105 protein-coding genes, 1 tRNA gene and 1 pseudogene (1 of these 107 running past the window's edge) are annotated in these 115,343 nt (G+C 71.0%); 36 read left to right on the top strand and 71 right to left on the bottom strand.

Annotated features, from left to right (window positions below; genetic code table 11):
• From MED15_RS10910 to MED15_RS10895, 4 genes are all read left to right on the top strand, one after another.
• Positions 1-400, top strand: the 3' portion of a protein-coding gene (locus MED15_RS10910; RefSeq protein WP_112585811.1) for an FKBP-type peptidyl-prolyl cis-trans isomerase. It extends 272 nt beyond the left edge of the window; 400 of the gene's 672 nt are visible here — the last part of the coding sequence; its start codon lies off the left edge, out of view; the stop codon is at positions 398-400.
• Positions 401-589: 189 nt separating this feature from the next.
• On the top strand, positions 590-1,417 hold the full coding sequence (locus MED15_RS10905; RefSeq protein WP_112735685.1) for an SCO6745 family protein: 828 nt from the start codon (positions 590-592) through the stop codon (positions 1,415-1,417).
• A gap of 32 nt (positions 1,418-1,449) precedes the next feature.
• Complete coding sequence (locus MED15_RS10900; protein ID WP_112585809.1) at positions 1,450-2,103, top strand: HAD family hydrolase; 654 nt, start codon at positions 1,450-1,452, stop codon at positions 2,101-2,103.
• 28 nt (positions 2,104-2,131) lie between these two features.
• Positions 2,132-3,142 carry an NADPH:quinone reductase gene (locus MED15_RS10895; RefSeq protein WP_112585807.1) on the top strand — a complete coding sequence of 337 codons (1,011 nt, stop codon included), beginning with the start codon at positions 2,132-2,134 and terminating at the stop codon, positions 3,140-3,142.
• A 183-nt stretch (positions 3,143-3,325) separates the two neighbouring features.
• Here MED15_RS10895 and MED15_RS10890 read toward each other — a convergent pair whose 3' ends face one another.
• A complete protein-coding gene (locus MED15_RS10890) occupies positions 3,326-4,960 on the bottom strand; it encodes a fatty acid--CoA ligase (RefSeq protein ID WP_208646629.1) in 1,635 nt (544 codons plus the stop codon).
• A gap of 71 nt (positions 4,961-5,031) precedes the next feature.
• Between MED15_RS10890 and MED15_RS10885 the strand changes: the two genes are divergently transcribed.
• Positions 5,032-5,523, top strand: a complete 492-nt coding sequence (locus tag MED15_RS10885) for an NUDIX domain-containing protein (protein ID WP_112735496.1) — start codon at positions 5,032-5,034, stop codon at positions 5,521-5,523.
• A 35-nt stretch (positions 5,524-5,558) separates the two neighbouring features.
• On the opposite strand, the gene MED15_RS10880 is transcribed toward MED15_RS10885, so the two are convergent.
• Positions 5,559-6,593 (bottom strand): aldo/keto reductase, encoded by a 1,035-nt coding sequence (locus tag MED15_RS10880; RefSeq protein ID WP_112699930.1) that lies wholly within the window; start codon positions 6,591-6,593, stop codon positions 5,559-5,561.
• 125 nt (positions 6,594-6,718) lie between these two features.
• Between MED15_RS10880 and MED15_RS10875 the strand changes: the two genes are divergently transcribed.
• On the top strand, positions 6,719-7,351 hold the full coding sequence (locus MED15_RS10875) for a TetR/AcrR family transcriptional regulator (protein ID WP_112585801.1): 633 nt from the start codon (positions 6,719-6,721) through the stop codon (positions 7,349-7,351).
• Positions 7,352-7,415: 64 nt separating this feature from the next.
• On the opposite strand, the gene MED15_RS10870 is transcribed toward MED15_RS10875, so the two are convergent.
• Together MED15_RS10870 and MED15_RS10865 are read right to left on the bottom strand one after the other, a co-directional pair.
• Positions 7,416-9,092: an MDR family MFS transporter gene (locus MED15_RS10870; protein WP_112585799.1), complete on the bottom strand. Its 1,677-nt coding sequence runs from the start codon at positions 9,090-9,092 to the stop codon at positions 7,416-7,418.
• A 171-nt stretch (positions 9,093-9,263) separates the two neighbouring features.
• Positions 9,264-9,806, bottom strand: a complete 543-nt coding sequence (locus MED15_RS10865) for a type 1 glutamine amidotransferase domain-containing protein (protein WP_112677663.1) — start codon at positions 9,804-9,806, stop codon at positions 9,264-9,266.
• Between the two features lie 181 nt (positions 9,807-9,987).
• On the opposite strand from MED15_RS10865, the gene rfaE2 reads away from it, so the two are divergent.
• Entirely contained in the window at positions 9,988-11,823 is a 1,836-nt protein-coding gene (gene rfaE2, locus MED15_RS10860; RefSeq protein WP_112735494.1) for a D-glycero-beta-D-manno-heptose 1-phosphate adenylyltransferase, read from the top strand.
• Complete coding sequence (locus MED15_RS10855; RefSeq protein WP_112602120.1) at positions 11,820-12,698, top strand: glycosyltransferase family 2 protein; 879 nt, start codon at positions 11,820-11,822, stop codon at positions 12,696-12,698. The genes rfaE2 and MED15_RS10855 overlap by 4 nt, the downstream gene beginning before the upstream one ends.
• A gap of 1 nt (position 12,699) precedes the next feature.
• Here MED15_RS10855 and MED15_RS10850 read toward each other — a convergent pair whose 3' ends face one another.
• From MED15_RS10850 to MED15_RS10840, 3 genes are read right to left on the bottom strand one after another with little or no spacing between them, the layout of a single operon-like run.
• A complete protein-coding gene (locus MED15_RS10850) occupies positions 12,700-13,806 on the bottom strand; it encodes a glycosyltransferase family 9 protein (RefSeq protein WP_112735492.1) in 1,107 nt (368 codons plus the stop codon).
• Between the two features lie 8 nt (positions 13,807-13,814).
• Entirely contained in the window at positions 13,815-14,366 is a 552-nt protein-coding gene (locus MED15_RS10845; RefSeq protein WP_112585789.1) for an Hsp20/alpha crystallin family protein, read from the bottom strand.
• Positions 14,366-14,869 carry a DUF2231 domain-containing protein gene (locus MED15_RS10840; protein ID WP_091395370.1) on the bottom strand — a complete coding sequence of 168 codons (504 nt, stop codon included), beginning with the start codon at positions 14,867-14,869 and terminating at the stop codon, positions 14,366-14,368. Before MED15_RS10840 ends, MED15_RS10845 begins: the two co-directional genes overlap by 1 nt.
• A 166-nt stretch (positions 14,870-15,035) precedes the next feature.
• Here MED15_RS10840 and MED15_RS10835 point away from each other — a divergent pair, with 166 nt between their 5' ends.
• The gene (locus MED15_RS10835) at positions 15,036-15,653 is read left to right on the top strand and encodes a pyridoxamine 5'-phosphate oxidase family protein (protein ID WP_112585787.1); all 618 of its coding nucleotides are present in this window, start codon (positions 15,036-15,038) and stop codon (positions 15,651-15,653) included.
• A 104-nt stretch (positions 15,654-15,757) separates the two neighbouring features.
• Complete coding sequence (locus tag MED15_RS10830) at positions 15,758-16,642, top strand: class I SAM-dependent methyltransferase (RefSeq protein ID WP_112735490.1); 885 nt, start codon at positions 15,758-15,760, stop codon at positions 16,640-16,642.
• 83 nt (positions 16,643-16,725) lie between these two features.
• Here MED15_RS10830 and MED15_RS10825 read toward each other — a convergent pair whose 3' ends face one another.
• Both MED15_RS10825 and MED15_RS10820 read right to left on the bottom strand, forming a co-directional pair.
• Positions 16,726-17,277 carry a DUF4240 domain-containing protein gene (locus tag MED15_RS10825; protein ID WP_244220431.1) on the bottom strand — a complete coding sequence of 184 codons (552 nt, stop codon included), beginning with the start codon at positions 17,275-17,277 and terminating at the stop codon, positions 16,726-16,728.
• 31 nt (positions 17,278-17,308) lie between these two features.
• Positions 17,309-17,716, bottom strand: coding sequence for a VOC family protein (locus MED15_RS10820; RefSeq protein WP_112735488.1), 408 nt, complete (start codon positions 17,714-17,716; stop codon positions 17,309-17,311).
• Between the two features lie 71 nt (positions 17,717-17,787).
• Here MED15_RS10820 and MED15_RS10815 point away from each other — a divergent pair, with 71 nt between their 5' ends.
• From MED15_RS10815 to MED15_RS10805, 3 genes are all read left to right on the top strand, one after another.
• The gene (locus MED15_RS10815; RefSeq protein WP_112699926.1) at positions 17,788-18,432 is read left to right on the top strand and encodes a class I SAM-dependent DNA methyltransferase; all 645 of its coding nucleotides are present in this window, start codon (positions 17,788-17,790) and stop codon (positions 18,430-18,432) included.
• An 84-nt stretch (positions 18,433-18,516) separates the two neighbouring features.
• On the top strand, positions 18,517-19,392 hold the full coding sequence (locus MED15_RS10810) for a patatin-like phospholipase family protein (protein WP_167457636.1): 876 nt from the start codon (positions 18,517-18,519) through the stop codon (positions 19,390-19,392).
• 241 nt (positions 19,393-19,633) lie between these two features.
• On the top strand, positions 19,634-20,224 hold the full coding sequence (locus tag MED15_RS10805; RefSeq protein WP_112735683.1) for an HAD family hydrolase: 591 nt from the start codon (positions 19,634-19,636) through the stop codon (positions 20,222-20,224).
• 261 nt (positions 20,225-20,485) lie between these two features.
• Here MED15_RS10805 and MED15_RS10800 read toward each other — a convergent pair.
• Positions 20,486-20,559, bottom strand: a tRNA-Thr gene (locus MED15_RS10800).
• 144 nt (positions 20,560-20,703) lie between these two features.
• On the opposite strand from MED15_RS10800, the gene MED15_RS10795 reads away from it, so the two are divergent.
• Positions 20,704-22,458, top strand: coding sequence for a metallophosphoesterase family protein (locus tag MED15_RS10795; RefSeq protein ID WP_309251482.1), 1,755 nt, complete (start codon positions 20,704-20,706; stop codon positions 22,456-22,458).
• Positions 22,459-22,604: 146 nt separating this feature from the next.
• Here MED15_RS10795 and MED15_RS10790 read toward each other — a convergent pair whose 3' ends face one another.
• From MED15_RS10790 to tmk, 6 genes are all read right to left on the bottom strand, one after another.
• On the bottom strand, positions 22,605-23,444 hold the full coding sequence (locus MED15_RS10790; RefSeq protein ID WP_112585777.1) for a PSP1 domain-containing protein: 840 nt from the start codon (positions 23,442-23,444) through the stop codon (positions 22,605-22,607).
• Positions 23,445-23,811: 367 nt separating this feature from the next.
• Entirely contained in the window at positions 23,812-24,492 is a 681-nt protein-coding gene (locus tag MED15_RS10785; protein WP_112602142.1) for a hypothetical protein, read from the bottom strand.
• Positions 24,492-24,797 (bottom strand): type VII secretion target, encoded by a 306-nt coding sequence (locus MED15_RS10780; protein ID WP_112725261.1) that lies wholly within the window; start codon positions 24,795-24,797, stop codon positions 24,492-24,494. The genes MED15_RS10785 and MED15_RS10780 overlap by 1 nt, the downstream gene beginning before the upstream one ends.
• A gap of 1 nt (position 24,798) precedes the next feature.
• On the bottom strand, positions 24,799-25,128 hold the full coding sequence (locus MED15_RS10775; RefSeq protein WP_007454690.1) for a YbaB/EbfC family nucleoid-associated protein: 330 nt from the start codon (positions 25,126-25,128) through the stop codon (positions 24,799-24,801).
• 121 nt (positions 25,129-25,249) lie between these two features.
• Positions 25,250-26,512: a DNA polymerase III subunit delta' gene (locus MED15_RS10770; RefSeq protein WP_112735484.1), complete on the bottom strand. Its 1,263-nt coding sequence runs from the start codon at positions 26,510-26,512 to the stop codon at positions 25,250-25,252.
• The gene (gene tmk / locus MED15_RS10765) at positions 26,512-28,611 is read right to left on the bottom strand and encodes a dTMP kinase (protein ID WP_091397387.1); all 2,100 of its coding nucleotides are present in this window, start codon (positions 28,609-28,611) and stop codon (positions 26,512-26,514) included. Before tmk ends, MED15_RS10770 begins: the two co-directional genes overlap by 1 nt.
• Positions 28,612-28,918: 307 nt before the next feature.
• Here tmk and MED15_RS10760 point away from each other — a divergent pair, with 307 nt between their 5' ends.
• The gene (locus MED15_RS10760; protein ID WP_112602112.1) at positions 28,919-30,127 is read left to right on the top strand and encodes an amino acid deaminase/aldolase; all 1,209 of its coding nucleotides are present in this window, start codon (positions 28,919-28,921) and stop codon (positions 30,125-30,127) included.
• A gap of 49 nt (positions 30,128-30,176) precedes the next feature.
• Here MED15_RS10760 and MED15_RS10755 read toward each other — a convergent pair whose 3' ends face one another.
• Positions 30,177-30,782 (bottom strand): TetR/AcrR family transcriptional regulator, encoded by a 606-nt coding sequence (locus MED15_RS10755; protein WP_112585769.1) that lies wholly within the window; start codon positions 30,780-30,782, stop codon positions 30,177-30,179.
• 226 nt (positions 30,783-31,008) lie between these two features.
• Between MED15_RS10755 and MED15_RS10750 the strand changes: the two genes are divergently transcribed.
• On the top strand, positions 31,009-32,325 hold the full coding sequence (locus MED15_RS10750; protein ID WP_112699980.1) for a D-arabinono-1,4-lactone oxidase: 1,317 nt from the start codon (positions 31,009-31,011) through the stop codon (positions 32,323-32,325).
• 37 nt (positions 32,326-32,362) lie between these two features.
• Here MED15_RS10750 and MED15_RS10745 read toward each other — a convergent pair whose 3' ends face one another.
• The 10 genes from MED15_RS10745 to MED15_RS10700 all read right to left on the bottom strand — a co-directional run bounded on the left by MED15_RS10745 (position 32,363) and on the right by MED15_RS10700 (position 43,568).
• On the bottom strand, positions 32,363-33,463 hold the full coding sequence (locus MED15_RS10745; protein ID WP_112725264.1) for a GDSL-type esterase/lipase family protein: 1,101 nt from the start codon (positions 33,461-33,463) through the stop codon (positions 32,363-32,365).
• A 16-nt stretch (positions 33,464-33,479) separates the two neighbouring features.
• Positions 33,480-34,460 (bottom strand): NADPH:quinone reductase, encoded by a 981-nt coding sequence (locus MED15_RS10740; protein ID WP_112735482.1) that lies wholly within the window; start codon positions 34,458-34,460, stop codon positions 33,480-33,482.
• Positions 34,460-34,759, bottom strand: a complete 300-nt coding sequence (locus tag MED15_RS10735) for an antibiotic biosynthesis monooxygenase (RefSeq protein WP_091395413.1) — start codon at positions 34,757-34,759, stop codon at positions 34,460-34,462. Before MED15_RS10735 ends, MED15_RS10740 begins: the two co-directional genes overlap by 1 nt.
• Complete coding sequence (locus MED15_RS10730; RefSeq protein WP_167362338.1) at positions 34,756-35,388, bottom strand: TetR/AcrR family transcriptional regulator; 633 nt, start codon at positions 35,386-35,388, stop codon at positions 34,756-34,758. The genes MED15_RS10735 and MED15_RS10730 overlap by 4 nt, the downstream gene beginning before the upstream one ends.
• Before the next feature lie 157 nt (positions 35,389-35,545).
• Entirely contained in the window at positions 35,546-38,377 is a 2,832-nt protein-coding gene (gene topA / locus MED15_RS10725) for a type I DNA topoisomerase (RefSeq protein ID WP_112735478.1), read from the bottom strand.
• 349 nt (positions 38,378-38,726) lie between these two features.
• Positions 38,727-39,467, bottom strand: coding sequence for a hypothetical protein (locus tag MED15_RS10720; RefSeq protein WP_112735476.1), 741 nt, complete (start codon positions 39,465-39,467; stop codon positions 38,727-38,729).
• The gene (locus MED15_RS10715; RefSeq protein ID WP_112585753.1) at positions 39,458-39,997 is read right to left on the bottom strand and encodes a hypothetical protein; all 540 of its coding nucleotides are present in this window, start codon (positions 39,995-39,997) and stop codon (positions 39,458-39,460) included. The genes MED15_RS10720 and MED15_RS10715 overlap by 10 nt, the downstream gene beginning before the upstream one ends.
• A 103-nt stretch (positions 39,998-40,100) precedes the next feature.
• Entirely contained in the window at positions 40,101-42,461 is a 2,361-nt protein-coding gene (locus tag MED15_RS10710; RefSeq protein WP_112602106.1) for a sodium-translocating pyrophosphatase, read from the bottom strand.
• Positions 42,462-42,777: 316 nt separating this feature from the next.
• Positions 42,778-43,215, bottom strand: a complete 438-nt coding sequence (locus MED15_RS10705; RefSeq protein ID WP_030334228.1) for an ATP-binding protein — start codon at positions 43,213-43,215, stop codon at positions 42,778-42,780.
• On the bottom strand, positions 43,212-43,568 hold the full coding sequence (locus tag MED15_RS10700; RefSeq protein ID WP_112585749.1) for an STAS domain-containing protein: 357 nt from the start codon (positions 43,566-43,568) through the stop codon (positions 43,212-43,214). The genes MED15_RS10705 and MED15_RS10700 overlap by 4 nt, the downstream gene beginning before the upstream one ends.
• A 188-nt stretch (positions 43,569-43,756) precedes the next feature.
• On the opposite strand from MED15_RS10700, the gene MED15_RS10695 reads away from it, so the two are divergent.
• The 3 genes from MED15_RS10695 to MED15_RS10685 all read left to right on the top strand — a co-directional run bounded on the left by MED15_RS10695 (position 43,757) and on the right by MED15_RS10685 (position 47,176).
• Positions 43,757-46,129: a DEAD/DEAH box helicase gene (locus tag MED15_RS10695; RefSeq protein WP_373861080.1), complete on the top strand. Its 2,373-nt coding sequence runs from the start codon at positions 43,757-43,759 to the stop codon at positions 46,127-46,129.
• 98 nt (positions 46,130-46,227) lie between these two features.
• A complete protein-coding gene (locus tag MED15_RS10690) occupies positions 46,228-46,437 on the top strand; it encodes a hypothetical protein (protein WP_030334221.1) in 210 nt (69 codons plus the stop codon).
• Positions 46,438-46,597: 160 nt separating this feature from the next.
• Positions 46,598-47,176, top strand: a complete 579-nt coding sequence (locus tag MED15_RS10685; protein ID WP_112699975.1) for an LURP-one-related family protein — start codon at positions 46,598-46,600, stop codon at positions 47,174-47,176.
• 556 nt (positions 47,177-47,732) lie between these two features.
• Here MED15_RS10685 and MED15_RS10680 read toward each other — a convergent pair.
• The 10 genes from MED15_RS10680 to MED15_RS10635 all read right to left on the bottom strand — a co-directional run bounded on the left by MED15_RS10680 (position 47,733) and on the right by MED15_RS10635 (position 56,113).
• Positions 47,733-48,158: an Rv3654c family TadE-like protein gene (locus MED15_RS10680; RefSeq protein WP_258401692.1), complete on the bottom strand. Its 426-nt coding sequence runs from the start codon at positions 48,156-48,158 to the stop codon at positions 47,733-47,735.
• Complete coding sequence (locus MED15_RS10675) at positions 48,152-48,547, bottom strand: TadE family type IV pilus minor pilin (protein WP_112699984.1); 396 nt, start codon at positions 48,545-48,547, stop codon at positions 48,152-48,154. Before MED15_RS10675 ends, MED15_RS10680 begins: the two co-directional genes overlap by 7 nt.
• 47 nt (positions 48,548-48,594) lie before the next feature.
• Positions 48,595-48,762, bottom strand: coding sequence for a DUF4244 domain-containing protein (locus MED15_RS10670; protein WP_081883916.1), 168 nt, complete (start codon positions 48,760-48,762; stop codon positions 48,595-48,597).
• Positions 48,763-48,785: 23 nt separating this feature from the next.
• Complete coding sequence (locus MED15_RS10665) at positions 48,786-49,427, bottom strand: type II secretion system F family protein (RefSeq protein ID WP_225855143.1); 642 nt, start codon at positions 49,425-49,427, stop codon at positions 48,786-48,788.
• A complete protein-coding gene (locus MED15_RS34685) occupies positions 49,424-50,719 on the bottom strand; it encodes a type II secretion system F family protein (protein ID WP_309251420.1) in 1,296 nt (431 codons plus the stop codon). The genes MED15_RS10665 and MED15_RS34685 overlap by 4 nt, the downstream gene beginning before the upstream one ends.
• Positions 50,716-51,927 carry a TadA family conjugal transfer-associated ATPase gene (locus MED15_RS10655; RefSeq protein ID WP_112735474.1) on the bottom strand — a complete coding sequence of 404 codons (1,212 nt, stop codon included), beginning with the start codon at positions 51,925-51,927 and terminating at the stop codon, positions 50,716-50,718. The genes MED15_RS34685 and MED15_RS10655 overlap by 4 nt, the downstream gene beginning before the upstream one ends.
• Positions 51,924-53,027, bottom strand: coding sequence for a septum site-determining protein Ssd (gene ssd / locus MED15_RS10650; protein ID WP_112602103.1), 1,104 nt, complete (start codon positions 53,025-53,027; stop codon positions 51,924-51,926). Before ssd ends, MED15_RS10655 begins: the two co-directional genes overlap by 4 nt.
• Positions 53,028-53,247: 220 nt before the next feature.
• Positions 53,248-54,258: a CU044_5270 family protein gene (locus MED15_RS10645; protein WP_112735473.1), complete on the bottom strand. Its 1,011-nt coding sequence runs from the start codon at positions 54,256-54,258 to the stop codon at positions 53,248-53,250.
• Positions 54,258-54,812, bottom strand: coding sequence for an RNA polymerase sigma factor (locus MED15_RS10640; RefSeq protein WP_145794991.1), 555 nt, complete (start codon positions 54,810-54,812; stop codon positions 54,258-54,260). Before MED15_RS10640 ends, MED15_RS10645 begins: the two co-directional genes overlap by 1 nt.
• A 110-nt stretch (positions 54,813-54,922) precedes the next feature.
• The gene (locus MED15_RS10635; RefSeq protein ID WP_112735472.1) at positions 54,923-56,113 is read right to left on the bottom strand and encodes a serine hydrolase domain-containing protein; all 1,191 of its coding nucleotides are present in this window, start codon (positions 56,111-56,113) and stop codon (positions 54,923-54,925) included.
• 397 nt (positions 56,114-56,510) lie between these two features.
• Between MED15_RS10635 and MED15_RS10630 the strand changes: the two genes are divergently transcribed.
• The 4 genes from MED15_RS10630 (at position 56,511) to MED15_RS10615 (ending at position 59,588) form a co-directional block, all read left to right on the top strand.
• Complete coding sequence (locus MED15_RS10630) at positions 56,511-57,068, top strand: AAA family ATPase (protein ID WP_112699971.1); 558 nt, start codon at positions 56,511-56,513, stop codon at positions 57,066-57,068.
• Between the two features lie 86 nt (positions 57,069-57,154).
• A complete protein-coding gene (locus tag MED15_RS33220) occupies positions 57,155-58,084 on the top strand; it encodes a tetratricopeptide repeat protein (RefSeq protein ID WP_112585726.1) in 930 nt (309 codons plus the stop codon).
• Positions 58,085-58,196: 112 nt separating this feature from the next.
• Complete coding sequence (locus MED15_RS34165) at positions 58,197-58,445, top strand: tyrosine-type recombinase/integrase (RefSeq protein ID WP_181541681.1); 249 nt, start codon at positions 58,197-58,199, stop codon at positions 58,443-58,445.
• 339 nt (positions 58,446-58,784) lie between these two features.
• The gene (locus tag MED15_RS10615) at positions 58,785-59,588 is read left to right on the top strand and encodes an HAD family hydrolase (protein ID WP_030486293.1); all 804 of its coding nucleotides are present in this window, start codon (positions 58,785-58,787) and stop codon (positions 59,586-59,588) included.
• Between the two features lie 18 nt (positions 59,589-59,606).
• On the opposite strand, the gene MED15_RS10610 is transcribed toward MED15_RS10615, so the two are convergent.
• A complete protein-coding gene (locus tag MED15_RS10610) occupies positions 59,607-60,353 on the bottom strand; it encodes a Fic family protein (protein ID WP_112585724.1) in 747 nt (248 codons plus the stop codon).
• Positions 60,354-60,674: 321 nt separating this feature from the next.
• On the opposite strand from MED15_RS10610, the gene acs reads away from it, so the two are divergent.
• The 4 genes from acs to MED15_RS10590 all read left to right on the top strand — a co-directional run bounded on the left by acs (position 60,675) and on the right by MED15_RS10590 (position 69,632).
• On the top strand, positions 60,675-62,639 hold the full coding sequence (acs, locus tag MED15_RS10605; protein ID WP_112680829.1) for an acetate--CoA ligase: 1,965 nt from the start codon (positions 60,675-60,677) through the stop codon (positions 62,637-62,639).
• A 267-nt stretch (positions 62,640-62,906) separates the two neighbouring features.
• Positions 62,907-65,702, top strand: a complete 2,796-nt coding sequence (locus tag MED15_RS10600) for an immune inhibitor A domain-containing protein (protein ID WP_112699983.1) — start codon at positions 62,907-62,909, stop codon at positions 65,700-65,702.
• A 332-nt stretch (positions 65,703-66,034) separates the two neighbouring features.
• Entirely contained in the window at positions 66,035-68,488 is a 2,454-nt protein-coding gene (locus tag MED15_RS10595) for an immune inhibitor A domain-containing protein (RefSeq protein ID WP_112585720.1), read from the top strand.
• A 211-nt stretch (positions 68,489-68,699) separates the two neighbouring features.
• Positions 68,700-69,632 carry an alpha/beta fold hydrolase gene (locus MED15_RS10590; protein WP_112585718.1) on the top strand — a complete coding sequence of 311 codons (933 nt, stop codon included), beginning with the start codon at positions 68,700-68,702 and terminating at the stop codon, positions 69,630-69,632.
• Positions 69,633-69,636: 4 nt separating this feature from the next.
• Here the strand turns inward: MED15_RS10590 and MED15_RS10585 are convergent, their stop codons facing one another.
• Positions 69,637-70,002 carry a hypothetical protein gene (locus MED15_RS10585; protein ID WP_112585716.1) on the bottom strand — a complete coding sequence of 122 codons (366 nt, stop codon included), beginning with the start codon at positions 70,000-70,002 and terminating at the stop codon, positions 69,637-69,639.
• The gene (locus MED15_RS10580) at positions 69,999-72,872 is read right to left on the bottom strand and encodes an SseB family protein (RefSeq protein ID WP_112735681.1); all 2,874 of its coding nucleotides are present in this window, start codon (positions 72,870-72,872) and stop codon (positions 69,999-70,001) included. The genes MED15_RS10585 and MED15_RS10580 overlap by 4 nt, the downstream gene beginning before the upstream one ends.
• A 152-nt stretch (positions 72,873-73,024) precedes the next feature.
• Between MED15_RS10580 and mycP the strand changes: the two genes are divergently transcribed.
• Positions 73,025-74,248, top strand: coding sequence for a type VII secretion-associated serine protease mycosin (mycP, locus tag MED15_RS10575; RefSeq protein ID WP_112735471.1), 1,224 nt, complete (start codon positions 73,025-73,027; stop codon positions 74,246-74,248).
• A gap of 127 nt (positions 74,249-74,375) precedes the next feature.
• Here mycP and MED15_RS10570 read toward each other — a convergent pair whose 3' ends face one another.
• Both MED15_RS10570 and MED15_RS10565 read right to left on the bottom strand, forming a co-directional pair.
• Positions 74,376-74,669, bottom strand: coding sequence for a WXG100 family type VII secretion target (locus MED15_RS10570; protein WP_112585712.1), 294 nt, complete (start codon positions 74,667-74,669; stop codon positions 74,376-74,378).
• Positions 74,670-74,690: 21 nt separating this feature from the next.
• A complete protein-coding gene (locus MED15_RS10565) occupies positions 74,691-75,011 on the bottom strand; it encodes a WXG100 family type VII secretion target (protein WP_091395516.1) in 321 nt (106 codons plus the stop codon).
• A 203-nt stretch (positions 75,012-75,214) separates the two neighbouring features.
• Between MED15_RS10565 and eccE the strand changes: the two genes are divergently transcribed.
• From eccE to rarD, 4 genes are all read left to right on the top strand, one after another.
• On the top strand, positions 75,215-77,263 hold the full coding sequence (gene eccE, locus MED15_RS10560) for a type VII secretion protein EccE (protein WP_112735469.1): 2,049 nt from the start codon (positions 75,215-75,217) through the stop codon (positions 77,261-77,263).
• 62 nt (positions 77,264-77,325) lie between these two features.
• Positions 77,326-77,712, top strand: a complete 387-nt coding sequence (locus tag MED15_RS10555; protein ID WP_091395522.1) for a phage holin family protein — start codon at positions 77,326-77,328, stop codon at positions 77,710-77,712.
• Between the two features lie 128 nt (positions 77,713-77,840).
• Positions 77,841-78,338 carry a GNAT family N-acetyltransferase gene (locus MED15_RS10550; RefSeq protein WP_112699995.1) on the top strand — a complete coding sequence of 166 codons (498 nt, stop codon included), beginning with the start codon at positions 77,841-77,843 and terminating at the stop codon, positions 78,336-78,338.
• The gene (gene rarD / locus MED15_RS10545) at positions 78,335-79,261 is read left to right on the top strand and encodes an EamA family transporter RarD (protein WP_112735466.1); all 927 of its coding nucleotides are present in this window, start codon (positions 78,335-78,337) and stop codon (positions 79,259-79,261) included. Before MED15_RS10550 ends, rarD begins: the two co-directional genes overlap by 4 nt.
• A gap of 100 nt (positions 79,262-79,361) precedes the next feature.
• Here the strand turns inward: rarD and MED15_RS10540 are convergent, their stop codons facing one another.
• Positions 79,362-80,078, bottom strand: a complete 717-nt coding sequence (locus MED15_RS10540) for an anti-sigma factor family protein (protein ID WP_091395531.1) — start codon at positions 80,076-80,078, stop codon at positions 79,362-79,364.
• A complete protein-coding gene (locus MED15_RS10535) occupies positions 80,075-80,590 on the bottom strand; it encodes a sigma-70 family RNA polymerase sigma factor (protein ID WP_091395533.1) in 516 nt (171 codons plus the stop codon). Before MED15_RS10535 ends, MED15_RS10540 begins: the two co-directional genes overlap by 4 nt.
• Positions 80,591-80,816: 226 nt before the next feature.
• On the opposite strand from MED15_RS10535, the gene MED15_RS10530 reads away from it, so the two are divergent.
• On the top strand, positions 80,817-82,943 hold the full coding sequence (locus tag MED15_RS10530; protein ID WP_112735464.1) for a PhoX family protein: 2,127 nt from the start codon (positions 80,817-80,819) through the stop codon (positions 82,941-82,943).
• A gap of 102 nt (positions 82,944-83,045) precedes the next feature.
• Here MED15_RS10530 and MED15_RS10525 read toward each other — a convergent pair whose 3' ends face one another.
• On the bottom strand, positions 83,046-83,828 hold the full coding sequence (locus MED15_RS10525; RefSeq protein ID WP_091395539.1) for an IclR family transcriptional regulator: 783 nt from the start codon (positions 83,826-83,828) through the stop codon (positions 83,046-83,048).
• A 154-nt stretch (positions 83,829-83,982) separates the two neighbouring features.
• Between MED15_RS10525 and MED15_RS10520 the strand changes: the two genes are divergently transcribed.
• Positions 83,983-85,212, top strand: a complete 1,230-nt coding sequence (locus tag MED15_RS10520; protein WP_112604009.1) for an MFS transporter — start codon at positions 83,983-83,985, stop codon at positions 85,210-85,212.
• Here MED15_RS10520 and MED15_RS10515 read toward each other — a convergent pair.
• The 26 genes and pseudogenes from MED15_RS10515 to paaA form a co-directional block, all read right to left on the bottom strand.
• The gene (locus MED15_RS10515) at positions 85,188-86,273 is read right to left on the bottom strand and encodes a polyprenyl synthetase family protein (RefSeq protein WP_091395545.1); all 1,086 of its coding nucleotides are present in this window, start codon (positions 86,271-86,273) and stop codon (positions 85,188-85,190) included. The two genes, MED15_RS10520 and MED15_RS10515, sit on opposite strands and share 25 nt — an antisense overlap.
• A 90-nt stretch (positions 86,274-86,363) precedes the next feature.
• Positions 86,364-87,917, bottom strand: coding sequence for an NADH-quinone oxidoreductase subunit NuoN (gene nuoN / locus MED15_RS10510; protein WP_112585698.1), 1,554 nt, complete (start codon positions 87,915-87,917; stop codon positions 86,364-86,366).
• Positions 87,914-89,449, bottom strand: a complete 1,536-nt coding sequence (locus MED15_RS10505; RefSeq protein WP_112585696.1) for an NADH-quinone oxidoreductase subunit M — start codon at positions 89,447-89,449, stop codon at positions 87,914-87,916. Before MED15_RS10505 ends, nuoN begins: the two co-directional genes overlap by 4 nt.
• 64 nt (positions 89,450-89,513) lie before the next feature.
• A complete protein-coding gene (nuoL, locus tag MED15_RS10500; RefSeq protein ID WP_091395553.1) occupies positions 89,514-91,439 on the bottom strand; it encodes an NADH-quinone oxidoreductase subunit L in 1,926 nt (641 codons plus the stop codon).
• Positions 91,440-91,451: 12 nt separating this feature from the next.
• Positions 91,452-91,769 (bottom strand): NADH-quinone oxidoreductase subunit NuoK, encoded by a 318-nt coding sequence (gene nuoK, locus MED15_RS10495; protein ID WP_091395556.1) that lies wholly within the window; start codon positions 91,767-91,769, stop codon positions 91,452-91,454.
• On the bottom strand, positions 91,769-92,539 hold the full coding sequence (locus MED15_RS10490) for an NADH-quinone oxidoreductase subunit J (RefSeq protein WP_091395559.1): 771 nt from the start codon (positions 92,537-92,539) through the stop codon (positions 91,769-91,771). The genes nuoK and MED15_RS10490 overlap by 1 nt, the downstream gene beginning before the upstream one ends.
• Positions 92,536-93,177: an NADH-quinone oxidoreductase subunit NuoI gene (gene nuoI, locus MED15_RS10485; protein ID WP_112585694.1), complete on the bottom strand. Its 642-nt coding sequence runs from the start codon at positions 93,175-93,177 to the stop codon at positions 92,536-92,538. The genes MED15_RS10490 and nuoI overlap by 4 nt, the downstream gene beginning before the upstream one ends.
• 1 nt (position 93,178) lies before the next feature.
• Positions 93,179-94,531 carry an NADH-quinone oxidoreductase subunit NuoH gene (gene nuoH / locus MED15_RS10480; RefSeq protein WP_112585692.1) on the bottom strand — a complete coding sequence of 451 codons (1,353 nt, stop codon included), beginning with the start codon at positions 94,529-94,531 and terminating at the stop codon, positions 93,179-93,181.
• Positions 94,528-97,035, bottom strand: coding sequence for an NADH-quinone oxidoreductase subunit G (locus tag MED15_RS10475; RefSeq protein WP_112735462.1), 2,508 nt, complete (start codon positions 97,033-97,035; stop codon positions 94,528-94,530). The genes nuoH and MED15_RS10475 overlap by 4 nt, the downstream gene beginning before the upstream one ends.
• Complete coding sequence (gene nuoF, locus MED15_RS10470; protein WP_112735460.1) at positions 97,035-98,351, bottom strand: NADH-quinone oxidoreductase subunit NuoF; 1,317 nt, start codon at positions 98,349-98,351, stop codon at positions 97,035-97,037. The genes MED15_RS10475 and nuoF overlap by 1 nt, the downstream gene beginning before the upstream one ends.
• A complete protein-coding gene (gene nuoE / locus MED15_RS10465) occupies positions 98,348-99,520 on the bottom strand; it encodes an NADH-quinone oxidoreductase subunit NuoE (RefSeq protein WP_112735458.1) in 1,173 nt (390 codons plus the stop codon). The genes nuoF and nuoE overlap by 4 nt, the downstream gene beginning before the upstream one ends.
• A gap of 52 nt (positions 99,521-99,572) precedes the next feature.
• Complete coding sequence (locus tag MED15_RS10460; protein WP_112585684.1) at positions 99,573-100,898, bottom strand: NADH-quinone oxidoreductase subunit D; 1,326 nt, start codon at positions 100,896-100,898, stop codon at positions 99,573-99,575.
• A 55-nt stretch (positions 100,899-100,953) separates the two neighbouring features.
• Entirely contained in the window at positions 100,954-101,691 is a 738-nt protein-coding gene (locus MED15_RS10455; RefSeq protein ID WP_112735456.1) for an NADH-quinone oxidoreductase subunit C, read from the bottom strand.
• Positions 101,688-102,365: a NuoB/complex I 20 kDa subunit family protein gene (locus tag MED15_RS10450; protein ID WP_030486262.1), complete on the bottom strand. Its 678-nt coding sequence runs from the start codon at positions 102,363-102,365 to the stop codon at positions 101,688-101,690. Before MED15_RS10450 ends, MED15_RS10455 begins: the two co-directional genes overlap by 4 nt.
• Positions 102,366-102,379: 14 nt before the next feature.
• On the bottom strand, positions 102,380-102,745 hold the full coding sequence (locus MED15_RS10445; protein ID WP_007454588.1) for an NADH-quinone oxidoreductase subunit A: 366 nt from the start codon (positions 102,743-102,745) through the stop codon (positions 102,380-102,382).
• Positions 102,746-102,880: 135 nt separating this feature from the next.
• Positions 102,881-104,158 carry a geranylgeranyl reductase family protein gene (locus MED15_RS10440; protein ID WP_112585680.1) on the bottom strand — a complete coding sequence of 426 codons (1,278 nt, stop codon included), beginning with the start codon at positions 104,156-104,158 and terminating at the stop codon, positions 102,881-102,883.
• A gap of 139 nt (positions 104,159-104,297) precedes the next feature.
• The gene (locus MED15_RS10435) at positions 104,298-104,522 is read right to left on the bottom strand and encodes a hypothetical protein (protein WP_091395588.1); all 225 of its coding nucleotides are present in this window, start codon (positions 104,520-104,522) and stop codon (positions 104,298-104,300) included.
• 86 nt (positions 104,523-104,608) lie between these two features.
• Positions 104,609-105,319, bottom strand: coding sequence for a demethylmenaquinone methyltransferase (locus tag MED15_RS10430; RefSeq protein ID WP_091395591.1), 711 nt, complete (start codon positions 105,317-105,319; stop codon positions 104,609-104,611).
• Positions 105,320-106,090: 771 nt separating this feature from the next.
• Positions 106,091-107,155: pseudogene (locus MED15_RS34160) on the bottom strand (cell wall anchor protein); the annotation flags it as partial.
• A 374-nt stretch (positions 107,156-107,529) separates the two neighbouring features.
• Positions 107,530-108,720, bottom strand: a complete 1,191-nt coding sequence (mqnC, locus tag MED15_RS10420; RefSeq protein WP_112585678.1) for a cyclic dehypoxanthinyl futalosine synthase — start codon at positions 108,718-108,720, stop codon at positions 107,530-107,532.
• 75 nt (positions 108,721-108,795) lie between these two features.
• Positions 108,796-109,197 carry a hypothetical protein gene (locus MED15_RS10415; RefSeq protein ID WP_112585676.1) on the bottom strand — a complete coding sequence of 134 codons (402 nt, stop codon included), beginning with the start codon at positions 109,195-109,197 and terminating at the stop codon, positions 108,796-108,798.
• Complete coding sequence (gene paaE / locus MED15_RS10410; protein ID WP_112700003.1) at positions 109,194-110,303, bottom strand: 1,2-phenylacetyl-CoA epoxidase subunit PaaE; 1,110 nt, start codon at positions 110,301-110,303, stop codon at positions 109,194-109,196. The genes MED15_RS10415 and paaE overlap by 4 nt, the downstream gene beginning before the upstream one ends.
• A complete protein-coding gene (gene paaD / locus MED15_RS10405; protein WP_112735679.1) occupies positions 110,300-110,794 on the bottom strand; it encodes a 1,2-phenylacetyl-CoA epoxidase subunit PaaD in 495 nt (164 codons plus the stop codon). The genes paaE and paaD overlap by 4 nt, the downstream gene beginning before the upstream one ends.
• A gap of 23 nt (positions 110,795-110,817) precedes the next feature.
• On the bottom strand, positions 110,818-111,543 hold the full coding sequence (paaC, locus tag MED15_RS10400) for a 1,2-phenylacetyl-CoA epoxidase subunit PaaC (protein WP_112585672.1): 726 nt from the start codon (positions 111,541-111,543) through the stop codon (positions 110,818-110,820).
• Positions 111,544-111,586: 43 nt separating this feature from the next.
• Positions 111,587-111,871: a 1,2-phenylacetyl-CoA epoxidase subunit PaaB gene (paaB, locus tag MED15_RS10395; protein ID WP_091395615.1), complete on the bottom strand. Its 285-nt coding sequence runs from the start codon at positions 111,869-111,871 to the stop codon at positions 111,587-111,589.
• Positions 111,868-112,944 (bottom strand): 1,2-phenylacetyl-CoA epoxidase subunit PaaA, encoded by a 1,077-nt coding sequence (gene paaA / locus MED15_RS10390; protein WP_112585670.1) that lies wholly within the window; start codon positions 112,942-112,944, stop codon positions 111,868-111,870. The genes paaB and paaA overlap by 4 nt, the downstream gene beginning before the upstream one ends.
• 371 nt (positions 112,945-113,315) lie before the next feature.
• On the opposite strand from paaA, the gene MED15_RS10385 reads away from it, so the two are divergent.
• On the top strand, positions 113,316-114,302 hold the full coding sequence (locus tag MED15_RS10385) for a serine hydrolase (protein WP_112585668.1): 987 nt from the start codon (positions 113,316-113,318) through the stop codon (positions 114,300-114,302).
• A complete protein-coding gene (locus MED15_RS10380) occupies positions 114,302-115,264 on the top strand; it encodes a serine hydrolase (RefSeq protein WP_112585666.1) in 963 nt (320 codons plus the stop codon). Before MED15_RS10385 ends, MED15_RS10380 begins: the two co-directional genes overlap by 1 nt.
• Positions 115,265-115,343: the final 79 nt, after the last annotated feature.

The raw sequence follows: 115,343 nt of genomic DNA, 5'->3' as shown, positions 1-115,343 counted from the left end.
TCCGCAGCTGCCCGAGGGCGCCGACCCGGCGCTGGGCACCAAGCCGGCGGTGACACCGGGCACTGGCGACCTCAAGAAGCTCACTGTCACCCCGCTGATCAAGGGCAAGGGCCCGGCCGTGCAGAAGGGCCAGAACATCACCACCAACTACGTGGGGGTGTTCTACAAGGACGGCAAGGAGTTCGACTCCTCCTGGAAGGCCGGGCAGCCGGCCACCTTCCCGATCGGCGTCGGCCAGGTCATCCCCGGCTGGGACCAGGGTCTGGTCGGCGTGACAGTGGGCAGCCGGGTGCAGCTCGACATCCCGGGCGAGCTGGCGTACGGCAACGACGAGGCCGCCGCCGGTGGACGTCCGACCGGTCCGCTGCGCTTCGTGGTGGACGTGCTCGCCGCCCAGTGACCTGTCCGGGTCGTCCCGGTTGTCGCCGGGACGCGATGGAGTTGTTCACATGGGGCTTCCGGCCCGTCACCCTGCGGCAGTAGGTTCGGCGTCACCCCGGGCGGTTCGCCGCCCGGGGTGAGCATCCGGAACCGGGACGCGGAGGTGCATGTGACGGCGCTGGACGAGCCTGGGCGGACCGCCCGGTCGATGTGGGCGTACTTCGAGCCGGTGCACACTGTCACCTACCTGCACCCCCGGGCCCGGGCCGCGTACGAGGCGGTCGGGCTGCGCGGCTACTGGCGCGGTTACTTCGCCGGCCGGGCCGCGCCGCTGGGAGCCGCCGAGGCGGCCCCGGTGATCGCCGCCTTCTTCAACTTCGCGCCGCCGATGGTGGCCCGCGCGCTGCCTGCGGTGTGGCGGTTGGCCACCCCGCAGGAGGCGCTGCGCGCCCGTCTGACCGGTGCCGTGCAGGCGCTCGCCGAGCTGACCTACGAGCTTCCGGAGTCGCACCTCGTGGAGGCCGCCGACCTGCTGGAGCGGGCCGCCGCGGCGGCGCAGACCGCCGGCCGGGTGCTCGGCGCTGCCAACGCGGCCCTCCCGGCGGGTGAATACCCGCTGGCGCGGCTCTGGCAGGCCGCCACCACGCTGCGCGAGCACCGGGGGGACGGGCACGTGGCGGCGCTGGTGGCCGCCGGCCTCGACCCGGTGGAGACGCTCACCGGGCGGGTCGCGCTGGACGGTTCGCCGCCGCAGTACCTGCTGGGCCGGGGCTGGTCCGAGGAGCAGTGGCACGCCGCCCGCGAGCGGCTCACCGAGCGGGGCTGGCTGACCGGGGACGGCGCGGCCACCGAACACGCCCGGGCCGAGTTCCAGGCCATCGAGGACGCCACCGACCGTGCCGCCGCGCACCCGTGGCAGGCGCTCGGCGCCCACGACACGGACCGGCTCCGGGAGCTGCTGGAGCCGATCGCCCGGTCCGGTCACACCCTGCTCCCCGAGGGCAGCCCGCTCGGTCTGCCCGCGTTGCCCGGCTGACCGGGCACCCACCGGTCGGGCAGGATGGGCCCGTGACTGATGCGGTGGTCTTCGACCTGGACGGCGTGATCGTGGATTCCGAGCCGGTGTGGGAGGAGGTCCGTCGGGCGTACGTGGCGGCCCACGGCGGGGCGTGGCAACCGGACACGCAACGCCGGCTCATGGGGATGAGCACCGGTGAGTGGGCCCACTACCTCAGCGGAGAGCTGGGCGTCGACCGCACCGCCGAGCAGGTCGCCGTCGAGGTGGTCGAGGAGATGACCCGACGCTACCGGGACCACGTACCCCTCATCGACGGCGCCGACCAGGTCGTCCGCCGGCTGGCCGCGCGGTGGCCGCTCGGGTTGGCCAGTTCGTCGCCGACGAGGCTGATCGAGGCGGCGCTGGCGGCGACCGGCCTGACCGACGCGTTCGGCGCGACCCTCTCCACCGAGCAGACCGAGCGGGGTAAGCCCGCACCGGACGTGTACCTGAGCGTGGCGCAGCGTCTCGGCGTCGACCCGACCCGCTGTGTGGCGGTGGAGGACTCGTCCAACGGGGTGCGCTCCGCCGCGGCGGCGGGGATGCGGGTGGTGGCGGTGCCGCACGGCTCGTACCCGCTCGATCCGGACGCCGCCGGGCTGGCGGTGGCCACGCTGAACGCGATCGGTGAGCTGACCCCGGAGCTGGTGGATCAGCTGGGTTGACCCGGGTCGAGCCGGGTAGAGACCACGGATGAAGGCCATCGTGTACGAGCGCAACGGCGACCCTTCGGTGCTCGATCTGGTCGATCGCCCGGTGCCGGAGCCGGGTGCGGGCGAGGTATTGGTGCGGATGGCGGTCTCCGGGGTGAACCCGACCGACTGGAAGTCCCGCCGCAACGCCCCGCCGAACGGGTGGCAGATCCCCGGGCAGGACGGCGCGGGGGTGGTCGAGGCGGTCGGCGATGGGGTCGACCCCGACCTGATCGGTGAGCGGGTGTGGATCTGGGAGGCCGCCTGGCAGCGACAGTGGGGCACGACGGCGGAGTACACGCTGGTGCCGGTCCGGCAGGCGGTACGCCTCGGCGCCGCTCCGTTCGAGCTGGGCGCCGCGCTGGGCATCCCGTTCCTCACCGCGCACCGCTGTCTGACCGCTGGCGAGTTCATGCCGGACACGCTGCGGGCCGGCGCGCTGGCGGATCACACGGTGCTGGTGCAGGGCGGCGCGGGAGCGGTCGGCAATGCCGCGATCCAGCTCGCCCGTTGGGCCGACGCCACGGTGATCGCCACTGTGAGCAGCGCGGAGAAGGCCCAGCTCGCGGCCTCGGCCGGTGCCTCCTTCGTGATCAACTATCGGGAGCAGGACGTGGTCGAGGAGGTCCACAAGATCGCCCCCGACGGGGTCCACACGGTCGTGGAGGTCTCCCCCGCCCGCAACGCCTCGGTCGACGCACGGGTGCTGCGGCACGGCGGTGCGGTCTGCATGTACGCCGACAACGGCGGGGACGAGGTGAGCATCCCGATCCGGGCGATGATGGCGCCGAACGCCCGCTGGCAGTTCGTCCTGGTCTACACGGAGCCGAAGTCGGCCAAGGCGCAGGGCGTGAAGGACGTGGCGGCGGCGGCCAGCCAGGGTGGCATCCGGGTCGGCGCGGACGCCGGTCTGCCGCTGCACTACTACCCACTGGCGGAGGCGGCCGCGGCGCATCAGGCGGTGGAGGACTCGACTGTGGGCAAGGTGCTCATCAGCACCAGCGACGCCTGATCGGGTCGCCGACCACCCGATTTCCCCGTCAGCAGGACAGAAGCGAATAACTTTCGCAACAATGACGGTGCGGGTCACCCCGCGTGGAGCGGGCGGCCCCGGCGCGGTGCGAACGCCGGGGCCGCCCCTGGGGAGGGTTCAGGAGTACTCCCACCCCAACAGGCGACAGTGCCGGGGAAAACGTTACGGGGCTGTCAGCTCCCGGACACTCAGCTCGCCCCCGGCGTACCGCGAACGGACGACCTTCTTGTCGAACTTGCCGACGCTCGTCTTCGGCACCGTGTCGATGAACGCCCAGCGCTCGGGCAACTGCCAGCGCGCCACCGACCCGGCCAGGAAGTCCCGCAACTCCTCGGCGGTCACCGAAGCGCCCTCCCGGACCACCACGGTGGCCAGCGGGCGTTCGTCCCATCGCTCGTCCGGGACCCCCACCACGCACGCCTCCAGCACCGCCGGGTGGGCCATCAGCGCGTTCTCCAACTCCACCGACGAGATCCACTCACCACCGGACTTGATCACGTCCTTGGCGCGGTCGGTCAGGTTGATGTACCCGTCCGGCGAGAGGGTGCCCACGTCGCCGGTACGCAGCCAGCCGTCGCGGAACTTCTCCTCGTCCGGGGCGTCGTCACCGACGTACCGGGCGGTCACCCACGGCCCTCGGACCTCCAGCTCACCCACTGCCGTGCCGTCGGCGGGCATCGGGTCGCCCGACGGGCCGACTATCCGCGCCTGCACGCCCGCCGGCACCCGCCCCTGGGTGTAGCGGTAGCGCCAGGCCTGCTCACCGGTCGCACCGGCGGGCGGACGCGAGACCGACCCCAGCGGGGACATCTCGGTCATCCCCCAGGCGTGGATGACATCGATTCCGTGCCGCTCGTCGAATGCGTGCATCAGCGCCGGCGGGCACGCCGAGCCGCCGACGATCACCTCACCGAGCGAGGAGGTGTCCACGTCGTGGGTGTCCAGGTAGGCCAGCAGGTCGGTCCAGATGGTCGGCACCGCACCGGCCAGGGTGGGCCGCTCGGCGGCGATCATCTCGGCGATCGGCGCGGCCTGGAGGAACCGGTCCGGCATGATCAGCGACGCGCCGGAGAGGAAGGCCGCGTAGGGCAGGCCCCAGGACATGGCGTGGAACATCGGCACGATGGCCAACTCGCGGTCGGTCGGGCCGAGGCCGAAACCCTCCGGCATGCAGACCTGCAACGAGTGCAGATAGATCGACCGGTGCGAGTAGGCCACGCCCTTCGGGTTGCCGGTGGTGCCCGAGGTGTAGCAGAGGGCGGCGGCGTCGCGCTCGTCCACCTCGGGCCAGTCGTACGTGTCGGGCCGGTCGGCGAGCAACGCGTCCCAGTGGTGCACAGTGATCCGGTCGCCGGCCGCCGCCACCAGCGGCGCCGGGTCACCACCGCCGACCACCACGACGTGCCGCACAGTGGTCAGCTCACCGATCACCCTGGCCAGCAGCGGGATGAGCGTGCTGTCGACGAGGACCACCCGGTCCTCGGCGTGGTTGGCGATGTAGACGACCTGGTCGGGGAAGAGCCGGATGTTGAGCGTGTGCAGCACCGCGCCCATGCTCGGCACCGCGAAGTAGGCGACCAGGTGCTCGTTGTTGTTCCACATGAAGGTCGCGACCCGCTCGTCGCCGGTCACCCCACACTCGTCGCGCAGCCCGTGTGCCAGCCGGGCGGCGGCCCGGCCCACCTCGGCGTACGTCATCCGGCGGGGTTCGGCGCCCGTCCAGGTGACCACCTCGGCCGTGCCGTGCACCAGTGCACCGTGGTCGAGGATCCGGGAGATCTGCAGAGGGGCGTCCATCATCGTGCTACGCATGGGTAACAAGCTAGTGTCGGCGGTCACACGTTGGGAACCCCCGTAAGTTGTCGCAGGTGAGCATCTCCTGGGCCGACTCATACGTGGGGCAGTTGCGCGCGCTCGCCGGGGACCGGACGCTGATGTTCGTCGGCGCCCGTGCCGTGGTCAACGACGACGCCGGACGCATTCTGCTGATCAAACGCTCGGACAACGGCCAGTGGGCCATGCCGGCCGGCGCGATGGAACTGGGCGAGTCGATCGCCGACTGCGCCGTACGCGAGGTCCGTGAGGAGACCGGGCTGCGCGCGCTGCGGGTCTGCGCGTTCGCCCTCTACACCGGCCCGGACCGGACGAGCACAAACATGTACGGCCACACGTACCAGGTGTTCACGACGGCGTTCAAGGTGGAGGAGTGGGACGGGCAGTTGGCCCGGGTCACCGACGAGACCACGGACGCCAGCTTCTTCGCCCGCGACCGGTTTCCCGCCCCACTCTCCACCTCGGTCATCGAGACCCTTGCCGACCTGGACGTCTTCGAGCAGACGAACCGGCTCATCCTCAAGTAGGGCGGCCCCGGGGCCACCGACCCCGGGGCCGTGCCTCACTGCGGCAGGCGGAGCCCGGCGAAGAACCCTTCCTGGATCCAGTTCGGGTACGCGACCGGCAGCTTGGTGGCCTCGTCCAGCTCGGTGAGGTCCTGCTCGGTCAGCGTGAGATCCGAGGCGGCGATGTTGTCGACCAACTGCTCGTGCTTGCGGGCACCGACGATCACGCTGGTCACGGCCGGTCGGGACAGCAGCCAGGCGACCGCCACCCGGGCCGGGCTCACCTCGTGCCGCTCGGCGACACCCTTGAGCACGTCGACCACGCCGAAGGCGTGCTCCGGGTCGAACGGGGTGAAGCTGGCGTACCCGGGCTGGGCGCTCCGCGCGCCACTGTCGGCGACGGCACCGTCCCGGCTGACCTTGCCGGAGAGGAAACCACCGGCGAGCGGGCTCCAGACGGTCAGTCCGACACCCTCGTTGAGCGCCATCGGCACCACGTCGCGCTCCACGTCCCGGCCCAGCAGCGAGTAGTACTCCTGCACCGAGACGAACCCGGCCAACTTCTCCCGGGCGGAGATACCCAGCGCCTTGGAGATCTGCCAGGCGGCGAAGTTGGCGGCGCCGATGTAGCGGACCTTGCCCTGCCGGACCGCGTCGTCGAGCGCGCGCAGCATCTCCTCCATGGGAGTGATCTGGTCGAAGTTGTGGATCTGGTACAGATCGATGTGATCGGTGCCCAGCCGGCGCAGGCTGTCCTCCAGGTTCTGCATGATGTGCAGCCGGGAGGTGCCGACGTCGTTCGGGCCGGGGCCCGTCCGGGAGTGCACCTTCGTCGCCAGTACGACGTCGCGACGCCGCTTGCCGAGCGCCTTGCCGAGCAGCTCCTCGCTCTCGCCGTCGCTGTAGCCGTCGGCGGTGTCGACGAAGTTGACGCCCGCGTCCAGCGCGGTGTCCACCAGCCGCTGCACCTCGGGCAGCGCCAGCCCACCCAGGGTGCCCCAGAGCGGGTGCCCGCTGCCGCCGAAGGTCATCGCGCCGAGCGAGATCTCCGAGACGTACACCCCGGTGGTGCCCAGCAGTCGGTACTTCACGTGTGTTGCTCCTCGTGGTGGGTCGGAGGCCGAGGTCAGGCACTCCGTGGTCACTATGTCGGACACTGTGTCCGGCAACGAGCGTACGTCGCCGAGCCGACCCCCGGCCACCTAGGATTCCGGCTATGCCCTCGATCACCCGCCGCCGCCCGCGCAACCCCGACGGACGCGCGGCCGTCGAAGCGCGGGTGCTGGCGGCCACCGAACGGCTCCTGAAGGAGGGGATCCGCTTCACCGACCTCGGCGTGCAGCGGATCGCCGCCGAGGCCGGCGTGGCGCGGTCGACCTTCTACACCCACTTCCGGGACAAGACCGAGCTGCTCATGCGCCTCGCCGGCACCATGCGGGAGAGTTCGTTCGACCGCACCGGCGAGTGGGACCCGGGCGGCCCCGGCGACCCGCTCACGCGGCTGACCGAGGCCTTCGCCGACGTGATCCGGATATACCGGACATACGCCCCGGTGCTGGCCGCGGTCAGCGAGGTCGCCGCGTACGACGAGGCGGTCCGGGAGTACTGGGCGGCCGGGCTGGAGCAGTTCGTGGCCCGCACCGTGGACGCGCTCCGGATCGAGCAGCAGGCCGGACGTACCCCCGCCGACCTGGACGTGACGACGGCCAGCCGGCTGATCGTGGTCGGCGGCGACCGCTTCCTCGCCGACCACGTCAGCACGACCTCGGCCGACCCCGAGACCGACGCGGCAGCCGCCCGGGAGTTGGCCGCGACCTGGTGGTACGGCGCCTACCGCCGCCCCGCCTGACCACCTGGACCCGGCCGACACCGACCGCCCCGGGGCGGTCCCGGGGCGGTCGGTGTCGAGACGCTCAGATCATCGTCTGCGACTTGGCCTCCATGTCGGCGGCGGCCTCCTCCTTCGACTCGCGGGTCAACGGCTTGCCGCCCGGAGCCGGGGCCTCCCCGCCGAGCGGGTCGGCACCACCGGTGGCACCCTGCGGGCCGGCACCCCGAAGCTGCGTGTTGGGCAGCGTCAGGGTGACCACCACCGCCACGATCGCGATCAGGCCGGCGGTCAGGAAGACCATGTCCAGCGCGTCGACGAAGGCGCCCTGGATGGCCGCACGGACCGGCCCCGGCAGGGCCAGGATGGTGGCCGGATCGTTGATCGAGATGTTGGCGCCGCCACTCGCCGCCACCGCGGCCTGCTCCTGCGGCGGGAGCTGCGCGATCGCGCCGGGCAACCGGTCGGCGAGTCCGCTGGTCAGCCGGGACGAGAGCACAGTGCCGAGAATCGCCACCCCGAACGAACCGCCAAGCGACCGGAAGAAGGTCGCCGAGGAGGTGCCAGCACCCAGGTCGCGTACCGAGACCGCGTTTTGCACAGCCAGGATCAGCGACTGCATACACAGACCCAGCCCGACGCCGATCACCACCATGTACCCGAACGCCACCCAGAGTGAGGTGGCCACCTCCAACTGGGTGAAGAGGAACATGCCGACCAGGAGGGTCGCCGAACCGGCCACCGGGAACCACTTGTAGCGGCCGATCCGGGTCATCGCGCGGCCGGTCAGGATCGAGGTGATGATGATGCCGGCCATCATCGGCAGCATCAGCAGACCGCTTCGGGTCGGCGAGGCGCCCTTCACGATCTGCAGGTACAGCGGAATGAAGATGATCGAACCGAACATCACCAGACCGATGATGAGCAGGGCCGAGTTGGCCAGCGCGAAGGTGGCGCTCCGGAACAGCCGCAGCGGCAGGATCGGCTCGGCCACCCGGGCCTCCTGGAGGACGAAGAGCACCCCCAGCACCACGCCGGCCACGAAGAGCCCGATGATCACTCCGGAACCCCAGGCGTACTCGTTGCCACCCCAGCTCAGCGCGAGCAGCAGCGAACTCACGCCGGCCACCAGCAGGCCGGCGCCGAGCCAGTCGATCGAGTGGTCCCGACGTTCGAACGGGATCAACCGCATCACGTGGTAGCAGACGACGATGGCCAGGATCGCCAGCGGCACGTTGATGTAGAAGATCCACCGCCAGTCGGTCTCCGCAAAGTAACCGCCCACCAGCGGCCCGGCGACCGACGAGATCCCGAAGACCGCGCCGAACAGGCCCTGGTACCGACCACGCTCCCGGGGTGACACCACGTCCGAGATGATGGTGAACGCGAGCGTCAGCAGACCACCGGCGCCGAGACCCTGGATACCCCGGGTGACGATCAGCTGGGTCATGTTCTGCGACAGCCCGGCCAGCAACGACCCGAGCAGGAACGTGCCGATCGAGAAGAGGAAGACCGGCCGACGCCCGTACAGGTCGGCCATCTTGCCGTAGAGCGGCGTCGACGCGGTCGAGGCGAGCAGGTACGCGGTGACCACCCAGGAGTAGTGGTTGATCCCGCCCAACTCGCCCACGATGGTCGGCAGCGCCGTACCAACGATGGTCTGGTCGAGTGCGGCCAGCAGCATGCCGGTCATCAGGCCCAACATGAGCAGCCGGATCTGCTGACGGTTCAGCACCGGCGCATCTGAGGCTTCGGTGGTCATGTGGCCTTCTATCCCGCGAGCCGCAGAACATGCGCCGAACCACCAAAAAACCAACCCGGCACCGCACCCGCTCCGCGCTCCCGCCTCCTGGCGTTGATCAAGAGGTTTGCGTCATGACGCACCGCGTTCCTGACGCAAACCTCTTGATCACCGGGAAAGGGCTGGGGGGCGTTAGGGGGTGGTGAAGGTTTTGGTGATTGCTGCGCAGAAGGCGGGGAGATCGTCGGGTTTGCGGCTGCTGGTCAGGTTGCCGTCGGTGACGCACTCCTCGTCCACCCAGGTGGCTCCGGCGTTGGTCAGGTCGGTACGCAGTGTCGGCCAGGAGGTGATCCGCCGGCCCCGCACCACGTCCGCCTCGATCAGCGTCCACGGGCCGTGACAGATCACGCCGACGGGCTTGCCAGCGTCGAAGAACGCCTTCACGAACCGCACCGCGTCCGGGTCGCCCCGCAGGAAGTCCGGGTTCGCCACCCCTCCGGGCAGCACCAGCGCGTCGTAGCCGGCGGCGTCGGCCTTGTCGACTGTGACGTCCACGTCGTACGTCTTGGAATGGTCCAGGTGGTTGAAGGACTGGATGGAACCGGGCTTCAGCGAGACCAGCTCGGCCGTCGCGCCGGCGTTCTCGACCGCCTCGCGTGGCTGGACGTACTCGACCTCCTCGACGCCGTCGGCGGCCAGGAAGGCGATCCGCTTGCCCTGCAATGTCGCTGCCATCTCGGTACATCTCCTTTCCGAGGGGTACCTCAATCCCCTTCCCGCCCTCGAACGCCCGAAACAGGTCGGACAGGTTCGGACCGGTGAGGACCGGTCAGGAGCCGCCGAAGACCGCCTGACCAGCGGCGGGACCGGTCGGCGCGCAGGTTTGTCCGCCAGGCCGCTGGGGACCCCGGGAGGCATGGCAGGAGCAGCAGCGGAGCAGCGCCGGTTCGCCACCGTCGTGGAGAGCTGGCTCGGACGCCCAGTCCTGATCGTCGGTGACGCCATGTTGGACGAATGGCGGTTCGCCGACTCCGACCGGCTCTGCCGGGAGGCGCCCGCCCCGGTCCTCACCCTGCGCCGGCGGATCTCCGCCGCCGGTGGGGCCGCGAACACCGCCGTCAACGTCGCCGCCCTCGGCGGCCGGGCGGTGCTGGTGGCACCGGTCGGCGCCGACGTCGCAGGGGACGAACTGCACGACTGCCTGGACCGCGCGAGCGTCTGGGACCGCACTGTCAACCAGCCCGGGCGACCCACACCGGTCAAGCGGCGGATGTTGGCCGGCAACCAGATCCTGCTGCGTGAGGACTCCGGCGACCCGGAGGACGCGCTGGACCACGACGGGGTGAGCCGGCTGCTCACCGCCCTGAGCTGCGCCACCGAGGAGTTGCGCGCCGCCGCCGGTGGGGAGGCGCCGACCCTGGTGGTCTGCGACTACGGCCTGGGCGCGCTGCCCGCGCCGGTCCGCGCGTGGCTGGTCGAGAACCGCCAGCGGTACGCCACTGTCGCGCTGGACGCCCACGACCTGGCCGACTGGCGGGGCCTCGCGCCGACAGTGGTCACCCCCAGCTTCGCCGAGGCGACCCGGCTGTTGGCCCGCGCGGGCGGTACGACCCGACCGACCGGCGGGACCGAACTGCACCTGGAACACCCGGACGGCGACCCGGTCGACGGACCGTCCGAGATGACCGTCGGCGCGGCCCCGGGGGCGGTACGCGCCGACGACACCGCCGCCGAGCTGACCCGGGCCGACCGCCCGGGGCCGGTCGGCGAGCCCACCCCGGGTGAGGGACGGGTCGCCCTCACCGGTGACGGGCTCAGCGTCACCGGCACCGGCGTCACAGTGAACACCCGGGCCGGAGAGGGCGTCGACCGGGCCGTCCTGGCCAGGTCACGGCTGGCCGAACTGCGTGCGCACACCGGTGCAGACGTGGTGGCGGTGACCCTGGACACCGAGGGCGCGGTGGTCGGCGGCGCCGACGGGGAGCCACGACGCAGCCACAGCACTCCGGTGCCGGCAAGCCACGCCGTGGGTGCCGGCGACGCGTACCTGGCGGCGATGACGTTGGCCCTGGCGGCCGACGCGCCCCTGCCCACCGCCGCCCAACTCGCCCAACTCGCGGCCACCATCACCGTCTCGGACACCGGCACCTGCGTCTGCCGACGGGACGACCTGCTCGCCGCGCTGGACCAGCCAACCGAGACCACGAGCCACCCCGCGCTGGTCAGCGGCGACGAGTTGGACGCGATCGTCGCCGAGTACCGCGAGGCGGGACGGTCGGTGGTCTTCACCAACGGCTGCTTCGACGTGCTGCATCGCGGGCACGTGCGCTACCTGGAGCAGGCCCGCGCGTTGGGCGACCTGCTCATCGTGGCGGTCAACTCGGACGGGAGCGTACGACGGCTGAAGGGCCCGGACCGGCCGGTCAACCCGGTCGAGGACCGGGGTGCCCTGCTCGCCGCACTCGCCTGCGTTGACCACGTGGTGGTCTTCGAGGAGGACTCACCGGCCGCGCTGATCGAGGCGGTCCGACCGGACGTGTACGTCAAGGGCGGCGACTATCCGCCGGAGCTGGTGCCGGAGGCGCCGCTGGTGCGCCGGCTCGGCGGCCAGGTGCGCACCCTGGGGTACGTGCCGGACCGGTCCACCTCCGCGATCATCGAGCGGATCCGGTCGCACAGCCAGGACCCGTCGCCGCACACCAACGACCGGGAGCCCGACCCGTCGCTGCGCACCCGCACCCAGGCGTCGTGAACCGCCCTCTCGACCTCGGCACCCCGGAGGAGTTTCGCGCCGACCGGCTGGTCGACGTGCTGATTCCGACCCGGAACCGGCCCGCCGAGCTGGCCGTCACCCTGGGCGGGCTCGCCGCCCAGGACGGGGTACCCGGCTTCGGCGTGGTCGTCAGCGACCAGTCCGACGGGGACCCGGCGTACACGCATCCCGCCGCGGCAACCATGGTCCGGGCGCTGCGCCACCGGGGCCACCCGGTGCTGCTGACCCGCCGGCTGCCTCGACGGGGGTTGGCCGAACACCGGGCGTACCTGCTCGCCGCCTCGGCCGCCCGGTACGTCCTCAGCCTCGACGACGACATCTGGCTGGAACCGGGTGCGATGCACCGACTGGTCACCGCGATCGGTGAGCTGGGCTGCGGGTTCGTCGGCAACGGTGTACACGGGCTCTCGTACACCGATGACGTACGGCCGGAATCGCACGGCCACTACGAGGAGTGGGCCGGCCCGCCCACACCGGAGCGGATCCGACCCGACACCCCGGAGTGGAACCGGGCCCGGATCCACTCGGCCGCGAACCTGCTGCACATCACCGAGCAGTTGGCGCTGCCGCCGGGCGCGTGGCGGGCGTACAAGGTCTCCTGGATCGGCGGGTGCGTGCTCTACGACCGGGCCAAGCTCGTCGACGCCGGCGGCTTCGACTTCTGGCGTCGGGTGCAGGAGAAGCACCAGGGCGAGGACGTGGCCGCGCAGCTCGCCGTGTTGTCCCGCCACGGCGGCGCGGGCATCCTGCCCAGCGGCGCGTACCACCTGGAGTCCCCCACCACGGTCACCGACCGGGACGTGGAGGCTTGGGAGGTCGTCCTCGCCGACGAGGACAGCCCGCAGCCGGCCTGACCTACGGGGTGAGCAACTCCCGGGCGGCTTCCAGCACCTCGATCACCGGTACGTCGGTCACGAACGAGTCCCGGTGCGGGCACTCACCGTCGCCGGGCCGGTGCGGATAGATGCCCGGTGTGCAGTCGACCCCGCAGACCGGGCAGTGCACCGTCCACGAGCTGATCGGTCGGTGCCGACCCCGCAGCGGGCTGGCCCCGTTGATCAGGTTGCCGACCCAGAAGATGCCCACAGTGGGCGCGCCCACCGCGGCGGCCAGGTGCAGCGGGCCGGTGTCGTTCGAGACGACCAACGCGCAGTCGGCGTAGCAACCGACCAGCCCGCCCAGGCTGAGCGTGCCCACCTGTGGGCGCACCGGCACCTGCGCCGCAGCGACGACCCGGTCTACCACCTCCTGCTCGGAGGGCGTGCCGGTGACCAGCACCTCGTAGCCGTCCTCGTGCAGCGCACGGGCCACCTCGGCGAAGCGCTCGGCGGGCCAGCGGCGGCGGGTGTCGGTGGCACCCGGATGCAACGCCACCCGGGGACGGCTTGCCGGGCCGAGCACCTGGGCGGCCTCGGCCCGGTCGGCGTCGGTCACCGCCAGCGTCGGCGTGATGGTGGTGGCCGGCGCTCCCGCCAGCGCCACCACCTCCAGGTAGCGGATCACCTCATGCTGGTAGTAGACGTAGCGCAGCCACCGGTCCAGCGGCGGCGCGTCGTCGGTGCGCAGGCCGACGGCCAACCGGGCACCGAGCCGACCGATCAGCGGGTTGGAGTTGGCACCCCCGCCGTGGATCTGCACCGCCAGGTCGAATTCCGCACCGGCGGCAGCGGCCACGAAGTCGTCCATCGACGACTCGGGCTCGCCCGGCTCCGGCGTACGGATGCCGGCTGCCGGCGGCACCACCAGCACCCGGTCCACCGGGCCGGGCCGGTCGCGCCAGAGCTTCGCGTGCCACGGCGCCCCGAGCAGCACGATCTCCGCCGAGGGGTACGCGCTGCGCAACGCGTCCAACGCCGGCAGGGCGAAGATGAAGTCACCGAGCGCGTTGGCGCGCAGCACGGCGATCCGCCGCACGTCGGGAAGGCGCTCGGCGGTCGGACCGAGCACGGACGGGGTGACCACCCGACCCGCTACGGCCGGTCGATCTCGCCAGCGGTGTCCGGGCGGTGCAGCTCCCGGTCCGCTGCGGGATCGGCTGGCATCGGCGTACCCGTGGAGAGGTCGCCGGAGCGCGGCCCGGTGCGGCCGACGGTGATGGTGCGCGGCGCGGGCCGGGTCGCCCGTGGCAGCCGGACCCGGAGCAGGCCGTGGTCCATCACCGCGTCGATGGTGTCCGGGTCGACCCGCGCCGGCAGGTTGACCCGGTACTCGAAGCCGCGCGTCTCGAAGCCGCCGGGGATGCCCTGGTCGGCGTTGACCTCTGCCTCCGAGCGGGCCCGCACGCACAACTCCCGGTCGTCCAACTCGACGGCCACCTCCTCCGGCGCCACTCCGGGCAGCCGGACGACGACCTCCCAGCCGTCCGAGGTCTCGGTCAACTCGACGTCGGACGTCCCGCCGCGACCACCCACCAGGCGACTCAACTCGGAGCGCAGCGACTGCAACTCCCCCATCGGGTCCCAGCCCTGCTGCCGACTGCCGCGCCACCCCCGGCCGAAGCCGCCAAACTGCTGCTCGCTCATCACACCTCTCCGATCCGCTGGGTGGCCGCCGGCGGCCGTAGTGAGCTGGGCGCGTCCAGGCCGGCGTCACTGTCGACGCCCACACCGAGCCGGTCGACCAGCTCACCACCGAGCCAGGCGCTGATGCCGAGAATCGCCAGCGCGACCACCTCGATGGCGACGAGTGCCCCGCCGGCGGCCCGGGAATCCGCGTTGAGCCGCACCGCCCACACGGCGGCGAAGAGCAGGATCACCGCGACGTTGGCGCCCGCGTGCAGCAGACCCACCCGCTTGGCGCGGGTGCCGGTCGGGATCGCCAGCAGGTCGAACGAGCCGGCCGCCGCGGCGAGCAGGCCGCCGATCAGGCCGACGGTGATGTTCCAGTACGCGACCTCGCCGAGGAAGTCGGGACCGCCGACGGTGTCCACCACGTCGAACAGCACCGCCGTGGCCAGCAGCGCGACCGGGAACATCACCAGCATCGGATGGACCGGGTGGCCCAGTACCTTGAGTCGGCTCTCCATCTCCCGGCCTCCACTGGTCGGCGTCCTGCGGAACGGTCTCGTGCGGCGAGCGCGTCGGGTGAGGCCGTACCCCCGGCAACCAGGCACAAACCTCGCGCTGGTCACGGCGGCCTAGGCTGACGACGGTGGTGCCCGCCACCGGGTCAACGCCTGAGGGAGGATCAACGTGACGGTGGAGATCACTTCGCACGAGGAGTTGCGCGAGCTTCTTGGCGTACCGAACGCGCGGGCCGCCAGCAAGGAACGCCCCCGGCTGCACGAACGGGACCGCGAGTGGCTCGGCGCCTCGCCGTTCTGTCTGATGGCCACGGCCGGCGCGGACGGCAGCTGCGACGTCTCGCCCAAGGGCGACCCGGCCGGGTTCGCCCTGGTGCTGGACGACACGACCATCGCGCTGCCCGAGCGGCCCGGCAACAGGCGGGCCGACGGCTACACAAACATCCTCGACAACCCGCACATCGGGTTGCTCTTCCTGATCCCCGGGCGGACCGACACGCTGCGGATCAACGGGCGGGCCCGCCTGGTCAGTGACGCGCCCTGGTTCGACGACATGGTGGTCAAGGGGCACCGGCCGGTGCTCGCCGTGGTGGTGGAGATCGAGCAGATCTTCTACCACTGCGCAAAGGCATTCCTGCGGTCGGCGCTGTGGCGGCCGGAGACCTGGCAGCCGGAGGCACTGCCGTCCCGGGCACGCCTGATCAAGGAGGTCGAGGCCCCGACGGAGAGCCTCGAAGACCTGGAACGGCACTACGGCCCGGCGTACGCCACGAAGATCTACGTCTGACCCGCGCGGCGCGACAGGAACACCGCGCCGCCGGACGACATCGATTCGTCAACCTACGCTTACGGAAAGTCACGGCCCCGGAGGCCGCCTGATAGCTTTCGTCGATGGGCTCGGTAACTGAACAGGATGCGTCTGGCCACGTTGATCGCGTCGCCGACTACTACGACGACAACACGCGTCGGTTCCTCCTGGTTGCCGAGAGCCCAGGCAGTGACGCCATCCATCGTGGCGTGTGGACGCCGGACGTCGCGAACACAGCAGCGGCCATGGACACCGTCAACCGCCTCATGATCGAGCGTTTGCGCGGGCACGTTCCTGCGGGAAGCGCAAGGGTGCTTGACCTTGGCTGTGGTGTCGGCGGGACGATGGTTCGCTTGGCCCGCGAGGTGGACGGGTTCGTCTCCGGGGTAACCATCAGCCGAGTGCAGGCCGAGATCGCAGCGAAGCGGTTCGACCGCGAAGGACTGACCGACCGCTGTGACGTGATCTGTGCCGACTTCGCCGAGCTGCCCGCGGAACCGCACTACGACGCCATGGTCGCCGTGGAGGCGGTCGTTCACTCGCCGTCGCTGGAGAACCTGATCCCGTCCCTGGTGGATCGGTTGCGCCCTGGAGGCCGCCTCATCCTGTGCGACGACTGGGCGACCGAGAAGGATCGAGGGCTCGCCGCTCGGGAGCGCTGTCTCGACCAGTTCCGCGCCGGCTGGCGCGTCGGAAGCTTGCATACCGTGGCCGAGCTGGTCGCCATGTCCGAGCGCGCCGGCTTGCGCCTGGTCGAGGACCTGGATCTCACCCCGTACCTGCACCTCGGTCGGCCCCGCGACCGCGTGATCAAGCTGGCTGTCGGCGCCACAGCCGTACTTCCACGGCTTCGCAACCGTCTTGTCGAGATGCCGTTCTGGGCCAACATGATTGGCGGTTCAGCGCTGCAGGCTGGATTGTCACGGCGTTGGCTGGAGTACCACTTGATCGTGCTTCAGAAGGCGTGAGGCTCTTGTGGCGCATCGAGCTGCCGCGACGGAGGCAGCCCCACCTCGGCAACACGACAGTGACTGATTCGCCGGGCTCCCGGTCAGGCCGACCAGCCGGCCGGGTTGCCGAACGACTCGCGGGAGATCCCCGAGCCGGTCTCCGGCCACGAACCGAACCGGTCGTTGTGCAGGTGCGCGAAGAAGTAGCACATGCCTTCGCAGTCGGCGTCCAGCAACGCCATCGCGGGGTCGGCGCGGACCGCCTCGTAGTACGACCGCCCCAGGGCCACTATGAAACCCCGGGCGTAGAGGAAGCCGTCGTCCGACCCGTCGGTCACCTCGTGGATGTCCTCCCGATCGATGTCGTGCAGCTTGCGCTCCACCACCCGGTCGAGATCCGTCAACTCCTGCCCGGTCAGCTCGACGGTCAACTGCCCGAGGTGGTCCAGGAAGGCATCAAGCCAGGCGTCGATCGCGTAGGAGGGACCGTCGTCGTCGCCGTTGTCGCCGGCGGGGTCGCGCTCGACGAGGGCCTGCCTCAGCGCCAAGGGCTCGGCGCCCAACTCGGCCCAGGCCGCCTCGATGAGTGCCCACAGCCGGGCCTCGTCGGCGGGGGTGGGCAGCGTCCCAGGGGCATCAGTGGTCACGGTCACCGTCGGACCGCAACCACCACCACCGACGGTTTCAGGACCCCGAATCGGCGGACACCATCCACAAGTGACCGTCCGGGTCTGCGAAGACGCCCGCGTACGCCCAGGGCTGTTCTGCCGTCTCGGTGATGATCTCGGCGCCGGCAGCGCGCGCCCGCTCGACGAACGCGTCCACTTCGGCCGGCGCAGCGACACCAAGGTTGAGCAGGCATTCGCTCTGACCCCTCGGGGCGACCTCGTGTCGGCCGATAACCCAACCGAAGCCGCCGGTCGGGATGAGCATCAGCCGCAGCCCGTCGTTGACCACGAACTGCAACGGCTCCGGGATGCCATCGTCTGCCAACTCGCCCACGGCGTCCAGGCCGAGCCCGTCGCGATAGAAGCGGTAGGAGGTGGCCCGATCGGCGATGGGCAGACTCACGGTCACCGTTGCGGAAGTCATGGGTAGACGCCTCCAAACTGTCGGTCCGGCAAGATCAGGCATCAGTGTGTCGCTGAATTAGCGTTGGACTTGTGACCGTAGACGATTGGTTGACAGCGACCCGCACCTCCTACGACACGGTCGCGGTCAGCTACGCGCACCTGGTACGTGACCTCCTGGCGGAGGCACCGTACGAACGAGCCGCCCTGGCATCGTTCGCCGAGCTCGTGCAGGGTGCCGGCGGCGGGCCGGTCGCGGATGTGGGCTGCGGGACGGGGCGAATCACCGCCCACCTGCACACGCTCGGCGTCGACGCCTTCGGGGTCGATCTCTCGCCCGGGATGATCGCCGTGGCCCGCCGTGACCACCCGGAGCTGAGGTTCGAGGTCGGCTCGATGACCGACCTCCAACTGGCCGACGGTTCGGTCGCCGGCCTGGTCGCGTGGTACTCCCTCATCCACATCCCCGACGACCAGATCGACGTCGTGTTAGCCCACTTCCGGCGGGTGGTGCGCCCCGGTGGCCCGCTGCTGCTCGGCTTCCACGTGGGCGACGAAACGACCCTCAAGACAGAGGGCTACGGCGGGCATCCGATGAACGTGCACGTCCATCGTCGGCAGCCAGCCCAGGTGGCCGCCTGGCTGCGCCAGAGCGGATTCACTGTCGACTCGCAGACCACCGTTGTCTCGCCGGAGAGCCGGCTCGGCGGCATCCTCGTCGGGCGGCGCGAGCCCTGATCGCCCGTTGTCGATCCTTCCTCGCCACTGTTAGCCTAAACTGCGTACAGCGTTTGCAGTATTCGACTTCGAATGGGGCGACCGATGACGGACGACGCGCGGCCCGTCTGGGTGTTCGGTGGCGGTGGAGTGGCCGGCATCGCCTGGGAGGTCGGCATCCTCACGGGGCTCGCGGACGAGGGAGTGACAGTCGCCCCGGAGGCCGTCCTCATCGGCACCAGCTCCGGTGCCGTTGTCGGAGCTCAGCTCGCCAGCGGCACTCCACTCGCGGACCTCTTCGAGCGCCAGCGCGGCGGTCTCGCCCACGAAACCTCACCCGCACCGGGCCTTCTCCACCTGCTTCGGCTCGCGCGGGCACAACTGTTCGCGCGCAGCCCCGAGCAGGCCGCTCGCCGCCTCGGCCGACTCGCCCTCGCCGCCCGCATCGACGACCCGTCCCGGCAGCGTCGGACAGCCGAAGCCCGACTGCCCAACCACGCCTGGCCGGACGACGTGGACCTTCGCATCGTGGTCGTCGACACCGGGACCGGCGCCAGCCGCACCATCACCCGGCACGACGGCGTCCCAATGGTGGACGCCGTCGCCGCGAGCTGCGCCATGCCGATCTCCGCGGCCCCGGTCAGCATCGGCGACCGCCGCTACATGGACGGCGGCATGCGGTCGACCCTCAACCTCGACCTCGCCCCCGGAAACGGCCCGGTCATCGCCCTCGCGCCGAGCACCGCCGCGATCGGGCCCTGGGCGCGCATCGACAAGCAGCGAGCCGCGCTGGGAACGGGTCGCCGGGTGGAGCTACTGCTCCGGGACCCGGCCTCCAAACGAGCGCAGGGGACCACCGTGATGGACCGCTCCGTCGTGCCGGCGCTCGTGGCCGCAGCCCGCGAGCAGGGCCGACGCGAGGCGCCCCGGGTGGCCGCCGCACTTGCGGAGACAACGCCGGGACGGGAAGCGCGAGGCTGACACCCCCGCACCGGGACCTCCGGGTCCGAAGACGACGGAGGCGAACCCCGAGCCCGCCCACCGGAGCCACCGCCGCTGTCCTTGGCTGTACGGATGGCTGTACGACCGACCGGTGCCGACCGTCTGATCCGTCAACTCCCAAGACCACTCCGGGGTGGTTCGGCAGCATCCGCGATGTCCCGGTCGGCGCCCACCTTCTTGCATGCGGCGGGGCGGCTATCGTCGGCGCATGCCGTCAAAGGTGATCTTCTTCGACCTCGGAGGCGTGGTCTGCCGGTTCCGTCCGGAGCGGCGACTGGCCGCTCTCGGTGAGGCGTGTGGGGTAAGTGCCGAGCAGGTCGAGAGCGTGCTGTACGCGTCCGGGCTCATCGACCGGTGGGATCGCGGCCTCGGCTCGTCGGCGGAGATCCACCGCACGGTTCGGGAGGGTCTGGGATACCGGGGGGATCTCGCGACGCTCCAGGAGATCTGGTGCCGTGCCTTCGAGCCGGATCCGCAGGTGTTGGAACTGGTGGAGAGTTTGCGCCCGCTGCGAACGGCCCTGCTCACGGACAATGATCCGCTGCTTCTGGATGCGCTCCCGAATATGCTCCCCCAGGTTGCCTCCCGCTTCGATGCCCTGCTCTTTTCTTGTCGGCTTGGAGGCACCAAGCCCGATCCGGGCGTGTTCAACCGGGCACTTGACCTGATGGGCAGCGCCCCGAGCGAGGCGGTGTTCATCGACGACAAGGCCGCGAACGTTGCCGGCGCCCAGGAGCTGGGCATCACCGCGATACGGTTCAGCGGCGCCGCTGAGTTGGGCGCTGCACTGGACAGGCTCCTGGCCACGTGAGCGCGGACAATGCGGGCGTCGCCCGGTCGGCGTCAAGTATGGCCGTAGGCCATCGGCGTGCCGACGCGCAGCGGCCTTGACGCCGACCAGGTGGCGTAGAGGATCAGGCACGCGGGGAATGGGTCACCCGTCATCTCCGAAACCGGTCCAATGAGGCGCCAACGTCAAGGCGGTGCGGCGGATGCTCGGGCACGTCCGGCGGCGGTGTCGCGGACCTTGGAAACGGCGAAGCCCAGGTCGATGACCTGGGCTTCTGTACCGAGCCGCCTGACGGAATCGAACCGTCGACCTACGCATTACGAGTGCGTCGCTCTAGCCGACTGAGCTAAGGCGGCAACGATCAGCAAGTGTACGGCACCCCGGCGGCACCGACCGAACGGGATACCCCCGTCGCACCGGCCAGCACCAACCGGACATCGGCCGCCATCTGGACGCTTACCGGACAGCGGATGATCGGGTCCGGGACTACGCTGCGGCGGGTGAGCGACGAACGCGACCACCCCGAACGTCAGGTCGAGCCCACCGAACGCCCTGGCCGTGCGCCGGCCGGTGAACGCGCCGCCCATCGGCCGCGTAGCACCGACCCCCTGGAGCTGGGCTTCACACCGCGCAAGCCGGTGCCGTGGCTGGCGCCGTTCCTGCTTATCAGCACCGGCATCCGGACGCTGCTGGCGGTGCTCTTCGGGGCGTACCTCGACAAGCGCGAGTTGCAGAACGCGTTCGGCGACGGCATCTTCCACCAGGTCGGGCCGGACGGCGGCCTGTGGCTCGACTACGTGGCCGACCTCGGTGACGGCTTCAACGCCACCTACTCGGTGGCGTACCTGCTGGCGCAACCCGAGCTGACCGTCGACGGGCACCGCCTGCCCCGGGCGCAGACCCTGGTGATGGGCGGCGACCAGGTGTACCCGTCGGCGGCCTACGCCGCGTACGAGGACCGGTGCAAGGGCCCGTACCAGGCCGCCCTGCCGGTGGCGCCGGCCGAGAAGCCGACGCTCTTCGCGGTGCCCGGCAACCACGACTGGTACGACGGTCTCACCGCTTTCCTGCGGTTGTTCGTCCGCTCGCGGGACCGCAACTTTGCTGGCTGGGGCACCGGGCAGTCCCGCTCGTACTTCGCTGTGGAGTTGCCGGCCGACTGGTGGTTGCTCGGCGTGGACGACCAGTCCGGCTCGTACCTGGACGACCCGCAGCTGGCCTACTTCGACGAGGTGGCCCGGCAGCTCGGGCCGGAGTCCAAGGTGATCATTGCGGCGCCGGCGCCGACCTGGGTCAAGGCCGCCGACAACCCCACGGCGTACGACTCGATCGACTACTTCATCCGCACGATCATCGACCCGACCGGGGCGCGGGTGCGGCTGTTGCTCTCGGGCGACCTGCACCACTACGCCCGCTACTCCGGGCCGGACCGGGAGCTGATCACCTGCGGTGGCGGCGGCGCGTACCTCTACCCCACGCACAAGCTGCCGGAGCGCATCGAGGTGCCACCGCGGGACACGCTGGCCCGCAAGGCCAGCTCCGCCCAGCCGTACGACCTGGTGGCCCGTTACCCGGACGCCGCGCGGTCGCGCCGCTACGGCTGGGGCATCTTCCCCCGGTTGCCGTTGCGCAATCCCGGCTTCACGACGCTGCTCGGCACCCTGCACACCCTGCTGATGCTGGCCATGGCCGGTGCGACGGCGAACTGGGCCGACAGCACCAACCAGCGGCTGTTCAGCGTCCCGCTGGTGGTGATGGTGCTCGTGACGGTGATCGCGGCAGCGCTGTTCGCCAAGCCGCCGAGCGCGAGCGGCAAACGCCACGCGCGGCACTGGATCCTCGGCGTCGGCCACGGCGTGGCGCAGGTGGCCCTGGGGGCTGCCGGCACCTGGGTCTGGTTGGCGCTGCCGTTCTACGACTGGCCGTGGCCGCTGCCGGCGGTCGCCGCGGCGGTGCTCTACGGGCCGGTGATCGGTCTGGTCGCCAGCCAACTGGTCGCGGCGTACCTGCTGGTGGCCGGCTCTTTCGGAGTGAACGTCAATGAACTCTTCGCCGGCCAGGGCATCGAGGACTCCAAGTCGTTCCTGCGCTTGCGCATCGACCCGGACGGCACGCTGACCATCTACCCGCTGGGGGTGGACCGGGTCGCCCGCGACTGGCAGGTGAACCCCGACCAGTCCCCCACCCAGAGCTGGCTCATCCCGAAGTCCCCCCTAACCCCCCACCTAACCGAACCCCCCACAGTCCTGCGCTAACCCACCCCACCCCACCCACAACCAAGTTGATCAAGAAGTTTGCGTCACGACGGACCCGAATCCTGACGCAAACCTCTTGATCAACTGGGCTGGCGGCGGGAGGGAGCCGGGGCCAGGGGGCCGGGCAGGAAGGGGAAGGGGCGGGGTTAGGGGGTGTAGTGCTGGTCGTGGGCTTGGCGGGGGGCGCAGACGGAGGCTCGGGAGCAGGAGCAGCGGGAGCCGTCGGCGTCGAGGCGTACCGTCACCGCGTCTCTCGGGACGCTGTGGCCGACGACCCGGCCGTCACCCTCGGGGGTGGAGACCCGGCTGCCGACCGCCGGGGCGGTCTCCTGAAAGCGCTGGTACAGCGGGTGCTCGTACTTGAGGCAGCACATCAGCCGACCGCACGCGCCGGAGATGCGCAACGGGTTGAGCGGTAGGTCCTGGTCCTTCGCCATCCGGATGGTCACCGGCTCGAAGTCGGTGAGGAACGTGGCGCAGCACAGGTCCCGACCGCAGGAGCCGATGCCGCCCTGCACCCGCGCGGAGTCGCGTGCGGAGAGCTGACGCAGCTCCACCCGACAGTGCAGGGTCGCGCCCAGGTCGCGGACCAGGGACCGGAAGTCCACCCGGTGCGGGGCGGTGAAGTACACGGTGCTGCGCTCGCCGCCGCTCTCGGCGGAGCCGAGCACATGGTCGACCGCCACCACCTTCATCGGCAGGCCGTGCGAGCGGATCAGCCGTTTCGCGGCCACCTTCGCCTCGGCCTTGCGCCGACGCAACGCCTCGTCCCGGCGGAGGTCGTCGTCGCCGGCCAGCCCGACCAGGCGGGGGAAGCCGTCGGTTTCCTCGGTCACCCACTGCGCGGCCCACACGCACTCCGCCACCTCGGGCCCGTCATCGGTGGGCACCAGCACCCGGTCGCCCACCTGCGGACGCAACTCGCCCGGGTCGAGGTAGTAGAGCCGCCCGTACCGGTTGAAGCTGACCGCGCAGAGCATGCCCATCCCCCCACCCTACGACGGGTCACGGCGCAAGGCGCACCGGCCGGCTACGCCCCGCTGGCATTCATGACGGTCGACTTGACCTATTGCCGGGCGTCCCGTCGTGCCGTTGCTGCTCGCCCGGACGGTTGAATCCGGGGCCGGGCAGGAGACAAGACGGGCCTCGGCGGCGTTGAGTGGAGGCAGACCTGCGGGGGGTGCAGGGGGAAGACCACGGCGTCGCCGTGGGCGCCGGCTCAGGTCAGGCGCCCGCGAGCGACGCCGTGGGCTGTCCGAGGCAACGCAGCCACGGCCGGAAGCCGAATCCGAGGTGACGCGACCGCAGCCAGAGGTCCCGGGGACCCGGGCACGACCGGAGGGCCGGGCTCGGTTACCAGCCGACCCGGGTGGGCTGGTCGTAACGGGGTCGTCCGTCCGTTGGCGGACGCCACGCGGACTCGGCCAGGCTCGGCGCCCACTGACGCAGCAGCGTCTCCGCACCGTCGTACGCGACGCAGAGCACCGCCAGCACCCGTGCGCCGATCTCGGCGGCGTCGGCCGCACCGGGCCCGACCGGCCCGGGGCGCATCGACGCACCGGTGGCGGTGGCGGCGACCACGGCGACGGCTTCGGCCGAGCGGAGCACGTCGGCCAGGGTGCGGGCCAGCGCGAGACGGCTGCCCTCCACCCAGTCGGCGAGGGCGTCGGCGTAACCGGCTGTGGATTCGAGTCGCCCGACCAGGCTGTCCGGCCCCTCGTCGAGGTGACGCAGCAGCGCCGCCCGCTGTTGCCCGTACGCCGTGGCGGCCGGACCGGACCAGAGCACCGAGTCGGTGAGCGCGGCGGAGACGTCGTCGTACCCCCGGACGAGCCGGCGCACCGCGTGGCCGGCGCTGGCGAGCGGCACCGGGTGCAGGTCGAGGAAGCCGCGGACCGCGTCGCCCGGCAGCACCTGCATGCGGCGCAGCAGCGGCCAGACCCGGTGCCCCTCGGGGACGCCGGCCGCGATCAGCCTGTCCACCCGGCGGAGCAGGTCGAGGCCGGGCTCGGCGAGCCGGTCCAGCGCATCCATCACGGTTCCCCGGTGAGCCGGCGGCGGGCCGCCCGGTCGACCTCGGCGTAGCGGTCAGCGGCCTCCCGCACGGCCGCCGCGGCGGCGGCCAGTCGACCGGCCGCGGCGCGGGCCTCCCGGGCCCGGTCGTCGGTGGCGGTGGTCCACTGCCGGTGCAGCGCCCGACCGATCTCGCCCGGGCGGCCCGGTGCGTCGGCGCCGAACGCGGCCTGGGCCGGATCGCTGGCGGTGACGGTGTGCGAAACGACTGTGAGCGTGGCGCTCGCCTCGTCCAGTCGGGCGGAGAGCGCGCGCAGTGTGTCCATCTCAGGCCCCCGCGAGCGGTCGGTAGGCGGCGAACGTCTCGTTGTGCAGCTTTTCCCGGGCCCATTCGGCGGCATCGGCCGCCGCGGTGACCGCGGCCTGCACGGAACCGGCCACGTCGCGCGGGCTGCGGGTGTGCAGCGGCCCGAGGAACCGGACGTCGGTGATCCGTCCACCGGCGGTGACCACCACCTCGACCAGGCCGTCCGGCGAGCGGACGGTCACCTCAACGGTCGACACCGCCTGGTCGAACTCGGCCTGGAGGGACTCGATCCGGCGGTAGCGTCGCACCGCCTCCTCGATCCAGGCTTCGTCGATCTCCCCCCGCGGCATCGGCCGACTCCTCCCGGGTGATCCATCACTCAGTGTGGTGCCACCGTCACCACGGCACAGGGACCGTACCGCACCGCAATCGGGCCTGTCGATGCCTGTGGACAACGCCGGGAAGCGCGGGTCAGCCCTTCCAGAGGGCGAGCATCATCGCCTCGACCGCGATCCGCGGCTTGACGTTCGCCTCGATCGCCGCACGGCAGGCGAGCACGGCCTCCAACCGGCGCAGTGACCCCTCGGCGTCCCACTTCTGCGCGCCGGTGCCGGCCAGCGCGGCCGTGTCGGTGTGCACCGGGGCGACGGGCGCGCGCAGCGCCATGGTGAGCGCGTCCCGGTAGAAGCCCGCGAGGTCGACCAGCGCCCGGTCCAGTGCGTCCCGCTGGGCCCGGGTGGCCCGGGACTTCTGCCGCTTCTCCAGCTCCTTGAGCTGCCCGGCAGCGCCTCGCATGGCGCCGGCCGCGCCCCGGCCGGTGCCGCCCGCGCCGAGCGCCGTCTCCAGTGCCGCCCGCTCGGTCGTGTCGGCCTCGGTGACCGACGCCTCAGCTTCCGCCTCGGCCGCCTCGATCAGCGCCGACGCCGCGTCGAACGCCGCGCCGACACCGGTCAACCGGCGGGGCACCGCGAGCACCGCCTCGCGTCGTTTGCGGGCCTCCGGGTCGCGGGCCAGCCGGCGGGCCCGACCCACGTGGCCCTGCGCGGCCGCCGCCGCCCACTGCGCCACGTCGGGCGCGATGCCGTCCCGACGAACCAGCACCTCGGCCACCGCGTCGGCCGGCGGCTGCCGCAGGGGTACGACCCGACAGCGCGACCGGATGGTCACCGAGATGTCGTCCGGGTGGGTGGACGGAGCGCAGAGCAGGAAGACCGTCCGCGGTGGGGGTTCCTCGATCGCCTTGAGCAGCGCGTTGCCGGCGGCCTCGGTGAGCCGGTCGGCGTCCTCGATGACCACCACCTGCCAGCGCCCGCCGGACGGGGTGCTGGCCGCGCGGAGCACCAGGGCGCGCATCTCGCCGACGCCGATGGAGAGTCCTTCCGGCACCACCATCCGCACGTCGGCGTGGGTGCCGCCCATGGTGGTGTGGCAGCCGGGGCACTCGCCGCAGCCGGTCCCGTGCACGCACTCGAGTGCGGCGGCGAACGCCCGTGCGGCGACCGAGCGGCCGGAGCCGGGTGGGCCGGTGAAGATCCACGCGTGTGTCATCCCGGCGGACGGATCCACCCCGCCGGTCGCGGCGTCGTCGGCAGCGGACTCGTTACCGCTGGCCGGGCCGGCGATGACCAACGCGGCCACGCCAGCACGCAGCACGGCGGCTGCCGCGGCGGCGGCGCGCCGCAGCTCGACCACCGCCTCGTCCTGACCGACCAGGTCGGCGAAGACGTCCGGCATCAGGTCTTGTGCTCCATCGTCACCAGCTCCGCGTCGGATAACTCAGGCTGCACCGAGGTGTCCGGGCCCTGCGCCGGCCGCGGGTGCACGATGCCGCCCGGCTTGCCGAGCATCTCCTCGACCCGCCGGACCACCAGCCCGGTGATCTCGTCGGCCGGCCGGGACGCGTCCAGCACCAGGTAGCGCTTCGGGTCGGCGGCGGCGAGGTCGAGGAACGCGTACCGGACACGCTCGTGGAAGGCGACCGACTCGGCCTCCAGCCGGTCGGTGCCGGTGTTGCGCGAGGCCACCCGGGACAGACCGGTGCGCGGTTCGACGTCCAGCAGCACCACCAGGTCGGGCTTGAGCCCACCGGTGGCCCAGGAGGAGAGCCAGGAGACCTCGTCGACGGGCAGTGTCCGGCCGGCGCCCTGGTACGCCAGGGACGAGTCGACGTACCGGTCGCTGATCACCACGCCGCCCCGGACCAGCGCGGGCCGGACGACGGTGGCCACGTGGTGCGCCCGGTCGGCGGCGTAGAGCAGCGCCTCGGCCCGGGGGGAGGGCGCGTCGTCGCCGGAGGTGTCCAGCACCAGCGACCGGATTCGCCGGCCGACACCGGTGGCCCCCGGCTCGCGGGTGACCACGACCTCTCGGCCGTGACCGCGCAGCCGCTCGGAGAGCGCGGTGAGCTGGGTGGACTTCCCCGCGCCCTCGCCGCCCTCGAAGACCACGAAGAGCCCGGCGGAGACGAACGGCTCGGAGGGCATCAGCGGACGGCCCCGGATGGAGCCCCACAGGTCGGCGAGGACCGGTACGCCCTTCTTGTCGTCCATCTGGCCGAACGCGCTGATCCCGGCGAAGATGCCGGCGGCACCGGCGGCGAGCAGCAGCAGTCGGGTGGAGGAGACGGAGATGCCGAGGTCGGCGATCTCCAGCTTGCGCGAGCCACCGACACCGACCAACACGCTGCTCAGCCCGATGGCCAGGATCAGGACCAGCCGGGTGCCGATCTGCACCACCGCGAAGACCCGGCCGCGTACCTCGTCGGCCACCTCTCCACCCAGCAGGGTGGTGCCGGCCAGGAAGGCCATCCCGGCGCCGGCGCCGACCAGCACCGCGCCGACGATCGCCATGGACAGGTGGATGGCGAAGGCGAGGGTCATCACCGCGGCGCTGGCCAGCACGATGCTCATGCCGAACCAGCGACGCCGGGACATCTCCTTGACGACCATCGGGCCGAGCCCGATGCCGAGCGCCAGACCGACGAAGATCGCGCCGAAGAGCAGGGAGAAGGCGGCGTCACCGGCGCCCAGCGAGTTGGCGAAGAACTTGGCCGTGCCGACCACTATGCCGCCGCCGGCGAACGCGCCGAAGATGCCCAGCACCAGGCCGCGGACGAGCGGGGTCTGACCGATGTACTTCCAGCCCTCGGAGAACTGCCGGAACATGCTCTGCTCGGCACGCTCCGCCTCGCCGCGCTGCGCCTCGCTGATCTCCTTGATCCCGAACGCCACCACCAGTGCGGTGGCGAGCCGGGAGAAGGAGTTGAACCAGAGCGCGAGCTGGGCCGGCTCGGCCCAGGAGGGTAGGTCGCCGCCCACAGCGCCTCTGACACCGCGGTCGAGCACGGCGAGACCGATGGCCGCGGCCACCGGGGTGAGGCCGTACGTGGTGATCAGGGTGAGCTGATTGGCCGCTTCCAGCCGGGCCCGCGGGATCAGGTTCGGGACCGCGGCCTCCTTGGCCGGGATCCAGAGCAGGGTGAGCGACTCGATCAGGAAGGTGGCGATCAGCGCCCAGCCGACCACCAGGCCGCCCGCGGCGCCGCTGAGGGCGTAGAGCGGAATGGAGGCGAAGAGCACGAAGCGCAGCAGGTCGCAGATGACCATCGTCCAGCGCCTGTCGAACCGGTCGGCGAAGACGCCGGCCACCGGGCCGAGCACCAGCGCGGGCAGCAACCGGATCGCGGTGACCCCGCCGAACGCGGCGCCCTGGGCGGTGCTGCCCTGCACCTGCGAGGCGGCGAAGAGGGCGGTGGCCAGCAGGCCGAGCCAGTCACCGAAGGAGGCGGCGCCGAGCACGATCCACAGCCGGCGGAACGGCCGGATGCGCAGCACGGACCGGATCGCGGCATAACCGGACGGATCAACCTGACCGCCGTTGGGCTGCTTGGCGGCGTTGTCCGACTGGTCACCCGAGCGCGACACGCCGGGCGACTCGCCGCTGTTCTGGCTTTCGATGGCCGTACCTCCACGTGCCGGCCCATCGCTGGGCACCTCCGGTGCAACACTCTAGACCCGGTGGGGGCCACCCCCCGGGCGACATTCTCCTGCTCGCTGAGCCTAGGCCGCCGGACGTACCGACCGCAGCCCGGACGTACGCGAGGGTATTTCGCATTCTCCGTCAGACAGTTAGCGTGCACACGTGGCCATCGAAAGCGACAAACTTCGCGAGCGCCTGGATCGGGCGACTGCCCACCTCGACCCCCCGTACGCGGTGGTCGACCTCACCGCCTTCGACGCCAATTCGGTTGCCCTGGCCGATCGCGCCGCCGGAAAACCGGTCCGCCTCGCCAGCAAGTCGGTCCGCAGCCGGGAGTTGATCAGTCGAGCCCTCGCCCGGCCCGGCTGGCAGGGCGTGATGGCTTTCACAGTGCCCGAGGCGATCTGGTTGGTCCGCGCCGGCGTCAGCGACGACGTGCTGGTCGCGTACCCGAGCGCCGACCGGGCCGCCCTCGCCGAGCTGGGCGCCGACCCGACGCTCGCCGCCGCGATCACCCTGATGATCGACGGCACCGGTCAACTTGACCTCATCGACGCCGTCACGGCACCGGGGCAGCGCGCCGAGCTACGGCTCTGCCTGGATCTGGACGCCTCCTGGCGACCGCTGCGCGGTCGGGTGCACGTCGGCGTCCGCCGCTCACCGGTGCACAGCGCCCGGGCTGCCGGCGCGCTCGCCGCCGCCGTCGCCGGTCGGCCCGGCTTCCGGTTGGTCGGGCTGATGTCGTACGAGGCGCAGATCGCCGGCCTGGGTGACGCGCCGCCGGGCAGGACGCTGCTGGCGGGCGCGATCAGGCTGGCCCAGCGCGGGTCGTACCGCGAGTTGCTGGCCCGCCGTGGCGCGGCGGTCGCAGCGGTACGCGAGCACGCCGACCTGGAGTTCGTCAACGGCGGCGGCACCGGCAGCGTGGCCGCGACCAGCGCCGATCCCGCGGTAACCGAGATCACCGCGGGATCGGGCCTGTACGGGCCGACGCTGTTCGACGCGTACCGCGCCTGGCGGCCCACCCCCGCGGCGTTCTTCGCCTGCGCGGTGGTCCGCCGACCGACGCCGGAGCTGGCGACGGTGCTCGGCGGTGGCTGGATCGCCTCCGGCCCGGCCGCCGACAGTCGACTGCCCCGGCCGTGGCTACCGGCGGGACTGAAGCTGGTCGGCACCGAGGGCGCCGGCGAGGTGCAGACTCCGCTGGCCGGAGCGGCGGCGGCCGGGCTGAACGTCGGCGACCGGGTGTGGTTCCGGCACGCCAAGGCAGGTGAGCTGTGTGAACGGGTCAACGAGCTGCACCTGATCGAGGGGGACGCGGTGGTGGCGACGGTCCCCACCTACCGGGGTGAGGGGCAGGCCTTCCTCTGAGACCGGACGCCGCCCTCACCGCCGGTCGGGGCCCGCGCCCCACGCCGACTCAGGCCGGTTGGGGCGCCTCAGCATGCTTGCCGACGGTGGACCGGCCGTTGTCCGGGCCGTCCACCTGACGGTGCAGGTACTCCCGGATCAACGCCTTCGCCTCCAGCAGCACCCGCTCGTCGCCCTCGGACTTCCGGCGGAACGCGAGCTTGATCAGCGCGTCCGCCGCCTCGACCGCGATCTCCAGCACGAAGCGCAGCTTCGGCACGTCGGTGAGCCCGAAACGCTCGGTGAGCACCCGGGCCAACTGGTCGGCGATCACGCCGTTGTTGTCCCGCTGCTCGTCGAGCAGGTGCAGGTCGACCACGTCGCCGAAGTGCAGGGTACGGAAGCCGGGGACGGTGCGGTGCATCGTGATGTACTCGTCGATGCCCGCGTCGACGCCGTCCCACCAGTGGGTCATCTCGTCGGAGGCGAACCGCTCGTCGAGGCGCTGGAGGTAGGACTCCATGGTCCGCAGGGTCAACGCCTGCACGATCGCCCGCTTGTCCGGAAAGAACTGGTAGACCGACCCGATCGCCACCTCGGCCCGCTCGGCGAGCAGGGTGGTGGTCAGCCCCTCGTACCCCACCTCGTCGACGAGTTCGGCGCAGGCATCCAACATGCGCTGTACCCGCGCGACACTTCGACCTTGCACCGGTACGCGGCGCAGCGGCCCGGTCGTGGCGGCTGGTGTGGACACTCTGCGCCACCCCCCTTCGACGGATGAACATATCTCCACGTCACGAGTCCGTGACTACCGGTACAACGAGCGGATCGCAATTGCGGTATTTACCAGCTAGAACGTTCCTGATATGAAGTCAGTTCATATTCATGAATGAGGAGCGCGCATGGTCCGCACCGCACCGCTCGGGGCTGGATGGTCCAACTGGGCCGGGAACCAGCGTGGCAGCGCCAACGCGATCCTGCGCCCCGGCTCGCCGACCGAGGTCGCAGAAGCCGTCCGATCTGTCGCCGCCGACGGCGGTCGGATCCGGGTGACGGGCAGCGGCCACTCGTTCACCGCCGTCGCGCTCGCCGACGACCGTCGGATGGATTTGTCCGACCTGGACACCATGGTCAGCGTGGACGTCGCCCACCGACTGGTCACCGTGCCGGCGGGCATGACCCTGCACGCACTCAACGGCCTGCTCGCCCGGCACGGCCTCGCGCTGCCCAACCTCGGCGACATCGACGCGCAGACCGTCGCCGGGGCGATCTCCACCGGCACCCACGGTACCGGAGCCGGCTACGGGTGCCTCTCCACCTTCGTCGAGGCGATCACAGTGGTCACCGGCACCGGCGAGGTGCTGCGCTGCTCCGCCGACGAGCATCCCGACGTCCTCGCCGCCGCCCGGGTGTCACTCGGCGCGCTCGGCGTCCTGGTCGAGGTGACCCTGCGCTGCGTGGACGCCTTCGTCCTGCGCGCCCACGAACGACCGGCCGAACTGGCCGACGTGCTCGGCGAACTGCCCGAGCTGATCGGCCGGCACGACCACGTCGAGTTCTACTGGTTCCCGTACACGTCCCGGGTCCAGGTCAAGGCCAACGACCGGGTACCCGCCAACGACCGGCCGTTGTCCCGCTGGCGCGGCTGGGTGGACGACGACTTCCTGTCCAACCGGGTCTTCGCCGGTGCCTGCCGACTCGGCCGGGCCGTGCCCGCGCTGGCCCCGGGAATCAGCGCGGTGTCCGCCCGCGCCCTCACCGAACGCCAGTACACCGGCCGCTCCGACCGGGTCTTCTGCACTCCGCGTCGGGTCCGCTTCGTGGAGATGGAGTACGGCCTGCCCCGCGAGGCGTTGCCCGAGGCGCTCGCCGCGCTCCAGCGGATCGTGGACGGCCTGCCGTTCAAGGTGCTCTTCCCGGTGGAGGTGCGGTTCACCGCGGCCGACGACATCTGGCTGTCGCACGGCTACGGCCGGGACAACGCCTACATCGCCGTGCACCAGTACGTCGGCATGCCGTACGAGCCGTACTTCCGGGCCTTCGAGCAGGTGGCCGCCGGGCTGGGCGGTCGCCCGCACTGGGGCAAGCTGCACTACCGCGACGCCGCCTCACTGGCCACGGCGTACCCCCGCTTCGCGGACTTCCAGGCCGTCCGCGACCGGCTCGACCCCGACCGTGTCTTCACCAACGCCCACCTGAACCACGTCCTCGGGGTCTGACGGCTCCCGTCGGTAGGCGCCATCGCGGTGACCAGCGCTAGAGCGCGAGGTCGTCCAGGTTCACCGCGTCGGCCATCGCCTCCGCGCCCCTGTCGTTCAGGTGCATGCCGTCGCCGCTGTCCAGCGCGGGGTGGATGTGGTCGGGGGCGTGCGGGTCCGCGACAGCGCTCGCCACGTCGAAGACAGCGTCGAAGGCGTCCGTCGTACGGATCCAGTCGTTCACCTCGCGTCGGGTGGCGAGGCCCGCCGGGGTGCTGATCTCCGGGCCGGCGCCCGCGAACGGGCCGATGGTGGCGACGACGATCCGCAGACCGGCGTCGTGGGCGCGGTCGGCCAGCGCACGGAAGCCCTCGACGAGGGCGTCGGCGGTGACGGGCGGCTCGCCCAACATGACCGGAAGACCAAGGTCGTTGATTCCGAAGTGGACCAGAACGTGGGTCAGGGCGGGGATGGAGAGAACGTCTCTGTCGAAGCGCGCCAGCCCGTGTTCGCCGACGCCGTCGCGCAGGAGACGGTTCCCGGCGATGCCCTGGTTGACCACCCACCCGCGCTTCAACCGCCGGTTGAGAAGGTCGACGGATCGACGGTTCGCGCCGATCGTGGTGCCGACCCCCTCGAACCAGGAGTCGCCGAAGGCCACCGCGACGGCGGTGTCCGGGGCGGCGAGCACGTCCACACCCGCGATGAAGAACCGGGCCTCGACCTGCTCCCCTCTCGGCAGGACGGGCGAGGCGACCCGGTTGCCACCGGCTATCCGCGCGACCTCCACCGGCTTGTGGGAGTAGGTGGCCAGGTCGGTCCGCTCCGGGAAGTAGAGGCTCACGACAAGATCGGCGCCTGGCGCGACGGGAATGCTGACCGGGTCGGTGACGGTCTCTTCGCCCGCCGGCACGACGCCGCGCTCGGCACCGCCGAAGGTGAGGGCCGCCTGCCGGTCGCCGACGGCGACAGTGGCGGCCCCGATGGTCAACGGACTGCGGCCGTAGCGGTTCGTCAGGCGTACACGCAGGGCGTCCCCGCCGCCGGCCAGGTGCAGCACCTGACGAACGGTCTGGTCGGCGAAGCGCCGGGGTTGGCCGAACTGGAGCTGCTCGTACGGACTGATCACCGCGGTACGGAAACCGGCTGCCCAGATCATGGTCGTTTGGGGCCCTTCAGATGTCCAGGACGATCCGGCCGCTGGCCGAGCTGTATTCGGCCAGCTCGTGCGCCTGTGCGATCTCCGCCAACGGAAGGCGGGCGGCGATGGGGTAACGCAGATCGCCGGCGACCAGCGCGGAGGTCAGTTCACCCGCGGCGGCCTCGTTCGCTGCCTCCGGGAAGTCGTCGTTGCTGAGGAACCGGACGGTGATGTTCTTGAAGCCGAGCGGCCAGTACGGGATGGTTGGCTCGGCCGCGCCGGTCGCGTAGGTGGCGATCACCCCGCCGTTGCGGAGCACCTCCAGGTTGGTCGCCATGTTCGCGTCGAACGCCAACTCGGCGACCCGATCGATCGGTTCCCCACCTGTGTAGTCGAGGATTCGGGTGGCCATGTCTCCACCGGCGGTGTCGAGCGCGTGGTGCGCGCCCGCGGCCAGCGCGTGTTCGACCTGCTCCGGGCTGCGTACTGTCGCGATCACGATGGCATCGCCCCGACGGGCCACCGCGAGCGCGGCCCGCCCGACCGCGCCGAGGGCTCCGGTGACGAGGACTCGCTGGCCGGTCACCGGCCCGTCGCCGAAGATCGCCCGGTGGGCGGTGATGCCCGGGATGCCCAGCCCGGCCGCCTGCTCGTACGGCACCCCGGCGGGCAGCGGCACAGCGTGCCGAGCGGGCACCACCGTGTATTCGGCGGCGGTGCCGAAGGGGCGGTACGACTGGGCGAGATAGACCCATACCCGTTCGCCGATCCGCGACGGATCAACGCCCAGCCCGACCGCATCGATCACTCCGGCGCCGTCTCCGTGCGGGACGACCCGGGGGAACGTCATCGTGGACCCCCACCAGCCCTGCCGTTTACCCAGGTCGCCGACGTGGATTCCGGAGACCGACACCCGGACCCTCACCTCGCCCTCGCCTGGCCACGGGTCGGGTAGCTCGCCGACCTCGAGCACCTCGCGCGCCGGACCCTGCCGGTCGTACCACGCGGCACGCATCAGGCACCCACCACGTCGGTCGTCGTGCCCTCCTCGGTGCTGATCACCGAATCGATCAGCGAGAAGAACGTCTGGATGCCGGGCCGGTTCGCGCCCCGACGGCGGGATTCGGCGTAGTCCTCGGAGGAACCCCAGAAGACGATGTCCAGCCACTCGTCGGCCGCCAACCGGATCAGCCGTGCGCCGAGGAAGCCTGCGCGATCGGCCTGGAAGTCGCGCAGCATCGCCGGCCGCGCGGCCAGCAGATCGTCCGCGCGCTCGGCGGGAACGCGGAACCGGGTGATCTCGACGGTGGTCATCGTGCCTCGATCCGTTCGGGTGTTGGTTCGGAGTCGTTGACGCCCAGCATCAGTCCTAGCTGAGCCAGTAGGACGTCGCGGAAGTTCGCGGGTGCCGGAGTGGGGTGGTGCTGGACCCGCGAGATGATCAGACCGGCCAGCGCCGAGAGCAGGAGGTCCGTCACCGCCTCGGCGTCGTGGGCCAGCGTGAACGCCCCCCGGGCAACGCCCTCCCGGACGGCGGCCAGGAAGGGCTCCCGGTAGCGCTGCTGCACGGTGGCGCTGTAGTCGCGCAGCTCGTCGTCGCGCATCGCGGAGCGCCAGAACTCGACCAGGACCTGCCGGGTGCTCTCCGAGTTGTGCAGGCTGCGGTCGACAAGCGCGACAAGTCGTCGCCACGGATCGGCCTCGGCGGCGGACACCGCCCGAAGGGCCTCCACCTCCCGGTCGGTGAACACCTGCATGGCCTCGATGATCATGTCTTCGCGGGAGCCGAAGTAGGTCTGCAGGGTGCTGATCGCGACCCCGCCGGCAGCGGACACGTCCGTGAAGCGGGTGTTCTCGTACCCGCGGGTGGCCAGCACACCCGCCACCGCGTCGAGGACGGCCTCCCGCTTCTCTCCGCCCGCACGCCTCTTCCTTGTCGGCATGGCCATACGGTACGGCGGTACCGGCGAAACCGCGAAGGCCTCAGCCTCACACGTGACCCGGAACACCACAAAATAGATCTTGGACAGTTTCCGTTCAGGCAAGACGGAAACTGTCCAAGATCTGCAGCGTCGGAACAAGCGCCACCCGGCGCGGGGGCTACTCCGTGCTGGTCGCGGCCTTGCGCGGGGCGGCCTTCTTCGCCGGAGCCTTCTTCGCCGCCGTCGCCTTGGCCGTGGTGGTCTTCTTCGCGGCCGTGGACTTGCTGGCGGCGGCCGTCTTCTTGGTGGCCGTGGCCTTCTTCGCGGGCGCCTTCTTCGCCGCCGCCTTCTTCTTCGGCGCCGGGCCCTTCGCCCGCTTCTCGGCCAGCATCTCGGACGCTTCCTCGATGGTCAGCGCCTCGGGAGTCTGCCCGCGCCGCAGCGACGCGTTGAACTCCCCGTCAGTGACGTACGGGCCGAACCGGCCGTCCTTGATCACCATCGGCTTCTCGGTCGCCGGGTCCACGCCCATCTCGCGCAACGGCGGTGCCGCGGCTCGCCGTCCACGGGCCTTCGGGGCGGCCAGCAGAGCCAGCGCCTCGTCCAGACCGACAGTGAACATCTGGTCCTCGGACTCCAGCGAACGGAACTCCTCGCCCCGCTTGACGTACGGGCCGTAGCGACCGTTGTTCGCGAAGACCTCGACGCCGTCCGGCGCGACACCGATCAGCCGGGGAAGGCTGAGCAGCTTGAGCGCCTCCTCCAGCGTCAGCGAGTCCGGGGTCTGCGTACGCAGCAGCGACGACTTCCGCTCGCCGCTGGACACGTACGGGCCGAACCGGCCGGACTTGAGCACGATCGGCTCGCCGGTGCCGGGGTCGTCGCCGAGCTTGCGCTCGCCGCTGCCGCCCAGGAACAGTTCGTGCACCTTCTCCGGCGTCAGCTCGTCCGGGGCCAGGCCCTCGGGGATCGGCGCCCGGTCACCCTGGGAGCCGCCCTCCTCGCCCTCGGCAGCCGGTGCTGGCTGCTCGCCGCCGGGCAGCTCCCGTTGCAGGTACGGCCCGTAGCGGCCGACCCGCACGACGACCTCGCGGCCGTCGTCGTCAGTGAAGAGCGGGATGGAGTTGACGCTGCGGGCGTCGATGTCGCTGAGGTTCTCGGTGACCAGCTTCTTGAGCCCGCCGGAACGGGCGATGTCCTGGTCACCGGCGCCGTTGGAGCTGCCGAAGTAGAACGCCGTGAGGAAGTCGACAGCCGCGTGGTCACCGCCGGCGATCTCGTCCAGCTCGTTCTCCATGGTGGCCGTGAAGTCGTAGTCGATCAGGCGGGGGTAGTGCCGCTCCATCAGCCCGATCACCGCGAAGGCCAGGAAGGTCGGGATCATCGCCTGGCCGCGCTTGGTGACGTACCCCCGGTCCTGGATCGTCTGCATGATCGACGCGTAGGTGGACGGGCGGCCGATGCCCAGCTCTTCCAGGGCCTTGACCAGCGACGCTTCGGTGTAGCGCGACGGCGGCTGGGTGTGGTGGCCCTGCGCGGCCAGCTCGTCGGCGGTCAGCGGCTGGTCCTTGACCAGGGTGGGCAGCCGGCGCTCGGCGTCCTCGGCCTCGGCGTTCTCGTCATCGCTGGACTCGACGTAGGCGCGCAGGAAGCCCGGGTCCGTGATGGTCTTGCCGGTCGCCCCGAAGTCGGCTTCCTCCTGCGAGGTGGAGACCGCCCGGATGCGCACCGACACGCTGGAGCCGACCGCGTCGGTCATCTGCGAGGCGATGGTGCGCCGCCAGATCAGCTCGTAGAGCTTGAACTCCTCGGCGGACAGCTCCTTGGCCACCTCGCCCGGGGTACGGAAGTTGTCCCCCGCCGGGCGGATCGCCTCGTGCGCCTCCTGCGCGTTCTTCACCTTGCCGGTGTAGCGGCGCGGCTCCGGCGGAACACTGCGCTCGCCGTACAGCTCGACGATCTGTCGGCGGGCCGCCGAGATGGCGGTCTCCGACAGGTTGACCGAGTCGGTACGCATATAGGTGATGTAGCCGTTCTCGTACAGACGCTGCGCGGTGCGCATCGTCTGCTGCGAGGACAGGCGCAGCTTGCGGGCCGCCTCCTGCTGGAGGGTCGAGGTGATGAACGGCGCGTACGGGCGACGGCGGTAAGGCTTCTCCTCGACCCGGGTGACGGTGAACGGCCGTCCGTCGAGTCGGGCCGCGAGACCCCGGGCACCGCTCTCGTCGAGGTGCACGACGCCAGCGCCGGCCCGGACACGGCCGGTGGTCGGCTCGAAGTCCTTACCGGTGGCGATCCGGTCGCCGTTCAGGGCGATCAGGGTGGCGTTGAACGCACGCGGGCCCTCGCCGGAGTTGGCCACCGCGAGGGTGGCCAGGATGTCCCAGTATTCGGCGGTGCGGAAGGCCATCCGCTGCCGCTCCCGCTCGACCACGATGCGGGTCGCCACGGACTGCACCCGGCCTGCCGAGAGCCGCGGCATGACCTTCTTCCACAGCACCGGGGAGACCTCGTAGCCGTACAGGCGGTCGAGGATCCGGCGCGCCTCCTGAGCGTCGACCAGATCGCGGTCGATCTCCCGGGGGTTGGCCACCGCCGCCTGGATCGCCGGCTTGGTGATCTCGTGGAAGACCATCCGCTTGACCGGGACCTTGGGCTTGAGGGTCTCAACCAGGTGCCAGGCGATCGCCTCGCCCTCGCGGTCCTCATCCGTCGCCAGGAAGATCTCGTCGACTTCCTTGGCCAGCTTCACCAGCTTGCTGATCTGCTGCTTACGGTCGGCGGAGACGACGTAGAGCGCCTGGAAGCCGTTGTCGACGTCCACCCCGAGCCGGGCCCAGGGTTCCTTCTTGTACTTGGCCGGCACGTCGGCGGCGTTGCGCGGCAGGTCGCGGACGTGACCGAAGCTGGCCTCCACGACGTACCCCGGGCCAAGGTAGCCCGAGATCGTCTTGGCCTTCGCCGGTGACTCGACGATGACCAGACGGGTGGTTCCAGCGTTGCTCGGCACGTCTCTCCCCGACCTCACTCCTGCTCGTGGCCTGCCGGCGCCCGGACAGCGACCGCTTTCGACCCCGCCGTCGCACCGGCGGTCCGGATGTCCAACGTAACGCGCCGCCCGCGTTTCGGGTTTCGCGGGCCGCAAACCGCTTCGACGCGGCGGTCGACGCCGCCCCGCCGCGCTCGGCACTGCCGGACGGCGCCACCGTACACCGTGGGTAGGGCTCGAAGCGGGTCACTGTGACGATGGCGGACCCACGACCGAGGCCCGACCCGCCCGTTTTCCGCCTGGATCAACCCGCCGGCTGTCCGGCACCGGACACCCGACCGGCACCGCCGACCTGGGCGGAATGACCGATTCAGGGGCGGGTCGGCCAGGCGTCGGCCGGCGCCGCGTCCGGCGCTCCGCCCACCAGCTCGGCGAGCCGCGCCAACCGGCGCCGGCCGGCGATCCGGTACGCCGGGCCGCCCCAACCCGGGCCGAGCAGCGTCCCAGCCAGCCCCGCCGAGGCGAGCGCCACGCCGATCGGCTCCCAACACTCCTTGTCGTCGGCGCCCAGTCGCAACAGGAAGCAGTCCGGAGGCTCCGGCGTCCCCGCGGCGGCGAGCCACAGCCGCAACCGCCGGCCGGTCAGGTGGAAGGCGGCCGGCGGGCGTTTCGTCGTACCGTGCAGCCAGGCGGCCGCGAGCGGCTTCAAGACCCGGGTGTACGACGTACGCACGGCGTGTCGCGCGCCCTCGGTCGGCTCCCAGCTCGCCGCCAGCCCACGTGACGCCAGTTCGGCGACGAGCACGTGCACCCGCCAGGCGGCGTCCACCTGCACCGAGAGCCGGGCGGTGCCGCCCATCCGGACCACCTCACCCGGCCCGGCGAGCAGCCCGGCCAGGTCGGCGACGGTCGGTTCGGCCGCGTCCGCGCCGAAGAAGACAAGTTGCCGGCCCGCGTCGTCACTCTGCTGACCTGGGCCGTCCTGCGACGAGCGGTTCTGCGGCGCGCCGCCGCGGCGTCGCCCGGAAGTGGGCGTGTCGGACTCGGGCGCGGGGAACAGCGCCGGGGGCGGCTGTGCCTTCCCGGTGTCACCGAGCCCGCTCAGCGACACTCCGGCACCTCGTCGAATGCCTGTTTCAACTCCTCGGAGTTGAGCTTGCTGGTGTCCAACGCGCTGGCGTCGTACTCCTTGTTGAGGGTCTCCACGGCGGCCCGCACGCCGTCGTAGAAGACGGTCGGCTCGCCGGTGCCCAGGCCGTCGATGGTGTCCCGGGCGCGACCGTACGCGTCCCGCATCTTCCCCAGGGAGCTACGGAAACCCGCGGAGATGGCCTCGCCGTTCTCCGCCTCCGGGATGCCCGCCTTCTCCACCTTGCGGCGCGCGGCCTCGCTGGCCTGCTCCGCCCCATCGAAGAGCCGCACCAGGTTCTCCTTGGCCTGCGCCGGCGTGGTCTGCGCGGTCATCTGCTCGTCAGTGCTGCTGGTCAGCTTGTTGATCTCGGAGCGCCACGGGGTGAGGGCGCCGCAGACCGAGGCCGCCCAGGCCCGTGGGCTGGGACCCCCACCGCAGCCGGCCAGGACGACGATCGTGGCCAGGACCACCGTGAGCTTTCCGGCGGCAGACGCCCGGCACGTACGCATGCGTTGCAGCGTACGGCCTTTGGCCAGGTGTGGCATCGGGCCGGACGGCCCGAGGTCCCCGGTCGACGTAGCCGTCGACCGGGGACCCCGGGCCGTTAGTGGATCAGGCGTTGACCGTCTCCGGGCGGTGATCCGTGCTGCCCGCGCCGGTGTTGCCATCGGCGTCCGAGTCGGACATCGCGATGCCCTTGCGCTTGCTGAACACCACCGACGCCACGATGATCAGCGTCGCGACCAGCGCGATGCCGACCCGCAGGCCGACGTTGCGGTCGTCGCCGACGCTCCAGGCCACCACGGCGGGCGCGATCAGCAGCGAGACCAGGTTCATCACCTTGATCAGCGGGTTGATCGCCGGGCCGGCGGTGTCCTTGAACGGGTCGCCGACGGTGTCGCCGATGACAGTGGCGGCGTGCGACTCGGAGCCCTTGCCCCCGTACGCGCCGTCCTCGACCAGCTTCTTGGCGTTGTCCCAGGCCCCACCGGAGTTGGACAGGAACACCGCCATCAGGGTGCCGGCACCGATCGCACCGGCCAGGTACGCCGCGAGCGCGCCGGGCCCGAGGCCGAAGCCGACAGCGATCGGCGCGAGGATGGCGAGCAGGCCGGGGGTCATCAGCTCGCGCTGCGCGTCCCGGGTGCAGATGTCGACGACCTTGCCGTACTCCGGGCGCTGGGTGCCGTCCATGATGCCGGGCAGCTCACGGAACTGCCGGCGGACCTCCATCACCACGGCACCGGCCGAGCGGGACACCGCGTTGATGGCCAGCCCGGAGAAGAGGAAGACCACAGCCGCGCCGATGATCAGGCCGACCAGGTTGCGCGGGTTCGCCACGTTCAGCGCGTTGAGGATCTCGTTGTCGACGTTGCCCACGCCAGCGGTCTCGTACGCGCTGCTGAGCGTGTCGGTGTACGAGCCGAACAGCGCAGTCGCGGCGAGCACCGCAGTGGCGATCGCGATGCCCTTGGTGATCGCCTTGGTGGTGTTGCCGACCGCGTCCAGCTCGGTCAGCGTGCGCGCCCCGTGCTCGTCGATGTCACCGGACATCTCGGCGATGCCCTGGGCGTTGTCGGAGATCGGCCCGAAGGTGTCCATCGCGACGATCACGCCGACAGTGGTGAGCAGTCCGGTACCGGCCAGCGCCACAGCGAACAGCGACAGCGTGATGGAGCTGCCGCCGAGCAGGAAGGCGCCGAAGACGCCGGCACCGATCAGCAGCGCCGAGTAGACAGCCGACTCCAGGCCGATGCTGATGCCGGCCAGGATCACTGTCGCCGCACCGGTCTGCGAGCTCTTGCCGATGTCCTGCACCGGTCGCCGGTTGGTCTCGGTGAAGTAACCGGTCAGCGCCTGGATCGCGGCGGCCAGCACGATGCCGATCACGACCGCGCCGATAGCCACCAGTCGCGGGTTGCCGGTGGCGTCGGTGAGACCACTGTCGAACTCGCCGAACGTCGCCGGCAGGTACGCGTAGGCGGCGATCGCCACCAGCACCGCGGAGAGCACCGCCGACAGGTAGAAGGCCCGGTTGATCGCGGTCAGGCCGTTACGGTCGGACGCACGCAGCCGGGTGATGAAGACGCCGACGATCGCGATCAGCACGCCGATGGTGGAGATGATCAGCGGGAAGACCAGGCCCTGCTCGCCGAAGGCGGCGCGGCCGAGGATCAGCGCGGCGACCAGCGTCACTGCGTACGACTCGAACAGGTCGGCGGCCATGCCGGCGCAGTCACCGACGTTGTCGCCCACGTTGTCGGCGATGGTGGCGGCGTTGCGCGGGTCATCCTCGGGGATGCCCTGCTCAACCTTGCCGACCAGGTCGGCGCCGACGTCGGCGGCCTTGGTGAAGATGCCGCCGCCGACCCGCATGAACATCGCGAGCAGCGCGGCGCCGAAGCCGAAGCCCTCCAGCACTGTGGGCGCGTCACCCCGGTAGACGAGGACGACCAGCGCCGCACCGAAGAGGCCGAGGCCGACGGTGAGGAAGCCGACCACGCCGCCGGTCCGGAAGGCGATCTTCATGGCGGCCTCGCGGCCGCCTACTCGCTCTCGCGCGGCGGCGGCCACGCGCAGGTTGGCGCGGGTGGCCAACCACATGCCGGCGCCGCCGATGAACGCGCTGAACAGGGCGCCCACCACGAAGAAGAGCGAGCGGCCGATCTTCACAGCCAGCTCACTGCCATCGGTGTCGTGCACCGGAAGCAGGAAGAGCAGCACGACGGCGACGACGACGAAGATCGCCAGGGTGCGGAATTGACGGAGCAGGTAGGCCGAGGCGCCCTCCTGGACCGCCCCCGAGATCTCCTGCATTTTCTCGGTGCCCTTACCAGCGGCCAGCACCGTTTTTGTCAGGGCGGCAGCGAAACCGAGTGCCACCAGCGCGACAACCGCGGCGATGACGACGTAGGTGACATTGCTTCCGGTAAGGGAAAGCCCGCCGCCGTCGGCGGCCAAGGTCTCGGACATCTGTGTCCTCCTGTTACCGAACAATCGCGCCGGTGAGTGGAGACGCACTGACCGACGCCTGGATGCGGACTCGCAAGCGCGCGCCAACCCACCAGCGGACCAGCGATGAACACCCATACCCGCTGGCTGCGGGATAGGTCACTTGCTGACAACCCGGGTACTGTAGCCCTCCGCAGTGTTGGAGGTCACACCCAGGTGGCACCGTGTCGCGATGATCTTAGTCGCTGTGTTATGAAACGAAATCTGATATAGGGCCCCATCCATGCAAAGAAGGCCGCATCCCCAGCAGGGGACGCGGCCTACGCAGCGGAACTCGTCAGCGGCCGACCGGCCACACCATCCGCACCTCGGTGCCGATGCCCTCGTCGACCGGGCGCACCTGGAGGTCCTCGACGAAACCCGCGAGCAGCGCGAAGCCGACGCCGGTGGTCAGCGCCTCATCGGTCAGCGACTCGTTGGCCAACTCGTCCGGCGGCAGCGCGGTCAGACCGATACCCGCCTCGATCGGCGCCCGGTCCACCACCCGCACGGCGTACGAGCCACCGTCGGACATCTCCACCAGCACCGGGTCGGCCAGGCCGTACTGCCGGTGCAGGGCCACCGCGCGCGTGCACGCCTCACCGATGGCCAGGCGCACCTCGTCCAGCAGGTCCTCCCGCACCCCGGCCCGCCGGGCAACGGCGACGCCGACCAGGCGGGCGGTGCGCACGTGCACCGGAGCGGGCGAGAACGAAAGCTTGACTGTCGCCATCACGCGCCGGCGCCCGCCGAGTCGGCGCTGACCGCCGCGTCGACCGTCGGGTGCAGCGGAAACACCTGGTCCAGCGCGGTGATCCGGAAGATCTTGAGCAACGGCTCCTTGTCGCAGACCAGCGCGAACGAACCGCTCGCCGAGCGAAGCCGCTTGAGCGCGCCGACCAGCACGCCGAGCCCGGTGGAGTCGAGGAAATCCACCCGACCGAGGTCGACCACCACGTGACGGGCGCCACCGTCGATCAGTTCGAGGAGTCGTTCACGGAGCCGGGGCGCGGTGTAGACGTCCACCTCACCACCGACCTCGAGCACCGTGTGCTCGCCCACGGTGCGGGTCGCCAGTGACAGCTCCATCGGTCCTCCTCGCCAGAGCCGTAAACTCTCGTGGGCATCTAACCACTACCGCCGGGGCGGCCTGCGAACGCCAGCGGAGGCTTCCCCTTACCCCGGTGTCCGACTTTTCATCTCCGAACACCAGTGCGAGAGTGCAGGGCGTGACCTCCAACGACTTCGGTTCCGCGCGCGGCACGCCGCGCCACGACCTGGAGTCGTCGTCCGCGGCCACCGTATCCGCTGGTCCCGGCCCCGGGCCAGCGCCGGCCGACCTGCTGCGCCGGCTACGCGCCCGGGGCGCCGCCGACCCGGTCACCCACGTCGAGCGGGTGCCGGCCCGCGCCGGGGTGCCCGCGCCGTGGCCGTCGTGGGCACCGGCGGAGTTGCGCGCCGCGTTCACAGGGCGCGGCGTGGCCGCGCCCTGGCAGCACCAGGCCGAGGCGGCCAACCTGGCGTACGAGGGCCAGCACGTGATCGTCGCCACCGGCACCGCGTCCGGCAAGTCACTGGCGTACCAGCTGCCCGCCCTGGCCACAGTGCTCGCCGACCCCCGGGCCACAGTGCTCTACCTGGCGCCGACCAAGGCCCTCGCCGCGGACCAGTTGCGCGCCGTCGCCGCGCTGGAGCTGGAGGGGGTCCGCCCCGCCTGCTACGACGGGGACACTCCGCGCACCGAGCGGGAGTGGATCCGCCGGCACTCCCGGTTCGTGCTGACCAACCCGGACATGCTGCACCACGGCATCCTGCCCGGGCACGCCCAGTGGTCCGGCTTCCTGCGCCGACTCGCGTACGTGGTGATCGACGAGTGCCACACCTACCGGGGCGTGTTCGGCTCGCACGTCGCGCACGTGCTGCGTCGGCTGCGTCGGCAGTGCGCCCGGTTCGGGGCCACGCCGGTGTTCGTGCTCGCCTCGGCCACCTCCGGCGACCCGGCCACCGCGGCCGGACGGCTGACCGGCCTGCCGGTGACAGCGGTCACCGAGGACGCCTCCCCCCGCGGCGGGGTGACCTTCGCACTCTGGGAACCACCGCTGCTGCCACCCGACACGTCGGCCTCTTCCCCGGTGCCGCCGCAGGCGACGGGCGAGCACGACGAGCTTCACCAGGTCCGTCGGTCGGCGCTGCGCGAGACCGCGGACCTGCTCGCCGACACGGTCGCCGAGGGGGTACGCACCCTCGCGTTCGTCCGCTCCCGCAAGGGCGCCGAGGTGGTGGCCGCCAACGCGCGACGAGCGCTGGACGACGCGGTGCCGGGGCTCGGCGACCGGGTGGCCGCCTACCGGGGCGGCTACCTGCGGGAGGAACGGCGCGAGCTGGAACGGGCCCTGCTGCACGGCGACCTGCTCGGCCTGGCCTCGACCAACGCGCTGGAACTGGGCGTGGACCTGGTCGGGCTCGACGCGGTGCTGATCTGTGGCTACCCGGGCACCCGGGCGTCGCTGTGGCAGCAGGCGGGCCGCGCCGGGCGTTCCGGGCAGGAGGCCCTCGCGGTGCTGGTAGCCCGGGACGACCCCCTGGACACCTACCTGGTGCACCACCCGGAGGCGATCTTCGGCGCGCCGGTGGAGGCTACGGTGCTCGACCCGGCCAACCCGTACGTGCTGGCACCGCAGCTCGCCTGCGCCGCGGTGGAGGCACCGCTCACCCCGGCCGACCTGGTGCTCTTCGGCGAGGGGGCGAAGGAGGCAGTCGACGAACTGGTCGCGGCGGGGGCGCTGCGGCAGCGGCCCACCGGTTGGTACTGGCGGCACCGGGAGCGGCCCGAGGTGGACCTGCGCGGCGAGGGCGGCGCCCCGGTCGCCGTGGTGGAGTCGTCGACCGGCCGGCTGCTCGGCACTGTCGACGGCGGCTCGTCGCACTTCCTGCTGCACTCCGGCGCGGTCTATCTGCACCAGGGCGTCTCGTACGTGGTCGACCAGCTCGACCTGGCCGACGGGTGCGCGCTGGTGCGCGCCGAGGAGCCGGACTGGTCCACCCACGCCCGCGACGTCACCGACCTGTCCGTGGTGTCGGTGCGCTCCTACGTGGACGCAGGGCCGGTCGGCATGTTCCTCGGCGAGGTGGACGTCACCAGCCAGGTGGTGTCGTACCAGCGGCGACGGATCGCCACCGGCGAGGTGATCGACACTCGGCCGCTCGACCTGCCCACCCGGGAGCTGCGCACGGTGGCGGTCTGGTTCACCCTGTCACCGCAGTCGCTGGCCCTCGCCGGGGTCCAGCCGGCCGACGTGCCGGGTGCGCTGCACGCCGCCGAACACGCAGCGATCGGTCTGCTGCCGCTGATGGCGACCTGCGACCGGTGGGACATCGGTGGGATCTCCACCGCGCTGCACCCGGACACCGAGGCACCGACCGTCTTCGTCTACGACGGGCATCCGGGTGGCGCCGGATTCGCCGAGCGGGCGTACGGGACGGCGGCGGCGTGGCTGCGGGCCACCCGGGACGCGATCGCGGAGTGCGGCTGCGACACCGGCTGCCCGTCCTGCGTGCAGTCACCGAAATGCGGCAACGGCAACAACCCGCTCTCCAAGCCGGACGCGATCCGGGTGCTCGACGTGGTGCTGACGAACCTGCCGGACTGAGCGGCTTGCATGAATCGGCATGGCACGGGGCACAATGATGTGGGAGCGCTTCCATCGATGCCAATGTTGCTATCGCCCCCCGTGCCCGAGGAGAAGCTGTGGCCGACACCATCGCCGAAACCGTCGACCTGCTCTACACCATCGACCAGGACAATCTCACCCTCGACCAGCAGATCGCGCTGGGGTCGGCACTGGCCGCCCTGGCCCAGGCGGAACGGCTGGAACAGATCAACGAGCGCCTGCGCGGCATCCACCAGGTCCTCAACACCTGGGCGTTGCGGGCCGCGACCTCCGTCGACAGTCGCTGAGGTCTCCCGGAGTGATCCTGCTAGGGCACCAGTGATCACTCCGTGCTGGGTAGTCGTCCGGCGACCTCGACGGCTACCCAGCAACTGATCATGGGCAGCAGGGGCGCGACGGTTGTCGGGCTGTGCGAGACTCCGGCGCACCAACCCCAGAGGAGAACACATGCAGCTCGACAACTTGCAGGGCCAGCACCAGTTCCACATCCGCCAGCGACTGCGCATGATGGTCAACCAGTACGAGGTCCGGGCGGTCTCCCCCGACGGCACCGAGGGTGAACTGCTGGCGTTCGCGCAGCAGAAGCGGCTCGCCTTCAAGGAGCAGGTGACCATCTACACGGACGACTCCAAGCAGCAGCCTCTGCTCGGCTTCAAGGCCCGCCAGCGCATCGACCTCGGCGCCACGTACGACGTCACCGACGCCGCTGGCAACCCGATCGGCCTTTTCCGCAAGGACTTCGCCCAGTCGCTGCTCCGCTCCACCTGGCACGTCGAGCAGAGCGGCCTGCCGCAGGTGACGGGTCAGGAGCGCAGCATGCCCGTGGCACTGCTGCGCCGATTCGTCGACTCGCTGTCCTGGCTGCCGTACCACTTCGACTTCACCGCGAACGGCCAGCCGGTCTTCACCGTGGTGAAGAAGTGGGGCCTGCGCGACAAGTACATCGTCGAGGTGCAGAACCCGCAGATCGACCGTCGCCTGGTCATCGCGATGGCCGTCGCCCTCGACGCGCTCCAGGCCCGCTGACACACCCGGCCCGGACCAGGGCACTGCGGTGACCCTCGGTGGTCGCCGTCGCAGCCACCCAATCCTCGGCTGCCGGCCGGACCTGGACCTCGACCAGTCCCGGCCGGCAGGCCGTCGGGCCGCAATCCCTGGGCGGGAGGCCGTCGGGCCCCACTCTCGGGCGCCGTGCCGTTGGGCCCCCTCTCGGGCGGCGTGCCGTTGGACCGCGCTCCCGGCCGGGCAGGCCGTTGGACCGCGCTCCCGGCCGGCAGGCCGTTGGCGACTCGGCCCCTGACGGGTCCGATCCCCCTCTGGAGCTGATGTCGTAAACGCATCACCTTGATGTCGTAAACGATTCAGCTCCACAGCGCCCACCAAACCCACCAGGCCCCTGGGTCTTTCGACCACGCGCCGGCCCGTACCTGCACCTGATGCCGCGACGCGGGTCAGCCGGGACTCCACAGGCCGCGGCCTGCGCTGGCCGCGCTGCGCTGGTCGCGCTGCCGCAGACGCGCCCTGCCGCAGACGCGCCCTGTGCCGGACGCGGCGGCGGTGAGCAGAGACGCCGCCGCGAGGGTCAGCCCCGCACCGGGCCGGCGCGGGCGCTCGCCGCAGCCACCCGGGTCAGGCCGGGTAGTGGCGTGAACGCCACCTCGACCGTCACCAGCACGTCCAGCCCGTCGAGGTGACAGCCGACCAGCCGGCCATCGTTGCGACCGGCGAGGTCGGACGCAGATGCGCAAGCCACAGCGTCGCCGTCGAGCGCACGCGCCGCCCCGGCCAGCGCGCCGAGATCGGCTGCCACCGCCGCCCGCTGACTCGCCATTCCGGCGGCGACGATGGCGGCGCCGAACGTCCCGAACACCACGAAGACGAGCCCCATCGCCAGCAGCAGGACCGTAGCTCCACCTCGCTCCGGGGCCGACCGACCACCAACGAGCCGTCCGCCAGCCGGTTCTCGACCGGAGCGGGATGATGGATCGCCCGTTCGTCGCACTACCAACTCCCCTCGTGCGTGCCCGGTTCGACGGCGGCGACGGCGGTGGCGACCACGGTGATTCGCGGTAGCTGGCCGCCCAACGTCCGGACGGGTGCGCGTACCGTCGCCTGGACCCGGTCACCGTCGACGGACACTGAAACCGCCGCCCCCGGCGGCGCCGCCCGGCCACCCTCCTCGCTGCCGTCCGCGCCCCGGGCGGCGGCGAGCGCCGCCTCCCGGGCCGCGTGCAGGCAGCCCGCCTGTGCGCTGACGGCGTTGACAGCGGTCAGGCCGGCCAGCAGGAGCAGGAGAAGCGCCGGCAGGCCGGCCGCCAGTTCGGCGGTGAAGGACCCCCGGTCCCCGCCAACGGTCCGCGCGAGGACGGAAAGCCTCCGCCCGCGGCGTGCCGCCAGCCCGGGAACGCTCGACCCTGGATCGCGGCCGGCCCGCCGGCGCCCGATCACTTCAGTGCCCGGTCGATGACCGCGGTCAGCGCCGACTGGACGTTGCCGGAGGTCAACACCTTCAACAGGATCCCGGCGAAGGCGACCGCTGCGAGGGTGCCCACGGCGTACTCGGCCGTGTTCATTCCGGCATCGCCGCGCAGGCGAGCGATGAGTTTGCGCATGACTGTTTCCCCTTCTCGATGGGTCAGAGCACATCGCCGAGAACGGCGACGATCACCGGCACGAGTCCGGCGAGAATGAACGCCGGCAGGAAGCAGAGCCCCAGCGGCAGAACGATGAGCACACCCGCCCGGCGGGCCGATGCCTCGGCGGCGGTGGCCCGGTCGGCGCGCAGGTCGTCGGCGAGCCGGGTCAGTGCGCCGGCCAGGGCGGCTCCACTGTTGGCCGAGCGCAACGCCGCCGCGGTCAGGCGCTCCGCGCCGGGCACGCCGTCCAGCGCGGACCAGGCCTCCGCTGGGCCACCACCAAGCAGCAGCGTGCGGCCAACCCGGGCCAACCGACCGGCGAGCGGTCCGTCGAGTGCCTCGGCGACGGCCAACACCGAGCGATCCACCGGAGCGCCCGCCCGCATCGCCGCCGCCAGAAGGTCGGCGGCTAGCGGCAGGTCGGCGGCCTCCTGCTGCCGCCGCCTACGCACAGCGGGCGACTCGATCCGCCGCAACAGGACATCGAGCAGGAACGCGGCCGGGAGAGCACCGAGCAGCCCGAACCAGCCCTCGACGACGATGGCCGTGGCGAGCCCAGCCAGCACCGCCACGAGCCGGATCGCGTCCGGCCGCCGCCGCCTGGTTGAGCTGGGCGGGCCGGCTGGGCCGCGGGCCATCATCCGGCCCGCCCCGGCGTCGCGCCCAGCCGTTCCGCCCAGAGGAGGCCCACGATCTGAAGGGCGACCGCGACAACCGCGCTAGCGCCGCCGACCGTGCTGTGCAGGAGAACCGCCATGGGGTCGACGCCGATGCCGTACCCCAGCCCGATCCCGCCAACCGGCAGGGCCGCCAGTAGCCAGGCCGTGGCCCGAGCCCCGGCCGCCTGGGCCGCCGCCGCGGCCAGACCCCGGTCGGTCGCCCGAGCGTCCGCCTCGATCCGCTCCACAAGCTCCGCCAGCGGCGCGCCGGTCCGGTCGGCCAACCGCACCGCCGCCGAGGTCAGCTGACGTAGGCGGCTCGCCCCGTCATGCTCGCCGGCCGCGACCTCGAGAGCGCGTGGGACGGGCAGGCCGGCCCGCAGATCCGCCGCGAGGCCGCAGAGCTGGTCCAGCCCACGTCGTCGGTCCCGTTCGGCACCCCGATTCGCTCGCCAACGCAGCGCGGCGCGCACGGCCAGCGTGCCGTACCCGGCTACCGCGACCGCGGCCACCGGACCGCCGACCACGGCACCCACACCGCCGCCGAGCAGACCGACCACCGGCAGGACGCGGGCCGTCGATCGCGGGATGCGCACCGACGGAGGCGTACCCGGCCTTCTCTCGGTCGGGCCGACGCGCCCGTGGGCGCGGCAACCGGCGATCGCGCACCCGTCGGCCGCTGCCCCGGCGGCCACGTCGCCCGGACAGTCGGCGTCCAGGTCGCCGTGCCCGTCTGCGGTTGCCGGACCGGAGACATCGTTCCGACCGGTTACGTCCACACCGCTGACACCGATCGTGATCGTGGCCGCCGATGCGCTCGGCCGTCGTTCGGCGTCGAGCATGGTGGGGTCCACCTCTGGGCGAGCGGTGCCGGTCGGGCGTCGGGGATCCCGACGGGCCGGCGGGCGCGTCGGGCCTTCCGGACGCGTGAACCCGCCTGCCGTTCCCGGCCACCTCGGGCTGCGGGTGACGTCCCGTTCGGGCCAGCCGAGTGCCGTACGCCTTCCGTTGGCACCCGCAGTAGTTGCCGACTCGAACCCGATGCCGACCGGATGACCCGAGGTCGGCGCAGCGCCGGTGGGGTCCACCGGCCCGTCCGGCGTGCGACCGAGTTCCCTGATCCACTGCACCAGGGCGTCATCCGGATCGACGGCGGCCCTCCGCCCCGGTGCCAGCACGCGACGTCGACGGGCCCGAATGGTCCGCATGGGCCACGCCACCAGCGCAGCGGCGACCAGGAGCAGCGCCGCCACCAGCATCGTCTCGGCGGTCATGCCGGACCCGCCGATCCGGGCCAGGGCTCGCTGAGGATGGGCGGCACCGCCACCCCACGCTCCCGCAGCAGCGCCCCGAGGGCACGGGCAGCGAGCCCGAGCCCACTGCCACGCACCCAGGCGGGCACCACTGTCACCATCCGTTCGGGCCCCTCGGGCAGTAGCAGACAGACCGACTCCAGGACGCGGCCCCGGTCGCTGCGTCGCACCTGGAACAGCACCTGCAACGCGGCGGCCACCTGGGCGTGCAGCGCGGCGCGAGGCAGCCCACCCAACATGCCCAGGGCCTCCAACCGGGCCGGCACGTCCGACGGCGTGTTGGCGTGCAGGGTGCCGGCACCCCCGTCATGGCCGGTGTTGAGCGCGGCCAGCAGGTCGACCACCTCACCGCCCCGGCACTCCCCGACCACCAGCCGGTCCGGGCGCATCCGCAACGCCTGCCGGACCAGGTCGGCCAGGCTGACCACGCCCGTCCCCTCCACATTGGCGGTGCGTGCCTGGAGCCCCACCACGTGCGGATGCCCCGGACGCAGCTCGGCGGCGTCCTCCACCAGCACGATCCGTTCCGTGGCCGGCACCATCCCCAGCAGGGTGTTGAGCAGTGTCGTCTTGCCAGAACCGGTGCCCCCGGTCACCAGGTACGCCAGCCGGGCCGCCACGACTGCGGCGAGCAGTGGTGCCAACGGTCGCGGCACCGTCCCCTGGCGCACCAACTCGTCGAGGGTGAACGGCCGGTGCCGGAAGGTCCGCAGCGACAGGTAGGGACCTTCGGTCGCGACCGGCGGCAGCACGGCGTGCAGTCGGGTGCCGTCGGGGAGCCGCGCGTCCGCGTACGGGGAGCCGTCGTCGAGCCGCCGTCCCGCGCTGGCGATCAGCCGCTGCGCCAACCGGCGGACGTCCTCCACCGAGCCCATCGGGACGGCGACCTGGTGCAGCCCCGACCCGCGGTCGACCCAGATCCGGGCGCCGTTGACGAGGACGTCGGTGACCTCCGGGTCGGCCAGCAGCGGCGCCAACGGCCCGGCCCCGACGAGGTCGTCGCGCACCCGGTCGGCGATCCGCAGCATGGCGGTGTCGCCGAGCACTGCGGCGGCGGGCTCGGCACGTACCGCGGAGACGATGGCCGCCGCGGTGACCGGGGTGGTGGCGGCGGCGATCCGCTGCCGTACCCGGGCGGCGAGGGTGTCGTCCTCCGGCCCGGCGGTCATGCCGCACCCGTAGCCGGCACGCCGGTGAGGTCGGTGACGATCCGTTGGCAGAGCGCGGCCAGTGGGCCCTTGCCCCCGGCGGCCGGCGCCTCGCCCCGTTCCAGCCCACGGCAGAGCCCCGGCTCCGGGCGCAACGTGCCGGCCAGGGGGAGGCCCAGCGCGCGTGCCACCTCGGAGGCCCGCAACCGCCCGGGGGCAGGCCCGCGCACCACCACCGAGAGCGCGCCGCAGTGCGGGGCGGCCGCGGCCACCACCCGAGTGGCCGCAGCGGTGGCGCGCAACTCGGCCGGTACGACGACGAACGCCTGGTCGGCGGCCTGCAGGGCCACCACTGCCGCGTCGTCCAACTGTCGGGGCAGATCGATCACCACGAAGTCCCGCCCACGTCGGGCCGCGTCGACGGTCGCCGCCATGGCCGTCGCGGGCAACGCCAGCATCTCGCCGCGGTCCCAGGAGAGCACCACGAGATCGCCCCGGCTGGGCAGGGCCTGCACCAGCGCCGGGGCGTCCACCCGTCCGTCTGCGCTGGTGAGCGACGGCCAGCGCAGGCCTTCCAACTGCTCCCAGCCCAGCACGAGGTCGAGGCCACCGCCGAGCGGGTCGGCGTCGACCAGGAGGGTGCGCAGCCGGGCCCGGGCGGCGGTCACCGCAAGACCACCGGCGAGCACACTCGCTCCCGCACCGCCCCGACCACCAAGGACCGCGACGACCCGGGCACCGACGCCGGCCGGACGGTCCGGGTCATGTTCGGCGAACCGGTCGACCAACCACGGCTCCGCGGCCGGCAGCGTGGCGACGTGCTCGGCCCCGATCAGCTCGGCGATCTGCCAGCCCGGGTCGACCTGACCAGCCCGACCGAGCAGCACCAGCCGGGGCCGCTGCGGCAACCGGGCGCGCAGGCAGGCCTGCGCCTGATCAGCGCCGAGCAGCACCAGGGGAGCGGGAAGCCATCGGGTACGGGCAGCCGCTGGGTCGCGGGCGAGCTCCACCTCGGTGCCGCCGACGGCGGCGAGCCGGAGCACATCATCGAGCAGATCGTCGTCGCCGGTGACGACCAGCGGGAGCCGGCGGATCGGCGGAACCGTGGTACGGGGTGGCATCGCGGCCTCCAGCGGTCGGGCTCTGGTATGCCGCCGACAATGCTCGGAATCCGCCTCACGAGCCGTCCCGATGTCGTCGCCTGTGGACAACCTGGTGGCCTGTGGAAAACCTCCGCCGAGACAGTCGATCTGCTACGAACGCAGGTAACTCCGCAGCTACTGCCGCTGCAGGAAAGACAGCGAGGCCGCTCCCGAGAGGAGCGGCCTCGCAAGTCGGACGTCAGCCGACCCGGTCGGTCCAGGCGGTATCGAGGATCACCTGGTACGAGCTGATCCGCACGGGCGACAGCGTCAACAGCTCATGGGCGAGCAGTTCGCCAGTCCTCGGATTGAAGACCAGAAGAGATTGCTGGTCGTGTTCGCGGTCGTCGAAGGTGACGGCGACTCCATTGCGGCCGGCACGGTCCGTGACCTGCCCGCGCCAGCGGAAGCCGGGCACGTCGGCGAGGACCCGCAGGACTGCCGCTCGGGTCGCACGCGGTACGACGTACCGGCCATAGAGCGTGCTGACCTCCTTGCTCGCCGCCCCCGCGCCGTACTCGACCTTCAGCAGCTCCCGCAGTTCGGCCGGGACGGCCGACGGCGGCCTGAGCTCCTCCGGCGGCAGCGGGATCATTGCCGGAGCAGGGGTGCCCTCGACCGCCGGACGCGAATCGAGATTCCGCTGCCAGTAGTCCCGGGACGCCTGGTCGGGATACTGCGGCTCCAACTGGGTGTTGATCTGACTGCCGGTCCCGTCTGCGGCCTGCCAGACCTTGGAGGCCCCGGCGAAGGCGACGTGGTGGCGACCGTCGGCGGAGGTCATCACCGGATCGCCCCACACCTTCGTGTGGTGATACATGTAGCGCCCGCTCTGGTGGTCGTACGCCGCGTCTTTGATCTTGTCGGCCAGCATGCGCAGCTGGGGGCCGGCGGCTGGCGGATCCGCGTCGAACTGGTACGCGACCGGCACGAGAACCAATCCCGCTGCGGTTCCAGGCCCACCCGGGGCGTCCGGTGCGGGCCCGCCGAACGGCTGGAGCACCGCCACGGCACCGGCCGCGACCGCCAGAGTCCCAGCCGTCAGGACCAGCCGGCGGGTCGGGCGTACCCGGCGACGCCCGGCCACCGTCTCGGTGGCGTCGGCGCGGTCGATCAGCTCGCGCGCCGAGACCAGCGGTGGCCCGACGGCGGCGTTCCGGGCCGGGTCGGCCGGGCCGAGAAGAGTACGGGTTCGCTCTGCTCCGAACATCACAGATCCTCTCGAATGGTCATCAACACCGGGCTACGCCGGGTCTGCGCGGGCCGGTCCGACATCGCTTCGGCAAGACGGCGGCGGGCGCGATGCAGGCGCACTGCGGCGGTCGGCCCGGTGCAACCGAGAACCCTGGCCGCCTCGGACACCGTCAGCTCCTCCCAGCCGACCAGCCGGAGGATTTCCTGGTCGAGGTCGTTGAGGTTGGCCAGAGCGGTCCGGATGTCGGCGACCCCGACGCTCGTGTCGGCACCCGACGATCCGGCCAGTCGCTCGAGGTCGACATCGGTGATCGAGAGGAGGTCCGGTGCGGCACGTCGCGAGCGCCACTGGTTCGCGAGAAGACGCCGGGCCACCCCGTACAGCCAGGGCAGGCTGCGCTCCGGCACCTCGGCGCGGCGACGCCAGGCGACGACGAAGACCTCCTGGGCAAGCTCCGCTGACGCATCCCGGTCAGCGAGCCGGCGCAGGCCGTATCGGACCATGTGCTCGTACTCGGCGGCGTAGAGACTGGTGAACCAGCCCTCGTCCCGCTTCTTCGGTGGACCCACCCGAACCCCCATTGCCTCGGCGACTCTCACAGTGGCTTGTGTCGCTGAGGGCCCCGGGATTACCGCTCGGCCGAGGGCGGGTGCCGCCCACCGGGAAACGAACGCTGCGGTCAGTCGTCGATCGCCTGGTAGACGGTGGTCCAGAAGTCGTGCCACATCGGCAGCCGCTGGTCGCCCGCGTGCGCCCGCTGCATGAACACGATCGTCGTCAGGTCCTCGGCGGGGTCGTTGTACCAGGCGGTGCCGTAGAAGCCGGGCCATCCGTAGCTGCCGACCGAGGGCCCGAGGTGGGTGCGGCGGGTCCGGACCGACATTCCAAAGCCCCAACCGATGGCGTCGAAGTATCCGGGCCAGAACCCGGAGATGGCCTTCTGCGTCGGGGTCAGGTGGTCGCTCGTCATCAGCGTCACCGCCGGCCGCGACAGCACGCGCTCGCCGCCGTGGGCGCCGCCGGCGAGCAGCGCCGAGGCGAAGGCCAGGTAGTCCTGGGCGGTCGAGACGAGCCCGCCGCCACCGGACTCGAACATCCGCGGTCGACTGAACCGCCCGTCGGGGGCGTCCTCGACAATCGGCTCGCCGGTGACGGCGTTGTCCTGCTCGTACGCCGTCGTGAACCGGCCGATGCTCTCGCTACCCACACTGAAGGCGGTGTCAGACATCCCCAGTGGCTTGCAGACCCGCTCACGGATGGCATCCCCGAAGGACATGCCGGTGGCCCGGGCGATGAGCACACCGGTCACGTTGGCGGCGGTGTCGTACATCCAGCGCTCACCCGGCTGGTGGACGAGCGGAAGGTCACCGAGCTGGCGGATCCACTCGTCCGGCGACTGATACTCGAGTGCGTCCAGCGCGTCGGAGATCGGCACCGTTCCCGGCTCGGCGGGGACCATGCCGGTGCCAAGGGTGCCGTCCAGGACGTCCCGCAGTGTTATCGGGCGTTCCGCCGGGACGGTGTTGTCCAGTGAGCCGTGGGGATCGGCGAGGACTGTCATGTCCGCCAACTCGGGGAGGAGATCGTCGACCGGGTCGTCGAGGCGGAGGGTGCAGTCCTCGACGAGGGTCATCGCACACGCGGCGACGATCGGCTTCGACATCGAGCCCAGGCGACAGATCGTCTCGACCGCCATCGGCGTATGCGACCCGGGACCCTCGAACGCGAGATGACCCGTCGCCTCGACGTGCACCTCGCCGTGCCGAGCGAGGACGACCACCATGCCCGGGACGAAGCCGGACTCGACGCGGTGCTCAAGAAACCCCCGCACCCGGGCCAGCCGCTTCGACGAGAAGCCACCTGCTGCCACCTGTGTCCTCCTCAGCTCGTCCCGTTTGGCAAATTACACGGCAGGCGGCGGTCGCATGGTCCACGACCGGGCAGGGCCGACACTCGGGGCGAGCAGTACCGCTCATCGACGAACCCGGCTTCTATAGCGCGAACGGGCCCCATATCGCGAACTACTGCTGCGGTGGCGCGCTCCCATGGAAAAGGGACGACCCCGTCGGGGGGATGCGGTCCCACGCTGTCGACCGCTGCCAACTGGTGGTGGCACGCGTCAACGAGCAGGTGGTGGCCCTCGTCGCTTGCCATTCAAGGCCGACCAGCACCGGCGCTCGCTCTGCCTCTTTGCTGCCTCGCTGCCTGACGCTCGCTTACAGGTCCGGTGCAAATCGTCCGGTTACTCACGCGCGTTAATGTGTTCCGTGATCGTATGGCTCAACGGCACCCACGGCGCGGGCAAAACGACGACCAGCTCGCTCGTGCAGCAACTGATCCCGGATTCACGGGTGTTCGACGCCGAGAAGGTCGGCGAGACGCTTATGGACATCACGCCGGGGCTGCCCGAGACGGACAACTTCCAGCACTGGCCGCCGTGGCGACAGCTCGTCGTCGAAACCGCCCGCCGCGTGCTCGACTACACCGGCGGCACTTTGGTGATACCCATGACTGTCCTGGTCGAGCAGTACTGGCACGAGATCAGTACGGGCCTCGCCCAACACGCCATCCCGGTAAGGCACTTCGTCCTCCACGCTGATCAAGACACCCTTCGCAGGCGCATCGAGGGAGAACACCCCGTTCCGTCTCCCTTCCGCCTCAAGTACCTTGAGCCCTACGCCGAGGCGGCCCGCACGTGGCTGCATGCCGAGGCCGAGGTCGTCGACACCACGCACCTGACTCCCGCCCAAGCCGCCATGCAGATCGTCCTCCGAGCTACCGGGGGAAGCCCAGGGGCCCAACCTCAACTGACGCGGCCGGCGTGAGTGAGTGGCACTTTCGTACTGACGGGCGCCGCAGATCTGGGCGATACTTCTCCACTGGCTGATCAGGCGGGGATAGGAGCAGCGGCATGGAACCGCAGTCCGGAGACGGCGTTGATGCGGTCGAACGTGCGCGCGAGCTGGTTCGGGCCGAGCAGTTCGGGCCCGCCATCGAACTGCTGCGCGAGCACCTGAACGCGCACCCGGATGACGGCATCGCCTGGCACCGCCTCGCCGGCGCCTTGATTGGTCTCGACGACCATGCCGCTGCGGTCGATGCGGCTGGTCGAGCAATCGAAATCGACCCCGAGGACGTGGCTGCCTACCGCTACCGGGCGCTCGCTCTTCTCATGCTCAACCGCGACGGGGATTCGTATGCCGACGCGAAGCGCGCGGTGGAGCTTGCGCCCGATGACCACGAGGCGCTGAGCCTGCTCGCCCGGAACGTCGTCGAGGTCGATCGCGACGTAGCGCGGTTCAAGGAGCTCATCCAGCGGGCGCTCACCGTGAATCCGGACAGTGCTCCTGCACGGCACCTGGCCAGGCAATATCGAAGGCGCCATCGCCGGACCCTAACCGTCGCGATACACCTTGTGACCCTCCCGGTCGCGATCGTGTTGCTGCTTGGTTGGTTCGCGGTAGACACCGGCAGGTCGATGGACGCTCGTTGGATGGTGTGGCCTTGCCTTGTCGCGCTGGCCGTCATCCTTGTCAGAGGCCTGTCCACTTGGTCGGAACGCGGCGTGCTCCCGTTGCTCACACTGCCCCAGGTGTCGGCAGCGGCGGGCGCCGCCGGAATTGTCGCGGCAGGCGCGGGTTACGGCACTACACGAGAAGTCCCAGCCGCAGCCATCCTTGGCCTGACCGCCCTCGCGATATCGGGCGTCTTCGGGCTTCTTCTCCTGCTCCGTCACGCCGCACGGCACAACCGCCCATCAGAAGAACCTACGACTGGCCGTAGATCGTCCAGCCGGACGAGTCACGCAGGTCCTGAGACCGGTCTGTCACGCAGGTCCTGAGACGTACCGGTACCGCGCTACGTGGCCCGATCGGGAGGGCATCGAGTGACCAGCCGAGTTCACCACCGAACGGGAGGCAGTGGTGTGCGTCGCGGCCAAGGCTGTCGGCGGGATGCGGTTCCACGATCTGCGGCACGCCTACGCCACCTGGCTGGTCACCGACGGCGTCCCGATCAACCTGGTGCAGCGGGTCATGGGCCACGAACAGGCATCAACGACGCTCAACCGGTACACCCACACCCCGGACGACTACGCCGCTCGGGTCCTGGAGGCGTTCGACGGCCCTGCTGCCTCCCTGCTGCCTCCGGCCGTAGAAACGCCGTCCCTGGACGGTCTGGACGGCCCGGAGGACGACTTGTGAGCTGTGGTGGAGCGTTTCCAGCAGAAAGGGACGACCCCCGTCGGGGGGAGACGGGGGTCGTCGGAGGTTCGGCTCCGGGGGGGTCGAGCCGAACCACTCAGCGGTCACGGGGGGTGCAACCGCTGAGGGTCTGCCTGTTTCGAGGATGTGAAAGCTCGTCGTACGGACAAGTCTGCCTGAGCGGGCCCGTCACGTCGAGTGGTGCTGCCTCCACTCACTGCGAAAATCTCCTCGCAGAGTGTGAGCGTGATCACGCGGAGCGGAGAGCCCGCAGGTCTGAGGGGTGGCATGACCCCGGGCACCCGCCGACGATAGACCATCCGGCTAGACTTTCGCGCCGTGGGCCGAAGTGCCGCTTTCTTCGATCTGGACAAGACCGTCATCGCCAAGTCGAGCGCCCTGGCGTTCGGTCGTCCGTTCTACCGGGATGGGCTGATCACCCGGCGTGACGTGGTCAAGTCGGCGTACGCGCAGCTGATGTTCCGGCTGGGCGGCACCGACGAGCAGACCATGGCCCGAACACGGGACTACCTGGCTGCGCTCTGCAAGGGCTGGCAGGTGGAGCAGGTCCGTCAGATCGTCGCGGAGACGCTGCACGAGCTGATCAACCCCTACGTGTACGCCGAAGCCGCCGCCCTGATCGAGGAGCACCAGGCGGCTGGGCGGGACGTGGTGCTGGTGTCGGCGTCGGGCGAGGAGATGGTCCGGCCGATCGGCGAGCTGCTCGGGGTGACCGACGTGATCGCCACCCGGATGACGGTGCGGGACGGCCGGTACAGCGGCGAGGTCGAGTTCTACGCGGCCGGTCCGAGCAAGGTCGAGGCGGTAAGCGAGTTGGCCGCCGCCCGGGACTACGACCTGGCTGATTCGTACGCCTACTCCGACTCGTACAGCGATCGCCCGTTGCTGGAGTGCGTCGGCCACCCGAGCGTGGTCAACCCGGACCGGCAGCTACGCAAGTTGGCCTCCGAGAACGCGTGGCCGGTGCTGGAGTTCCGGCACCCGATCCCGCTGGGCCGGCGGCTGCGGGAACGGCCCGCGGTCCCGGTGGCCGCGGCGGCCCTGGGGGTCGGGGTGGGCGTGGCCATCGGCATCGCCTGGTACGGCCGGCATCGTCGCACCCGAGCCGCCACCACCGCCTGACTCCACCCGTTCAACCGTTCAGGCGGCGGCGAGGATCTCGTCTCCGATGGCGGTGAGCTGGTCGGTGCCGACCTCGACGGCGGCCATGTAGTGGCGTAGCCAGGAGCGCAGCCCGTCCGGGGTGCCGGTGGCGAAGGCACCGGCCGCGCCGACGTACTCGGGCTCCCGCTCGCGGTGCCCCACGTCGACGGGGAGCAGGCCACGCGGGTCGAGGCCACTGGCGAGCAGCACCAGCCGGGCGGCCCCACGGGCCACCACGCCGGACGGCCCGGCGAACGGGCGCAGGTTCAGCAACTCCCCGTGTACGACAGCGGCGAGCACCAACGGGGAGACCTTGGTGCCGCCGGCGACGAGGCCGGCCAGCCCGTCCAGCCGGGTGGCGACCACCGGGTCGGCGACCGGGCGGCCCAGTTCGGCCTCCGACACCAGGTCCCGTGCGGCGAGCACGTGCAGTTTCGCGAGCGCCTGGCGGGGCGCCTTCGGCCACAGCTCGCTCAGGCCCGGCAGCGCTCCGGCGACCCGCAGCGCCCCCTGGAGCACCGGGTCGGTGACGGTGCCGGCCCGGACCGCCTCACGCTCATGCCCGGCCCCCTCAAGGGCCGCACTGGCCACCGCGGAGCGCAGGCTGACCTCGGCGGCGACCTGTCCACCGTGCCGGCGCAGCGCCCGGTGCCCGAGCGCCTGGTCGAACCGCGCGCGGGCCTGCTCGACGGCGGCGGTGATGTCGGCGAGCGCGAGCAACGGGGCGAGCGGATCGGTGGTCACCCCGCCACGCTAACGACCCGGCCCGGCGCGGCGGGCCGCACCCGCCCGCAACGCGACAGGGACCACCCGCCTCGGCCCGGCACGGGCAAGGTCAACACGGGCTTCTTGAAGTCGCGATGTCCGGGCGAGGCAGACACCGCGACTTCAATGAACCCGAGTCGATCAAGGCGCCCCGCCAGCGACCGGGCCGGGGACGGGCCGCCGGGCGCGCGGCGGGGGCCACTCGGCGCGACGCGGCGGGCAGCCGTGGCCGGTCGCAGGCCCCGCGACTACCCTCGTGCCATCGAGACCCAGGTCACCCCGAGGATGAGGAGTCACGGCATGAGCGAGGCATTGGCCAATCTGCTGAACGAGACGCGCCAGTTCCCCCCGCCGGCCGAACTCGCCGCGCACGCCAACGTCACCATCGACGCGTATGCCGAGGCTGAGGCCGACCGGCTGGCCTTCTGGGCGAAGCAGGCCGATCGGCTGGCCTGGTCGAAGAAGTGGGATGAGGTGCTCGACTGGTCGAACCCGCCGTTCGCGAAGTGGTTCGTGGGTGGGCAGCTCAACGTCGCGTACAACTGCCTGGACCGGCACGTCGAGGCGGGCCGGGGCGACAAGGTGGCGATCCACTGGGAGGGCGAGCCGGGCGACACCCGCACCATCACGTACGCGGACCTGCACGAGCTGACCTGCCGGGCGGCGAACGCGCTCACCGATCTGGGGGTGACCGCCGGCGACCGGGTGGCGATCTACCTGCCGATGATCCCGGAGGCGGCGGTGGCCATGTTGGCGTGCGCCCGGATCGGCGCCGCGCACAGTGTGGTCTTCGGTGGCTTCTCCGCCGACTCGTTGAGCAACCGGATCCAGGACGCCAGCGCCAAGGTGGTGATCACCGCGGATGGTGGTTACCGGCGGGGCAAGCCGTCGGCGTTGAAGCCCACTGTGGACGAGGCGGTGGCGAACTCCCCGTCGGTGGAGCACGTGCTCGTGGTCCGCCGCACCGGCGAGGACGTGGCGTGGTCGGAGAAGGACCACTGGTGGCACGAGACGGTGGAGACCGCGTCGGCCGAGCACACCGCGCAGCCGTTCGACGCCGAGCACCCGCTGTTCATCCTCTACACCAGCGGCACCACGGCCCGCCCGAAGGGCATCCTGCACACCACCGGCGGCTACCTCACCCAGGCGTCGTACACGACGCACGCGGTGTTCGACCTGAAGCCGGAGACGGACGTCTACTGGTGCACGGCCGACATCGGCTGGGTCACCGGGCACTCCTACATCGTGTACGGCCCGCTCTCCAACGGCGCCACCCAGGTGATGTACGAGGGCACCCCGGACACGCCGCACAAGGGCCGGTTCTGGGAGATCATCGACAAGTACGGGGTGAGCATCCTCTACACCGCTCCCACCCTGATCCGGACGATGATGAAGTGGGGCGACGACATCCCGGCGGGCTTCGACCTGTCCTCGCTGCGCCTGTTGGGCAGCGTCGGCGAGCCGATCAACCCGGAGGCCTGGATGTGGTACCGGCAGCACATCGGCCGGGGCGAGCTGCCGGTGGTGGACACCTGGTGGCAGACCGAGACGGGCGCCATCATGATCTCGCCGTTGCCGGGGGTGACCGCGGCCAAGCCGGGTTCGGCGATGACGCCGCTGCCGGGCATCGTGGCCGACGTGGTGGACGACCAGGGCCAGTCGGTGCCGAACGGTGGCGGCGGCTACCTGGTGCTGCGCGAGCCGTGGCCGTCGATGCTGCGCACCATCTGGGGTGACGACGACCGGTTCATCGACACGTACTGGTCGCGTTTCCAGGGCATGTACTTCGCCGGCGACGGTGCGAAGAAGGACGACGACGGGCACATCTGGCTGCTCGGCCGGGTGGACGACGTGATGCTGGTGTCCGGGCACAACATCTCGACGACCGAGGTGGAGTCGGCGTTGGTGTCGCACCCGTCGGTGGCCGAGGCTGCGGTCGTCGGCGCGACCGACCCGACCACCGGTCAGGCGATCGTGGCGTTCGCCATTCCGCGGGGCAGCACTGACATCGCCGGTGAGGCGGGCGAGCAGCTCATCGCCGACCTGCGCAACCACGTGTCGAAGACGCTCGGCCCGATCGCCAAGCCGCGGCAGATCATGCTGGTGCCGGAGCTGCCGAAGACCCGCTCCGGCAAGATCATGCGCCGGTTGCTGCGGGACGTGGCGGAGAACCGGTCGCTGGGCGACGTGACCACGTTGCAGGACTCCTCGGTGATGGACCTGATCTCCTCGGGGATGAGCGGTACGAAGTCCGACGAGGACTGACGGTAGGCGTACTCATTGGAGGGTGGCGGTCCGTGCGGACCGCCACCCTCTGTCATGTCTTACGGGTTCGGTTCGTGCCGCCTCGGCGCTGTCACATCGGTCGGTCGGGGGAGTCGGGAGAAGCTGAACGGGCACAGGCGTAGATCACCTCTGTCCTTTCGGCCGGTTGTGCTTTAGGTTCACGCAGGTTGGAAGAGTTCGACACACATCACATCGATGGTCGGCCAGCCCAACGTCCTCCTCCCCATGCCCGAGAAACGGAGCGGCATGAACCACAAACCGCAGTCCAGGGCGCGGCGACGACTACTCGTCGCGCTGCCCGCCATCGCCCTCGCGGCCACGTCACTGACCGTGAGTGGCAGCGCGGCGGCCCAGTCGCCGTCCGCCACCCCCCAGGCGGTGATCGGCGCCGACGAGCACTACATCAACTACGCCGAACCCGAGGTGCAGCCGGACACCACCGGCCGTGAGGTGAAGGGCAAGGGTGGCATCTACACCCCTGCCGCGGAGTCCGCGCGCGCGTTCGATCAGAAGCACGCCCGGGGCAACCCGGTGACCGCACGGCAGCTGGCCAAGGACGAGGCCAAGTCGCTGAAGACGGGTCAAAACCCCCGCAAGTTCAAGAAGGCCCCGACCACCCAGACGGCGAAGCTGCTAACGCTGCTGGTGGAGTTCAACGACAAGGCCAACGACGACTTCACCGGCGTCATGGTCCCCAAGACGGTGTTCGAGGACCGCACCTGCGTCCCCGGCACGGTCCAGAACGGCCCGAAGCACAACAAGATCCCAGACCCGGCGCGGCTGCCCCACGAGGACAACAACTCGATGTGGGTGCCGGACTTCTCGCCGCAGCACTACAACAAGATGCTCTACAGCAAGAAGGGCATCACCGAGCGGGTCCGCACGGACCTGAAGGGCCCGGACGGCAAGAAGGGCATCGACCTGTCCGGTCGCACCATGCACAACATGTACCTGGAGATGTCCAAGAACGCGTACACGGTGGACGGGCAGGCCAGCCCGTGGATCACCGTGCCGCACTCGGAGGGCTGGTACGCGGCAAACCGCTGCTTCCAGGACGAGACCGGCGCGTGGGTTCCCGGCCGTGAGCAGTCGATGAACGGCCACCCGGACAACCCGGCCGGCGCGGGCCGCCTGGCGACCGACGCGATCGACGCGCTCGTCGCGAAGGACCCGAACTTCCCGTGGGCCGACTACGACATCGAGGACCAGGCCGACCGCGACGGTGACGGCAACGTCTTCGAGCCGGACGGCGTGATCGACCACCTCGTGCTGGTGCACGCCGGTCAGGGCAAGTCCCGCGGCGGCGGCGCCGAGGGTGTCTACGCCGTGTGGGCGCACTCCTCCACGGTCGCCGGTGGTTACACCATCCCGGGCACCAACCTGAAGGCGTCGAACTACATCGTGCAGCCGGAGGACGCCGGCGTCGGCGTCTTCGCCCACGAGTTCGGCCACGACCTGGGTCTGCCGGACCTGTACGACACGTCCGGCAACGCCGACTCCGACGTGGACTTCTGGGACCTGATGGCCTCGGGCTCGCACTCGGGTGAGATCTTCCAGGCGCTGCCGACGCACATGGGCATCTGGGACAAGTGGGTGCTCGGTTGGGCCGACCCGCTGACCATCCGCCCCGGGTCGAACCCGCGCGAGGTGAAGCTCGGGCAGACGTCGCGCACCCCGATCGACTCCGAGGACGGCATCAAGGTCGACCTGCCGGACAAGGTGACGACGCTGGCCACCCCGCACAGCGGCACCAAGATGTGGCACAGCAACAACGATCAGGAGTGGGCCGACGTCAAGCTGAGCCGCTCGGTCGACGTGCCGGCGGCGGCCGACTCGAAGTTCTGGATGTGGAACAACTACATCATCGAGGAGGACTGGGACTACGGCTTCGTCGAGCTCTCCACCGACGGCGGTACGACCTGGACCGAGCAGAAGGTGTACGACGAGGGTGGCACGGTGGTCACCACGCCGGACGGCTACCCGGACCCGAACGGCCGCATGAACGACTTCGGCGGCAAGAAGTACGGCCTGACCGGCAGCACCGACGGCTGGCGGCACGACTACGTCGACCTGTCGGCGTACGCCGGGACGACGGTCCAGGTGCGGCTGCGCCTGGCCACCGACGAGGCGTTCGAGGAGCGCAACTGGTTCGTCGACGACTTCTCGGTCACCGGCGGCGGCGCCACCACCTGGAGTGACGACGTCGAGGGCGGCGCCAACGGCTGGACGGCCACCGGCGGCACCTTCGTCGACACCACCGGCGGGGGCTGGAAGGTCTCCAGCGGCACCGAGGTGCACGCCCAGTACTACCTGGCGGAGTGGCGCAACTTCGACGGCTTCGACAAGGGCCTGAAGTACGCCTACGACACCATCTACTCGCACGAGGCGTGGAAGGTCGACCGGATCTCCTACAACGCTCCGGGCATGCTGGTCTGGTACCGGGACACCGCGCTCGGCGACGTCAACCACGTCACCGGGCAGATGACCGCGCTGCCCAGCTACGGCGCGAAGGGCGGGTTGCTCATCGTCGACTCGCACTTCGACCCGTTGCGGCGCACCGGTGAGGCGGCCGTGAAGGACCCGTCGGTGACGGACAACCTGCCGAGCCGTCCGCAGTCGTCGAACGCGGCCTTCACGTTGCAGCGGACGTACCCGTTCACCGAGTGCCTGGAGGCGGCGGACGAGCCGTACAGCGCGTACTGCACGAAGTTCAAGGGGCTGGCACCGGTGAAGGCGTTCACCGACGCCAAGGGCTGGTACCCGGGCATCGAGATGCGTGATGGTGCTGCCTACGCCCGGGACAACGACGCGTCGGTGGTCCTGCCGTCGCGCGACAACGCGCCGTACACCACCCGGGTCACCAACCCGGACGGCAGCCCGGCGCCGGAGTTCTACGGCGTGACCCTGGGCGGTGGCGCGATCGTGCTGGGCACCGGCAACCCCGGCGACCAGGGCGTGAACTACGGCGTCTCGCTGACGATCAAGAAGGCCGCCGGGGACAACTCGTCGGCCATGATCTACGTGACCCCGGCCAAGAAGTAACGGTTTCACGGGTCGAGAACTGACGGTGGGGCCGGTGGCGGAGACGCTGCCGGTCCCACTGTCGTATGTGCGATCGGCTTGATCGAAAAATGTCGTTGTATACGTTCGCGCCCGGAGCCGCGCTGGTCAACGCGGCTGATGAACCGGCGGGGTGTGACGGTGAAAAGCATTCCCAACAAAATCTTGCAACAAATCGACGCGTTCGTCTTCCCACCCGTCCCGCCAGTAACTATGTTCACCAATGGTCCCACTAGTGGGATCGATCTCCCACCGGCCCGTACCCCGTTGGGCCGGTTCCCTCAAACCGGAGGTACCACGTGCGCAAAGTCGCAGTGGGTCTGCTCGGGCTCTCACTGACGGCGACAGGCCTGGCTTTCGGCCCGTCCGCCTCGGCGGCGCCTCAGCCCAAACTGCCGGCCGCAGCACCGGCCGCTGCCGAACCACAGGCGCTGAAGGATGAACTCCCCGACAAGCTCGAGGAGAAGCGCCGCGCACTGCGTGAGCAGGGGCTCAGCGACGTGCTGAGCGGTCGGAGCAAGCCGATCGAGCGCAACGGAAGCACTGTCGTCAAGGTCGGCGAGGTCGCCAAGGCGGCCGGACTGGGCGCCAACGCCCGCACCACCGCTGGCGCGAAGCAGACCAAGGACCAGTACGTCGAGCTCAAGCGCGAGCGGACCGACAAGATCTTCGTGATCCTGGCCGAGTTCGGGGACGAGCGGCACCCGTCCTACCCGGACAAGGACATGAACCCGGAGATCGCCGGACCGACGACGTTCGAGGGTCCGCTGCACAACAAGATCCCCGAGCCCAACCGGGCCGTGGACAACTCCACCATCTGGCAGCCGGACTTCAGCCCGGAGCACTTCCGCCAGCTCTACTTCGGCACCAACCCGGGCGACGAGTCGCTCAAGCAGTACTACGAGGCCCAGTCCTCGGGTCGCTACACCGTCGACGGTGAGGTGACCGACTGGGTCAAGGTCAAGTACAACGAGGCCCGCTACGGTCGCTCCGACGACCCGATCCCGGACCCGGAGCCCGGCCAGGAGCCGGACCCGCAGGATGACCGGGCCGTCTGCGCCGACAACGTCTGCCCGAACACCTGGAACCTGATCGCCGACGCCGCCAACCAGTGGGTCGCCGACCAGAAGGCCAAGGGCCGGACGGACGCGCAGATCGCCGCGGAGATGAAGTCCTTCGACCAGTGGGACCGCTTCGACTTCGACGGCGACGGCGACTTCAACGAGTCGGACGGCTACATCGACCACTTCCAGATCGTCCACTCCGGCGGCGACCAGGCCGACGGTGACCCGCAGCAGGGTGAGGACGCGATCTGGAGCCACCGCTGGTCGGCGTTCAACAGCTCGCCCGTCGGCCCGCCGAACTTCCCGATCGGCGGCACCCAGATCGGCAACACCGGCGTCTGGATCCGCGACTACACGATCCAGCCGGAAAACGGCGGCCGCAGCGTCTTCTACCACGAGTACGGCCACGACCTGGGCCTGCCGGACGACTACGGCCCGGCGGACAACAGCAACGAGCACTGGACCCTGATGGCCCAGAGCCGGCTCGGCGCCAAGAACGACGCCGGCATCGGCGACCGGGGCGGCGACCTCGGCGCGTGGAACAAGCTCCAGCTTGGCTGGCTCGACTACGAGGTGATCGTGGCGGGGCAGAAGCGCTCCCTGGAGCTCGGTCCGCAGGAGTACAACTCGGACAAGGCCCAGGCCGCAGTGGTCGTACTCCCGCAACGGGAGTACACGTTCAACTACGGTGCGCCGTTCGAGGGCACCAAGCAGTACTTCTCCGGCAATGAGGACAACCTCGACAGCAAGATGACGAGGACGTTCGACCTCACCGGCAAGTCCGCAGCGGCGATGTCGCTCAAGGGCAAGTACAGCATCGAGGCCGGCTACGACTACCTCTACTTCGAGGCGTCCACTGACGGCGGAAAGACCTGGATCGACCTGGACGGCACCGCCAACGGCACGCCGATCGGCGTCGACGGCGCGGGGCGTCCGGCCCTCGCCGGCACCAGCAAGGGCGCCTGGGCGGACATCAACATCCCGCTGACCGCGGTCGCCGGCAAGGTGGCGCAGGTTCGCCTGCACTACGTCACCGACGGTGGCGTCTCCGAGGGCGGCTTCTTCGGTGACGCGATCACCGTGACCGCCGACGGTCAGACCGTGCTCAGTGACGGCGCCGAGACCGACGCCGGTTGGTCGTTGGAGAAGTTCCAGGTGGTCGGGGCGACCTACACCCGGCTGTTCGACAACTTCTACATCGCCGGCAACCGTTCGTACGTCTCGTACGACAAGTACCTGAAGACCGGCCCGTACTTCTTCGGCTACGCGAACACCCGCCCGGACTGGGTGGACCACTACGCGTACCAGGAGGGCCTGCTCATCTCGTACTGGAACACCCGCTGGTCGGACAACAACACCGCCCCGGCGTCGGCGTCCAACCCGGGTGGTCACCCGGGTGAGGGTCGCAACCTGTACATCGACGCGCACCCGCGCCCGATCTACAACCTGACCGGGGCCCCGTGGCGGGCCCGCGTCCAGATGTACGACGCACCGTTCAGCCTGAACAAGGCGGACTCGTTCACCCTGCACCTCAACAGCCAGCCGCAGTACATCCGTGGCCAGGCCGCTGAGCCGCTGTTCGACGACACCAAGAAGTACTTCTACGAGGAGCTGCCGAACCACGGCGTCAAGCTCCCCGCTACCGGTGTCAAGATCAAGGTTCTGGAGCAGGACGGCACCTCGATGAAGATCCGGGTCAGCTGACCACTGATCCCGCACCAACCAGCGACGCCCGGGCAGGTCATCTGCCCGGGCGTCGCGCTTTGTGCGCCATCTCCCGGACGTCGCGGGTCGAGTGTCTCCAGGGAGATTCGACCCGGTGCCCCTGGTCCTGGTCCGGGGCAACCCGGGGCTTTCCCCTGTTCAACGCGACCGCCAGGGTCGCCTGCGGCAACCGGGTCCTAGGCTGTCTGCCATGACCGACCAGCGCGGCGGGGCCGTCGACGAGTCCTGTGTCCTCACCGAGGGGCCGTGGACGCACCGTTTCGTCGGCGCCAACGGCAGCCGGTTCCACGTGGTCGAGGGCGGCACCGGGCCGATGGTGCTCTTCCTGCACGGCTTCCCAGAGCACTGGTGGGCCTGGCACCAGATGCTGCCGGCGATCGCCGACGCCGGCTTCCGGGCGGTCGCCGTCGACCTGCGCGGCTACGGCGCCAGCGACAAACCACCCCGGGGGTACGACGGCTACACCCTCGCCGCCGACATCGCCGGACTGATCCGCGCGCTCGGTGAACGATCCGCGACGATCGTCGGCAGCGGACTCGGTGGCATGGTGGCCTGGACGGTGGCCTCGTTCCACCCGTCCCTGGTTCGCCGGCTCGTCGTGCTGGGGGCACCGCACCCGCTGCGACTGCGCGCCGCCATCTTCGCCGACCCGCGCGGGCAGTTCACCGCCTCCACGCCGGCGTTGAAGTTCCAGCTACCCCGCTACGAGCACGTCCTGACCCGCGATGGGGCTGCGGCCGTCGGCGAGATCATGCGCCGCTGGGGCGGCCCACAGTGGGTGGCCGGGCCGGACTTCGAGGCGTACGCCGAGCGGTGCCGGGAGGCGATGTGCATCCCGCAGGCCGCGTTCTGCGCGCTGGAGGGTTACCGCTGGGCGTTCCGCTCACTGCTGCGGCTGCACGGCTACCGGTTCGTCCGGCTGATGCAGAAGCCGCTGTCCACCCCGACCCTGCAACTGCACGGCGCCCTGGACGCCGCCTCCCTGCCCCGCACCGCGCTGGGTTCCGGCCGGTACGTCGTCGCCCCGTACGAGTGGCGACTGCTCGACGGGGTGGGGCACTTCCCGCACCTGGAGGCACCGGAGCTGGTGCTCGGCGAAATCCTGCGGTGGGCGAAGACCTGACCGGTCAGACCCGCTGCTCCCGCAGGTCGGTGACCTCGGCGGCCGGCGCCCAACCCTGGTAGACGCCGAAGTCGAAGACCTCCAGCCGCATCGCCTCGGCCACCGGCCAGCGACCACCGGTGTACTCCACCCGCAGCCAGGCGTCGTGCTCCCCGAGCACGATGAACGGCTGCCCCTTCCAGGTGCAGGTGGTCCGCACGTACGCCAGATCCTCGATCTCGCTCGCCGGCAGCACCCGGACGTAGCGGCCCGCGCGGACCTCCTCGAAGCCCTCGCCCGGCTCGGGCTGGTAGAGGCGGATGTTGTCGCCGTCCGGGCTGGCCTGGTATTCCCGGCCCTGCCAACGGGCCACGTAACCGTCGCGCATCACGCCTCCCCGACCCGTCGCCAGGTGACCGAGTCGGTGTCCAGCTCGGCGACCACCCGCTCGCTGCCGTCCGCGCCGATGCGCCAGAGTTGGGCGCCGTGCGGCAGCCGTGCGCTGTCCACCTTGAACTCCGCCACCACGTCGCTGCTCTCACCAGGGGCGAAGCCGTTGCCCCGGAACGGCGGACGTTCGATGACCCAACCCTCCATGGCTCGCATCGCCGGCTCGTTCTGGCCGCCGTAGGGGATGCGGTAGAGGCTCGGCCGGTGCGCCGGCCAGCGCAGCACGTAGATCTCCTCGGCGTCCGGGGCGAACGGCGAGCCGGGGTAGCTGAGACCCAGCGCCTCGTGCAGCTGAGCCGGTGTGGTCAGGTGGGACAGCTCACCGGCCCGGTGCACGAACCCGGAAACCCGGTCGTACCCACGATCCAGGTAGTACGCGAGCTGGCTGGGGGCGATCGCCTTCTGCATGACCGTCGGCCGGGTCGGGTCGACCGCCGCGGGGGCGTACCGGGGACGGGCGGCGGGTTCGGCCACGGCGGGCGCTTCCACCTGGTCCACTTCCAGGTCGTCCCCGAGCCCCACCTCGGCGGCCCAGTTGGCCAACGCGACGATCTGCTCACCGGGCAACTTGGCACCCACCGGCGTACCCGGGTTGACCGCGAACGACCAGTCCTCGTCGGGCCAGCGCCGGATCAGTTGGGCGAACTTCACCCGGACCGTGTCGACGTCCCCCTCGACATGGTCGGCGAGGCGCTCCGACGACGTGTAGACCACCACGTACGTCTCGCCGTCGAGCTGCCCGGTACGCCAGACGAAGCCGGGATCCCCGGGGCGGCTTCCCCGGACCGACTCGGGTGCCGCCGGCAGTAGCACCCGGGCCAGCAGCAGGGTGGACAGGAACGTGTCGGTGCTGCCCGAGCCGGCGGCGCTGAGCAGGTCCTCCTCGACCGTGTTGGCCGGCTCGAACTCGACCGGCGGCGGTTCGTCGGCCGGCGGGCGCGGAACGTCGTCCGCGATCACGCTCGCGCCGCTGCCCTCGCCGCCGGGCTGGTCCGTACCGGCCGGGCCGACCGAGGAAACAGCACTGTCGGCGCGGTCGTCACGCAGCGGGGCGTCGACGTGACCGTCGATTCGCGGGTCGCCCAGGCCACCGCCGGCAGCGCTGACCTCTGTCGGAATCACCGGGTGCGGAGTGGACGGGCTCGGGGCCGGCTGACCGGGGTTGAACGACGCGGGCCCGGATGGGCTGGAACCGAAGGACGACGGACCGAACAGGCCCGGGTCGGAGGGCGTCGAGCCGAACGGTGGTGGGGCGGCCTCGGCAGGGCTGGGTGACGACGGACCGAACAGGCCCGGACCGGGGGGCGCCGAGCCGAACGGTGGCGGGGCGGCCTCGGCGGGGCTGGGCCGCCGGGGCGCGTCGACCGGCGCGCTGCTCTCGACCGGGTCGGTGAGGTCGCGGGACTCGATGATGGTGCCCTCGATGACGATGGGCGTGAAGCCGCGGCGCGGCGCGGGCGGCCCGGAGACCGGTTCCGCGACGGACACCGGCAGATCCTCCGCCGGTTCGAACCGGCCCGGCCGGTCCTGGGGAATCGCCTGCGTCTCCTCCGCCGATGGCCGCCCGGGCGCACCGGCCAGGGGAGGTTCACCGGCCATCCGGAACGCGCGGGTGGGCTCCTCAGCCAGCGGGTTGTGCCGGCGCGGCGGCAGCGGCTGGGTGATCTCCTCGCCGGATGGCGGCGCGTCCGTCCGGCGGGACGCGCCGAGGCCGCCCTCCGGCCGTCGTATCGGCTGGGTGGCTGCCGGGTCCGTCGCCATCGGAAAGGCCCGCGTCGCGGTCTCGTCGGCCGGCGCGTCGGCCGGGCGGCGGCGAGGGAAGGGCTGGCTGCCTCGCCCGAACCGGGTCGGCGGGGCCGCCCGGTCACCGGGGCGTCCCCCGCTCGCGGCCGGGTCGCGGGCCGGGCTGGGGTCGAAGAAGGAACGCCGAGGGGCGGCCTGGGGGCCACCGTTGCCGTTACCCGGAGCGGGGCCGTCGACGTCGCCCGGCCGGGTCGCTGCCGGCCAGCCCACGCCAGGCCCGGCCTGGTCTGTGGTGGGGCCGGCGGTCGCCAACGGGGTGAACCGGGACGGCCGGCCGGTGCGGGGCAGCGCTCCGTTGCCCGGCGCGGGCCGGGGCGGCTCGGTCGGATGCCGCTGACCGGCGGCGGGCAGGTCCTCCTCGCCCCCTCGGCGCGGCGGCTCGGCGGGGACGGGTGGCCGGGGCGCCGGACCCGGCACCGGCGGGGCACCCACCCGAGGGCCCGGGCTCCGCGCGGGCCTTCGGGGTGCGAGCGGAGCACTCTCGGGCCCGGACGAGGTTGCCGCCGTCACCGGAGGCGATCCAGCGGCTGGCGCGGCGTCCCGCGGCGGCATGCCGGGCCGGGTGCGGGCCAACGTCTCGGCCCGCTCCAGGCGAGCGCGGGCACCCATGGCACGGCCGGGCAGTCGCACGTCGCCTCGGGACAGCTGCGACACGAACCAGGCCGGCAGGTAGCCCTCGACCGGCAGGCCCGGATTGACGGCGAGCCACCACTCGTGGTTGGGCCAACTGGCCGCGAGATCGGCGAAGGGGATGCGTCGGTTGCCGCCGGCGTGATCGCCGAGACAGGCCCGCAGGGCGGCGGCGGAGGTGAAGGCCAGGACGTGGGTCCGGCCGCCGGTGGTCCACGTGCCCCATCCGGCGGGTGGCTGACCGGGCTGCGTCGGCGCGGAGACCGGCAGCAGCACATCGGTGCGGGACAGGAGCCGGAAGTAGAGCTCCTGGTCGTTGGCGCGCAGCGCGTCGCGCATCGCCACCTCGGCCTCCGTGGCCGGCTCCCATGCGGTCACGGCCACCTCCCCTTCCGAGAACAGGCCACAGGTATCGCGTACAACCTACAAGGTGGTACCAAGATCACAATGGCTGGCTGCCGGCGGTCAGCCAGGGCGTGCAGGAGGGGATAACATCCCGTTCCGGAGCCGACACGATACGGAGGGTGTCGATGTCCCGATCGATCACACGCCCGGTCCTCGCAGGTCTGGCCGCCAGCCTGTTGACCGTACCGGCCCTTCCGACCGTCGCCGCCACCGCCGGGCTCCGGGCGGCACCGGCCTGCGCGACAGCACTCGCCCCCGTCCGGCCGGTCGCGGCCACGCCCTGGCCACAGCAACGGTACGACCCCGCGCGGCTCGCGCCGCTGGCCACCGGCGCCGGGGTGACCGTCGCGGTGGTCGACTCCGGGGTGGACCGGGTGCACCCGCAGCTGGCTGGGCGGGTGCTGGCCGGCGCCGACCTGCTCGACCCCGGCGGGGACGGTGGTCGGGACTGCGCCGGGCACGGCACCGGTGTGGCGAGCATCATCGTCGCGGCACCCCGCCGCGACGTCGCCTTCCGCGGCTTGGCACCGGGTGCCCGGATCCTGCCGGTGCGGGTGAGTGAGCAGCAGGTGGTGCAGGGGCGGGAGTCGGGGCGTACGGTCAGCGCCGACGAGTTCGCCCGGGCCATCCGGTGGGCCGTCGACCATGACGCCGACGTGGTGAACCTGTCCGTGGTGCTGTACGCGGACGACCCGGAGGTCCGTTCGGCCGTGCGGTACGCGGTCGACCGGGACGTGGTGCTGGTGGCCGCCGCCGGCAACCTGCACGGCAGCGGGGACCCCCGACCGTTCCCCGCCGGCTACGACGGGGTGCTCGGCGTGGGCGCGATCGGGGCGGACGGCGGGCGGGCGACGTTCTCGCAGACCGGCCCGTACGTCGACCTCGTGGCCCCGGGCAGCGAGGTGCTTACCGCCGCACCCGGTGCCGGCCACCATCGGGTCGAAGGCACCAGTTACGCGGCGCCCTTCGTGGCCGCCACCGCCGCGTTGCTGCGGGAATATCGGCCGGAGCTGACCGCCGCCCAGGTGGCGGAGCGGATCATCGCCACCGCCGATCCAGCGCCGGGCGCGGGCCGGGGCGGCGCATACGGCGCCGGGGTGTTGAACCCCTACCGGGCGGTCACCGAGACCAGCGGCGGCCGTGTGGGCGGCGCTCGGCCGGTCGCCGCCCTCGCCGACGATCCGGCCGACCCGGCGCAGCTCGCCCACCAGGCCCGCCGGGCCGCCGCACGGGACCGAGCCCTGCTGGTCGGCGCGGTGGCCGGCATCACGGCGGTCACCGTGGCGCTGCTCGCCCTGGTGGTGCCCCGTGGCGCCCGTCGGCGCTGGCGCCCGGCCGGCCCCGCCTGAGCCCACCCGCGCACGGCTTGAGCCCGCCCACACACGGTCTGAGCCCGCCCGCGTACGGCCCTGACCGCCGACCGGCTGCGGGCGGGGCGCTGACCCGGACACGGTCAGCGCTCCCGGCCCACATCGCTCACTGGAACAGCCCGGTGTTCTTCTTCTCGGTGTCCAGGTAGTCGGTGGCGGAGTCGTTCACCGCCAACCTGATGTCACGCAGCATCCCCTGCAGGTCCTGCGAGGCCGAACGCCACCGCGCCTGGCGCTGCTCGTAGGCCTGCCGCGCCTCGCCCGTCCAGCTCGCCACCAGCGGGGCGGCGTCGCGTTCGAGTTGGCCGAGTTGCGCGTCGAGGGTGTTCAACGCCTTCTGAATGTCAGCGCCGGCCTGCTGCAGCGCGGCGAAGTTGACGACCAGCACACCATGGTCCATCGGATTCCCTCCCCAGCGGGATCAGAGCGGCAACTGGATGCCGCCGCGGTTGGTGCCGGCCACCCGGCTGGCCACCTCGTCGTCGGACGCGTGGTACTGCCGGCCGGCGGTGCGGATCGCACCGGCGGTCTCTCGCAGCGCGCGGTGCAGCGCCGCCTGGTCCTGTGACCACTGCTGCTTGACCTGCTCGAACGACCGGCCACCAGCGCCACGCCATGCCTGCTGCAACACCTCCAGCTCGGCCAGCAGGCCGGTCAGCATGGACTGCAACGACTGGTCCACCTGCTCGAACTTCGCGGCAGTCTGCTGCATGACCGCTGCTTCTGCCTTGGTTTGGGACATCCGGACGTCACCTCGTCTCTCGGATCGCACCTGGCCGTCGACGCGCCCACCCCTGGGTGACGCGTCGTCGCTGGGCCCGGTCGTCGAGCACTGAGACACGGGTCAGCGACTGACTTCGTGGCTGACGGTAGCGAGCTCGTAGCAGTTCTGCTACCCCACCGGCTTCCCCTGTGGACAACCGAGGCGGCCATCGGTCGCTTACGATGTGCCGCAGCCACGTCGCGGCGCGTGACGGGCCGCCGGAGGGCGGCCGGCCGCCCGACCCGGTCCCCACTGGTCGAGGAGGCACGGTGCCGGCGATCACCACCGGAGGGCCGCACCCGCCGACCCCGGTCGGGTCCGAGGCAGGTGCCTCCCCACGGGTGGGCGGGCCAGGCCGGCCCACCGACCGCGGTCCGGGGTCGCTCGATCAGCGCACCCCCCGTCGCCGGTCGCCGGTGGCCCACTGGGTCGCACTCGGCCGTCGTGCGGCTGCCGGAGCGCGAGCCGGCCAACTGGTCACCGCACAGGTCGCGGCGGCGCTCGTGCTCGTCGCCCTCGGCCGGCCCGCACCGGTCGTCGCGGCGGCCGTACTGGTGGCCGTGCTGCTGGTGGCCGCCGCCTGGGTGCCGGTGCGCGGGCGGTGGCTGTTCGAGTGGCTGGGCACCGCCATCGGGCACCTCACCCGCCGGCGGGTGTTGACCGGGCCGGCCGACGCGGCCGAACTGCTCGACCTGGTCGCCCCGGGCACTGTGGTCCGCTCGACCGAGTTGACCGGCGGGCCGGCGGCCGTCCTGGAGGACACCACCGGCATGGTCGCGCTCCTGGAGCTCGGCGACCCCGGCGACCTGCTTGGCGACGTGTCCCAGGCGATCCCCGCCCCCGCCGCGTTACTCCCCCCGACCGGGCCGGACCAGCCCCCGCTGCTGGTCCAACTGCTGCTCGCCGGTGCGCCGGCGCCGGTGCCGAGCGCCGGTGGCACTGTCGGCACGTCGTACCGGCAGCTCACCGACGGGCGGCTCGCCGGGCGCGAGCGGGCGGTGGTGGCGGTCCGGGTGCTGCGGGTGAACGGTTGGTCCGAGGAGGACCTGCGCCGGGCCCTCGCCGGCACGGTTCGCCGGATCGTCCGCCGGCTCGGGCCGTTGGCCGCGCGGCCGCTCGGGGTGCCGGCGGCGCTGCGTGTCCTGGGCGAGCTGGCCCACCACGACGGCGAACCGGTCCGGGAGTCCTGGCCGTCGATCCGGTCCGGCACTCTCGTCCAGGCCACCTTCCGTCTGCTCCACTGGCCCGACGCGCGCGCTGCGGCCGGACGCCGGCTGGTGCCCCGCCTGTTCGCGCTGCCGGCGACGGCCACGACGGTGTCGATCTGCTCAGGTCCGTCGCCGACGGTGTCGACGTCGTCGGGTCCGCCGGCAGCCAGTGAAGTGCCGACCGAGCTGACCGTACGCCTGGCCGCCGGGACGGCGGCCGAGTTGACGGCGGCCACCGAGGCGCTGGTCCGCCTGGTGACCGACCTGGGCGGAAAGCTGCGACGACTTGACGGCGCCCACCTGAGCGGGCTGGCCGCCACGCTGCCGTTGGCGCTGACGGCACCCGGGGCGCGTCCCCGCCCACCGGCACCCGGAGCGCGACCCGACTCGGCGGTCGACGACTGGGAGCTGTCACTGGGCGACGCGGGAATGATGGTCGGCACCAACCGGCACGGCCGAGCGGTCACCGTGCGTCTGTTTCGGCCGGAGAGCACCCGTGTGCTGCTGGTCGGCGGGGTGCGGGCAGCCCAGCTGGTGGCCCTGCGCGCCCTGGCACTCGGCGCCCTGGTGGTGGTGCAGACCGCCCGGCCACGCGCCTGGGAACCGTTCATCCGAGGAGTGGGCGCGCCGGGCGGCACGATCCCGTTGCTCCCTCCCGGTCGGGCGGTCGCCGACGGGGTGGGCACCGCGCTGCGTCCGTTGCTGCTGATCGTCGACGCCGGGCCGGTGGCGGCCGAGGCCGCGCCGGGCCCGCCGTGGCGGGCCACCCTTGTCGTACGCGACGAGCTGACCCCGGCCGATGTGGACGCGTTGAGCCGGGCCGACCTGGCGTTGCTCCAGCCACTGACTTCCGCCGAGGCCACCCTGGCCGGAGCCGCGCTGGGGCTGGGCGGCTCGGCCGAGTGGCTGACCCGGATCCGGGAGGACATGGTGGCCGTGGTCAACCGTCGGGCGCTGCGCTGGGCACTGCTCTCCCCCACTCCGATCGAGGCGCAACTGATCGGGCCGCCGACGCGCGGCTGAATCCACCGGGACGGCCAGCCGGCGGGTTACGTCGGTGCGGTGTCCGTGGCACGATCCCCGCCATGGGTTTTCTGAAAGGTCTGCTGATTCGGCTGGCCAGCACAGCTCTGGCTTTCTGGCTGGCCACGCTCCTCATCCCGGGCATCTCCCTGGATTCGAACTCGGCCACCGAGACGGTGACCACGCTGCTCCTGGTGGCGGTGATCTTCGGCGTGGTCAACGCGGTTCTCCAGCCGATCATCAAGACCGTCGGTTGTGGCTTCTACCTGCTGACCCTGGGTCTCATCGCCCTGGTGGTGAACGGACTGCTCTTCCTGCTCACCAGCTGGATCGCCGACCAGGCCGGGCTGCCGTTCTCGGTGGACGGTTTCTGGCCGGCAGCAGTGCTCGGCGCCCTCTTCGTGAGCATCGTGACCTGGATCCTCGGCGCCGTCCTCGACCGGGACTGACCGCCGACCAGCCAGCACCGACCCGGTCCGTCCGGGGCTCCGACCTCGGCCGGGGCCCCGGCGGGCCGATGACCAGAGTTCGGGAATTTGGCGGCAAGACCGCCCATCTCGGCGGTTAGCGTCACGGCATGTTCTCGCTGACCTATTCCGACGGCCACCTGCTCAGCACCGATCCGGCGCGGATCGACCTGGACCTGGTGCACCACTGGTTGTCCACCGACGCGTACTGGGCGCTCGGACGAGACCGGGAGACCACCGAGCGGTCGTTCGCCGGCTCGCTGCCGTTCGGCATCTACCGGCCGGAGGACGGCCGCCAGGTCGCGGTGGCCCGGGTCGTCACGGACGGCGCCACCTTCGCCTGGCTCTGCGACGTGTACGTCGACCGCGCCGCCCGGGGTCGCGGTCTGGGCGGGTGGCTGGCCGGCGCGGTCCGCGATCACCTGGATGAGCTGGGCGTACGCCGGATCCTGCTCTGCACCAACGACGCCCACCAGGTGTACGCGGGGGTGGGCTTCACCCCGCTGGACGCGCCGCAACGGTGGATGCAGCTGGACCGGCGGCCCCCGGTGACCCCGATCACCGGAAAGGAACAAAGCAGCACTACGCCCCTTACGGTGGAAGCGTGACGCCACTCCGCCTGGGATACCTCTACGGCCTCGGCGCGTACCTGCTCTGGGGTTTCTTTCCGCTCTACCTGAAGCTGCTGCGACCCGCCGGCCCGCTGGAGATCCTGGCCCACCGGATCGTCTGGTCGGTGCTCTTCGTGGCCCTGCTGCTGGCGGCGCTGCGCAACGTCGGCTTCCTGCGGGCGCTGCTGCGCCGCCCCTGGGCGCTGGCGGGGATCCTCGCCGCCGCCGCACTGATCGCGGTCAACTGGGGCACCTACATCTACGGGGTCAACTCCGACCGGGTGGTGGAGACCGCGCTCGGCTACTTCATCAACCCGTTGATCGTGGTGCTGCTCGGGGTGACGGTGCTGCGGGAGCGGCTACGCCCGGCGCAGTGGGTGGCGCTGGGGATCGGCGCGTCGGCAGTCGCGGTGCTCACAGTGGACTACGGCCGGCTGCCCTGGCTGGCGTTGACCCTGGCGTTCAGCTTCGCCGGCTACGGCCTGGTGAAGAAGCGGCTCGGGCTGCCTGCGGCGGAGGGGCTCTTCGTCGAGTCGGCGGTGCTGGCGTTGCCCGCGCTGGGCTACCTGGGCTGGGTGACGGCGAAGGGCGACCTGACCTTCGGGCACGTCTCGGCCGGGCACACCGCGCTGCTGGTGCTGGCCGGCGCGGCCACGGCGATTCCGCTGCTGCTGTTCGCCGGGGCGGCCAACCGACTGCCCCTGAGCAGCCTCGGCACGCTCCAGTACCTGACGCCGGTTCTTCAGCTCGGCTGCGGGGTGCTGATCTTCCACGAGCCGATGCCGCCGGCCCGGCTGGCCGGCTTCGCGCTGGTCTGGCTGGCCCTGATCGTCTTCACCGCCGACGCCGTCCGAACCTCCCGCCGCACCCGCCAGCCCCACCAACCGACCTCCACCCCCACCGCTGTCCCCACCCCCTGACCTCGCGATCTTGCAGTTTCGGTCGTCGATATACCCGACATGCCCCTTACAGAAGGGCAGAAATTGCAAGATCGCGGAGGGCCAGGGGTGGGCGGGCGGGTCAGGGGACGGCGTAGGTCAGGAGGGGCGTGCCGTCGGCTTTCTGCAACTCCACGCTGACCAGCTCGGCGTCGGTGAACCTCGTCGCGCCGGTGAAGCTGAGGTCGTCGCCCGGAGCCGCCAGCCAGGAGCCGATCTGCTCGGTGGCGCCGTTCGGACCACGCGCCACCAGCCGGAACGGGTACGCCTTGCCGTAGCTCGTCCGCGCGTCGTACCCGCAACGCATGGTCACCTCGGTGCCCCACTTGGTGCCGGTCAGCCCGAGGTCGGCGTGCACCGGCCCGGCGGCGGCCACCGGTCGCATGGCCACCATCGACACCTGCGGTGCCGGGTTACCCTGCGCGCCGGGCGGCCGGGACTGGTCGACCGGTCGAGGCAGCGCCACGGCGGTGCCCACACCGACCAGCAGCGCCAGCCCGGCGGCGGCCAGTGTGGTCAGTGCGTACCGTCGCCGGTCCGCGGCGCGTTCCCGACGACGGCGCTGGCGGGCCTCGTCGAGCAGCGCGGGCACCCGGGGCGGTGCCGGCGGCGGCAGGATCTGCTCCAACCCCGCCGGGTCGAGGCGCCCGAGCAACCCGGGCAGGACGGCGATCTCGGCGACCGCCTCCCGACACGAGGCGCAGCCGCCCAGGTGCCGCTCGTAGGCCGCCCGCTCGGCGGGGGCCAGGGCGCCCAGCACGTACGCGCCGTCGTCGTACGCGAACTCGCACCGGGTCATCCCGTCACCCCCATCTCGGCCAGGACCAACCGTAGAGACCGCAGCGCGTAGTGGGTGCGGGATTTCACGGTCCCTGGCGGTACGCCCAGGCGGGACGCCGCCTCGGCCACCGACCGCCCCTGGTAGAAGCACTCGACCAGCACCTCCCGGTGGGTCGGGCTGAGCCGGTTCAGCGCCTCGGCGACGGTCCACGCCTCCACAGCCCGTTCGGCCTCGTCGATCGCCTCGGGCGGTTCGGGCAGATCGTCGGTGAACACCTCGCCGACCCGGGTGGATCGCCGCCGCCAGGCGTCGATGGCCAGGTTGCGGGCGGTGGTGAACAGCCAGGACCGCACCGATCCGCGCGTCGGGTCGAGTGACTCCGGATGTCGCCAGGCCCGCAGCAGCGTCTCCTGCACCAGGTCCTCGGCACGCTGCCGGTCCCCGTTGACCAGCCGCAGGGCATGGGCGTACAGCGCCTCCGCGTGCTCGTCGTGCAGCGCGCGCAGCAGTTGGGCGTCGTGGTCGCTGATGGCGGTCTCCTCGCTTCCGGCGCGCGTCCGGCGGTGCGTTCGCTCGGGAATACGTGCGGTCACGCCGATCGGTTCAGCCCGAGGTCAGACGGGTTGCGTGCCGGTTGCCACGACGAAGGTGTTCATGCCCGGTTCACATCGCGGCTGACGAGCGCTCACCACGTCCTCCTAGCGTCCGGCTGGTACGCCGCCTGTCGTGCCACCGACTTCTCTGGAGGCCTCCCCCATGAGCGACCGTCCCCGGCTGCTCCCCCTGTTGAACGGCACCCGCCATGGCACCCGTGATGCCATGACCTGTCTGTACCGGTGCGGAAACGCGTGCGACCACCCGGTCCCGAACACCTCCGACAACGCGTACTTCGGTGACGTGGTGAACGCCGAGGTGTCGCGGCGTGGCGTGGTCCGGGCCGGCGCGGTCGGCGCGCTGGTGCTCGGTTTCGGCGGCGCGGCAGCCGGCGCGCTCGCCGGGGCGGCCCCGGCCATGGCGGCCCCGACCGCCCCGGACGTTCCGGAGAACTTCGGGTTCGGTCGTCCCAGCACCGGGGTCGGCAGCGGCGCGCTGACCTTCAAGCCGATCCCACCGAACAAGCTGGACACCCTGGTCGTGCCGAACGGCTACGACCACGCCGTGGTGATCAAGTGGGGTGACCCGGTGCTGCCGGGCGCGCCGGAGTTCGACCTGCACCACCAGACCGCCGCCGCGCAGTCCAGGCAGTTCGGTTACAACAACGACTTCGTGGGCGTGCTACCGCTGGACAAGCAGGGCAAGCGGGCGCTGCTCGTGGTCAACCACGAGTACACCAACGAGGACCTGATGTTCCCGGGCTTCCCCGGCCTGGACGGGCTCTCCGTGGAGCAACTGCGCACCGCCATGGCCGCGCACGGCATGTCAGTGGTGGAGCTTGAGCGGGTCGCGGGCACCGGGCAGTGGAAGCCAGTCGGCAAGGGCCCGCGGCCGTACAACCGGCGGGTCACCGCCCTGAGCACCAAGTTCGACCTGACCGGCCCGGCCGCCGGCTCGGCCTGGCTGAAGACCGCCGCCGACCCCAGGGGCCGCACTGTCGTCGGCACGCTGAACAACTGCGCCGGTGGCGTGACCCCGTGGGGCACGGTGCTCTCCGGCGAGGAGAACTTCAACCAGTACTTCGTGGGCGCCGACGCCGCCCCGGCCGAGCTGAAGCCGAAGCTGGACCGTTACGGCATCAGCACCGCCGCCCGCTACCCCAGCGGCAGCCGCAAGTGGGAGCGCGCGGACGAGCGCTTCGACCTGGCGAAGCACCCCAACGAGGCACACCGGTTCGGCTGGGTCGTCGAGATCGACCCGTTCGACCCGGAGAGCCGCCCGCGCAAGCACACCGCGATGGGCCGGTTCAAGCACGAGGGCGCCAACGTGATCGTCGCGAAGGACGGCCACGTGGTCGCGTACATGGGCGACGACGAGCGGTTCGACTACCTCTACAAGTTCGTCTCGGACAAGAAGTTCATGAAGGGCAACTCCTGGGCTGCCCGCAAGCACAACCTGACCCTGCTGGAGTCCGGCACGCTCTACGTGGCAGAGCTCTACCAGACCAGCGCCGCCGAGATCGACGGCTCCGGCAAGCTCCCCACCGACGGCGCGTTCAACGGCCGGGGTCGCTGGATCAGGCTGGTCAGCGACAACCGGTCGTTCGTTGACGGGATGACCGCCGCGGACGTGCTCACCTTCACCCGGCTCGCCGGTGACAAGGTCGGCGCGACCAAGATGGACCGCCCCGAGGACGTCGAGCCGAGCCTGCTCACCGGCAAGGTGTACGTGGCGCTGACAAACAACACCAACCGGGGCGTCGGCAGCAACCCGAAGCCGGACGAGGCCAACCCGCGCAACGCCAACAAGCACGGGCAGATCCTGGAGCTGGTCGAGGACCGCAACGACAACACCTCGGAGACCTTCGCCTGGTCGCTGCCGATCGTCTGCGGCGACCCGACCGACCCGTCGACCTTCTTCGCCGGGTACGACAGGACCAAGGTCTCCCCGATCTCCTGCCCGGACAACGTCGCCTTCGACGCCACCGGCAACCTCTGGATCTCCACCGACGGCAACGCGCTGGGCAGCAACGACGGCCTGTTCGCCACCGCCGTGGAGGGTCCGGAGCGGGGTCACCTCAAGCAGTTCCTGACCGTGCCGCTCGGCGCGGAGACCTGCGGCCCGTTCATCACCGGCGACAACCGCTCGGTCTTCGTCGCCGTGCAGCACCCGGGCGAGATCACCGGAGCCTCGGTGGAGAACCCGGCCTCGAACTGGCCCGACGGTGACTACGCCAAGCCGGGCGTGGTGGTCACCTGGCGCCTCGACGGCGGCCCGGTGGGCAGCTGACGTCGCACCCGCGGCCGACGGGCCGCTGACGTTGCTCCGGCGGTCCGGCGCTGGACCGCCCCGAGAGGCCCTCTCCCAGCCCGGGAGAGGGCCTCTCGGCGGTCAGTTGTCGGTGGCGATGCCGTCGGCCACGCCGCGGGCCACTGTGAGCAGCTTGGCGCGTACCACCCGGGCGGAGGTCATCATCTCGCTGGCCGGCAACGCGCAGGCCAGCACGACGCGGCGTTCCATGTCCTTGTCCGGTGCGACGAGCACCGCGGCGCAGGCCACCCCCTGGCGGAACTGCCCCATCTCCAGTTGCATGCCGCGCCTGTCGCCCGCGGCCAGGTCGGCCTCGAAACTCTCTGTGGTGGTCAGCGTGGCGGTGGTGAACGGGCGCATGCCGTACTCGCGCAGATAGCGGTAGCGCTGGTCGGTCGTGAGGGTGGCGAGCAGCGACTTGCCGAGCGCTGTCGCGTGCGCCCCCTCGTCGAAGCCGGGGACCAGATCCTCCAGGTAGGGCGAGCGGTGCCCCTCGGCGACCGCGGTGAGGGCCACCTGGCCGCCGACGAACCGACCGAGGTAGTGGCTGTAGCCGGTGTCCAGGGCGGCCCGCCGCAGCGTCTCACCGACCGCCGGCGGACCCCGGAACGCCGTCACCAGCTCCCGGTACCGGTCGGCCACCTCCAACCCCACGATGTACGTGCCGTCCTCGCGACGGATCACGTAGCCCTCGTAGGCGAGGGTGCGGACCAGGTGGTAGGTGGTGGCCACGGTCAGCTCGCAGCGCCGGGCGATCTGCTTGACGGTCAGGCCCTTCGGGGCGCGACCGACCGACTCCAGCACCCGTAGCGCTCGGGACACGCTGCGAATCAGGTCCGAAGGTTCTGCCAAGGGGTCGCGCACAACCACCTCCGCCGCCGGGGACTTACACCATATGAAAAACAGGCCCGGTGCGAAATGCCTGTTCGGGTCGAGGATGCCAGATCACCATCCACAGCTTGTGTCCCGCCGGTCACCAGGAGTGCTGTGAGCGGGGCTCGCGTAGGTTTGCCGAACGATGACCGACACCTCCAATACCCCCGATCCGGCCGTTGCCCAACCTCGTCCGGTCCGGGCCAGCGCCGGCGCAGTCGTCACCACAGTGGCCTGCGTACTCCCCGTCTTCCTGCTCGGCGGTCTCGCCGTGCAGATGGGCACGGACCTCGGCTTCTCGCCCGCCGGCCTGGGCCTGGCCGTCTCCGTCTACTTCGGGGTCAGCGCGCTGGCCTCGGTGCCCTCCGGGCGGTTGGTCGAGCGGTACGGGCCGGCAGTGGTGGCCCGCTGCGGCATCCTGCTGGCCGCCGGGTCGATGCTGGCAGTGGCCGCCTTCGCCCGGTCGTACCCGGTGCTGGTCGGCCTGCTGGCGCTCAGCGCCGCCGCGAACGCGCTCGGCCAGTTGGCCAGCAACGCCGCGCTGGCCCAGCACGTGCCCTCCCGGCGGCAGGGGCTGTCGTTCGGTGTCAAGCAGGCCGCCATCCCGGTCTCCACCCTGCTGGCCGGGGTGGCGGTGCCCACCATCGCGCTCACCGCCGGCTGGCGCTGGGCGTTCGTGGCCGCCGCCGTGGCCGCGCTGACGACGCTGGCCGCCGTACCCCGGCAGTTGCCCGGTTTCGCCCGGCGGGCCGGCGCCACGCGCGCCGGTCGGGCGACGGCGGCGCTGGTGGTGATCGGCGCTGCGGCGACGTTGGCCTCGGGCGCGGCCAACTCGTTGGGCACCTTCCTGGTGGACTCCGCCGCGGGCCGGGGTCTGTCGCCGGGCCTCGCCGGCCTCACCCTGACCCTGGGTAGCGCGGTCTGCGTGGCGGCTCGGGTGGGCGCCGGCTGGTTGGCCGACCGCCGCGAAACCGGCCACGTCGCCCTCATCGCCGCGATGCTGCTCGTCGGCGCGGTCGGGCTGGGCCTGCTCGCGTTGACCGGCTCGGTGCCGTTGGTGGTCGGCGTGGTGCTCGGCTTCGGCCTGGGCTGGGCCTGGCCCGGCCTGATGAACTTCGCGGTGGTCCGGCTCCACCCGCAGTCACCGGCCGCCGCCACCTCGATCACGCAAACCGGGGTGTACGCGGGCGGCTGCCTCGGCCCGCTGAGCCTGGGCCCACTCGCCGCCCACCTCGGTTACCCGGCGATGTGGACCATCGCGGCCGTGGCGATGCTGCTCGCCGCCGCCCTCATGCTCGTCGGCAGCCGACTGTTGACCCGCGCCGCCACCGCGGCGGGACGGGGCGTGGATCAGCTGGTGCGGTCGGCGATGTAGTCGCAGAGCGACTCAAGCGCGCTGCGGGACGGGCCGGGCGGCAGCGGGGCGAGTTGCGCGCGAGCCTCCTCGGCGTAGCTGCGCACGGTCTCCCGGGCCCGCTTGAGCGCCGGGCTCTCCCGCAGCAGCCCCAACGCCTCGGCGTGCAGCGCGTCGTCAGTCAACGGGCCGGTCGCCAGGATCTCCCGCAGCCGCACCGACGACGCGTCGGAGTCGTCCGCCTCGCGGGCGTAGAGCACCGGCAGCGTCGGGACACCCTCGCGCAGGTCCGTGCCGGGGGTCTTGCCCGACTGCACCGACTCGGAGGCGATGTCCAGCAGGTCGTCGGAGAGTTGGAAGGCGACACCGATCGTCTCGCCGTACCCGGCGAGGGCCTCCACGTGCTCCGGGGCGGCACCACCGAACATGCCGCCGAACCGGGCGGACGTGGCGATCAGCGAGCCGGTCTTCTCGGCGATCACGTGCAGGTAGTGGGCCACCGGGTCGTCGTCGGCGCGCGGCCCGACCGTCTCCGCGATCTGGCCGTGCACCAGCCGGGCGAAGGTGCGCGCCTGCAACCGGACCGCCTCGGGGCCCAGGTCGGCGGCGATGTCCGCCGCGCGGGCGAAGAGGTAGTCGCCGACCAGGATGGCGACCGAGTTGGTCCACCGGGAGTTCGCGCTCGGCGCGCCCCGACGGACGGCTGCCTCGTCCATCACGTCGTCGTGGTAGAGGGTGGCGAGGTGCGTGAGCTCCATCACCACGGCGGCCGGGACCACCTGCGCACCGGTCGGGTCACCGAACTGGGCGCCGAGCGCCACCAGCAACGGCCGGAACCGCTTCCCGCCGGCCTCGACGAGGTGCCGGGCGGCCTCGGTGACGAACGGGTCGGCACTGGCCACGCTGGCCCGCAACTCGACCTCGACCGTGTCCAGAAGACCCAGCACGGACGCCTCGACACGAGGATCGGCGAGGTTGAGGCCAAGCGCGCCGAACTGACTCGTGCTCGCCCGACCCCGACGACCGCCGGAGCCGGAGGCACCTGAACGCTCGCCCGCCGGTTTCACCACGCTATCAACCATGCCACACCCGTTCGACCTGCTCCGGCCCGGGGATACGCACCGGGGGCCGGCACGTGAACACGCGCCGACCCCCGGTGATCGATCCTTCGGTCATCGCACGAATTCGGCGGCTCCGGCAGCCAGATCGAGCAGCGGCGCCGGAGCGACACCCAACACCAGGGTCGCCAGCACACCGATCATCAGCGCGGCGGAGGTGAGCCCACCAGGCACCGTGACGGTCGGGGTGGACTCGCCCGGCTCGGAGAGCCACATCATCACCACGACCCGCAGGTACGGGAACGCGAGAATCATGCTGGTCAGCACACCGGCGATCACCAGCCAGGCCTGGCCACCCTCCAGCGCCGGCCCGAAGATGGCGAACTTGCTGGTGAAGCCGCTGGTCAGCGGAATACCGGCGAAGGCCAGCAGGATGAACGTGAACAGCGCCGCGAAGAACGGCGACCGACGGCCCAGCCCGGCCCAGCGGGACAGGTGGGTGGCCTCGCCGTCGTCGTCCCGTACCAGCGTCACCACGGCGAACGCGGCCAGCACCGAGAAGCCGTACGCGACCAGGTAGAACATCGTGCCGGCGAGCCCGTCGCGGCTCGGCGCCAACACACCGACCAGCAGGTAGCCGGCGTTGGCGATCGAGGAGTACGCGAGCAGCCGCTTGATGTCGGTCTGGGTGACCGCGAGCACCGCACCCACCAGCATGGTCAGCACCGCCACCGCGCCGAGGACCGGCGTGAAGTCCCAGTTGGCGTCGGCGAACGCGACCTGGAAGACGCGCAGCAGGGCACCGAACGCGGCGACCTTGGTGCAGGCAGCCATGAACCCGGTGACCGGGGTCGGAGCGCCCTGGTAGACGTCCGGGGTCCAGACGTGGAACGGGGCCGCCGCGGCCTTGAAGAGCAGACCGATGGCGAGCAGCGCCATGCCGGCGAACAGCAGCACCGGGCTGGCCGGCGACTCGCCCACCGCCGCGTGGATGGTGGCGAAGTCGACGCCGGCCGAGCGGCCCGGGATGCCGGAGGTGAAGCCGTAGATCAGGGCCACGCCGAACAGGAAGAACGCCGAGGCGTAGGCACCGAGCAGGAAGTACTTCATCGCCGCCTCCTGGCTCAGCAGACGCCGGCGACGGGCCAGCGCGCAGAGCAGGTAGAGCGGCAGGGAGAAGACCTCGAGTGCGATGAACATGGTCAGCAGGTCGTTCGCCGCCACGAAGATCAGCATGCCGCCGATCGCGAACGTGGTCAGCGGGTAGACCTCGGTGAGACCGTTGCGCCCCTCGGCCTGCCGCCGGTCGTCGGCCGACTCCGCGGTCACCGCGGCCTGGGCGACGAACGCCCCGCCCCGCTCGACCGAGCGGTCACCGATCAGCAGCAGCGCCATCGCGGCCAGCACCAGGATCGCGCCCTGGAGGAAGAGCGTCGGCCCGTCGATCGCGAGCGCCTGGCCCGCGGTGATGATCCGCTCATCGGCGCTGAGGACCACCATGGTCAGTGCCGCGAGCACCGCTAGCAGCGCCAGCGTCAGCTGCACGACGTGCCGCCAGCGACGAGGCACCAGAGCCTCGACCAGCACGCCGAGCAACGCCGTGCCCAGCATGATGAGGATCGGAGAGATCGCCGCGTAGTCGATCGACGGCAGCTTCAACTCGGTCACTTTGCCGCCTCCTGGACGGTGCCGCCCACGGACGGCGCCGGGTCGGTTCTGCCGATGTCGTCCATGGTCGCCTGGACGGCGGGGTTGATCACGTCAGTGACCGGCTTGGGGAAGAAGCCCAGCAGCACGATCAGCGCGATCAGCGGGGCGACCACTACCTTCTCGCGCAGGTTGAGGTCCCGACGCATGCCGTCGACCTCGGTCAGCGCCGGGTTGAGGGTGCCCTGGGTGGTGCGCTGCACCATCCACAGCACGTACGCGGCAGCCAGGATGATGCCGAGCGTGGCGATGACCGCGACCGGCTTGTTCACAGTGAAGGTGCCGATCAGCACCAGGAACTCGGAGATGAACGGCGCCGTGCCGGGCAGCGCGAGCGAGGCGAGACCGGCGAAGAAGAGCACCCCGGCGAGCACCGGGACGAGCTTGCCTGCGCCACCAAAGTCGCTGATCAACGCCGAACCACGCCGGGAGATCAGCATGCCCACCACCAGGAAGAGCAGGCCGGTGGCCAGCCCGTGGTTGAGCATGTAGAGCACCGCGCCGGTGCCGGCCTGGGTGGTGAAGGCGAAGATGCCCACACCGATGAAGCCGAAGTGCGCGATCGAGGTGTACGACACCAGCCGCTTGAGGTCGTTCTGGCCGACCGCCAGCAGCGCGGCGTAGACGATGCCGATCACGCCCAGGGCCAGCGCCCACGGCGCGAACCACTTCGACGCCTCGGGGAACAGCGGCAGGCAGTAGCGCAGGATGCCGAAGGTGCCGACCTTGTCCAGCACGCCGACGAGCAGCGCCGCCGCCCCCGCCGGGGCGGCGCCACCGGCATCGGGCAACCAGGTGTGGAACGGGAAGAACGGCGCCTTGATGGCGAACGCGAGGAAGAAGCCGAGGAACAGCCACCTCTCGGTGCCGGTGCTGATGTCGACCTGCGAGAGCGCCTGCCAGTCGAAGGTCTTCCCGCCGACCACCCACAGGCCGATCACCGCGGCCAGCATGAACAGACCGCCGACGAGCGAGTAGAGGAAGAACTTCACCGCCGCGTACTGCCGCTGGTGGCCGCCGTAGCTGCCGATGAGGAAGTACATCGGCACCAGCATGACCTCGAAGAACACGTAGAACAGGAAGACGTCGGCGGCCGCGAAGACGCCGATCATCGTGCACTCGAGGACCAGCAGCAGTGCGAAGTAGACGGGCACCGACCGCTTCGACGACTCGGCGTCGTGCCAGGACGCCAGGATCACCAGCGGCACCAGCACCGCGATCAGCATCAGCATCACCAGCGCGATGCCGTCGGCGGCGAAGGTGAAGCTGACCCCCCAGTTCGGAATCCAGGAGTACGACTCGCGGAACTGGAACCGGTCACCGCCGGCGTTGAAGCTGACCCACATCACCACCGAGAGCACCAGCACGAGCAGCGACCAGGCGAACGCCACCTGCTTGGCCAGCTCCGGGCGGTGGCGCGGCAGGAAGGCCACCACCAGGGCGCCCACCAGCGGCGCCACGGTGAGCACCGAGAGGAACGGGAAGTTGGACATTATGCGGCCTTACCTCCGTCGTCACTGCGTGGTCCGCCGGCGGGGGCGGCCGGAAAGAGGTTGATCACGCCAACCACCCCGCCTGCACCGCCAGGAACGCCGCCATCACCAGCAGCGCACCGGCCAGGATCGAGGTGGCGTACGAGCGGACAAAGCCGGTCTGCATCCGACGGAGGCGACCCGAGCCCCCGCCGACCGCGGCGGCGAGCCCGTTGACGAGCCCGTCGATGCCCCGGTTGTCGAGGTACACCAGCGCCCGGGTGAGGAAGATGCCCGGCTTCTCGAAGACCGCCTCGTTGACCGTGTCGGTGTAGAGGTTGCGCCGGGCGGCGGTGACCAGCACCCCGGCCGGCTGCGGCGCGGTGGCCGTGCCGGCCCGGAACAGGAACCAGGCGAGCCCGGCACCGAGCACGGTGACCAGCAGCGACAGGATGGTGATCACGGTGTGCGAGAGGACCGCCGCGTGCTCCGCGTGCTCGCCGCCCAGCCCGGCGGTCTCCGTCAGCCAGTCCGGGACGGACGTGGCGAGCAGGAAGCCTGCGCCGACCGACCCGACCGCCAGCAGGATCAGCGGGATGGTCATCAGCTTGGGCGACTCATGCGGGTGCTCGATGTCCTCGGTCCACCGCTGCGGGCCGTGGAACGTGAGCACGAACAGCCGCGTCATGTAGAACGCGGTGAGCCCGGCGCCGAGCAGTGCCGCACCGCCGAAGAGCCAGGCGGTCCAGTCCTCCCGCTCGAAGGCGGCCACGATGATCGGCTCCTTGGAGAAGAAGCCGGAGAAGGGGAACATGCCGATGATGGCCAGCCAGCCCATCATGAAGGTCAACCAGGTGATCTTCATGTACTTGGACAGCCCACCGAAGCGGCGGATGTCGACCTGGTCCTTCATTCCGTGCATGACCGAACCGGCGCCCAGGAACATGTTGGCCTTGAAGAAGCCGTGCGCCAGCAGGTGCACGATGGCCAGCGCGTACGCCGCGCCGCCGAGGCCGACACCGAGGAACATGTAGCCGATCTGGCTCACCGTCGACCAGGCGAGCACCCGCTTGATGTCGTCCTTGGCCGCACCGATGATGCAGCCGATCAGCAGGGTGAGCGCGCCGACGCTGACCACCACGAGTTGCAGCGTCGAGTTGGCCGAGAAGATCGGGTTGGACCGGGCGATCAGGTAGACGCCCGCGGTGACCATGGTGGCGGCGTGGATGAGCGCCGACACCGGGGTCGGGCCCTCCATAGCGTCCGGCAACCACGCCTGGAGCGGGAACTGGCCGGACTTGCCGGCCGCCCCGAGCAGCAGCAACAGGCCGAGGACCAGCACTGTGGTGCCGGTCAGCGCGCCGACACCGTTGAACACCTCGTCGTACTGGGTGGTGCCCAGGGTGGCGAACATGATGAAGATGCCGATGGCCAGACCGGCGTCGCCGACCCGGTTCATCAGGAACGCCTTCTTGCCGGCGGTGGCCGCGCTCGGCCGCTCGGTCCAGAAGGAGATCAGCAGGTACGACGCCAGACCGACGCCCTCCCAGCCGAAGTACAGCATCACGTAGTTGTTGCCGAGCACCAGCAGCAGCATCGCCGCGACGAACAGGTTGAAGTACGCGAAGAACCGACGACGGCCCGCGTCGTGCGACATGTACTCCACCGCGTACAGGTGGATCAGGAAACCCACCCCGGTGATCAGCAGTACGAAGACCGCGGCCAGCGGGTCGAAGAGCAGGCCGAAGTCGACGCGCAGATCACCGACAGCGATGAAGTCCCAGAGGCTCAGCTCGACCGACTTGTTCTCCAGGCCACGCAGCTGGAAGAAGAAGCTCAGGCCGAGCACGAACGCGGCGCCGATGGCGGCGACGCCCAACCAGTGCCCCCAGCGGTCGGCCCGGCGGCCGAGCAGCAGCAGGATGGCCGCGCTGACCAGCGGGATCGCCACCAGCAGCCAGACGCCCCCAAGCAGCCCCGTGGCCTGGGCGTATTCCACAGTCTCTTCCACCGGTGGACCCCTCTAGTACTTGAGCAGGTTGGCGTCGTCGACACTCGCCGAGCGTCGCGTCCGGAAGATGGACATGATGATCGCGAGCCCGACCACGACCTCGGCCGCCGCCACCACCATCACGAAGAACGCCATGATCTGGCCGTTGAGGTCACCGTTGATCCGGCTGAAGGTGACCAGCGTCAGGTTGGCCGCGTTGAGCATCAGCTCCACGCACATGAACAGCACGATCGCGTTGCGCCGGACCAGCACCCCGGCGGCGCCGATGGTGAACAGCACCGCGGCGAGCACGAGGTAGTAGGTCGGCTCGACCGAGAAGAACGATTCCATTACTTGTCCGTCCCCTTCAGCGAGGTCTCCTCGGCGGTCAGCTCGCGCTGCGGAAGGATCGCCGGGGTGCTGCGGTCGGTCAGGCGGCCGTCGGGCAGCCGGGCCGGGGTGGCCACCGAGGAGGAGGTCGCGAAGACGCCGGGGCCCGGCTTCGGGCCGGGGTAGTTACCCGGGGCGAAGCGTGCCTTCATGGTCGACACCTGGTCGATCTTGTCCTGCTTGCGCCGCTCGACGTGGGCCAGCACCATGGCACCGACCGCCGCGGTGATCAGCAGCGCCGAGGTCAGCTCGAACGCGAAGACGTACTTGGTGAACAGCAGCCGGGCGATGCCCTGCACGTTCCCCTCGGCGTTGACCTGCTCCAGACCGGCCGTGCTGGTCCGGTCCAGTGCCTGGTAGAGGCCGGTGCCGACCAGGCCGGCGAAGCCCAGACCGAGCACGATCGCGGCGACCCGCTGGCCGCGCAGCGTCTCGATCAGCGAGTCCGTGGAGTCCCGACCGACCAGCATCAGCACGAAGAGGAAGAGCATCATGATCGCGCCGGTGTAGACGATGATCTGCACCATGCCGATGAACGGACCGGCCTGGAGGACGTAGAACACGCCCAGGCAGAGCATTGTCAGCACCAGCCACAGCGCCGAGTGCACGGCGTTGCGCGCGGCCACCATCCCGATCCCGCCGATCAGCGCGAGCGGGGCGAGGATCCAGAAGGTGACCGCCTCGCCGGTGGAGACCGAACCCGCCGCGGCGAGCACCGTAGACGTGGTCATGCTTCCTCTCCCTTGCCGGCCGCCACGCGCTGGGCGGCCTGCTCGGCGCCGGGGAACGTCACGCCGGGGTGCTCCTCGACCTGGTAGCGGCCGGGGCCCATCGGGGACGTCTCCGCACCGGCGGAGGTGCCCGGGTTGTCCAGCGCGCCGACGTAGTAGTCCTTCTCGCTGTCACCCAGCCGCATCGGGTGCGGAGGCTGCTCCATGCCCTCCAGCAACGGCGCGAGCAACTGCTCCTTCGTGAAGATCAGGTCCTGCCGGTTGTCCCGGGCCAACTCGTACTCGTTGCTCATGGTGAGCGACCGGGTCGGGCAGGCCTCGATGCACAGCCCGCAGAAGATGCAGCGGGCGTAGTTGATCTGGTAGATGCTGGCGTACCGCTCACCCGGCGAGAAGCGCTGCTCGTCGGTGTTGTCGCCACCCTCGACGTAGATCGCGTCCGCCGGGCAGGCCCAGGCGCACAGCTCGCAGCCGATGCACTTCTCCAGGCCGTCCGGGTGCCGGTTGAGGATGTGCCGCCCGTGGTAGCGCGGCGCCGACACCGGCGGCTTGAACGGGTAGTCGGTCGTGACGACCTTCCTGAACATGTGCGAGAAGGTGACACCGAATCCCTTGAACGTTCCGGTGATCGCGCCCACGTCACACCTCCCTGGAGTCCGAGCCGGCAACGATGTTGGCCGGCTCCCGCTCGGCGACCACGCGCGTGATGCGCGGGCTCGGTGGTACCTGAAGATCCATCGGTGGCAGCGGGAAGCTCCCGTGCGGCCGGTTGTCGACCTGTTCCTGCGTCGTCGGCTTCGGCTTCGGCTTCCGGCTGGGCCAGAAGATCGTGGCGATCAGCAGGATGCCGGCCGGGATGCCGACGGCGATCACCTTGCCGCGGGTGTCCCAGTCCTCGATGGAGCGCAGGCCCGACAGGACCAGGATCCAGACCAGGTTGATCGGCAGCAGCACCTTCCAACCGAGCCGCATGAACTGGTCGTACCGCAGCCGGGGCAGCGTGCCACGCAACCACACGAACACGAAGACCAGGGCGATCACCTTGCCGAAGAACCAGAGCATCGGCCACCAACCGGAGTTGGCGCCCTCCCAGATGGTGATCGGCCAGGGTGCCCGCCAACCGCCCAGGAACAGCGTGGTGGTGACCGCGGACATGGTCACCATCGCGACGTACTCGCTGAGCATGAAGAGCGCGAACTTCAGCGAGCTGTACTCGGTCATGAAGCCGGCGACCAGCTCGGACTCGGCCTCGGGCAGGTCGAACGGCGCGCGGTTGGTCTCACCCACAGTGGCGATGAAGAAGATGATGAAGCTCGGCAGCAGCAGGATCGCGTACCAGCCCGGTGCCGGGATGGTCTGGCCGAAGACGGTCAGCTGCGTGCCGTCGCCCTGAGCGGCGACGATCCCGCTGGTGCTCATCGTGCCGGCGGTCATGAAGACCGCCACGATGCTGAGCCCCATGGCGACCTCGTAGGAGATCATCTGGGCACTCGACCGGAGACCACCCAGCAGCGGGTACGTCGAGCCGGAGGCCCAGCCGCCCAGCACGATGCCGTAGACGCCCATCGAGGAACAGGCGAGCAGCAGCAGCACCGCCACCGGCACGTCGGTGACCTGCAACGGCGTGTGGTGACCGAAGATGCTCACCATCGGGCCGAACGGCACCACCGACAGGGCGGTGACCGCGCAGATCACCGAGATGGTCGGGGCGAAGAAGTAGACGACCTTGTCGGCCGCCTTCGGCAGGATGTCCTCCTTGAAGGCCATCTTCAGGCCGTCGGCGAGGGTCTGCAGCAGGCCGAACGGGCCGACCTGGTTGGGGCCGGGCCGCACCTGCATGTAACCGACCACGCGCCGTTCGAACCAGACGCCGAGCAGGGTGGCCAGCAGACCGAAGGCGAACGCGAAGACAATCTTGCCGAGAACCAGCCACCACGGATCCCGGCCGAAGTCGGCCAGCGTCGGATCCTGGGCCAGGTAGATCGGACTCACTGGTTACCCCCGGAGTTGAGGAGCGGACCCGGGAGACCGGTCTCGTCGGCCGCCACGCGTCCGGCCGGGATGGCCGTACCCGGTGCGGGGACGGAGATCCGGACGACCGCGCCGGACGTCGCCCCGAGGCTGCGCCGCACGGTCGAGCCGGGTGAGTTGGTCGGCAGCCAGACCACGCCGTCCGGCATCTCGGTGAGTTCCGCCGGCAGGGTCAGCGCCCCACGGTCGGTGCCGACAGTGACCGCGTCACCGTCGACCACACCGAGCGCCTCGGCGGTGCCCTTACCCAGCCGGACCACCGGCGGACGGGCGGTCCCGGCGAGGTTCTCGTCGCCCTCGGTCAGGGTGCCGAGGTCCACCAGCTGGTGCCAGGTGGCCAGCACGGCCTCCCCGGCGTTCGGCTGCGGCACCCGGCCCGGTGCGACAGACGGCGCGGCCGGCCGCGACAGCCGCGTCGCCGGCAGCGTGGCCAGCTCACGACGCACGCTCAGCACGTCGGCAGTGCCGAGGCGTACGTCGAGCAGCGCGGCCAGCGCGTCGAGCACCCGACCGTCGGTCATCGCGGCGGTGTTCAGCACCGCCTCGAACGGGCGCAGCCGGCCCTCCCAGTCCAGGAAGCTTCCGGCCCTCTCGGCCACCGGGGCGACCGGAAGCACCACGTTGGCCCGCCGGGTCACCGCGCTGGCACGCAGCTCGAGGCTGACCAGGAACGGCACCGCGTCCAGGGCGGACTCGGCAAGTCGCGGGTCGGCCAGGTCGGCCGGGTCGACACCACCGACGACCAGCGCGCCGAGCTGCCCGTTGGCGGCCGCGGTCAGGATGCCGTCGGTGTCCCGCCCGGCCTGGCTCGGGATCACCCCGGCCGGGATGTCCCACGCCTCACCCAGCTCGGCCCGGGCGGCCGGCTCGGTGACCAGGCGTCCACCGGGGAGCAGGTTGGGCAGGCAGCCCGCGTCGACAGCGCCACGGTCACCCGCGCGCCGCGGCACCCAGGCCAGCTTCGCGCCGGTACGCCGGGCCACGTCGGCCGCCGCGGAGAGCCCACCCGGCACGGTGGCCAACCGCTCGCCGACGATCAGGATCGCGCCCGGTGCGCTGAGCGCCTCGCTGACCGTGGCGTGCTCGGCGAGCACGCTGGCCTCCTCGCCCGGCACCACCCGCGCCAGCTTGGCACCGAGCTTCTCCAGGCCGCGGGTGGCGAAGGGCGCCAGCGCGTACACCGTCAGGGTCTTCTTCAGGTACGCCTTGCGCAGCCGCAGGAAGAGGATCGGGCACTCCTCCTCGGGCTCCAGGCCCACCAGCACCACCGCCGGCGCGTTCTCCACGTCGGTGTAGGTGACGTCGGTGACCCCGGCGACCGAGCTGGCCAGGAAGTCGGCCTCCTCGCGGGAGACCGGGCGGGCCCGGAAGTCGATGTCGTTGGTGTTCAACGCGACCCGGGCGAACTTGGCGTAGGCGTACGCGTCCTCGACGGTCAGCCGACCGCCGGTGAGCACCGCAGTGCCCTGCCCGCTCTCCCGGGCGATGTGCAGCCCCTCGGCGGCAACCGTGAGCGCCTCACTCCAGGACGCCTCGCGCAGCTCACCGGTGTGCTCGTCGCGGACCAGCGGAGTGGTCAGCCGGTCGGCGGCCCGGGTGTACTGGAAGCCCCAGCGACCCTTGTCGCAGTTCCACTCCTCGTTCACCGCCGGCTCGTCGCCGGCCAACCGGCGCAGCACCTTGCCACGCCGCCAGTCGGTGCGCTGCCCGCAGCCGGCCGAGCAGTGCTCGCAGACGCTCGGGCTGGAGACCAGGTCGAACGGGCGGGCGCGGAAACGGTACTGGGCACCGGTCAGCGCACCCACCGGGCAGATCTGCACGGTGTTGCCGGAGAAGTAGGAGTTGAACGGAACGTCGCCGGCGTCGCCCTCTTCGCCGTAGGCGTCGTCCCGGTAGATGTTGATCTCCTCGGCGGACGACCGGCCCATCAGGTCGATGAACTTGTCGCCCGCGATCTCCTCGGAGAACCGGGTGCACCGCTGGCAGAGCACGCAACGCTCGCGGTCCAGCAGCACCTGGCTGCTGATCGCCATCGGCTTCTCGTACTCCCGCTTGTGCTCGTGGAAGCGCGAGTCGGTGCGGCCGGTGGACATCGCCTGGTTCTGGAGCGGGCACTCGCCGCCCTTGTCACACATCGGGCAGTCCAGCGGGTGGTTGAGCAGCAGCAGCTCCATCACCCCCTCCTGCGCCTTCTTGGCCACCGGGGAGGTGATCTGGGTACGCACGACCATGCCGTCGGCGACGGCCTGGGTGCAGGAGGCGACCGGCTTGCGCTGGCCCTCCACCTCGACCAGGCACTGCCGGCACGCGCCGGCCGGGGCCAGCAGCGGGTGGTCGCAGAACCGGGGGATCTCGGTGCCCATCTGCTCGGCGACCCGGATCAGCAGCGTCCCCTTGGGGGCGGTGACCTCGACGCCGTCGATGGTGAGGGTGACAGTCTCGGTCTGCTTGGCTACGTCGGTCATCAGTGCGCCCCTACCAGGGTCTTCTCCGACAGCTTGGGTGCCGTCCGACCCTCGATGTAGTCGAGGTAGTCCTGCTTGAAGTACTGCAGCGAGGAGGTCACCGAGCTGGTCGCGCCGTCACCCAGACCGCAGAACGAGCGGCCGAGGATGTTGTCGCAGGTGTCCAGCAGGGTGTCCAGGTCTTCGTGGGTGCCCTGACCGGCGAGGATCCGCCGGTAGACCCGGACCATCCAGTAGTTGCCCTCACGGCACGGGGTGCACTTGCCGCACGACTCGTGGTGGTAGAACTCCAGCCACCGGTACGTCGCGTAGACCGGGCAGTCCTGGTCGGAGAAGATCTGGGTGGCCGTGGTGCCCAGGATGGAGCCGGCCGCCGCCACCCCCTCGAAGTCCAGTGGCACGTCCAGGTGCTCAGCGGCGAGCAGCGGGGTGGACGAGCCGCCCGGGGTCCAGAACCGCAGGTTGTGGCCGGGCTGCATGCCACCGGCCAGTTCCAGCAGCTCGCGCAGCGTGACACCCATCGAGCACTCGTACTGGCCCGGGTTGGCGACCCGGCCGGACAGCGAGTAGATCATCGGCCCGGAGGACTTCTCGGTGCCCATGCTCTTCCACCAGTCGGCCCCACCGAGCACGATCGGCGGCACGCTGGCGATGGTGCCGACGTTGTTCACCACCGTCGGGCTCGCGTACAGGCCGTGGGTGGCCGGGAACGGCGGGCGCAGCCGGGGCTGACCCCGGAACCCCTCCAGGGAGTCCAGCAGCGCCGTCTCCTCGCCGCAGATGTACGCCCCGGCGCCGGAGTGCACCACCAGCTCCAGGTCGTAGCCACTGTGCAGGATGTTCCGGCCCAGGTAACCCTTGTCGTACGCCTCCTGGACCGCGTTGCGCAGCCGACGCGCGGCGTGCACCGCCTCGCCCCGGATGTAGATGTAGGCGCGGGCGGCCCGGATCGCGTACGACGCGATGATGACGCCCTCGACCAGCGCGTGCGGGTCGTGGGTCATCAGCGGCAGGTCCTTGCAGGTGCCCGGCTCGCCCTCGTCGGCGTTGACCACCAGGTAGTGCGGCTTGCCGTCGCCCTGCGGGATGAAGCCCCACTTGAGGCCGGTGGGGAAGCCGGCGCCACCTCGGCCCCGCAGCCCGGAGTCCTTGATCAGCTGGATCAGGTCGTCCGGGTGCGCCTTGAGCGCCTTGCGCAGCGCGGCGTAGCCGTCCAGCTGCTCGTACGTGCCGATCTGCCAGGCGTCCGGCGACAGCCAGCGCTTGGTCAGCACCGGCGTCAGCTTGGCCAGCGTCTCCGGGCGGGGAGTGGTCACTTCTGGGCCCCCGTTTCGTTCGCGTCCGCCGGGCCGGCGCCGTCGGCGTCCGTCCCAGCCTTCGCTTCGGTGAGGTTGCGCTCCTGCGCCCCGGCCTCGTCGCCGGCGGGCTTGCCGTCGCCGGCCGGCGCGTTGGCCGCCACGCCGGCGGCCTCGGCCGCCCGCGCGTCGCCAGCCTCGGGCGCGGTGCCGGAGTCGTCCGCCGGGACCTTCGTGCCGGGGGCGTCCGGCACCGCCGTGCCCGCGTCCGGCTGCCGGGTCTCGGCGGTACGCACCTGCGGCGACTTGTCGTCCGGTGCCTTGACGTCCCGGGTGGTGCTGCCACTGGCGGCCTCCGGCTTCGCCGGCTCGGCGACCCCGGCCGCCCCCGTCGGAGCGGATGCGCCGTCGCCACCCTTGACCGGCGCCGTGCTGGCCTCGACGGGCGCCGGCTTGGCAGCCTCCGCCTTCGCCTTCGCCTCGGCGGCGGCCTTGTCGGCCTCGGCCTTGCTGCGGATCGGGGTGTTCGGGTCGAAGCCCGGCACCGAGACGCCGTGCTGCTGGGCCAGCCGCAGCCCGCGCAGGGTGGGCTCCCCCGGCCCGCCGTCGGCGACCGCGCCGTCGCGCTCGTCGGCGAAACCGGCGAGCTGCACCGCCATCTCCTTGAGCGTGCAGAGCCGGGCACCCCGGGTCGGCATCGGCCGCCCGCCGGCCCGCAGCTCGTCGACCACACCGACAGCGGTGGAGGCGTCCACGCCGTCGAAGAAGTCGTAGTTGACGGTCATCACCGGGCCGTAGTCGCACGCCGCCAGGCACTCGGCGTGCTCCAGCGTGATCGTGCCGTCCGCTGTGGTCTCGTCGTGCCCGACGCCCAGGTGCTCGGCGAGGGTGTCGTAGACCTCCTGGCCGCCGAGCACGTTGCACATGGTGTTGGTGCAGACGCTGACCAGGAAGTCACCGGTCGGCTTGCGCTTGTACATCGTGTAGAAGGTGGCCACCGCGCCGACCTGGGCCTTGTTCAGCCCCAGCACCTCGGCGCAGAACGCGACCCCGGCCGGGGAGACGTACCCCTCTTCGGCCTGCACCAGGTGCAGCAGCGGCAGCAACGCCGAGCGGGACCGGTCCGCCGGGTAACGGGCGATGATCTCGCGCGCCCGCTCCCGGGTCTCGTCAGTGAAAGTCGTCGTCATCAGAGCCGCCTTCCGTTCGCGACTGCGGGGCTCGCAAGCTCACTCCTCGCACTCACCTGTCACACCCGCCCATCACCGGGTCCAACGAGGCGCCGCCGGCGATCACGTCGGCGATCAGACCGCCCTCGGCCATCGCCGGGAGGGCCTGCAGGTTGACGAAGCTCGGCTCCCGGTAGTGCACCCGGTAGGGCCGGGTGCCACCGTCGGAGACCGCGTGGACGCCCAGCTCGCCGCGGGGCGCCTCGATGGCGACGTACACCTGGCCGGGCGGGACCCGGAAGCCCTCGGTCACCAGCTTGAAGTGGTGGATCAGCGACTCCATCGACTGACCCATGATCTTCGCGACGTGCTCCAGCGAGTTGCCCATGCCGTCCACGCCGATGGCGAGCTGCGCCGGCCAGGCGATCTTGCGGTCGGCGACCATCACCGGGCCCGGACGGAGCCGGTCCAGCGCCTGCTCGACCAGCTTCATCGACTCCCGGATCTCGGCGAGCCGGACCTGGTAGCGACCCCACACGTCGCCGTCGGGGTGGGTCGGAACGTCGAACTCGTACGTCTCGTAGCCGCAGTACGGCATGGTCTTGCGCAGGTCCCAGGCGAGGCCGGCGGAGCGCAGCACCGGGCCGGTGATGCCGAGGGCCACGCAGCCGGTGACGTCGAGCACCGCGACGTTCTTCGTCCGCTCGGTCCAGATCGGCTGACCGGAGAGGAGGTCCTCGTACTCCTTGAGCTTCTTCGGCATCATCTTGAGGAACTCGCGGATCTTGACGATCGCCTCGTCCGGCACGTCCTGCGCCACACCGCCCGGCCGCACGTACGCGTGGTTCATCCGCAGGCCGGTGATGGTCTCGAAGATGTCGAGGATGTACTCCCGCTCGCGGAAGCCGTACAGCATGATCGAGATCGCGCCCAGCTCCATGCCGGTGGTGGCCAACCAGACCAGGTGCGACGAGATCCGGTTGAGCTCCATCATCAGCACGCGGATCGTGGTGGCCCGCTCGGTGATGTCGTCGGTGATGCCGAGCAGCTTCTCGACCGCGAGGGCGTACGCCGTCTCGTTGAAGATCGGGGCGAGGTAGTCCATCCGGGTCACGAACGTCGAACCCTGGACCCAGTTGCGGTATTCGAGGTTCTTCTCGATGCCGGTGTGCAGGTAGCCGATGACCGAGCGGGCCTCGCGGACCGTCTCGCCCTCCAACTCCAGGATCAGCCGCAGCACCCCGTGCGTGGACGGGTGCTGCGGACCCATGTTGACCACGATCCGCTCATCGTTGATCGGGTCGGTGCCCGAGACGATCGTGTCCCAGTCCCCACCGGTGACGGTGAAGACCCGACCCTCGTCGGTTTCGCGCTCGCTGGCGTAGTTCGACGTCGTCACAGTGCCGGCCCTCCGATCGCGACTGCGGGGCTCCGCTCCGCTGCACTCCTCGCGCTCACTGGTACGACCTCCGCTCGTTCGGCGGCTGGATCTCCGCGCCCTTGTACTCGATGGGGACGCCGCCGAGCGGGTAGTCCTTGCGCTGCGGGTGGCCCTCCCAGTCGTCCGGCATGAGGATCCGGGTCAGGTTGGGGTGGCCGTCGAAGACGATGCCGAACATGTCGTACGCCTCGCGCTCCTGCCAGTCCGCCGTCGGGTAGATGGCGGTCACGCTGGGCAGGTGCGGGGCCTCGACGGAGACCGCGGCCTCCAGCCGGACCCGCCGCCGGTACGTCATCGAGGTGAGCAGGTAGACCACGTGCAACCGGCGCTCGTCGGCACCGAGGTAGTCCGCACCGGACACCGAGGAGCACAGCTCGAACCGCAGCGCCAGGTCGTCCCGCATCACCTGGCACACCTCGGCGATCCGCTCCGGGCGTACGTGCAGGGTCAGCTCACCCCGGTCGACCACGACCTTCTCGATCGCGTCGTTGAAGGCCGGGTACGCCTCCTCCAGCGCGTCGCGGACCTCGTCGAAGTAGCCCCCGTACGGCCGGGACGCCTCCTCGATGGGCTGGCGCTGGCGGACCAGGCCGCCGTAGCCGGACACGTCGCCGGTGCCCTGGTTGCCGAACATCCCGCGACCCGCCGGGCTGGCCGGCGGGTATTCGGCGGGGGCACCACTGGTGGCGCCAGCCGGCACCACCGGCAGCGGCACTCCGCCGTCGTTTGGCTTGTCCGTGGGTGACGTCATTTCGGGCCTGCCTGCGGGTGGAGGTGGTTCTGAGCGTTCATCCAGTTCTCGATGCGCAGCTGCTCCTCGCGGCCCTCGCGGACCGCCCGGGTCCACTCGGCACGCCGGGCCTTGTCGCTGCGGTACGAGGAGGGCATCGAGCCGTAGGGCACGACCGGAACGTCGCCGCGCTCCTGGCGGGCCGCCAGCATCTTGCGGCCGTTCGGGCCCAGCGGCTCATACATGATCTTCTCGCGGAGCTTGAGGATCGCGTCGATGAGCATCTCCGGCCGGGGCGGGCAGCCGGGCAGGTACATGTCGACCGGCACCACGTGGTCGACGCCCTGCACGATCGCGTAGTTGTTGAACATGCCGCCGCTGCTGGCGCAGACGCCCATCGAGAGCACCCAGCGCGGCTCGGCCATCTGGTCGTAGATCTGGCGCAGCACCGGGGCCATCTTCTGACTCACCCGGCCGGCCACGATCATCAGGTCGGCCTGCCGGGGCGACGCCCGGAAGACCTCCATGCCCCAGCGGCCCATGTCGTAGTGCGGACCACCGGCGGCCATCATCTCGATGGCGCAGCAGGCCAGGCCGAAGGTGGCGCCCCACACGGACGACTTCCGAGACCAGTTGACCAGCTTCTCCACCGAGGTGAGCAGGACGCCGGCGGGAAGCTTCTCCTCGATGCCCATCTGACGTTCCTTCCTCAGTCCCAGTCCAGGCCGCCGCGCCGCCACACGTAGGCGTACGCAACGAAGACCGCGACGATGAACAGGACCATCTCCACGAAGCCGAAGATCGGCAGAGCGTCGAACGAGACCGCCCAGGGGTAGAGGAAGATGATCTCGATGTCGAAGACGATGAAGAGCATCGCCGTCAGGTAGAACTTGATCGGGAACCGCCCGCCGCCGACCGGCTGCGGGCTGGGCTCGATGCCGCACTCGTAAGCCTCGAGTTTGGCCTTGTTGTAGCGACGGGGACCGGCGAAGCGGGCGGCGCCAACGGAAAACAGCGAGAACGCCGCGGCGAGGGCGAACAGCCCGATGATCGGTGCGTAAGGCGAGAGCGACATCGTTTTCTCCTGCTCGTCCTTCCCTGCCCTCGGTGCTTGACAAAAATCACACTATTCACGTCCCTCGCAGTGGCAGTCGGCGGGGGTCGATCTTTGTCGGCATCGGCGCCGTGACCAGCGCCGATGCCGTCCTACTTATACGGCTGGGGCGGCCTTCGTCATCGCGTTGATGACCCGATCCATCGCGTCCCCGCCGCGCGGGTCGGTCAGGTTGGCCAACAGCTTGAGGACGAAACGCATCAGCGTCGGGTGCGGCATGCCGTGTTTGGTGGCGATCCGCATGATCTCGGGGCGGCCGATCAGTTTCACGAAGATGCCGCCCAGTCGGTAGTAGCCGCCGAGCCGGGCCTTCAGCTCGTTCGGGTACGCCAGCAGCGCGCGCTCGCGTTCCGGGCCGGCCGGGCGGGCGAGGGCCTGGACCATGACCTCCGCGGCCAGTTCGCCGGACTCCATCGCGTACGCGATGCCCTCACCGTTGAACGGGTTGACCATGCCGCCCGAGTCGCCGACCAGCAGCACGCCCCGGGTGTAGTGGGGCACCCGGTTGAAGCCCATCGGCAGCGCGGCACCGAGGATCGGGCCGTCGGCGTTGGTCTCGTCGGTCATCCCCCAGTCTTCCGGGGTGTTGGCGAGCCAGTCGGTGAGCAGCCGGCGGTAGTTGGTCTTGCCGAACGCCGAGGACGAGTTGAGCACGCCGAGCCCGACGTTGACCCGCCCGTCACCGAGGCCGAAGATCCAGCCGTACCCGGGCAGCAGGTTGTCGCCGCTGTCCTTGCTGCGCAGCTCCAGCCAGGACTCCAGGTAGTTGTCCTCGTGCTTGGCCGGCGAGCGGTAGTAGCGGCGGACGGCCACACCGATCGGCCGGTCCTCCCGCTTGGCCAGCCCCAGCGCGAGCGGGAATCGGCCGGAGACGCCGTCCGCCGCGACGACCAGCGGGGCGTGGAAGGTGGTGGGCTCCTTGCCCGGCCCGACCTCCGCCTCGACGCCGGTGACGCGGCCGTCGCCGTCGAGCACCGGGCCCAGCACGTTGACGCTGGTCCGCAGTTTCGCGCCGGCGGCCACCGCCCGCTGGGCGAGCAGGTCGTCGAAGTCCAGGCGCGTGCGCACCAGACCGTAGTTGGGGAAGCTGGCCAGCTCCGGCCAGTCCAGTTCGAGGCGCACCCCGCCGCCGATGACCCGCAGGCCGCGGTTGTGCAGCCAGCCCGCCTCGGGCGAGGTGTCCACACCCATCCGGATGAGCTGGCGCACCGCGCGCGGGGTCAACCCGTCGCCGCAGACCTTCTCCCGGGGGAACTCGGTCTTCTCCAACAACAGCACCCGTACGCCGTGCCGGGCCAGGTGGTACGCAGTCGCTGACCCACCGGGACCGGCGCCCACGACAATGACGTCGGCGTCGTGTTCCACCGCGGTCATTCGCGCCTCCTCCCGCACGCTCGTGAAATGCTTCACAAGCCAGACGGGACGAGTGTATGACCGGCGTCATACCAGCGCAGGATCAGGGGTACCTAACTCGCCGATGTGACACCTCATCACCGTCCACAGCGGTCAGGTGTCAGGCCGGGCTGGAGGCGTCCAGGCCCGCATCGACCCGAATTGTCTCCGGTAGATGCTCGCGGAGGGCCCCACCCGCCGCCCGGTCCAGTGCCGCCAACACCTCGGCGACCACCTGCCGAACCTCCACCGGGTCGGCCCCGGCCAACTCGCGCAACTGGGAGATGAGTTCGGCCGCGTCGTCGTCGGTGGCGGCCACCGGGTCCGCCGGGTCTGCTCCGGTCATGCGATCGAGCGTACGGGGCAAAGTGGACTAAAGACCGATATTCACGAAACCTGAATAATGTCCGTGCTGTCCGTACCGGTCGCCGGCTACTCGCGGATCCCCCGGTGCAGGGCCACCACGCCACCGGTCAGGTTGCGCCACGCCACGCGCCCCCACCCGGCCGCGGCCACCCGGCCGGCCAGCGCGGACTGCGCCGGCCAGGCCCGGACCGACTCGGCGAGATAGACGTACGCCTCGGGATTGCTCGACACCGTGCGGGCCACCGCCGGCAGCGACCGCATCAGGTACGACAGGTAGACCGTCCGGAAGACCGGGTTGACCGGGGTGCTGAACTCGCAGACCACCAGCCGGCCGCCCGGCCGGGTCACCCGGGCCAGCTCACGCAACGCCGCGTCGGTGTCGTTGACGTTGCGCAGCGCAAAGGAGATGGTCACCGCGTCGAAGCTGGCGTCGGCGAACGGCAGCCGCAGCGCGTCTCCCGCCAGCAGCGGCACCTCGGGCCGGGCCCGCTTGCCGGTGTGCAGCATCCCGAGTGACAGGTCGACCCCGACCGCGTACGCCCCGGACTGGGCCAGCTCGCGCGTCGAGACGCCGGTGCCCGCACCCACGTCCAGCACCCGCTCGCCCGGCCGCAGCCCGAGCGCCGCCCGGGTGGACCGGCGCCAGGAGCGATCCTGGCCCAGCGAGATCACCGTGTTGGTCAGGTCGTAACGCTCTGCCACGCCGTCGAACATCGCGGCGACCTCGTGCGGCTGCTTGTCCAGACTGGCGCGCTGGCCCTGCGGGGTACGGCTCACCCCCTCACTCTGCCAGCCGCCCGCCAACCGACGTTCGCTGGGTGGGCGGCACGTAGCCCGTACGCGAAAGGGCGGGGTGGTCGCCCACCCCGCCCTCGCGCCGTGCCCGCGACCGTGACACCTCGGTCAGAACGCCTGTCACCATCGCACCCGTCGCGGTCGCGCCTCGCCTGCGCGCCGCTGGTCAGGGCACCTGTGTCAGTCGGTCGACTTCTCGTCGGTCGGCGAGACCAGGACCACCTTGCGGCGACGGGTGAGCACCAGCAGCGCCCCACCCACCAGCAGGATGATCACGCCGATGCCACCGATCAGGCCGACCTGCACACCGGTAACCGGCAGGCCGCCACCGCCCGAGCCACCACCTGCGGAGCCGCCACCGGCACCCGGCGAGACCGTCGTGCCCGGCGTCGTCGTACCGCTGGGGATCGGCGTCGGCGTGGCCGTCGCGGTCGGGGTGACCGGCGGCGTCGCGGTCGGGGTGACCGTCGCGGTCGGCGTGACAGTCGGCGTCTCCGTTGCGGTCGGGGTCGGCGTAGCCGTGGGCGTCTCCGTCGGAGTGACCGTCGGCGTCGGGGTCGGCGTCTCGGTCGGGGTGACCGTCGGCGTCGGCGTGACCGTCGGCGTCTCCGTCGGGGTCGGCGTCTCCGTCGGGGTGACCGTCGGCGTCGGCGTCTCCGTCGGCGTCGGCGTCTCGGTCGGGGTGACCGTCGGCGTCGGAGTGACCGTCGGCGTCGGCGTCTCCGTCGGAGTGACCGTCGGCGTCGGCGTCGGTGACCCGGTCGGGGTGACCGTCGGCGTCGGCGTTGGCGACCCCGTCGGGGTGGCCGTCGGCGTGGGCGTCGGCGTCGGCTCGACGGCCAGGTCGACGAAGACGTCGAAGATCGCCTGGTTGTCACCCTCGTCGATCTCGGTGAAGGCCTTCCGCTGGGCGGTGCTGGCCCGCCGCGGCTGCTCCTCGGGCTTGCCGGCTGCCACGTCCAGGCCGTGCGCCACCAGCTCGCCGACCCGCAGCACCGGCTCGGTGACGTCAGTGCCGACGGTCACCTTGATGTCCGCCGTGTAGTAGTCACCGGGACGGATCACCGCGCCGTCGTCCTGGCAGAGCGCCTGAGTGACGCCGAAGGTCTGCGTGGTACACGTGTCCGGCAGGGTGTCGAAGGTGACGCCCGCCGGCAGGGTCAGCACGTAGGCGAGGCCGGTGGCCTTACGGCTGCCGTCGTTGTAGACCGCCCAGTCGACCGGCACCGTCTCGCCCGGCCGCACCGGCCGAAGGTCGGGGTCGTCGCCGTTGACGCCGTTCACCACGACGTTCGCGTTGACGTCCTGCACCCAACTGGTCAGGTCGTAGCCGGGCTCGGTGACGGTGATGTCGTGCTCGACCTTGTTGTCTTCCTCGTTGGGGTCCTCGGTGGCCGAGCGGATGGTGACCACCAGAGTGCCGGCGGCGCCCTTACCACCGGTGGAGAAGATCGGGATACCGAAGTCCTCGCTGGTGCCGGCGGCCAGGTCGCCGAGGCGGCAGGTGAACTTCTTGCCGTTCACTCGGCAGCCGTCGGGCACCACGACCCGGACCTTGTTCGTCTTCAGCTTGCTGGTGTCCACCGTGTAACTGACACCCTTGGCGTCTTCCTTGCTCCGGGTGTTGTCGACCGAGAACTTGAACGGCTTGCTCTTGGCCTCCGTCACACCCTTGGCCAGGTTGTAGCTGAGCGGCACCAGGGCCAGATCGGCCTCCTCGGCCGCCAGCACCGGAGCGGCCACGGCGGCGATGCCGCCGGCCGCCAGCAGCGCCACGACACTGGCGCGCACCAGCGTCGAGCGGTGGAACGCTGTCATCAGTCCCCCGGGGGTAGGGAAGAAAGAATGGTTGCGGAACGAGCGGACGTTATCGGAGGCCGATCTTCCACGCCAGCAGGCGGAGCCGTTTTCATCCGTCCGGCCCGAGCTGCGCAGACAGTACGGGCGGGATGGTCACCCATCCCGCCCGTACTGCCGTGCGTTATATGAACGACCCGCAGCGGGCCGATGGAGGACAGACTCGTCGGTCGACGGTGGTGACGAATATGAGCCGGGACGCTAGCCGCCGACGATCATCTCCACCAGCCCCGTACCGGACAGGCTGACGCTGCGGCGGCGGGGACCACCCGTACCGCCGGGGTGATCCGGCGGGAGCATGAGCGTCGATCAGCCGAACGGCCGGGTCTCGACAGTCAGCTGACGTCCACCAGGGGCAGGGACTTCCCCGCGCCACCGCCGGGCAGTGCGATCGAGGAGAAGTGCGAGACCACCCGCTCGTCGGTCGGGTCGTCGGCCGGCGTGTGGTGCACGGCGAGCCGGTTGTAGAGGGTGTCGCGCTGCGCCGGGATCCGGTCCGCGGAGCGGATCATGCCGATCAGCTCGTGAAGGTTGGAGCGGTGCCGGGCGCCGGCGGAGGAGATGACGTTCTCCTCCAGCATGATCGAGCCGAGGTCGTCCACGCCCATGTGCAGCGAGAGCTGTCCGACGTCCTTGCCGGTGGTCAACCAGGACGCCTGCAGGTGCGGCACGGTCTCGAAGAAGAGCCGGGCCACCGCGACCAGGCGCAGGTATTCCAAGGTGGTCGCCTGGGTGCGGCCCTTGAGGTGGTTGTTCTCCGGCTGGTACGTCCACGGGATGAAGGACCGGAAACCGCGGGTGCGGTCCTGCACGTCACGGATCATGCGCAGGTGCTCGATCCGCTCGGCGTGCGTCTCGCCGGTGCCCATCATCATGGTGGCTGTCGACTCGATGCCCTGCCGGTGGGCCAGCTCCATGACCTCCAACCAGCGTTCGCCCGACTCCTTGAGGGGGGCGATGGCCTTACGGGGCCGCTCGGGCAGCATCTCCGCGCCGGCGCCGGCGATCGAGTCCAGGCCGGCGGTCTTGATCCGGGCGATGGCCTCGTCCAGGCTCACCCCGGAGACCTTGGCCATGTGCAGGATCTCGCTGGGGCCGATCGAGTGGATGACCAGCTGCGGGTACGCCTGCTTGACCGAGGAGAACAGCTCCTCGTAGTACTCCACGCCGTAGTCCGGGTGGTGCCCGCCCTGGAGCATCACCTGGGTGGCGCCCAGCTCGACCGCCTCGCCGCACCGGCGAAGGATCTCCTCGGTCGGGTGGGTCCACCCTTCCTTGTGCTTGGGCGCCCGGTAGAACGCGCAGAACTTGCACGCCGTCACGCAGACGTTCGTGTAGTTGATGTTGCGGTCGATCAGGTAGGTGACGACGTTGTCCGGGTAGCGTCGCCGACGCACCGCGTCCGCCGCCTCGCCCAACGCGTGGAAGGGCGCCTCGGTGTAGAGCAGCAGCGCCTCCTCGGGCGTGATCCGCCCGCCGTCCGCGCCGCGCTGCAGGATGTCGTCGATCTCCCGGCTCACCGTCACACCCCCGAGCCTACGTCGGCCCACCCGACTCGACCGCCGGACCCCGGCGGGGTGCGGCACGTCCCACAGCCGCCGTCAGCTCTCGCGTACCTCGACGTGTATGCCGTAGGTGTCCCGCAGCTCCGCCGCGAACTCCGGCCCCGCCCACGCCGGCACGTGCGCCTGCCACCACGACCCCTCGGAGCCCCACGGCATCGGCTGCTCGGAGAGCACCGCCCGGAACCGCTCGTCCGCCGCCTCGATCCGCTCCCGGACCCACCCCATCTGCGGAAATCCGAACAACCGTGGGTCGTTCAGCATCCGCTCGATGGCGTCGCGGATGCTGAGGTCGAACCAGTACTCGTCGAGAACGTCGTGATAGCCCTCCTCACAGAACCCGACGAACTGCTCCCACCCCTCCGCGTAGCTGGTCGGAAGCCGTCCCCCGGTGACCTCGGCGAACCGCTCGACGAACTCCCGGTCGTTCGGCGTCGTCATGCGTCGTAGTCGACGGTGAGCTTGTCGGTGGTCGGGCTGGACTGGCAGGTCAGCACGTAGCCGGCGGCCAGCTCGTCGGGCTCCAACGCGTAGTTGCGGGCCATGGTGACCGCGCCGTCGACGACCTTCGCCTTGCAGGTCGAGCAGACGCCACCCTTGCAGGCGTACGGCAGCTCACCCCGCACCTTCAGCGCGGCGTCCAGCACCCGTTCCTCGCGACCCATCGTGAAGCTCGACGACCGGCCGTCCAGCACGATGGTCACCTCGGCCCCGGCGCCCGCCTGGTCGACGGGTCGGCGCACCGGCTCCGGTGGCGTGTCGACGTGGAACAGCTCGGTGTGCACCGCCGACTCGGACAGCCCGCGTGCGGTCAGCACGTCCCGGACGTCGACCACCATGCCGTACGGGCCGCAGAGGAACCACTCCTCGATCAGGTCGCCCGGCACGATGGTGCCCAGCAACCGGCCCAGCCGCTCGGCGTCGATCCGACCGGAGAGCAGCGGCGACTCGCCCTGTTCCCGGGAGAGGACGTGCACCAGGTGCAGCCGGGTGGGGTGACGGTCCTTCAGGTCGGCCAACTCCTCGGCGAACATCACACTGTTCGCCGTGCGGTTGCCGTACACCAGGGTGAAGGTGCTGGCCGGCTCGACGGCCAGGGCGGTCGCGACCAGCCCGAGCACCGGCGTGATGCCGGAGCCGGCGACGACAGCGCCGTAGTGCCGCACCCGGTCCGGCGCGAACGCCGTGGTGAAGGTGCCCAGCGGCGGCAGCACCTCGACGGTGTCGCCACCGCGCAGCGCCCCGCACGCGAACGCCGAGAAGGCGCCGCCGGGGATCTCCCGCACCCCGATCCGCAGCCGGCCGTGCCGGGCCAGGTCGTCCGGGGTGGAGCAGATCGAGTACGACCGGCGCACGTCAGTGCCGTCCTCCGCGGCTCGCCGCACGGTGAGGTGCTGACCGGCGCGGAACGCGAAGGTCTCCCGCAGTTCCTCGGGTACGGCGAAGGTAACCGCCACGGAGTCGTCGGTGAGCCGGTCGACGGCGGCGACGGACAACGGGTGGAAGACCGGCCGGCGGCGAACCGGGCGGGTGATGGTGACAGTCACAGCGCCTTCAGGTGGTCGAAGGGTTCGGAGCAGGAACGGCACCGCCACAGCGCCTTGCACGCGGTGGAGCCGAACCGGCTGACCTGCTCGGTCTCCGGTGAACTGCACTGTGGGCAGCGGACCGCGAGCGTCAGCGACACGACGCCGGCGGTGCGCACCGGGGCCGGCGGGGCGATCCCGGCGGCGGCGAGCTTGGCCCGCCCACCCTCGGAGATCCAGTCGGTGCTCCACGGTGGGCTGTAGACGGTCCGGACCTCCGCGTCCGGGTGGCCGGCAGCGGTGAGCGCGCGGCGGATGTCGGCCCGGATCACGTCCATCGCCGGGCAGCCGGTGTAGGTCGGGGTGATGGTGACGGTGACCCGCCCGCTGGCCGGATCCTCCTCGACCGCCCGCAGGATGCCCAGCTCGTCGATGGTGATGACCCGGATCTCCGGGTCCACCACGCTCGCGGCGGCTTCCTGTGCGCTCGCCCTGCCGGTGCCGTTCGCGATCGTGGGGCTCGCGCTCCTCGCGCTCACCACTTCGCTCCGGGGTGGGCGCGGTGCAGCACCTGCATCTCGGCGAGCAGGTAGGCCAGGTGCTCGGTGTGCACACCGGCCCGCCCACCGGCCGGGGCCCAGGCACTGTCCGGCTGGGTGAGCGTCGCCTCGGCCAGCACCGGGCCGACGACCTCGTCGAACGCCGGCCGCACTGTGGCCGGGTCGACCGGCGCCGCCGGGTCCGCGGCGAACAACTCGTGGGTGTACGGCCACACCTGGTCGACGGCCGCCTGCATCCGACGATGCGACTCCTCGGTGCCGTCACCGAGCCGCTTCACCCACAGCGCGCCATGGTCCAGGTGGTACGCCGACTCCTTGCGCGCCTTCGCGCCGATCGCGGCCAACCGCTCGTCCGCGCAGCCGGCCAGCGCCGTGTACAACGGCAGTTGGTACGCCGCCAGGAAGAACAGCTTCGCCATCGTCACCGCGAAGTCGTCGTTGGGCAGCTCGACCACTAGCGCGTTGCGGAACTCGCGGTCGTCGCGCAGGTACGCCAGCGCGTCCTCGTCACGGCCGGCGCCCTCCAGCTCGCCCGCGTACGACAGCAGCAGGCGCGCCGCGCCGAGCTGGTCGAGGGCGATGTTGGCCAACGCGATGTCCTCTTCCATCTCCGGCGCGCGGGTGGTCCACTCGGCCAGCCGCTGGGCCGCGATCAACGCGTCGTCGGCGAGAGCGAGGGTGAAGTCGAAGGGCCCGTTCACGCCGTCACCTCGCTGCGCTGCCTGGTTCGTTCGCTCCGCTCGTTCACAGGTGGGCCACCCCGTCCGGCACCTCGTAGAAGGTGGGATGGCGGTAGACCTTGTCGGCGGCCGGGTCGAAGAAGGCGTCCTTCTCGTCCGGGCTGGACGCGGTGATCGCACCGGCCGGCACCACCCAGATCGACACGCCCTCCTGGCGACGGGTGTAGAGGTCGCGGGCGTTGCGCAGGGCAAGCTCGGCGTCGGGGGCGTGCAGGCTGCCGACGTGCGTGTGCGACAGCCCGCGCCGCGCCCGCACGAAGACCTCCCAGAGCGGGGTGTGTTGCGTCATGCTGCGACCGTCTCCTTCTGTCCCGCCCGCTTCGCGGCGTATGCCGCGGCGGCCTCGCGTACCCAGGTGCCGTCGGCGTGCGCGGCCCGGCGGTGGGCCATCCGCTCCCGGTTGCACGGCCCGTTGCCGGAGATCACCTGCATCAGCTCGTCATAGTCCGGCTGGGTGTAGTCGTACGCCTGCCGCTCGTCGTTCCAGCGCAGGTCCGCGTCGGGGATGCGCAGCCCGAGGATCTCGGCCTGCTGGACGCACATGTCGACGAAGCGTTGGCGCAGATCGTCGTTCGAGAAGCGCTTGATCTTCCAGGCCATCGACTGGGCGGAGTGCGTGGAGTCGCCGTCCGGCGGACCGAACATGGCCAGCGACGGGTACCACCAACGGTCCACGGCGTCCTGGGCCATCGCCTGCTGCGCGGGGGTGCCGTGTGCCAGGGTGTGCAGGATCTCGTAGCCCTGCCGCTGGTGGAACGACTCCTCCTTGCAGACCCGGATCATCGCGCGGGCGTACGGGCCGTACGAGCAGCGGCAGAGCGGGACCTGGTTGACGATCGCCGCACCGTCCACCAACCACCCGATGGCGCCCACGTCGGCCCAGCTCAGGGTGGGGTAGTTGAAGATCGAGCTGTACTTCTGGCGACCGTCGAGCAGCAGTTGGACCAGCTCGTCGCGGCTGATGCCGAGGGTCTCGGCGGCGGCGTAGAGGTAGAGGCCGTGACCCGCCTCGTCCTGCACCTTGGCCAGCAGGATCGCCTTGCGCTTGAGCGACGGCGCCCGACTGATCCAGTTGCCCTCCGGCTGCATGCCAATGATCTCGGAGTGGGCGTGCTGGGCGATCTGCCGGATCAGCGTCCGCCGGTACGCGTCGGGCATCCAGTCGCGGGGCTCGATCTTCTGCTCGGCGTCGACCACCTCGGCGAAGTACGCCGCCAGGTCCTCGTCCGGCGCGGGCCCGCCACGCCGCCCGCGCGCCGCCGCTGCCCGCAGCTCGGCCTCGGCGGCCTCGACCTCGCCCAGCAGGCCGCCGGGCGCCTCGTCGGTGGCGCCGTCCGGGGCGGAGAAGTCGTTGCCATACATGAGGCTAAGTGTTACAGCTTGCGCCACGTTGCACCAGGGGGTGTAACAGGAATCCGCGCATCCCATCTGTGAGCGGATGAGTGCTTTGCGCTACTTGGACACCGTCATGGCGCCGTGACCTAGGCCACGAAACAAAGGTGAATCCCTGCAAAAACCTCATACCGACCCCATATCCCGTCTTTATCGCAGGTTGCCTAGTGTCGAACCCTGGCGGTCTGCCGGTCCGGACGTAGACTTCTGCCGGACAACCGATCGGCTGCCGACATCGACATCTCCACAGAGGCCACCTCCCCCGGCCTCGGCGATCGCACCCGATTCGTCCCGACGACAAGCCGGTCCCCCCGGCCCTGACACCTGGAGTTCACCCACTCATGCGATCTCGCGTGACCCTGGTGCTCGCCATCACGGCGGTCGTGCTCGGCGGCGTCCTACTGGTCCCCACCGCGTACGCCCGCCTCGCCAGCGACAGCGGCGGAGGCGGCGGAGGAGGTACGTCGAGCGTCGCCGCGCCCGCGCCCACCCCACCACCGCCGCCCACCCTGGCCGCCGGCCCGGTGTCGGTGAGCTTCAAGGGTGAGTTCTTCTCGTGGGCTCTGCTGGACCGGAAGACGGGCAAGATCTCCGGGTCGCCGAACATGACAGCGACCAGCTCCACCGAATCGATGATCAAGGCGTGGATCGTCTCCGACTACCTGCGGCAGCTCGGCGACAAGGAGCCGCCCGCAGCGATGAAGGAGATGGCTCGACTCGCCATCGTCGACAGCAACGACGGAGCGGCCAACAAGATCCACGCCGCTGCGGGTGGCTCCTACAAGCCCTCGTCGAGCAGCGTCCCCGACGCGGTGATCCAACGAGCGATCAAGATCTGCGGGCTGACCGACACCAAGCGCGGCAACGTCAAGCCGTACACCGGCTACTGGAGCTTCACCCGGATGTCCCCCCGCGACGCGGCCCGGGTCGGCGACTGCATCGCCGACGGTAAGGCCGCCGGCCCGAAATGGACCAAGTGGGTGCTGGACCAGATGAGCAAGGTCAAGGGCACCACCGCGGCCAAGGACCAGCGGACCTCGTCCGGTGGTGGCCGCTGGGGGATCATCGACGGTCTACCCAAGTCGATCACCGCTCAGGGGCCGGTCAGCATGAAGAACGGCTGGACCCCCATCTACGGCGACGGCAACTGGCACGTCAACTGCCTCGCCGTCACCAGCAAGTGGAGTCTCGCAGTGATGCTGCGCTACCCGATCAGGACCGGTCTGGACTACGGCGCGAAGGTCTGCGCCAGTGTGGCCACCCAACTGGTCACCCCGCAGCCGGGCGCCGCCCTCAAGGTGCCGCAGCAGCCGGTCGGAAAGCTCTGATGGCCGGCAACCGTCGGGGCGAGCGCCGCAACGGCGGCGAGGCCTCCCCGATTCGACTGATCGCCGTCGCGGTCATCCTGATCGGGCTGGTCCTGGTGTCGCTACGGCTGCTGCCCGGGTCACCGTTCGAGTCGTCCGCCGCGGCCAAGTGGGGCGACGCGGGCTCCGGCACCAGCGACCGCCCCACCGGCGCCGGCACCGACCGCAGCGCCCGCCAGCCCTCCTCGCCGTCACCGAGCCCCAGCCCGTCGCTGGAGCCGCTGCCCTTCGTGGCGAAGAACCTCGATCTGGACATCAAGGGCTGGTACTCCTGGAGCGTCCTCGACCGCCGAACCGGAAAGATCATCGGTTCGAAGAACATGGGCGAAACCAGCACGACGGCCTCGATGATCAAGGCCTGGATCGTCGCCGACTACCTGCGTCGCGCCGCCGACGCCGGCCAGACCCCGAGCGACGCCAAGCTCGCCGACGCGACGCGGATCATCCGGGACAGCGACAACACCCGGGCCGAACAGTTCTACAACCAGGTCGACCGGGACGCCTCGATCAAGCGGCTCATCTCCATGTGCAAGCTGACCGACAGCAGCGTCGCCCCCGACCGCGGCTGGAGCCGGACGGCGCTCTCCCCCCGGGACACCGCCCGGATGGGCAACTGCATCGTCACCGGCACCGCCGCCGGGCCGAAGTGGACCAAATGGCTGCTCAACGAGATGAAGCTGGTTCGCGGTGCCGGCGACTTCGGTATCCGCAAGGCCTTCCCGGCGGCCGAGCAGAAGAAGATCGCCATCAAGAACGGGTGGATCGACCGGACCAGGGAGCAGGAGATGCACATCAACTGCCTGGCCATCGGTGACACCTGGACGATGGGCGTGATGGTCAAGTACCCGATCAACATGGGCTACGACTACGGCATGAAGAACTGCGAGAAGATCACCGAGGCACTGCTCCGCCCCGGCACCTGAGCCCCTCAGGCCGCCGCCGGCCGCTCTGGCCCGAGGTTTTGGCGGGCCTGGATTTGCCGGCCCGGCGTACTGACGGGCC

Source organism: Micromonospora noduli, assembly GCF_003264475.1.
In the GTDB taxonomy this organism is placed as follows: Bacteria; Actinomycetota; Actinomycetes; order Mycobacteriales; family Micromonosporaceae; genus Micromonospora; species Micromonospora noduli.
The sequence above is the reverse complement of the archived record's forward strand: the minus strand, read 5'-3'. Positions and strand labels throughout refer to the sequence as shown.

What these genes read in the sequence shown, in the direction of transcription:
- MED15_RS10600 (WP_112699983.1), top strand. Translation starts at nt 62,907, where the DNA reads ATGAACCACAAACCGCAGTCCAGGGCGCGGCGACGACTACTCGTCGCG.
- MED15_RS10530 (WP_112735464.1), top strand. Translation starts at nt 80,817, where the DNA reads ATGAGCGACCGTCCCCGGCTGCTCCCCCTGTTGAACGGCACCCGCCAT.
- paaB (WP_091395615.1), bottom strand. Translation starts at nt 111,871, where the DNA reads ATGACGCAACACACCCCGCTCTGGGAGGTCTTCGTGCGGGCGCGGCGC.
- MED15_RS10745 (WP_112725264.1), bottom strand. Translation starts at nt 33,463, where the DNA reads ATGATCTGGGCAGCCGGTTTCCGTACCGCGGTGATCAGTCCGTACGAG.
- MED15_RS10710 (WP_112602106.1), bottom strand. Translation starts at nt 42,461, where the DNA reads ATGTCCGAGACCTTGGCCGCCGACGGCGGCGGGCTTTCCCTTACCGGA.
- MED15_RS10895 (WP_112585807.1), top strand. Translation starts at nt 2,132, where the DNA reads ATGAAGGCCATCGTGTACGAGCGCAACGGCGACCCTTCGGTGCTCGAT.
- MED15_RS34165 (WP_181541681.1), top strand. Translation starts at nt 58,197, where the DNA reads ATGCGGTTCCACGATCTGCGGCACGCCTACGCCACCTGGCTGGTCACC.
- MED15_RS10380 (WP_112585666.1), top strand. Translation starts at nt 114,302, where the DNA reads ATGGCCGGCAACCGTCGGGGCGAGCGCCGCAACGGCGGCGAGGCCTCC.
- MED15_RS10810 (WP_167457636.1), top strand. Translation starts at nt 18,517, where the DNA reads ATGACGGACGACGCGCGGCCCGTCTGGGTGTTCGGTGGCGGTGGAGTG.
- MED15_RS10490 (WP_091395559.1), bottom strand. Translation starts at nt 92,539, where the DNA reads ATGACCACGTCTACGGTGCTCGCCGCGGCGGGTTCGGTCTCCACCGGC.
- nuoE (WP_112735458.1), bottom strand. Translation starts at nt 99,520, where the DNA reads ATGACGACGACTTTCACTGACGAGACCCGGGAGCGGGCGCGCGAGATC.
- MED15_RS10730 (WP_167362338.1), bottom strand. Translation starts at nt 35,388, where the DNA reads ATGCCGACAAGGAAGAGGCGTGCGGGCGGAGAGAAGCGGGAGGCCGTC.
- MED15_RS10450 (WP_030486262.1), bottom strand. Translation starts at nt 102,365, where the DNA reads ATGGGCATCGAGGAGAAGCTTCCCGCCGGCGTCCTGCTCACCTCGGTG.
- MED15_RS10655 (WP_112735474.1), bottom strand. Translation starts at nt 51,927, where the DNA reads ATGACCGCCGGGCCGGAGGACGACACCCTCGCCGCCCGGGTACGGCAG.
- MED15_RS10515 (WP_091395545.1), bottom strand. Translation starts at nt 86,273, where the DNA reads ATGGTTGATAGCGTGGTGAAACCGGCGGGCGAGCGTTCAGGTGCCTCC.
- MED15_RS10740 (WP_112735482.1), bottom strand. Translation starts at nt 34,460, where the DNA reads ATGCGTGCCGCGTGGTACGACCGGCAGGGTCCGGCGCGCGAGGTGCTC.
- MED15_RS10785 (WP_112602142.1), bottom strand. Translation starts at nt 24,492, where the DNA reads ATGGATGCGCTGGACCGGCTCGCCGAGCCCGGCCTCGACCTGCTCCGC.
- MED15_RS10565 (WP_091395516.1), bottom strand. Translation starts at nt 75,011, where the DNA reads ATGTCCCAAACCAAGGCAGAAGCAGCGGTCATGCAGCAGACTGCCGCG.
- MED15_RS10520 (WP_112604009.1), top strand. Translation starts at nt 83,983, where the DNA reads ATGACCGACACCTCCAATACCCCCGATCCGGCCGTTGCCCAACCTCGT.
- MED15_RS10845 (WP_112585789.1), bottom strand. Translation starts at nt 14,366, where the DNA reads ATGAGCGAGCAGCAGTTTGGCGGCTTCGGCCGGGGGTGGCGCGGCAGT.
- MED15_RS10385 (WP_112585668.1), top strand. Translation starts at nt 113,316, where the DNA reads ATGCGATCTCGCGTGACCCTGGTGCTCGCCATCACGGCGGTCGTGCTC.
- MED15_RS33220 (WP_112585726.1), top strand. Translation starts at nt 57,155, where the DNA reads ATGGAACCGCAGTCCGGAGACGGCGTTGATGCGGTCGAACGTGCGCGC.
- MED15_RS10440 (WP_112585680.1), bottom strand. Translation starts at nt 104,158, where the DNA reads ATGACCGCGGTGGAACACGACGCCGACGTCATTGTCGTGGGCGCCGGT.
- MED15_RS10890 (WP_208646629.1), bottom strand. Translation starts at nt 4,960, where the DNA reads ATGGACGCCCCTCTGCAGATCTCCCGGATCCTCGACCACGGTGCACTG.
- MED15_RS10700 (WP_112585749.1), bottom strand. Translation starts at nt 43,568, where the DNA reads ATGGAGCTGTCACTGGCGACCCGCACCGTGGGCGAGCACACGGTGCTC.
- MED15_RS10790 (WP_112585777.1), bottom strand. Translation starts at nt 23,444, where the DNA reads ATGGGCATGCTCTGCGCGGTCAGCTTCAACCGGTACGGGCGGCTCTAC.
- MED15_RS10550 (WP_112699995.1), top strand. Translation starts at nt 77,841, where the DNA reads ATGTTCTCGCTGACCTATTCCGACGGCCACCTGCTCAGCACCGATCCG.
- MED15_RS10905 (WP_112735685.1), top strand. Translation starts at nt 590, where the DNA reads ATGTGGGCGTACTTCGAGCCGGTGCACACTGTCACCTACCTGCACCCC.
- rfaE2 (WP_112735494.1), top strand. Translation starts at nt 9,988, where the DNA reads ATGGCAGGAGCAGCAGCGGAGCAGCGCCGGTTCGCCACCGTCGTGGAG.
- mycP (WP_112735471.1), top strand. Translation starts at nt 73,025, where the DNA reads ATGTCCCGATCGATCACACGCCCGGTCCTCGCAGGTCTGGCCGCCAGC.
- MED15_RS10540 (WP_091395531.1), bottom strand. Translation starts at nt 80,078, where the DNA reads ATGACCCGGTGCGAGTTCGCGTACGACGACGGCGCGTACGTGCTGGGC.
- MED15_RS10665 (WP_225855143.1), bottom strand. Translation starts at nt 49,427, where the DNA reads ATGATGGCCCGCGGCCCAGCCGGCCCGCCCAGCTCAACCAGGCGGCGG.
- MED15_RS10830 (WP_112735490.1), top strand. Translation starts at nt 15,758, where the DNA reads ATGGGCTCGGTAACTGAACAGGATGCGTCTGGCCACGTTGATCGCGTC.
- MED15_RS10590 (WP_112585718.1), top strand. Translation starts at nt 68,700, where the DNA reads ATGACCGACCAGCGCGGCGGGGCCGTCGACGAGTCCTGTGTCCTCACC.
- MED15_RS10840 (WP_091395370.1), bottom strand. Translation starts at nt 14,869, where the DNA reads ATGGAGAGCCGACTCAAGGTACTGGGCCACCCGGTCCATCCGATGCTG.
- MED15_RS10555 (WP_091395522.1), top strand. Translation starts at nt 77,326, where the DNA reads ATGGGTTTTCTGAAAGGTCTGCTGATTCGGCTGGCCAGCACAGCTCTG.
- MED15_RS10715 (WP_112585753.1), bottom strand. Translation starts at nt 39,997, where the DNA reads ATGCGTACGTGCCGGGCGTCTGCCGCCGGAAAGCTCACGGTGGTCCTG.
- MED15_RS10775 (WP_007454690.1), bottom strand. Translation starts at nt 25,128, where the DNA reads ATGCCGCGGGGGGAGATCGACGAAGCCTGGATCGAGGAGGCGGTGCGA.
- MED15_RS10875 (WP_112585801.1), top strand. Translation starts at nt 6,719, where the DNA reads ATGCCCTCGATCACCCGCCGCCGCCCGCGCAACCCCGACGGACGCGCG.
- MED15_RS10670 (WP_081883916.1), bottom strand. Translation starts at nt 48,762, where the DNA reads ATGCGCAAACTCATCGCTCGCCTGCGCGGCGATGCCGGAATGAACACG.
- MED15_RS10505 (WP_112585696.1), bottom strand. Translation starts at nt 89,449, where the DNA reads ATGTCCAACTTCCCGTTCCTCTCGGTGCTCACCGTGGCGCCGCTGGTG.
- MED15_RS10770 (WP_112735484.1), bottom strand. Translation starts at nt 26,512, where the DNA reads ATGCCGGACGTCTTCGCCGACCTGGTCGGTCAGGACGAGGCGGTGGTC.
- MED15_RS10445 (WP_007454588.1), bottom strand. Translation starts at nt 102,745, where the DNA reads ATGTCGCTCTCGCCTTACGCACCGATCATCGGGCTGTTCGCCCTCGCC.
- ssd (WP_112602103.1), bottom strand. Translation starts at nt 53,027, where the DNA reads ATGCCACCCCGTACCACGGTTCCGCCGATCCGCCGGCTCCCGCTGGTC.
- MED15_RS10455 (WP_112735456.1), bottom strand. Translation starts at nt 101,691, where the DNA reads ATGACGTCACCCACGGACAAGCCAAACGACGGCGGAGTGCCGCTGCCG.
- MED15_RS10870 (WP_112585799.1), bottom strand. Translation starts at nt 9,092, where the DNA reads ATGACCACCGAAGCCTCAGATGCGCCGGTGCTGAACCGTCAGCAGATC.
- MED15_RS10820 (WP_112735488.1), bottom strand. Translation starts at nt 17,716, where the DNA reads ATGACTTCCGCAACGGTGACCGTGAGTCTGCCCATCGCCGATCGGGCC.
- MED15_RS10780 (WP_112725261.1), bottom strand. Translation starts at nt 24,797, where the DNA reads ATGGACACACTGCGCGCGCTCTCCGCCCGACTGGACGAGGCGAGCGCC.
- MED15_RS10435 (WP_091395588.1), bottom strand. Translation starts at nt 104,522, where the DNA reads ATGACCGGAGCAGACCCGGCGGACCCGGTGGCCGCCACCGACGACGAC.
- paaA (WP_112585670.1), bottom strand. Translation starts at nt 112,944, where the DNA reads ATGTATGGCAACGACTTCTCCGCCCCGGACGGCGCCACCGACGAGGCG.
- nuoK (WP_091395556.1), bottom strand. Translation starts at nt 91,769, where the DNA reads ATGGAATCGTTCTTCTCGGTCGAGCCGACCTACTACCTCGTGCTCGCC.
- MED15_RS10735 (WP_091395413.1), bottom strand. Translation starts at nt 34,759, where the DNA reads ATGACCACCGTCGAGATCACCCGGTTCCGCGTTCCCGCCGAGCGCGCG.
- MED15_RS10865 (WP_112677663.1), bottom strand. Translation starts at nt 9,806, where the DNA reads ATGGCAGCGACATTGCAGGGCAAGCGGATCGCCTTCCTGGCCGCCGAC.
- MED15_RS10685 (WP_112699975.1), top strand. Translation starts at nt 46,598, where the DNA reads ATGCAGCTCGACAACTTGCAGGGCCAGCACCAGTTCCACATCCGCCAG.
- MED15_RS10750 (WP_112699980.1), top strand. Translation starts at nt 31,009, where the DNA reads ATGGTCCGCACCGCACCGCTCGGGGCTGGATGGTCCAACTGGGCCGGG.
- MED15_RS10645 (WP_112735473.1), bottom strand. Translation starts at nt 54,258, where the DNA reads ATGTTCGGAGCAGAGCGAACCCGTACTCTTCTCGGCCCGGCCGACCCG.
- MED15_RS10570 (WP_112585712.1), bottom strand. Translation starts at nt 74,669, where the DNA reads ATGGACCATGGTGTGCTGGTCGTCAACTTCGCCGCGCTGCAGCAGGCC.
- acs (WP_112680829.1), top strand. Translation starts at nt 60,675, where the DNA reads ATGAGCGAGGCATTGGCCAATCTGCTGAACGAGACGCGCCAGTTCCCC.
- MED15_RS10415 (WP_112585676.1), bottom strand. Translation starts at nt 109,197, where the DNA reads ATGACGACGCCGAACGACCGGGAGTTCGTCGAGCGGTTCGCCGAGGTC.
- MED15_RS10475 (WP_112735462.1), bottom strand. Translation starts at nt 97,035, where the DNA reads ATGACCGACGTAGCCAAGCAGACCGAGACTGTCACCCTCACCATCGAC.
- MED15_RS34685 (WP_309251420.1), bottom strand. Translation starts at nt 50,719, where the DNA reads ATGACCGCCGAGACGATGCTGGTGGCGGCGCTGCTCCTGGTCGCCGCT.
- MED15_RS10755 (WP_112585769.1), bottom strand. Translation starts at nt 30,782, where the DNA reads ATGTTGGATGCCTGCGCCGAACTCGTCGACGAGGTGGGGTACGAGGGG.
- eccE (WP_112735469.1), top strand. Translation starts at nt 75,215, where the DNA reads ATGTGCCGCAGCCACGTCGCGGCGCGTGACGGGCCGCCGGAGGGCGGC.